We start from the raw sequence: 115,343 nt of genomic DNA on the forward strand, positions 1-115,343 counted from the left end.
CAGGATGACCGGCGGATTTAGAATCGACGGCATAGATGGTAAAAACCTGCACCTGGATCCGGGTCCCGGGGCTCTAGTAAGAAGCTACCAGTTCGGTGTGAACCCCCTTAAACTCCATGGAATCCTGGTATCACACTCCCACACCGACCACTATAGCGATGCTGAGGTCTTAATTGAAGCCATGACCCGGGGCATGACCCGGAAGAAGGGACTTGTAATTGGCAGCCAGAGCGTTATTAATGGATACAAGCAGTGGGGACCCTGTATATCTCATTACCATCTCTCCAAACCACAGGTTGAAGTTATGGAAGCAGGGGATATCCTGAGAAAAGATGATCTAAAAATCACTGCCACACCCACCCAGCACGGTGATCCTAAAAATATCGGTTTCCGTCTGGAATGGGATGGATTCATCCTATCCTACACCTCAGATACTGCTTACTTTGAAGAACTTCAAGAGCATCATCGAAAGGCCGATGTTCTCATTGCCAGTGTAATCCGGCCTGGAAATGAGAAGATCAGGGGCCATCTGTGCGCCGATGAATTCCAACAGTTAGTGGATGAAACTTCTCCCAAACTGGCTATTATGACCCACCTGGGAATGAAGCTCATTACTGACCATCCTGTGGAAGAGGCCACCAGAATTAGTAAAAAAACTGGTGTTAAAACCATCGCAGCCAGGGATGGTATGGTTATAGATCTGGACAATTTCCGGGCAAAACAGCAGACCCTGGATAAATACTAGTCTTTACATAAATGATGATCTACCGTTTATTAAATTAAAAGAAAATTTTAAATGATATTTGATTGAATAAGTGGTATATGCCTCGGTGGCTCAGTCTGGTAGAGCGCGTGACTCGTAATCTCGTGGTCGGGGGTTCAAATCCCCCCCGAGGCTTCAATTTCTTATATTGTAAAATATGAATAAAATAATATAAATAAATTATTAATACTTTCAAAGATATATATTATATTAATAATTTATACAGGGTCATCCTGAATATAATCTAGTATAGTTACTAAAAAAATAAGATCACTGAAATAAATAATATCTTCACTTAAAAATGAATTAACTAAAAATACTGTTCATAAAACCTGAAAGTGGGTGTTGAATGGATTTATCAAGCTTATTACCAAATTTATTGGTTGAACGATTACTTGGTTTCATACTTGGATTAATATTATTCTACGCAGCTTTGAAACTGCTTAACGAATTAAAAAATAAAGAAATCGCTATTTCAATGGTTTTCCTGCATAAAAACCGGATGATTATTATCTTCTCTTTACTGTTTATCAGTGGCTTATTATCATTTGTAACGGGTTTAATCTATGTTTTTATTGGTAATGGTATATACATTGAACGATTACTGAATTTAAATGCAGTTGTACTTTTAATATTCGTTGTTTCACTGCAAAGAATAATGAAAGGAGGGAAATAATATGGACACGTTGATCAATGCCATAACAATTATAGTAACTTTTACCGTGTTCTTATTCTCTTTAATGATTTTCCTAAATATGTTAAAATACAAGGAAGCTGCTTTAAGCCTTATATTTAATAAATTAGATGAAAGCATACTAATATTCAAACTTTTGGCTATTGCTGCTTTGATTTTCTCCGTGGGGAGATTATTAGACCTTTTGAATATAACTTCAGCCTCTTCACTGGTTGATGATACTGCCACCCTCCTTAATCTTACAACCATCGTACTCCTGATCTTCTCATTTTACAAATTATTTAATATAATGAAAATAAAAAATTATAAAGTTTAATACACTTTAACACTGAATTTTTATACCTTAACTATAAAAATAACTTCTGTAATACTTTAAACTATTTTCGAATAAATTACATAAAATATGAAAATTATTTCTTTTAAATAGATACATACACTAAAACTACATTTAAACAAAGAGTAATTACTATGAAAGTGATATTCAAGGAAGGATTGGTGATGTGTCGGGAGCATTATCACTGCCCGTATGAAAGCTGCAAACATTACTCCTGGCACCAGGAAAAAGAATCATGTAAGAGTCGAAGATGCCAAAAACTACGTCAAATGGTTAGCTGCACTAAAACACCGATTGAAAAATGATATTCTTACTATTTAACGGTTAATATTTTTTATCTGTTAAAAAAATGTCTCAGGGCTTCTTTGTTTATTGACTATATAATAAATCTCAGAATCCCTATTAAAAGAATTAAACATAGATTTAACTAAATCGGACTGTGTTTTTTATACATGTCTGGGGTTTATAAAGCCGGATCTTAACAGGTGATCAGCCAAGACCATTGCCATTGCAGATTCAGCCACAGGTGTGACCCTGGGACAGATGCATGGGTCGTGCCTGCCTTTTATCCTGATTTCGGTTTCCTCCCTTTTTTCCAGATCAACTGTTTTTTGAACAGTGCTGATAGAGGGGGTGGGTTTGACTGCCATTCTGGCCACTATAGGCATACCATTGGATATTCCACCAATGATGCCCCCACTGGTGTTGGTGGTGGTTTTTATTTCTTTTCCTTCCAGGTAGTACTCATCATTGGTCACACTGGCTGTGGATTCTGCTAACTGAAATCCGAAACCAATCTCCACACCCTTCACTGATCCGATTCCCATGAGGGCCCGGGCCAGGTCTGCATCTAACTTGTCAAAAACAGGTTCTCCCAGACCGGCAGGAACACCGAAGGCCAATGTTTCCACCACTCCCCCCACAGAGTCTCCTTTTTCTTTGGCTTCCAGGATCTTTCCCTCCATTAAGATTGCTGCCTTTTCATCAGCGCATCGAACCGGGTTCCCGGAAGCATATTCTTCAATAAGTCCATAGGCAACGTGGTTGGCCTTCACATCAGCTACCTGGGTTACATGGGAGACCACCTTAATCTCCACCAGTTCAAGGAGCTTTTTGGCAACAGCTCCACCAATCACATGACCAATGGTGGTTCGACCACTGCCTCTGCCACCTCCGCGGTAATCATAAAATCCGTACCGGGCAGTCCAGGTGTAGTCACCGTGACCGGGTCTTGGTTTATTTTTAAATGGTTCATAGACGGATGAATCTGCATCCTTATTGTACACAACACCAGTTATGGGCGTGCCATCTGTTTTTCCCTGGAAAATCCCTGATAAAACTTCAACCTGGTCTGTTTCCCCCCTAGAGGTGGTTATTTTACTGGTTCCAGGTCGTCGCCTGTCTAACTCTGACTGTATATCCTCAACTGATAGTTCTAATCCTGCGGGGCAACCATCAATTACTGCACCAAGGGCCCTCCCATGACTGCTTCCAAATGTGGTGACGGCGAAAAAATCACCGGTTGTATTTCCTGCCATAAAGATGCATCCTCCTTAATAAACTAACCATGTTTAGTTATAGTATTAAACCATGAATAATAATTACTTTAGTCTTTCTAAAATTCCTTTAGTTTTTCTTGAGTTTTAATTCCTAAAAATTAAATCATTATTGCCATACTAATAAAACTTAATACCGTGCAAAACCATCTAATATTGGAAAATCATAAGAAGAGGTATTATTTACATGTCTCAGTTAAGGCGAATATTTAAAAAACTTTACCATCTTTACGGTCCCCAGGGATGGTGGCCTCTAATGAATTATGAAGGTAAAAATCCTACAAAAACAGGTTCCCTGCATGGTTATCATCCACTTAATTACGATTTACCAGAAACTCCTGATGAGCAGTTTGAAATTATAGTGGGGACGATTTTAACCCAGAACACTGCCTGGACCTCAGCAGAAAAAGCACTGGAAAATCTGAAAAAACTGGATGCAATTCATCCGGAGAGGTTGCTGTTACTGGATGATGAACTACTAAAAAGTGCTGTACGTCCGGCAGGTTTTTTAAACCAGAAATCCGCTTATCTTAAAAACATAAGCCAGTTTTTTCAGTCACTGGAAGGCAGAACACCCAGCCGAAAGGAAGTTTTACAGGTTAAGGGCGTGGGAAATGAAACTGCCGATTCTATATTACTCTATGCCTATAAAAACCCCGAATTCGTGGTAGATGCCTATACCAAAAGGATTTTCAGCCATTTGGGATTGGTAAATGAAAAAATAAGTTATATGGACTTGAAAATGGTTTTTGAAAATAATCTGCCAGAAGATGTGCCGCTTTATCAGGAATATCATGCACTGATAGTAGAACATGCCAAAAGATATTACCGTAACAAACCGTACAGTGAAATTTTAGATATAGGAAAATAGTGAACAAGCAGTGATACATAGATTATTAGAAGACTCAATTTTATTATCGTAAATTTAAATTATCGTAGATTTGATTATTAACGTAGACTGCCCCGGTTGTGAATTTTCGGGGGGATTAATCTTTTTCTAAGTAACCCAGCTTTTCCTGCTGTTTTTTAATTTTTTCCTCCAGAAGAGCGCTTTTAAATAGAATTTCCTCCTGTTTTTTCACACGCTCGGTGATATCAATGGAGAGAATAAATATTCCCTCAGAAACAGGATGAACTCTAAGTTCAAACCATCCTGCAGTGCCATCAGGGTAGGTAAATTTATTATCAAAGTGATGTGAACTGCGTTCTTTCATACAACGCCTCAGAACAGCAAATAAATCTGTATCCTCAATACCAGGATACATCTCCATCATGGTATGGTCCATCAGTTCTTCCTTTTTGAACCGCCCATGTTTGGCAACAGCATCGTTGACATAAAGATAGCGCCAGTTGAAACCAATAACCTGACAACCCTCCACCATATTATCAAGAACACTGCGGTATTTCTCTTCACTTTTTTTAAGAGCTTTTTCAGTTTTTATTAGCTCAGTTATGTCCAAAAGGGATGCTACACTCTTTTTAGTGCCAGGAATCATACCGATATCCAAATGAATATTTTTAACATCCCCTCTCCGGTCAATAAATCTAAAATCATAACCCAATGGTGCTGAACCCGGGTCAATTCTGCGTAAACGATGATATTCCTTCATTCTTTCAAGATCATCTTTGTCCACAAACTTAGTCCAGCATTTCTTACCTTCAATTTCTTCACTCTTGTAACCACTCAAGTTTTCAAATTCCGTGTTAGCTAAAGAAATTATTGTATCTTCTTCAATGATTACAGTTGCCGTTCCTGTGTGTTCAAAAATTGCCTTATAATACGTTTCTGTTTCTTTAAATTCATTTTTTATCGTATTTTTATAAATTTCAAGTTCAATAGCATATTTTAATTCTTTAACATCATAAGGTTTAATCAAATAGCGGTAAGGTTCTGTTAGACTAACTTTTTGAACTTTCACATCTTCAGAATGAAAAGTTAAAAATATGATCGGTATACTGAGCTTTTTTATTTCCTTGAGATCTTCAATATCTTTGGGATCTGTTCCCTCACTTACATCCATCAAAATAAGATCTGGCCTTAAATCATGCACAAGGGTAATGATATCTTCCATAATCCCAGTACTATACGTAACAGAATAATCGAAGGATTTTAAAGTCTTTTTAGTGTCCAGTGTGGCTAAATCATCAGCCCACTAATAGGATTTTCACATCACCCATTACATAACCCCTATATAAAATATTGTTTGAAGTTTTATTTATAATGTGTATTTTGGGGGTTTAAGAAGTTACAAAGGGCTAATTTCACATTGAAAACTTTATTAATTTCATAATCCTATTTTTCAATACTAATATTAATTTAATTAAAAAAAGACGAAACTTTGTGGATTGAATGATATTCAGGGCTAAAAATAAATAGGATATCCCTGAAATAAATATAATATTCCTCAATATATAATCATAGGAAATCTCACTAATTCGAACCCTGTGGAGTAGAATCAAAAGCATTATATTTCCATAAAGAATTCTATAAAAAGGGATAATCCTATTAAAACCCATTTCACCTGTTGAAACTGGATTAATTGGCAAAAATTTTCATATTAAACAAATTTATTTATATGGTGATAATATGCAATTTCCAACCCGTCGCATGCGAAGACTAAGAAAAACCCCCCAGCTTAGGAAGATCCTCCAAGAAACAACTTTAAATGCTGAAGATTTTATTTATCCTTTGTTTATAAAGGAAGAATTGGAGGAGGGGGCAGGAGAACACATTGATACCATGCCGGGCCAGTACCGTTACAGCTTAGAAGACGCGGTGGAGGAAGCAAAGCGGCTGGAAAAGCTGGGCCTTCAATCAGTCCTGTTATTCGGAATGCCTGAAGAAAAGGATGAACTTGGAACATCAGCCTATGCCGCTGATGGGATAGTACAACAAACCGTCCGACGCTTAAAAGCAGAAACTGATCTGGTGGTTATCACCGATGTTTGCCTCTGTCAGTATACCACCCAAGGACACTGCGGAATAGTGGAAAACGGAGAGATCATCAACGATGAAAGCCTGCGTTTACTTGCTAAAATTGCTTTAAGTCATGCTGAAGCCGGTGCAGACATAGTAGCCCCATCAGATATGATGGATGGTCGGGTGGAAGCCATTCGTGAAATGTTGGATGATGGGGGATTCCAGGATACACTGATTATGTCCTACGCTGCCAAATACGCATCAAGTTTCTACGCACCATTCCGGGATGCGGTTTGCTCGGCCCCATCATTTGGGGACCGCAGGACCCATCAGATGAACCCGGCCAACATTGAGGAAGCCCTTTTGGAGGTGGAATTAGACCTCAATGAAGGAGCAGATATTGTAATGATCAAACCAGCCATGGCATATCTGGACGTGATCCATCGAGTTAAAGAAGAGTTCAGAATGCCCACCGCTGCATACCAGGTTAGTGGAGAGTATTCCATGCTAAGAGCAGGAATTGAAGCCGAATACCTCACTAAAAATGCTATATATGAGTCATTATTATCCATTAAACGTGCTGGTGCTGATCTCATTATATCCCACTTCACCCCTGACTTTCTGGAAGGAAAACTGGATGAGGACTGTTAACCAAGAAAGTATGGATTTTAAGTGTTGATTTTAATAGGCACTGCACTACCACTATAAAAATCCACTTACCACCATAAAAATATAATTACACAATTGAGGTGAATCACCTTGCAATCCAGTTATGTTGCTAAATGCGCCCAAATAGCCTCAGTACTTGAGGTGAGCGGGCATCCTAAACCAGGTAACGTACACCGCACCCGGAACTTCCCAGATATGGTGTTTGAAGATTTTCTTCTCAGTGGAATTGCCATTGGCCAGACCATGGAAAAAGCTGCTGAAAGAGGGTTTAAATACAGATACAAGACTGAAAACTGGGATAAAATTGGGTTAGGTGAACTGATCCTGGAGGCAGTAACAGAAACAGACCACTGGGTGGCTAACAACACCAATCTGGGTATTGTGATGTTACTTGCCCCTATTTCAGTGGTTGCCGGGATGTTTGATTTAAACGAATGTGAAACTGAAAATAACCGTGGGTTTGAAAGGAGAACTGAAGGGTTAAGTGAAATTTGGAATGGTTTTAGGGATAGAATTGACCAGATAATGAGAACTACCACTCCTGAAGATGCAGTTAACCTTTACAGAGCCATTAACATTGCTGATGCGGGAGGAATGGGCGAACAGGATGATCTGGATGTGGCTGCAGAAAGTTCCCTCCAGAAACTGCGGGATGAAGATGTTAACATGTTCAGTGTGCTGGAGATGTCCTCTAAGTGGGATAAGCTGTCATACGAACTCACCCATAAAATGCCAGTTACATTCCAAACTGGATATCCTGTGTTTAAACAGGTTAAATCTGAATATGAAACCAACCAGGCCACGGTACAGACATTTCTAACCATTTTGTCACAGGTTCCAGATACTCTCATTAGCCGGAAGTTCGGGGATGAAAAGGCATTGGAAGTTTCAGCCAATGCAAGGTCTATATTGGAAGAAGGTGGAATATTAACCATGAAGGGGATATCCATGGTGGAAAAATTCGACCAGGAACTGATTAGTAATGGTTTAAACCCAGGTACCACCGCAGATTTCACTGCTTCATCGATTATGGTGGCCTTTCTTGAAGGTTATAATGATTATAAAGCTAAACTTTCAAAATGATAAATGCAAATCCATTGAAAAATAGCAAATTCATTAATACAATCCATTGAAAATAATAATTCATTATAATACAGTTATATTCTCACCATGTAAAAAAAATCTTAAATAAAAATTCAATTCTAAATGAAAATAAACAAAATAACATTATAATGAAAATAAAAATATCATCAGGTATAAACAATCAATATCAACCATTTAAATAACGATTACCGAGGTTTCAAACATGCTGGATAAGATAATCAATGAAATGCACCTCTACGAAAAAAAAGTTTTAAAGGCATTAGGGGAAGCAGGAGGCCAGGACATACCGGAAGATGTGGCCAAAATTACAGCTTTGGATATTAAACAGGTTATGAGTGCTGCCGGGGCACTGGAGTCCAAAGGAATCATAGAAATAGAACGTGACGTGGAAGAAGTGCTGAGTCTGGGTCCCTCAGGATCTACCTATGCCCAGGAAGGATTACCAGAAAGGAAAATCTTAGAAGCACTCCACCAGGACCAAACCATCCACATGAAGGATCTGGCCCAGAAATCAGGAATAGAACCATCTGAAGTTAAAATAGCCATTGGATGGATCATGAAGAAAGGCTGGGCAGTCCTGGATAAAGGAAACGTTACCATAACACAGTATGGTGAAAAAGCTCTGGAAAAACCAGGTATTGATGAGATCCTCCTCAAGACCATCATGGATTCCACTAAAATGTTAACCCTGGGTGGCCTGTCAAACTCCCTTAACGAAGGATTCCAACAACTGAAAAAACGAAAAGGACTCATTAATTTAAACAAAAATTCCAGTTATACTCTGGTTGTTACCAAAAAGGGACAGGATATTCTGGATCATGGGTTCGAAATACGTGAAGAAGCAACCCAACTTACACATGCGCAGCTTAAAACAGATTCCTGGAAAAATTTACATTATCGTGGCTATGATATCCAGGCAGAGCATCCTCTGATATTCCCCGGGAAGATGCATCCCCTGCAGCGGACTATTCAGGAGATCCGTCGCATATTCCTGAACCTGGGATTCACTGAATCCAGGGGAACCATCCTTGAATCAGCATTCTGGAACTTTGACTGCCTTTTCCAGCCCCAAGACCATGCTGCCAGGGAAATGCAGGATACTTTCTATGTTAAATCACCAGATAACACCAGATTACCAGCAGATGAACTGGTGGAAAAGGTGGGTCAGGCCCATGAAGATGGTGGTGCAACTGGCAGTGAAGGATGGGGATACCATTGGGATGTGGATGTGGCCCGCCAGTCAGTGCTCCGGACACATACTACTTGTGTTTCCGCCCGTTACCTGGCAGAGAATGAACCTCCTTTAAAAATGTTCTCAGTGGGCCGGGTTTTCCGCAGGGAAACCATAACCTACAAGCACCTCCCTGAATTCCACCAGGTGGAGGGTATTGTGGCTGCTGAGGAAATAAACTTCAAGAACCTCCTGGGAATATTAAAGGAATTCTACCATCAGTTGGGCTTTGAAGTCCGTTTCCGACCGGCATACTTCCCTTACACCTACTTATCTACTGAGTGTGAGATCTATCTGCCTGAGAAGGAAAGCTGGATTGAACTGGGAGGATCCGGAATGTTCCGTCCAGAAGTCTTAGAACCACTGGGAATAGAAACACCTGTGGCTGCTTTTGGCCTGGGAATTGAACGCTTGGCCATGATACGCCTGGGAATTAAGGATATAAGGATGTTATACCAGAGTGATCTGGGATGGCTGCGTAAACTGCCGGTAACTCAGAATTACAGTCAAAAATAGTAAATAAAATCTGATGGAATAAGTAAAAATCAAAATAATAGGCTAAATCTAAGGAAATAAACTAATAAACCTGGAAGTAAGTAAATTTTCAGGGAACAGTCTGTTATGGGGGCGAGGGAAATAAATGATAAAAAAATACATTGCATTGGCGGCAATCGTTATTATCATGCTACTGGCCATTGTAATTAGCCTGGACATATTACCACCAAGTTCAATACCCCTGGATTCAGTGGAAGTAACAGAATATCAGGGCCAAAAATTATCCTCGGTTGATGACTTCCATGAAAACTCCATTAAAGGCCCCCAGTACGTGAATATTACTAGTTATCATCTGGAAGTAGATGGACTGGTGGCCAATCCCAAAAATTACACCTATGATCAGGTGAAGGATTTCCAGAGTTACCAGAAAGTGGTTAAACTTGACTGTGTGGAAGGATGGAGTGTGAATATACTCTGGCAGGGAGTGTTGGTAAAAGACATCCTGAATGAGGTGAAACCATTACCCACAGCAAACACCGTGATTTTTTACGCTTCTGACGGTTATTCCACCTCTTTTCCATTGGAATACCTTCAGAACAACCAGATATTAATGGCATATAAAATGAACAATGCCACTCTACCCCCAGAGAGGGGATTCCCCTTCCAGTTGGTGGCAGAGAGTAAATGGGGATATAAGTGGATAAAATGGATCAACAGGATTGAACTATCTGATAATCCCAATTACCAAGGTTACTGGGAAAGCAGAGGTTATTCTCTAAGTGGTAATCTTAATGATAGTTTTTTAAAATGATTAAAACCGTTTATTAAATTATTTGAGCAAATTAGAAGTAAATTTCTGGTTCATCACTGCAAATAAAAAAAAATCGCTAAAAATTAGACCATAATACCCTGCAGAGTGGATAACATGGAGAGGAAAACCACCAAAAAAGCGGTTCAAATAACTTTGATAATCATGATATTCATTGTTATAATCTCTGGTCTGGGAATAACATATTACCGGAGTATAGAACTAATCACCGGGGGTTTACTGGATAAAACCCTTTCTTTCCAGTTACACACCCTGTTATTTTTACCATTTCTCCTGATACTCCTCATTCATATCTTTTTCTCATGGTTATGGCCTAAAAAAGGTTAGAGTAACCATACATATAAAACAATTAAACACCAAATAGATTACTATAAATAGTTTGGATCCTTATACTGATATCCCAGTTTATATACTCAAACATCTTAATGATAATTCCTTTAATTATATTTCCATTATCCTTAAATCTGCCCATTAATCAAAATGAAGATTACTATCATCACATACTGAGTTATTTAAAAATATTTTTTCTATTAATAATTAGATTTATTAAATAATTAGCATTCTATAAAATAAATTTACCCTACTAGAAATATTTCAGGATTTAGAGGATGAATATGGTTTATGATAATATTTTTGGTGCCCGAATTTTAGATCTGGCCCTGGAAGTTGAGGATCACCTTATAATATCTGATCTTCACCTGGGATATGAAGAAGCACTGAACTATCAAGGTATAATGATACCCAAATTCCAGTATCCTAAGATCATTAAAAGAATGGAAGAGATCCATTCCCAGAGCGATTGCACCAGTATCATCATCAATGGTGATCTTAAACACGAATTTGGCAAGATAAACCGTCAGGAGTGGAATGAAACCCTGAAATTCATGGATTATCTAAAAAGAAGATTCCAGGAAATCATCCTCATCAAGGGTAATCACGACACCCTGACACCCATAATAGCCCGAAAAACAGGATTAGAAGTATATCCCTCTTATTCAACTGGTAATTTTTTAGTGATGCATGGTGATAAGATTCCTGAAAAATGGGATGAAATCACCGAAAAAAACATCATAATCGGACATGAACACCCTTCAGTTGGAATTAGAAGTGGTGAAAGGATGGAGAAAGTTAAATGTTTCCTGAGCGGGAATTTTCGGGATAAAAAAATGATTGTAATGCCTTCATTTAACTTCATCACCGAAGGTTCTGATGTTCTCCATGAGAAACTTCTCTCACCATTTTTAAAAGAGACTAACCATGATGATCTGGAGGTTTTTGGGGTTGAAAACTTTGAAACATTCTATTTTGGCAAAATAAGTCATCTTTTGAAGGTTCAACAGAAACCCTATCCCTATGACTCTCATTTTATAGAATTTTAATCCTCACTTCATCCTTAACCCTAAATCATCCATTAATAGATTCAAAAAACATGCAAAGAAAAACACTGGAGAAATTCATTGGAATATTAAACACTTGACCACCCCAATGACTGAAATTATGTTTATTAGGACAAATAGATTAATTTAAGATAACTTGAAGATTAAGATAACTTTAAAATTGAATTCAAGATAACATGATAACCCGACAGGAAAAAAAATACTCTGATAAAGATATCTACAATATTTTACATCCGTGGGCCAGGGAATGGTTCCAGGGGAAGTTTAAAACATTTTCCGAGGCACAGCGCCAGTCAATTGTGGACATACACCAGGGTAAAAATGTGCTGGTTTCATCACCCACTGGTTCTGGTAAAACCCTCACTGCATTCTTATCCATTATCAGCGAACTCACCCGCCTGGCTGACCAGGAGATCCTGGAAGACCGGGTTTACTGCCTGTACATATCCCCCCTAAAGGCTCTGGATAATGATATTGAGAAGAACCTGGAAGAACCTTTAACTGAGATTGAGAAAATATCGGGTCGTAAGCTGGGCATTCGTAAGGCAGTGCGTACCGGGGACACCAGTCAATACGAACGGTCAAAGATGCTTAAAAACCCTCCACATATACTGATCACCACACCGGAATCTCTTTCCATCCTCCTATGCGCGCCCAAGTTCAGGGAGAAACTATCCAAGATTCGCTACGTGATAGTGGATGAGATACACTCACTGGCTGAAAACAAACGTGGAGTGCACCTTAGCCTTAGTCTGGAGAGACTGGAACACCTCACCGGTGGATTTGTACGCATCGGACTCAGCGCCACTGTCCATCCCCTGGAGAGGATGGCAGAATTCCTGGTAGGCTACCATTATGGTCAGCCACGGGACTGTCTCGTTGTGGATGTGAATTACCTGAAACAACTGGACATGGAAGTTATCTGCCCGGTAAAGGATATTATAGCCACAGAGCCAGATGAAACCAACAAAGCCATGTACCGGATGCTCCACGATCTCGTCCAGGAACACCAGACCACTCTCATCTTCACCAACACCCGTAGTGGTACTGAAAGTGTGGTTTTCAACCTCAAAAACAGATATCCTGATAGTTACCATGATCAGAATATCATGGCCCACCATTCCAGTCTTTCCAGGGAACTGCGACTGGAAGCAGAGAATAAGTTAAAGGAGGGTGAGTTGAAGGTTGTGGTTTCCTCCACCAGTCTGGAGCTGGGAATTGATATTGGTTACATTGACTTGGTGGTACTGGTTTCCAGTCCCAAATCTGTCTCCAGAGCCCTGCAGAGGATAGGTAGAAGTGGTCATCAATTGCATGAAAAGTCCAAGGGCAGGATGATGGTAGTGGACCGTGATGATCTGGTGGAATGTGCCCTCATCCTTAAAAACGCCCTAGAGGGAAAGATCGATGAAATACATATCCCAAAAAACTGTCTGGATGTTTTATCCCAGCAAATTTATGGTATGGCCATTGAACAGCGCTGGGATCTCGATGAAACCTTCCAACTTATCAAGGGAAGTTATCCCTACCGTGAACTTACAGAAGAAGATTACAAGAGTGTTTTAAGTTACCTTGCAGGAGAGTACACCCGTCTGGAGGACCGTTACGTCTACGCCAAGATATGGGTGGACTGGGATGAAAATCGTATGGGAAAAAGGGGAAAACTGGCCCGTATGCTGTATTCGACCAACATTGGAACCATACCCGACCGCAGCGCAGCAGTGGTTAAATGTGGTGGCGAGGTGGTGGGCCGTATTGAAGAAGATTTCATGGAAAAACTCAAAAATAGAGATAGTTTCGTCTTAGGCGGCCGAATCTATCGTTTCAATTATGCCCGGGGAATGAGTGTTAATGTCAGCCCGGCCTCAGGCCCTCCCACCATTCCCTCCTGGTTTTCAGAGCAGCTTCCATTATCCTTCGACCTGGCCATGGCCATTGGAAAGTTCCGGGGAATACTGGAATGGGAGTTTAAAAAGGGTAGGAGTAAGAATGAGATCATTGAATTCATACACCAGTATCTCTACTTGGATCACAACGCTGCCAATTCTATATACCAGTACTTCCGGGAGCAGTACCTTTACGCAGTGGTACCCAACCTTAAAACTCTTCTGGTGGAATATTACACTGGTTTTGGTGGTCGTAAGTTTGTGGTGTTCCATTCCCTCTTTGGCAGAAGGGTTAATGATGCAATTAGCCGTGCCCTGGCCTATGTTATTGCCCGAAGATACCGTCACGATGTGATGATTTCCATCTCAGATAATGGATTCTACCTTTCCAGTGAAGGTAAGATCGGTGCTCTGGAGGCTTTCAAGGAGCTCACACCCAAAAACCTGGAAGAATACCTTAAAGAAGCAATTGACCGTACAGAAACACTGGCCGGACGGTTCAGGCACTGTGCTGGACGTTCACTCATGATCCTCAGGCGTTACAAGGGTCAGGAAAAATCTGTGGGGCGTCAGCAGGTTAAGGGTAAGATCCTCTTAAAGTTCGTCAAGGAACTGGACCCCAATTTCCCCATTCTCAAGGAAGCACGAAGGGAAGTTACCGAAGACTTCATGGATGTTAAGAATGCCCAAAAAGTTTTGGAATTAATTGAAAATGGTAAAATGGAGATTAAACAGATTAACACTAAAATACCATCACCATTCGCCTTTAACCTGGTATCCCAGGGATATCTAGATGTTTTAAAGTATGAAGAGAGGATAGAATTCATTCGCAGGATGCATGAAGCTATAATTAAAGAGATTGGAAGATGAACAACTACTCCTTTTTGTAACCTTTTATTAAATTTATCCTGGATTCTATTTTAATTTGAATTTTTATTTCTATTTTTTTATTCTAATTTTATTTCTACTAATTTTATTCCAGCTTAAGCCCCATTAAGGAGTATACATTTCTCATTATAATCATAACCGAAATCGTATCATTACAGTTAAATAATCAGGAGTCATAATCAATAAATACTTAAGGCCAACGGTGACGTTATGAACAGAATAAAAGATATATTAAACCCTAAAACAGGTTTCATAAGAGTATCATGGTGTGATAATGCCAATATCATCCGGGCAAAAGCAGTTTGCGTGAATTCTGTGAAGGATGATGAAATTTCAGTGGGTATTTCCCGTGGTCAGCAGGGAGTTCCAGTGATGTATGATGGAGTTGTAGCAGGATGCGGCCTGGATCCAGTGGGTGAGATAACATTAAAGGGTGATATGTCAACTTTAACACCAATACCCTATGCTCCAGGTCATGCAAGGGTCATGGGAGACATGTTCCATGAAGGGAAGGTTTGGGGTAACTGTCCTCGTGGATTTTTGAAAAAAATGATCGCCACTCTTCAAGAGGAAGGTTTAGAGGTTAAAGCAGCATTTGAAAATGAATTTTACCTTTTAAAACATGATGATAAGAGGAAGAGGGATAATAAGAATGGTAAAAATAATAAAAACAACAATAATAATGTATCAATCGAACCATCCGAGTTTACCCCCTTTGCATCCACCCACTCCATGAATTTAAACCACCACATCATCAGCGAAATAATTGAAGCATTAATCGCCCAGAACATCACTGTCCAACAGTATTATCCAGAGTCTGGTCCTGGTCAGCACGAAATAACTGTCCAATATTCTGATGCACTAAATGCTGCTGATAATCAGATTATTTTCCGGGAGACAGTGAAGGCCATTGCCCCTAAACACGGCCTTCGAGCATCTTTCCTTCCCAAAATATTCCCAGATACGGCAGGTAATGGCTGCCATCTCCATCTTAGCCTGTGGCAGAATAATGAGAATATTTTACATGACCCTAAAGCTAAGTATGACCTTAGTGAAGCTGGGGAACAATTCATAGCCGGGATTTTACATCACTTACCGGCACTGATGGCCATCACCACCCCTATCCCCAGATCTTACCGCAGGATACGTCCCCAGATGTGGAGTGGGGCTTTTCAAGTGTGGGGTTTCAACAACCGTGAAGCTGCCATCAGGGTGATCAAAGAAGAGGATGGAACAATAAGACACTTGGAACTAAAAACAGTGGACGCATCTTCCAATCCTTACCTGGCCCTGGGGGGAGTTCTTGCCGCGGGACTTGATGGTATCCGGAAGAAAATGACGCTGCCCCAACCAGTGCAAAGGGATCCGGGCACTCTTTCAGTGGTTGAAATAGATAATCTTGGAGTTAAACTACTTCCAAGTAATATGAGGGATGCACTGGATAAATTAGAAAAAAATGGAGTTATTTTAAATGCCATGGGCGTGGATCTTTGGAAATCTTACCTGGCAGTTAAAAAAGCAGAATATGAAGCTCTGCAAAAGTTACCTTCTGGAAATGAAGTGGGTTTACTGCTTGAAAAGTACTAAAAATTCCGAGACTCTCAATAGGTATCTAAAATAGGGGTTTTTGAAATAGGTGTTGAAAGAGTTTTCAATATATGTATAAAATTTTCAATATAGATGCCTATAAAAGAGTTTTTCAAAAACAGATTGTCCAGTAGTTTTTCAAAATTCCAACCCTTAATTACTTATAATAAAAATGCAGGTTCCTTTGAAATGGACTTTATCAGTTTCTGGGCATCCTCCACTTCTGGGGGTTTTCCACTAACTACAATCCATATTGAGCCTTCTGCACCAGCAACTCCCCCTGCAGCTACAAGTTCTGCATTGGCACCGGTTAAACTGGTTATGGCTTCAATTTCAGTGAAGACCTCACCCACAACTGGTAGGAGGCGGGGCCCATGGGTATCTGGAGAGTTAAGTTTCAGGGCAAGATCATCCAGATCACCGTTGATGCGTTTTTCAAGTCCCACTGGAAGAATTAAACGTACTCTACGACCCACCACTGCCTGTATTGAAGCACCAATTGTTCCTCCCTGTGGATGACCAATATAGATAGCGGCCTTCTTACTGGAGACATCCAGTGCATTGGCACCCTTTAAAATAACATCTCCCATTTTCAAGTCGTCAACAACATCAAATATGGTAAGGCCCTTCTTCCAGACACCTTTAACTATTACCACATCACCTGGAAATCCAGTTTCATCCTTCAATCGCCCAGATTCACTGGTCATCCCCAGAGGAGGTAGTACGATTCCCCTGAAGAACCTTTCTCTGGAGAAATCCCCCTGTTGATCCAGGGATGCTAGGATCTCTTCAGCCACATATCCATTGGTTGTTCCAGCTATGATAACCACGGTCCCTGATTTAAGGGCTTCTTTAATGGCCGAATGATCCTTTAATGCCTGTGCAATTAGCCTTTTACCTGCTGCCGGAGTAATCAAAAACTGTTTCATCCTTTATCCCCTTCTTAAATCATCTTTTTTCTAAAATTATAAACTATTCCTAATCCTGAATCATGATTATGGTCTTAAGTTCAAAGCTTACCCTTCACTGATATTAAATTTTAATCATTCTTTATTTACTAATGTTTTTTATGTATTTCTAGTTAATCTTTGGACTATTCTTATGTATTCAGATAAGAGAAATTTTATTATTCTAAAAGAAATATAATGTATTAAGGTGAGAAACTGTGAATTAGGGTGATTTAATATTGTTGTAATTAGATCATATTCACTTTATCTAGAGTATGAAAAACAGGATTTAAAATATTTAAAACATGATTAAAGATTCTTTATTCATTTATTTATTAAAAAAGAGGTGTTATAGTATGCCAAAAGTTATTCATTTTGAGATACCTGCAGAAAAACCAGAAAGAGCAATAGAATTCTATAGAAAAGTTTTCGGATGGAAAATAGATAAATGGCAAGGTGAATTTGATTACTGGCTGGTGGAAGCTGGTGAGGAAGATGAACCCGGAATCAACGGGGCTATAAAACCAAAAGAATTTGGAACCAGCATTAGTGACGTGATCGGTGTTGATTCATATGAAGAGTTTGCCCAGAAAATAGAAGCTAAGGGAGGTAAGATGCTTACCGATAAGATGACCATTCCGGATATGGGGTACACCGGATCCTTCCAGGACACTGAGGGAAATGTTATGGCCATAATAGAAATTACCATGTTATTTATAACTCGTACCTTCGATGCACCGTTGGAGAAGGTATGGGAGGCATGGACTGACCCTGAGACTATTAAAAAGTGGTGGGGCCCGAAAGACTACACAGCACCTGTGGTTAAGAACGACTTTAGGGTGGGAGGCTCTTCCCTCTACAGCATGCGGTCCCCAGAAGGCCAGGACATCTGGAGCACCGGTGTTTATAAGGAGATAGTTCCCATGGAGCGGATTGTGTCCACGGATAGTTTTGCTGATGCAGATGGTAATGTGGTCCCGGCTTCAGACTATGGGTTAAGTGGTGACTGGCCTTTAGAGTTAAAAGTGATGGTAACCTTCCAGGAAAAGGATGGTAAGACCCGGCTTACTCTGCAGCATACAGGCTTCCCTGACAATGAAAATAAGACATTGGCAGAGGCTGGTTGGAATGAGTCCCTTGATAAGCTCGCTGAATATCTTTAAAGTTTAAATTTGTTTAGTTCAAATTTGAAGGATTAATATATCCATAAATGAAGGTGACTACTATGGTAATGAATATGGCTAAAATTACGGTAGAACCCGGGAAGCAGGAAATATTAATTGAAAGAGAGTTTAACGCTCCACAGGAACTTGTTTTTAAAGCGTTAACCGATCCAGAACTTTATGCACAATGGATAGGACCCCGTGGACTTACCACAACCATTGAAACATTTGAACCCAGAAATGGTGGCTCCTGGAGGTTCAAACAAAAAGATCAAGAGGGTAATGAGTTTACATTTCATGGGGTGAATCATGAAGTCAGCCCCGAGAGAATCATCAGCACCTTTGAGTTCGAAGGTCTTCCAGAATCAGGTCATGTACTTCTGGACACGTTAAAACTCGAAGAATTACCGGGTAACCGGACAAAATTAACTGACCAATCCGTCTTCCAATCGGTAGAGGATCGGGATGGCATGATGCAATCAGGGATGGAACAAGGGATAAATGAGTCTTATGAACGTCTTGATGAAGTGCTGGAGAAGATGAAGAAATAAAATATAAAGGAGGATTAAAATGCAAAAGATAGTGCCATTTTTATGGTTTGAAGATAGTAAAGCTGAAGAGGCAGCTAAGTTCTATACCTCCATCTTTAAAAATTCAAAGATAGTAAATACTGTGCGATACGGGAAATCCGGCCCCGGCCTGGAAGGATCGGTTATGTCTGTTACCTTCCAGCTCGAAGGACAGGATTTTTATGCATTAAATGGTAATCCGCAATTCAAATTTACTGAAGCTTTATCGTTATTCGTGAATTGTGATACTCAGGAAGAGGTTGACCAGTTGTGGGAGAATCTTAAAGAGAGGGGAATGGAATTGGGACCCGGTTGGGTTAAGGATAAATTTGGTTTAGCCTGGCAAATCGTTCCCAATCTTTTAAATGAATACTTAAGTGACCCAGACCCGGAGAAATCCCAGAGGGTGATGCAGGCCATGATGCAGATGAATAAACTTGACATAGAGAAATTAAAGCAGGCATATGAGGGAAGATAGTCAAATACAGTCAAAAAAACAGATAATAAAAATAGTTTGTTTACAAGGAGTGTTTATTTATGGAAAAACTACATTTCTCAATAGTTATAGATGCGCCCAGAGAAAAAGTATGGGAAGTGATGCTTGGGGAGGAAACCTATCCCCTGTGGACTGATGTGTTTATGCCGGGCTCACATTTCAAGGGTGACTGGAGTGAGGGAAGTAAGATACTTTTCCTCGCGCCTGATGAGTCAGGAAAAATGTCCGGTACGGTATTCCGAGTAAGAAAAAACAAGCCTTACGAATTGGTCTCCATCGAAAACATTGGCATGGTGAAGGATGAAAAAGAAGATATTACAAGTAAAGAGGCTACGGTGTATGCTGGTGCACTTGAAAATTACACTTTTAAAGAGATAAATGGCGCAACTGAAGTGCTGGTGGAACAATCTCCAGTTATGGATATACCCGATGATTATAAAGACATGTACCAGGACATGTGGCATAAGGCCCTTCAAAAGCTTAAAGAACTGGTTGAAAAATAAAATGAGGAAGATTTTATGGGAAAACTGCAATATTCAATTGTTATAAATGCACCTAAAGAAAAGGTCTGGAAAACCATGCTCAATAAGGATACCTATGAAAAATGGACCGATGTGTTTATGCCGGGTTCAAGCTACGTCGGTGATTGGACTGAGGGAAGTAAAATACTTTTCCTTGCACCTGATGAGACAGGTAAATTGTCTGGAATGGTAAGCCGAATAAAAGAGAACCATCAATATGAGCATATCTCCATCGAAAGTATTGGTGTAGTGTCTAACGGTGAAGAGGATACCTCAAGCCAGGAAGCTAAAAAATGGGCTGGTTCACTTGAAAATTACACATTTAAGGAGTTTGATGGTAAAACTGAACTACATGTGGATTTAACTTCAGATGGGGATGTAGATCGCCAGATGTTGGAGATGTCTGAGAAAACCTGGCCTAAAGCTCTAACTAGAATAAAAAAACTGTCAGAAGAGTCGTGAGTTATTGGATATTTATTTGAACATGGAAAAAATGGGGCCGGATTAGGGCATGTCATCAATGGGAACGTGTTCCTGGTTAAAGATCAATCTCCTGGAGCTTTGAAATATTCCGGCGTTTTGTAGCTGTCGCCTAATCCACTTGTATCCTTAGATGTTCGTCTTCTGGATGACCAATGCAGATCCATAGAGACATACTATTTAACCCTGGATTCAAATGATTAACATTTCTCTCTAAGATATATTGTTCAGATTACCTTAAAGGTAGCAAATTTGGGTACTGGTGGTGTTAGTAAATGACACGTTACCATAGGGAGATGCGAGCTATTAAGAAGTATATCAACAACCTGGACAGCAGGGTAATTGAGACAAACTGTGGATCAATCGAGTATGCTAAAATAGGGAATGGTTATCCTGTACTAGCCGTTCATGGTAACGCTGGCGGCTTTGATCAGGGTTTGATAATGGCTAATAAAACCATCAATTCAAAGTTCCAGGTTATATCGGTTTCGCGGTTTGGTTATCTGCGCTCCTCCATACCAAGAAAAGCCAGCGTAGCAATGCAGGCTGATGCTTACGCTTCCCTTTTGGACTCCTTGAATATCGGGAAGACTGCTGTCGTTGGCTATTCTGCAGGTTCAGCATCATCCATCCAGTTCACCCTGCGTTACCCCGAGCGTGTTTCAGCCCTTATTCTTGTTTCTCCTGCGGCCCCTGGGAAGGGTCCTGTCATGTCTAAGGCTCTATTCAATATATTCTTCCGTAATGATTTTGTTTACTGGGCAACCATCACCTATTTCAGGTCGTGGGTTCAGGATGCATGGATTGGTGTTCCTAAGGAATTTACAATTACCCCTGAATATGAGGCCGATATCAGAGATCTACTGTTCCACATACTACCTGTTAGTGCACGGGTCGATGGGAGCTTTTTTGATATTTACACTTCATCTCCTGAGATTTTCAACAGCTCTAAAAACGAAAACTATCCCATTGAAGATATTGAAATTCCAACATTGGTGATCAGTGCTCAAGATGACCCATTAGCGCTTCATGAAAATGCACAGGCCCTGGTTGAAAGAATTCCCCACTCTCGTCTGTTGGCTTTGCCTGATGGCGGTCATCTATTATTAGGCCATAATGAAGAGGTTAAATCGGAGATTACACGATTCCTGCACAGTAATAAGGTCTCAATAGATAAGAATATCTGAAATTAAAGGAGAATAATCTATTGATAGAGTTAAGTCATCAAAATATAACTGCAAGGTCTATTTTATTTGATTAAAAAAAATTATAAAAGAGACCCCTCCATAAGACTTTTAAAAAAATTATTTAATTAATTTTTTTCTGAAGTCTTTAATGTATAACCCTAATCTGTGTTTTTACTGCACATACTGTTTAACATTTTCCCGGACAATGGCTGAGGCTCCGAAGCTTTTTATTCCTTTTAACATTTCTGGGAATTTATTTTTAGGAATCAAGACATTAACTTGGGAGAAGCTGCTTCCTTTAACTGCGGTGGGTTCATCTGAGCAGTATTCATTGGAGAGCAGGAAATCTTTCACTTCGTCCAATCTCTGGTTGGCAATGTTAAATTTGACATCGAAGTATTTCCTTGCCTTTATTGCTCCGAATAATTGTTCGAAGATTATTTTTGCCTTTTCTGCCTTTTCCTGAGTGCAACTGGGACCTGCGTATAATCCTGCACTGGATTCCATGATGGTTTCCAGTATTTTCAGTCCTGCTTTCCGCAGACTGCTCCCGGTCTGGGTGTTGTCCACAACCAGATCTGCTCCTTTGGCTATGTAGACCTCGGTGGCACCGTCGGAGTTGATGATCTGTACCATTTCATTGTCCCCATCCCAAAGACCACGTACCTGAACTAAAGGTTTACTTTCACCGAATAGTTCCTGGTAGCCATCATTTTCCATGAAGAACTGTCTGGTGAGGTTAGGGTACTCTGTGAAGCAGAGTATGGGGGTTTCCCGGTTTTTGTTGGCCCTGAAGAAATCGGAGAGGGATTCATAAGGGTCATCATTAGGGACAGCCACTATCAGTCTGGTTTGACCATAATCCAGGTCACCTACCCTCTTTATGAGTTCTCCTTCCACATTGACAGATTCTTCCCGGACCCAATCTTCTCCAATGATTGCCAGGTCCAATATCTGGCGGTTGAGCTCTACTGGTGCACTCTGGGGTCTGGTTAGGAATCCTTTTATTTCCGGGTCGTTCAGGATGGTGATTTCGTTTTCTTCCTTGCCGGGTTCGTATCCCCGGACCTCGTAACCTGCATCCACAAATAACTGGTAAGTGTTTCCCCTGTTAACATTGTTTAAACTTCCTTTAGGAAGGCCGATTATTATCTTTTCCATTTTTTATAGCTCCTATGGCATCAATCAAATTAAGGCCCTTTGTAATATTAAAGATTTAAACTAATCTTCTTTTTTATTAGTTCAGGGTTATAATTTAACAAAAACAATCTAATATAATTATTTCTCCTATTTTTTTTAAATCAAAACAAAACGATTTAAAAAAAAATCTAAAAAAAAATGAATTTCTAAAAAAAATTGCCATAACACCACCATAATAACGTTCATAGTCCTAAAAAGAAATGCTCCACCTTAAAAAGAAATAATTAATCTTAAAAAGAAATAATAGACTGTAAAAAGGGATAATTAGAATTTCAAACCATAGTTGGTCAGATCATAGGAGTAATTGGTTAAGTTGTAGGTTGCCATGAATTTATCATAGCCCATGGTATAAAGCATTGCTATTCCAATGGCCCAGAAAATTCCCCCAATTATCAGGAATGCAAGTCCCCAGTATTTGGCACTTCTTTCTTTCCGAGTTAACAGGTATAAACCGGAAGCTATGGCTAAGGGAAGGAAGAATATTATGCCAATAAGTCCAATTAGTTTTGATGCTAAGTATGAATTACTAGTCTGTTGTTTTTCTATGCTACTCTTAATTTCGATTTTTTTCCCATTTTCTCCATTAACGAAAGATATTGGGTTTTTTGGATAACCGCAGAACTGACAGCGGTCTGAATTTTCAGGATATTCTACTCCACATTTTGGACATCGCAAATTTTTCACCTTATATACAATACATCTATCCTTCATTTAATCTTATTGGAGATTTCATGAGGACCATACTGTTAGATTTAGGCAGGCATGGTCAGTTATCTTCCTTAACTTACCTATTTTGATTAAAACTGAATTCCAACAGTCTGGTTTTCAAAGTACCATGTGTTGAAACCGTAAGTTTCACTTAAAAACTGTTTGAACTCAGGAATATCTGCATCATAAAATCTGTGGGATTCATTCAGTGTGGGATTGTACACCCGGTTGTTCCATACCACGAATGAGTGTCCCATAGCCCCATTATAGCAGGGCACCATTGTCCCATTTTCCATCCTGGAAACCCAACATATCTGGACACCTTTCGCTCCCTTGATTTCCAGATAGGTTTTAAGTACCAGGGCACGGTCATCACAGTTCCCTCCCTGCTGCCAGAACACCTCAGGAGATTGTGGCCCGGGAGTATTAATATGGGGCATATTGCATATTTTATCAAAATAGGCCTGTGTTGATGGATTCTGAGGGAATGCTGTGGCTGTGGAGATGTAAAAACCAACATACAAACTTAAAAGAGTAAGTGCAATCAGGACCAGTATATAGGACCATTTGTTAATGTTTATATTTCTCATATTATCAATTAATTAATCAAAAACATCACTCTATCTGGAACAAATATTACTCTTACCTATTGTGATATTAGTTTTCTAAGGTATTTCTTTTGTTAAAATATTCTTTCAAAAAGGATACAACTTCCTTCAAATGAATATAACTTTTTTAAAAATAATTTTCCCTGTTTTATCTTCTTAACTACGTATTTTATAATTTCTCCATAATTTCTCCAGAAGAAAGGTAACACTTTAATAATAGTTACACCATAATTAATAAAGAAGGGGAGATCCATGATGAGAATAAGCATGTCATTACCAAAAAACTTGTTAAACGAATTCGATGAAGTATTAAAAGATAGAGGATACAACTCAAGATCCAAAGGAATCAGAGACGCCCTGAAGGACTACATAGTCCGATACCAGTGGATGAAAGACATAGAAGGAGATAGAATCGGAATAGTGGCTGTTATCTACGACCACCACTACACTGGAGTACTGGAAGACCTTACTGACATCCAGCACGAATTCAGGGACTACATTAACGCCACCATGCACATACACATGACTGGGAAAAACTGCCTGGAAGTTATAGTAGTCAAGGGTGAAGCCCAGGAAATTAGAAACTTGACCGAGAAGATAATGAGACTAAAAGGAGTGGAACACGTTAAACTGACCACTGCTGCTGGTGGAGATTAATGGAATTAATCTTGTGGAGTCTTAAAACACTAAAATAAAATAAATAATAATTCCAAATCAATTATCCCTTTTAAGTCTAGGGTTACCACAACCCAGTCCAGTTTCTCATGTAAGAGCTGATAGAGGTTAATAGTAAAAGCTAATAGTAAAAGCTAATAGTAAAAGCTAATTGTAAAAGCTAATAGTAAAAGTTAGAAGAAGTTAATAGAAGAAAATTATGAACTAATACACTAGTTCATGCAAGTGTTTTGGCATTTAGCCAAGCCCAACTTCACTCCATGTACATTTCTCTGAATCAGTTCGGGATATCTTATTTAATCCTATGACTGGGTTTTATTATTTTTTCTTTAGTAGTTCCAAAGTTACTTCTAGTCCAAAGTTACATCTTTTAATACACCAAATTTTAATATGTTGAGATATAAGGACTATTAAGAAAAAAAATAGCAGGGGATTAAAAAATGGCATCTATGTGTTCAAATCCAGATTGTAGTAATATTAAACGGGTTGAAGGGGATTGCCCTGAGTGTGGAAGTCCTGCAAAAGACCTGGGATTCAAAGAAGGCACCGCACTGATAAAACTTAAAAAAGAGAAGATGAATCGTAGAGAAGATGAAGCTCAGGAAATAACTATTCCAGAAATGGATGAAGAAATAAATGATGAAGATGATAAAATAGAAACCATAAAGGATGAACCAAAAATAGAAGTGGCTAGCACAGCTAAAGGGATAAATAGTCCGATATTAAAGATTCTGGTTTTTATTGGAGTTGTAATAGTATTCTATATGCTGTTCCGATTAATAATTTAATTTAAATTAATTCTATACACTTGAAGAATAAGAAATGAATTAATTAAATCTTTTCTTCTTTTTCAGAAAGATTTTTGCCTGCAATGATTCATCACGAACTCCATATGATCTGATTTTGTACACATGTTTTTTTTTGAAACAACTTTTCACCTCCGTATTTCAATCCCAAATATGGTCTGATTTTAGTAGAAATATACCCTTTAACCAGGCCAGAGGGCTTAATATTTCAATCCCAATATGGTCTGATTTTAGTGGGGCTAGTGCTAGGAATCCTCTTAAATTTAATATTGATTTCAATCCCAATATGGTCTGATTTTAGTGTTTATGAAGTTTAACAAACTTTTTAAGTTGTTGTTATTTCAATCCCAATATGGTCTGATTTTAGTATACCGTAATGCAATTTGAAAGTGGTATTACGTATATATTTCAATCCCAATATGGTCTGATTTTAGTTTCCCTACCTTTAACACATTTATAAATTAAATGTTGATTTCAATCCCAATATGGTCTGATTTTAGTGTTTCATCTGCCTTAGGTGCGGCCGTTCCACAGTTATTTCAATCCCAATATGGTCTGATTTTAGTAAGTTCCGTCAACATCAGCAAAACCGGGAAGATAATTATTTCAATCCCAATATGGTCTGATTTTAGTAATCCATACCTTCCTATAAGTGTATCATCCTTTATCATTTCAATCCCAATATGGTCTGATTTTAGTGGATAGGAACCAATCCTTTCATGTAATCAATATCATAATTTCAATCCCAATATGGTCTGATTTTAGTTTTGATTCTTCAAATCATCTAATGAAATCTTAACAACATTTCAATCCCAATATGGTCTGATTTTAGTCAAGCAAAGTACCCATATTGTTCAAACTGACACTAATTTCAATCCCAATATGGTCTGATTTTAGTTTATAATCTTCTAATGGCCATCACATCTATTTTTGAAGATTTCAATCCCAATATGTTATGATTTTAGTGACTAAAAATGCTGAGGCAGCCACACATGGTCTTAGATTTCAATCCCACTATGGTCTGATTTTAGTTTATATTCTTCTAAATCCCCATCATAGATCCTAACAGATTTCAATCCCAATATGGTCTGATTTTAGTTAAGGATATTGATAACATACCTTATGCGTCCTTGGTATTTCAATCCCAATATGGTCTGATTTTAGTTTTTTATTGGATGTGATACGTATGGATGATATTTACATTTCAATCCCAATATGGTCTGATTTTAGTCTTGTCTATTATGGAACCGGTTACTGTTATTGATGCATTTCAATCCCAATATGGTCTGATTTTAGTAATATACCCAAATCTTCCACCATTTCCTCCCAACTGGATTTCAATCCTAATATGGTCTGATTTTAGTATAATTAGTGGTAGTATTACCTCTTTCTTTGATTAAATTTCAATCCCAATATGGTCTGATTTTAGTAAGACCCTCAGCTTAACATAGTAAATAAGTCTTATGATTTCAATCCCAATATGGTCTGATTTTAGTTTGTAATGTGAAGTTATTCACACCATAAGAAATACCGTATTTCAATCCCAATATGGTCTGATTTTAGTTCCATTCTAAGAAAGTGATTGATGCCTGTCACCAGCATTTCAATCCCAATATGGTCTGATTTTAGTAGCAGGATTGACATTCATCCGCACCGCATGTTTTACAATTTCAATCCCAATATGGTCTGATTTTAGTACATACCGCCTCTTCTGCAAATGCTGGTTTTGCAATATTTCAATCCCAATATGGTCTGATTTTAGTTAAACAGCGAAACAGAGAACCCGGTCTACCGAGTATATTTCAATCCCAATATGGTCTGATTTTAGTCTTAATGTGTCCTGCAATAACTCTCATAGAAAGCCTATTTCAATCCCAATATGGTCTGATTTTAGTAAAGTAACCCGGAAAACTGTTTATATTGCTCAGAAACATTTCAATCCCAATATGGTCTGATTTTAGTGTAACAGCTTCAATAACTATAGTCGAAGGTTACAACATTTCAATCCCAATATGGTCTGATTTTAGTACTGGTTATTGTCCTAACTATGGAGGATATACGGACATTTCAATCCCAATATGGTCTGATTTTAGTCGCAATGGCATCCACTATATCATCGTGCACTCCATCATTTCAATCCCAATATGGTCTGATTTTAGTTTATTATTGAGGTACAATGCCAATCCATGAAATGCACATTTCAATCCCAATATGGTCTGATTTTAGTTCTAATTCTCGTACTAATACAATAGGAGGAGATTATAATTTCAATCCCAATATGGTCTGATTTTAGTTTTTCGATTTTTCTTAAAACATGATAGTGTAAGCTCATTTCAATCCCAATATGGTCTGATTTTAGTCTACTCTGGAATAAGTATGTAGTCAAAGTAAATGAATTTCAATCCCAATATGGTCTGATTTTAGTACCAATTCATCAAGATAGCAATACCATCTTCAGGATATTTCAATCCCAATATGGTCTGATTTTAGTGAAAATGATAAGAACATCAAAAGTTGGTCGAAAAGGATTTCAATCCCAATATGGTCTGATTTTAGTTGCTTTAGGTGCCACTGCATCCCATTCCGGTTCAGTATTTCAATCCCAATATGGTCTGATTTTAGTTTCTATTGCTAACATTCCCCTTACGTATATTAGCAAATTTCAATCCCAATATGGTCTGATTTTAGTTGAGTACCCTTTTCCTTTGCAGGTTTCACAAAGAGCATTTCAATCCCAATATGGTCTGATTTTAGTGATGAGTAAATTACAATCCCATTCCACATCTACATTATTTCAATCCCAATATGGTCTGATTTTAGTCTGGTTCCGGGACAGAACCCACAGGATGGATTTCAAGATTTCAATCCCAATATGGTCTGATTTTAGTAGGCTTTAGCACCTTCAACATCCACAACAGGGAGGTATTTCAATCCCAATATGGTCTGATTTTAGTTCAGAAACATCTAAAAGCATGTCTTCACAAGACAAAATTTCAATCCCAATATGGTCTGATTTTAGTTTTCAATATCGGCATCTGTCTGGTTGTTAATGTCACATTTCAATCCCAATATGGTCTGATTTTAGTTTTTCACGTTGTTGGCACAAGATGTTGTGTGGATTGATTTCAATCCCAATATGGTCTGATTTTAGTATGGTAGTTTTTGAGTTTCCTAAAGTGTATATTATATTTCAATCCCAATATGGTCAGATTTTATTAACAAAAAGATGTTTCAGATTTGACAATAGAATTGGAATTTCAATCCCAATATGGTCTGATTTTAGTACAACCTTTTTTAGCATTTTTTCACGCATAGGGCTTAAATTTCAATCCCAATATGGTCTGATTTTAGTCAATCTAATGTAATTGATTCATAATAAAAGTAAGTCTTATTTCAATCCCAATATGGTCTGATTTTAGTAACCCAAAGGCCCCCATACTATACGAAAACATAAAAATTTCAATCCCAATATGGTCTGATTTTAGTTCCCAGTTCGTGCAGAGGAAACGATACTTATTCAAGATTTCAATCCCAATATGGTCTGATTTTAGTCAATAATATGGTCTGCTGCAATGTCAGTTTGTAACATTTCAATCCCAATATGGTCTGATTTTAGTCTGCCAGTGGACTTATGATAGTCATTGTAACCGGGTCTGATTTCAATCCCAATATGGTCTGATTTTAGTATCTTGTTATGGTTCTGAGAGTCTGAACCTGGTTATATTTCAATCCCAATATGGTCTGATTTTAGTACATTTCTTGTTGCCGCACCATCCCACCCTGATAGCATTTCAATCCCAATATGGTCTGATTTTAGTTAATATTTGTACATCTATTGAAGTTGCTGTTATCAAATTTCAATCCCAATATGGTCTGATTTTAGTGTGAACTACTATGCACAAACGAATACTAAAACCCATATTTCAATCCCAATATGGTCTGATTTTAGTGATGAGACAAGCCTACCTCTACGATTCAGAAGCCACATTTCAATCCCAATATGGTCTGATTTTAGTTATACTAACAAAACAGGCCGGTTCTCGTACGTTCACATTTCAATCCCAATATGGTCTGATTTTAGTAGGTGTCCTTACTGCCATTCACCAGTACAAAGCTCAATTTCAATCCCAATATGGTCTGATTTTAGTCCAACTACCCCTTAGTAGCATTCCGGCCATGTCAAAATTTCAATCCCAATATGGTCTGATTTTAGTCCCCTATCCAGCATTTGGTTAATCTTAGTGGATGGTATTTCAATCCCAATATGGTCTGATTTTAGTCTTGATAATGATATGAATCCATTATCAGCTTCTGGATTTCAATCCCAATATGGTCTGATTTTAGTTCTTCTGACCACCCGGTGTCTAATATCTCTTTATCATTTCAATCCCAATATGGTCTGATTTTAGTGCCCCGCATTATTTAGTATGTTGGATGCGGATCCAATTTCAATCCCAATATGGTCTGATTTTAGTACCATTAGTAACCCTCCCGGATGAATGCTCCAATACATTTCAATCCCAATATGGTCTGATTTTAGTTTAAACACTGTTTGCATAAATAATAATGAGTTGTTACATTTCAATCCCAATATGGTCTGATTTTAGTCTCATAAGTCTACCTCCTTATTTGCCTTCTATGACTATTTCAATCCCAATATGGTCTGATTTTAGTTTATCCCAGTCCTCCGGTCTTTCGTTCCTAAATTCATTTCAATCCCAATATGGTCTGATTTTAGTCAATGGATTGGTTATATAACAATTGTTATATATTTGATTTCAATCCCAATATGGTCTGATTTTAGTTTTAAATATTCCTAATAATGTTTGTATAATTGGAGTATTTCAATCCCAATATGGTCTGATTTTAGTCTGATCTGGTGGGGGGGAGAATAACTAGTAATATATAATTTCAATCCCAATATGGTCTGATTTTAGTTTAACAATCGTTGGGCCGAAGTTTTTAATCTTTTTCATTTCAATCCCAATATGGTCTGATTTTAGTTGATGAAGTGGAAATCAACGCCGCTATCACCACTCTATTTCAATCCCAATATGGTCTGATTTTAGTATGGCCCTAGTTCGGGTTTGAATGCAGACCTCCTGGAATTTCAATCCCAATATGGTCTGATTTTAGTGTCTTTGTGTGCTGGTGTTTCCTTCTCATCTCCATCATTTCAATCCCAATATGGTCTGATTTTAGTCTATTATAGACATTATAATATCTATAGAAAGATGAAATTTCAATCCCAATATGGTCTGATTTTAGTCCTTCAGTGTGTATACTTGAGATAGAACCTGGCAGTATTTCAATCCCAATATGGTCTGATTTTAGTGCCACTATTATAATCAATCCAAACTATCAATCTATAATTTCAATCCCAATATGGTCTGATTTTAGTTAATTTGTACTATTTTTTTATGTGTTGGTTTATGTAATTTCAATCCCAATATGGTCTGATTTTAGTAGATTGATCCAAGTTTTTTGGTGCCCCCTCAATTACATTTCAATCCCAATATGGTCTGATTTTAGTACATTGATTTAAAAATATATCTCATAATATTTTTAGATTTCAATCCCAATATGGTCTGATTTTAGTACATTGACGACTTCGACCTGGAAGCCCTGATTGTTGATTTCAATCCCAATATGGTCTGATTTTAGTCCACCATGGAGAACACACTGAAAACCATATCCGACAATTTCAATCCCAATATGGTCTGATTTTAGTTCAGGTCTAGAGCTTCATTAGCATTTCGGGCATAGTAATTTCAATCCCAATATGGTCTGATTTTAGTTCCGGACACAGATAATGCAGGTAATAAACAACACAGAATTTCAATCCCAATATGGTCTGATTTTAGTCCGCCTTCATGGCACATTCTTAATGAAGGTACAAATATTTCAATCCCAATATGGTCTGATTTTAGTTTTTTATTAGAATAAATTTGATTGATAGGCTCCTAGATTTCAATCCCAATATGGTCTGATTTTAGTTGACAACCGTGGCATGGTCTATGATGACCTATTACAATTAATTTCAATCCCAATATGGTCTGATTTTAGTCTCCTCACAGACCCTGAATTCCAGATAGCAGCCAGATTTCAATCCCAATATGGTCTGATTTTAGTGGTGGTTTTGAATGACCTATGACCATTGCCCTAAATGATTTCAATCCCAATATGGTCTGATTTTAGTCCTACGATGAGAACACATACAACTTTATAGAGTTAAATTTCAATCCCAATATGGTCTGATTTTAGTGGGTTCTCTTGAGGTTACAATAGTCCGAACAGCATAATTTCAATCCCAATATGGTCTGATTTTAGTTTACATGACAATCCACTACCATCTATAACACTTACCTATTTCAATCCCAATATGGTCTGATTTTAGTTAAGTCAGGGCTTCAACTATTTGAGAAATCCAGAATAATTTCAATCCCAATATGGTCTGATTTTAGTCCGTATGTCATAATCAAATGATTTTTAATATATTCCATTTCAATCCCAATATGGTCTGATTTTAGTCATCAGACCAGACATACCCCTCCACCATTGTTATTGATTTCAATCCCAATATGGTCTGATTTTAGTCTTTTGATTCGTTTATTTTACCTAAAGCTATTGTTAATTTCAATCCCAATATGGTCTGATTTTAGTTTCACCGTGTGTTTTAGCTGTTATGAATGCATAAACATTTCAATCCCAATATGGTCTGATTTTAGTCATACGCTGGAATGCTCACCGATTCTAAGAAGTTCCATTTCAATCCCAATATGGTCTGATTTTAGTCGTAGCAAAGACAGATGGCTCTACATAGTTAAAATGATTTCAATCCCAATATGGTCTGATTTTAGTACCGCCAGGGCGTAAACGTGTCCGGTGGTTGCTTCATTTCAATCCCAATATGGTCTGATTTTAGTTTATTAAAGGTGTTACCTGTTGAAAAGGTGATTGTTATTTCAATCCCAATATGGTCTGATTTTAGTTGGGCCGTGGCTTCCCTGTTTGTAATAGCTTTACTGATTTCAATCCCAATATGGTCTGATTTTAGTTGGTTATAGTTGCCACTAAATCCTTGATTGTTGGTGATTTCAATCCCAATATGGTCTGATTTTAGTTTTGTTCCACGTCATCAAACCACACCACGTAAAAATATTTCAATCCCAATATGGTCTGATTTTAGTATCAACAGGGGTTTATACTGTTGCTAATAGTCTTAGATTTCAATCCCAATATGGTCTGATTTTAGTGTAGGTATATTTATCCATGACCTTTATAAACTCACAATTTCAATCCCAATATGGTCTGATTTTAGTACAAAGATAGAGCGATTACGGAGGATAGAAGAAAAATTTCAATCCCAATATGGTCTGATTTTAGTAGGGCCGAAATTTGCCCTATTTTGTCCAATATTTACTATTATATCCCCAATTTTATAGATAAATTTGTCGTTCCCCAGTTAGTTAATTCTTTTATATGGACCGACGAGGTTAAAAAATGAGGTTTTTTCATGAAAATCTTCAGAAATGATATTATAATTATCATTCAAGAATTTTAGATGAGCTATAACTCAATAAAAGAATTGTAAAGTGGATAATGGTTTATCTGGGAGTTAAATAAATTGGAGTTATTTTAAAAGTAAGTCCCTTATCCCCGAAGAGACGACAGGCAATTACAACGTATCAACATCTGAAAAGTCAGTTCCTGAAATATAAGGTTAAAAAAGAAAATAAGATTATAATATTCCATCAATGGGTGCTTTTTCAATACCCATCACGTCTCTTTTCAATGCTTTTTCTGTTCTGAGCGTGTAGATTATCACTGAATCCTCGTTTTTATTCATAATCTTTTTTAAATTATTTTTTATAAATGCCAGTTCACTGGGAGTGACTTCTCCTTCAAACACTGAGTTTTGTATCCAGTTAAGTTGTGTGCGGAGGAATCCTTTGACTTTGTTCACTCTTTCTACCTTAATATCATAGACAATGATAACGTACATGTTACCACCACATCACAAATGGTTTGTACTCTTTAGAATCCAGTAAATGTTTTATAAGTTTATATGCCTCTAAACGTATTAATCTCCGGTATGATACTTTACGGTTGAGTTCACGATGCTTAATGGTCTTTTTCAGGCGCTCATCATACTCTTTGAGAAATGTTTTCCGTCCCTGATCATTAAGGAGGCAGCAGTTGATGTCCTGTTCAAAATCCTCTTCTTTAAGCATTCTTTTATTGACCAGGTAGAAGATCAAACGGTCCACCAGGATGGGTTTGAATATTTCACTCAGATCCAGTGCCAGGGAGTAACGGCGTTCAAATGGCTCATGAAGGTAAGAAATGGTGGGGTTGAGCTGGGTGTTATAGATCTCACTAAGTACCGTGGAGTAAAGAAGAGAATTCCCAAAACTTATGAGGGCATTGACCATGTTTTCTGGTGGCCTGCGACTGCGTCCTTCCATTTTAAAGCCATCAGGCAAGATTTCATCCATATGAAAGTAGTAAGCAGAACGCATCCTCCCCTCCACATTCATTACTTCTGTGATGGCACCACAACCATCTAAATCTCTCATTGTATCCCCGATGGTGTTTTCTATACGGTAATAGGACAGTACTTTTCCCATATTCTGCCCTGCACCTTCCACAAACTTTTTAGCAATCACCATCCGTTTTTCATGGTCAAGGTAGTGTTTAGCCTGTTTGATCAGAAGATCACCGGAAAGAAGGGTTTCCCTAGGATAAAAACTACCATCATAGAACCCGTAATAATTGAAGAAATGGATGGGTATCCCTTCCTTGGCCAGGAGGTGTACCACCTGAGAAGAAAAAGTTAAGGATCCATATGCATAGATTGAATATATCTTATTTATAGGCAGGGGCTTTTTACCCTCTTTGTTTACAAAATAAACCGTGTTTTCCTTTCTTTTAAGAATTCCATCCGACATTACATAGTAATTTCTTTTCATACCCCATCACCTTACTAAATTAAATCATCAACCTATAATAAGAGTTAATTTTTAAAATTTTGAAGATATTCCCCCACCATCAGACATAACTGGACTTATTCCCCCAAAATTGTAGCATGCATAATGACCCCTTAAATGTTCATTTTACCGAACATATGTTCATTTTTATTGACATAATGTGATCCTGACTTTAATAACAGATAATAAAGTTTCCTAAACCCAACAAAGCTCATAATAGGCACATTTCCTGCAGGTAGGTGATTTCACAGGTTTAGGCATATCACCATCAACTAGAGCAGCAACTTTTTCTGTTAATTCCCTAACTTCTGCTTCACGGGTGCCATCCCATTTTAGGATAATCTTTTTCCTCATTTTGGGATAGTTTATCATTCCCACCACATTTTCTACACCCTTAATCACGTCCAAATAGTAAAGGTAGTATAATAACTGATATTCATGGGCTTTCTCCATTTTTTTACTCTTTTTAACCTCATGAACCTCCAGCATATCTCCTTTCTTGATGAAATCTATGCTGATGAGGTTGTCAATTGTGTAATCCCTTTTTTCTTTTTGATAAGTGCCCTGGTGGAGTTGTTTTCCCACTGAGACCAGATCTGATTCCTGTTCCATCTGAATATGGTGAGAAAAGAACCATAACTTGGTGTGGCATATGAAGTAGTAGTTAATCTGGGTTCCCATAATCTGCAGGTGTTTTTCAGTTTTTGATAACATCAATGCCCCCTAATGTATTCTCACGATTCCCTTAACTTTATCAAAATCAGAATCAAATGAAACAATAGTATCTATTTTATATTGTTTCATGAGTTGTACTGAAACAGAATCGGCAAAAGAAAGCACCCCATCATAGTTTAAGAAAAAATTCATGGCCTGTGCACTTAATTCTTTATCCACAAAATTCACTTCATGATTATCCATGATATAATTATATAAAAGAGCCCCCATCTTACCCCCTACCAGACTTCCAACCATGGTCACTGCCTCTGAAAGAACAACAATGGATGTCATTTTATCCTGTTCTGTAACTTCAGGGAGTATTTCCCGAACACGGGTGTGCCACTGGTCCTTTTTAATGGATGCAGCTATGAAAAAGGAAGCATCAATAAATATCAAATCTTTTCTCCCCTCTGGGCTTTCTTTTTAAGTTTTACTGCATCTGTTTCTGGTCCATCAACCATACCCAGTATATCATCAATGGTTACCTTTTTCCGGAACTTTAATTCCACACCTTCTTCTGTAGGAATCCATTCCAGTACATCCCCTGGACCTACCTTGAATTTCTTTCTTATTTCCGCAGGAACAACTGTCTGGAAACCCTTTGAGATTTTGGTTTCAGTCATTTACATCACCTATTGAAATATTAGTTTTCAAAGTATTTATGTTTTCAAAGTCTTGGGTTTTTCAAAGTGTAAATTAAAGAATTTCATAATATTTTAAAGAAATTTTCTTTAATTATAGGGAACTATTGGTTAATGCCGTTTATTCTATTAATAATTACGGAATAGAACTGTAATTTAAGAACAATAGTCCTCAAACGTGTCCTTAACTTTCCTCCCATAATCAAAGCCCATATCATAAGTATAATCCATTTTACATATGACATAAAAGACTTCTTTTTTTCCGAATTTTCTGGAAACTATCTCAAAGAACTCTAAATCTTCCCCACATTCATTTTGATCGTTTTGATACCACCAGAATGGAACTTTTACTTGGTTTTCAACGTTTAAATTTATGTCATTATTATTATAAATTAGAGACGGGATAACATCAATTTTTTGGACTTTATCATCCCTAATTTGAAGCATACGACCTTTATCATCACCAAAAACTATATCTATTGGTTTGTATCCAAAAAGAGTGCATTTCCTGAAAATTTTCGTTAAATTAGTCTTTTTAAGCTCACGATTTTGATAAATATTATCACAAAATTCCTTGATTTCTTTATAAGAAACAGGACCATTCCTAATTTTTTCCTGAGTATCTTTCAATAAATTTTCATCATATGGTAAATGTTTCTCGGGTAAGAATATTTTCATTTCATGTGTAACTCCATTCTTAAATGTTTTACCTTTTCGATTAAGACGTCCCCCTCTTTGACCAATAGCATCAGGAGGAGCAACCTCAGTATACATAATATCACATGAAATATCCAGTGAAATCTCAATTACTTGTGTAGCTATTAAAATAAAAGGACCATTCTCAGATTCATCACGTATTTCTGATTCTTTTTTCACTCGATCATTGTAAGTATACTGAGAATGATAAAGAAGGACATTAGGATAGTCAATTTCGTTTTCTAAATTCATCTTTACAATTTTATAAAATTCTTGAGCTCTTTTCACGGTGTTTAAAATAATAAACTGCTTTAATCCTTTTTTGTATTGACTAACAATTTCTTCAATGCTTTCACTGTCGATGCAAACTTCTGGTGTTTCAACAACATCATTAGACGATTTAGGAAGCTTAATTAACTCTTTATTGTAAAATTTGAAACTGAATGGCATATATTCAATGCCTTCAAAATCCACTACTTCTAAATATTCATCTGCATCTTTTTTTATAAAATCAGGTAATGTTCCAGACATTAACAAATGAGGGATCTCAAACTCTCTAAGTAGCTTGAATAACGTGAACAAATGATTTAAAGTTTTTTCTTCATAATAATGAACTTCATCAAAAATTATTATAGCATTTTGCAAGTTTCCCAAAGCAAAATCAGCCTGCCTAAATCCATGAACAAAAGAGTATATCACATGGTCAATTGTAGTAACCGTAATTGGCTTAAAAAATATATTCCCTTTGAATGTATCACCTGATAACTCTTCAAAGGTTTTTTTATCTAGATCATCCTTTTCTCCAATTAAAACCGACTTTAACTTTATAAAACTCTTCCCATGAAATAATCCCACATATTTTTTGCCATTCTTCTTTTTTTCTTTTTTAGAACTGCCTTCACCAAAAATTGTGCATAATCTTTCCCACATAGCATTGCTCGTAACCTGAGTTGGCATTGCGAAAACAATTTTATTCCGATTATATTTTTCCATGCAATTCAAAGCCCATGAAATCGCTGCTTCACTTTTACCCCTACCACAAGGTGCAAAAAGGAAAGAAAATTTAGGAGATTTCTCAAATAAATCTTTTTGAAAAGTATAGGGTTCATAATCTCCAAAAACAGTTTTCAACGGATCTTTAACATTTAATTCAGTCACATATTCACAAGGATCATCCAAAACGGGTCCAAAAAGAGTTTCTGTTCCTTCATAGGTTTCAATAAATTTAGAAAAGTTAGCGCTGGAATAATCATCACATAACTGGAGAATAGAGAAAAAATAGGTGAAAATTGATTTAAAACTAAGATTTTTATTAAATTTAGAAACATTTCTTTTTGTTTGATTGAGCAACCGCCTTGCTTTACTTGAGCTAAACTTAAAATCATTCTCATTAAATTGTAAGCCCTCAAATTTAAAATATTTTTCAAATCCCATATCATGATAAACACTGCAAGAATCCATAATAAAGCTCTTTATCTCTTTTTCTGAGAATTTAGGTTTACCAAAGTTTTCATCATTACTATAGATACCATTATAAAGTTGAGTGTGATGTCCCAAAACTGCCAACTTTTCCAAAGATACTTCCTCAACTAATTGATTGTAATCCACATTATTTAGTAAAAAGAAAGAGTAATATGCATGAGGATACTTTTGAGAAGATTTTCCCAGGCTTATATTATCTTGAAATTGTTTTGTAAGTTTTCCAATATCATGAAGATAAATACTAATAAATAAATTCTTTAAAAATAGTTCACAACTTAAATCCCATCGTTGACAAAATTGACTCACAACTTCTGAATTAGTCCTAATATACTCCTTTAAAATTCTTAAAGAGTCAATAGTATGGCCTTCAAGTGTTTGAAAGAATTCTTTTTCATTTTTGATCTGTCTTTTAGCAAATATCATTAAATATCCCTCACAACATCATTTAAAAATACATTACAGTGCTCTAAAAGTTGTAATTGAATATTTATGAAATCAAAATTTGAATTAGGGAATTCTTTTCCAATAAGTTGATTAAATACTCCCATTTGACGTTTAATTAACTTTGTTGCCTCTTTATGTTCCTTTTCAGTTGAATGGTGGAATGTTTTGTTTCTAATAGTTGTTAATTCTCTCCAAAAAGGATGATTCATGTAACTTTCATCAATAATAAATTTATCGTAATATTTACAACTAAGCCTTATTATTTTGTTCAAATCATTTATAAAATCATTAAAATCAGATTCATGCATTGCCAACTTACCATTCCATTTTATTATTGTTGAAAGGAGTTGATTTAAGTCGAATAAATGATATTCCTTTTTTAAGAAATATTTTTGATTAATTAACTGGAGCTTTTTAATCACATCTTCCCATAGTTTCTGTTCGGATAGGGAATAAGCAGGTTTTAATGCCTTTAAAATTTCATTTGATACATAATTAGTTTTATTTGAAAAATAAAGACCACATTTTAACTTATTAATATTTAGCATGTCAATTAGATCTTCTTGTTCAGATTCTAAATTACTGGAAGAAAAAATAAAATAAGTTAGTTCCCCATCAGAAATTCTAGCAGAATCATCGACTTCAATTCCTAAATCATTCAAGAGATCCTCAATCTCATACTCCTGCGAAATATTCACACTAGAACAACCCCCTCCCCTTCAAAATCAAAGAGATCCATTTCTTCACAGATTTTTCCCTTTTTTGGAATTGATATTGTTTTGTATTCAAGAGAAAAGTTTCGACCAGCCTGGATAAATTTATATGGGATTTTTTCAATAATGCAGTCCTCATAGATGCCCTCTACCACTCCACATACCTCATTAAAAGGTTTTTTTTCAATCTGAACAGGTTCAAAAACCATTAAATCAACAAGTTCATCAGATGCACCTATATACAGTGGCCGTTTAGGATTTTTCAACGCATTGTATATCTTTTCAATGACTTCTTGTTCACTTCCAACGTAAACATCATATATAGGATTTACAAGAAATTCTTTGAATATGGGTGCTGAAGGAAATGTTTTTTGATATTGTTTACCCGTTCCTTTAAGTTTAAGGACTTTAGTCATCTCAGTAGAAAGATTGATATTATTTTGGGGCTTAATTCCAATTTTAATCCAATCTTGTACTCTTAAATCATCTCTTTTAAGCCCTAATGCATTAGATATCATCCCCCTGAGGGTGGTGAATGGAGGTATACTGTATGTATTAATTAAGCTAGTGCTAGTGGATTTTCTAAAATTTGTAAAATAGAGAGCCTCTATTCTAAATTTTAACCCGAACATATGACTCACTATTCAGATTTTGAAGTTAAACTCGATGCGGCATCATCAAGAGCTTCTTTAGGGGTTTTTACCTCAATTCCTTTTTCTTTAAATACGTCTTTAACAAATTTTTCATCTTTTTCATTTAACAATCCCGAAATTATTCCAAAGAATATCTGATCACTGTACTCGTCAACTTCATCCAAAATTTGTTTGAATCTTTCAGTATTGAGTTTTCCTTCTTCATTTAATTCAAATAATTTTTGTAATCGATGCGAATATCTATTTTGGAAAGATATTGCAATTGCATCAGGAGTAAAATCTGTTAATAGTCGTGCCTGTTTAGAATAATCTGATAAAAACCCTATTCCTTCTATAACTTTTTGGATTCGTGAATTTATTATATTTTTATCAATTTTCGGTTCAATCTTAACAGTGCGATTGTCTTCATCAATTATTTCTTCTGATCCAACTCTTAAGAGGTCGATTGAAATTCCATCTTTGTAAATGTTCGTTCCAACTTCAACATTTACAATATCTCCTTCCATTTTAGACCCTTCTGTAACTCTGTGCCTCCTAGTCAAAAAATCAACATTAGAGTTTTCATCAAAGGAAAAAATTCCCATTGCGGGTGAAACTTTAACTGGTGAAACTCGAGTTATAGCTCCTTTCCCTTTTACTGTTGTCATAAAACCAAAAAGATCACAATTTATGCATTTAAATATGTCCCCACATGTTTCCCCTTTATCATCAGGAACACACATGTATTCATCTTCCGATAAATTTCTCCTTATTGCTTCTCTAAGATAGAACCGCATCGCCTGCCCACTGACATATGGATACTCAGTTCCATCTTTTTTATATTTTTTAACATCAATATAGTTACTTTCCCCTTCTCCTGCATTTAAATTTGTTAAATCTGTCTCTGACAGCCATACCATATTAATTCCCTTTAAATCATTCATTTTTTTTACCTCCTCTTGATCCTATTGCATAATACATAGATGCATAAACTATCAACAAATCTCTAATTTCTTTCCACTGACTTTCATCTTCTTTTATTAGTTGGATCAATTCATCTAGTGCAGTTGGCCTAACTTTGGCTTTCTCTAGATCAAGTCCCACTAATTTTCTTGACACTTCTCTTAAAACACTCCAAAAGTCTTCAATTCTTTTTGTTTTATCTAATTTATACAAAATACTTAAATTATTCCTTGAAACTTTGGCAATAATATTTCCGACACCTTTTATCGAGTTTAGGCTCTCTTTAGGTATTCCCATTTCCTTCAACCTCCAAACATATATCAAATTCTCTAAATTTTTTCGCGTTCCTGATGAATAACCAACCCTACCACCTTTCTTAGGCAATAACATTCTTGCAAAATGTGTAAAATCATTTATCAAGAAATATTCTGATAGTTTTTCCTGAATTTTCCTTGTTAAATCCCAATCTACTGGAGCACCTTTTGGATTATCTATGAAAAAGTAGATTTCTTTTATTAATTCTGTGTAAATTCGACTTTCAGTATCTTCAATAAACTCTTTCATTAATCCCAAAGTAGAATCAGTCAAATTCAATAACCTTAATTTAACGTTCTTGACAGAGCCAAAAGGAACTTCGATGATGGCCCAATCACCACCTATAATATTTGTGTTTTCAATATCGAACAAAAATTTATCATAAAAACATAGGAGAGTACTAAATTTTCCGGGAGTTCCTTCTGTTTTGTTTTCACCAATATTTACTCTTATATTTGAGTATCGTTCTGATTTGTTCAATAAAGGTTCATATCCTCCTTTAAACTCAGCTAAATCCTCGAAATTATCAAAATAAGGTAAAAATAAAAATGTCCTATCTCCTGGAAATGTTCGGTAAATTACTCTGTCATCTAACCATTCCAATATTCCAATTAAATAACAAGTTGGACAAAAGCTATCATGATATTCTTTAAATGCATAGAAAGTTCCATCTTTATACGTCCGGATACCACTGAGGCTTTTGATTTTTGTTACAAAGGGATATGTTGCTTGTTGCATTTTTTTAAAGGGTTTCGAAAAAGTTTTTCCACATAAAACACAAGTTTTTTTACCATCTTTTTCCATTAAATCAAGGATTTCTTTCACCGATTTTTCTGATTCCGTGTAAATATTTTCTTTAAATGCCACAATTCCATCAATTTTCTTACCTTCCTGAATAAGAACGAAATCTTTTTTTATTTCCTTTATTTCACCAGTTTTCTTGTCTTTATCCATTACAATTAAATTATTCCGATTTTCTTGAATTATATCAGATAACAAACTCCCCAAATCTTCTTTATCAACGTTACCAAGTGTGAACTCTGTTTTGTTAAGATTTATTTCTAATTCTTCTTCAGAATCTTCTATCAGCCTATAAAAGTTCTCAACAGCATTATCCATCCAAATATCATTGTAAACGGATATTTCCATCTCCATTATTTCACCTGTTAAATATCATTAATTCCAATCATGTGACTTTAAGAAAGTTTCCATCATATTAAGCCCCATTAACTTGTTTAACCATCCCAAATCCCATACTATTCTTCTCCCCAATTCCACAATCATAAGCAAATTTCACCAGCCTTTCATCTGCCTCCACCTCAAAATACATCAAATAAGCCCTATGATAAGTCTGAGTTCCGTTCTTCTCAATTGTAATCCTCTTTCTTTTCACAGAACCCATTTCAGGAACGATTTTAACGTACTCATCACCATCATAGATATCATCATAAAAAGAATTGTACTTGCGGATAAGATTCTGCTGCAATGCAGTATAGAACCTAAGGTCCCCTGGATTGAGATCCCATATTTTCCCATCTTCCCGTTTGATTCGAGTTATTATAGGAGACATTGTCTTCATTTTCATCTTCTTTTTAAAATCAGGTTGTTTTAAAAGTTCCACCTGTTCCACTCGGAGCCTGTCTCCTTTGAAATTGATCTCTGGATCTTCCAAGTAACCTTCCACCATACTTTGTATCAAATAGTCATGAGGTGAGGAGATGTAGAAATGGAACCTACCATCCCTTGAGATTATGCCATTCTTGGATGGTCTACGGCGAGGAATGTTTATCTGAGAAAAAGTAAAATGCTTAAAATCCTGCGATGCATGGAGCTGACTGGCTAAGTCAAGATCTGCTATCTTACGATATATAATGGCAGAAAGAATATGGTTATAATTATAAGAAATTAAATAATCATTTTTTGGTGCTTTTAAAGAAATTTTAAGTCTTATTTAACAACCCCCAACCAAACTCCCCATTAACTAGTTGAAGTAAATTTATTTATTTTCATATTATACTATTATCTAATAATATTTCACCTATTTAAATTTATCGAAAAAATCTCTACAGTGATATATTAATTACCAATAGTATATGCTAAACGTTTAATTGTTTTCCAAAAACTTAACTTTTAGTTACTAAAAAATTAACCCAGGAAATTAGATTCTATCAAAGCAATGCTCAAAAAACTATATATTGAAATGGGTGATTTAAATCAAAATTAGACAATAATTGGATTGAATCAACCTTGAACGTTGATTTTATCCAGAATCAGAGAATTTTACTTAGTTTAAACTCTATTTCATTTGATCATAATTTAAAATAGGCATAAACTTTCTCTTTGGACCTTCTTTAAACTGGATTAACCCCTGCTTCTCCAGTTTTCTCACCTTAAGTTGACAGATCTCACATCTTTATTGATCATTCTGGCCGAACACGTTTATTATTTATCACTTCATCAGGAGTAACTACATTTTCAATCCATTTGAAATGTTTGACATTATAAGTGACAAGTTTGCCAGTTAATGTGATTGCTGTAGCACCAATAGCATAATCCCGTGCATTTTCAGCAAAATCCCAGTTTCCAATAGCAGAATTTGCAGCTTCAATTGCATCAGATTGCCCAAATGGGACAACTGAAATGTTCATCTGTTCTAAAAATGCATCGGTCATGGATTGAGTTAGTCCCTTTTTAAGATTATGATAGAGGTATTCCATGTATGCCACTGCAGGAAGGTATTTTTCTTCAGGAGTTTCTAAAAGCCAGTTACAGAATTTTCGGCTGTTGAAAACATTGGTATCCAGGACCAGTTTCATCTAAATCACCAGTTCAATCCTTTCCACCCAGTGATTGAATACTTCTTTTAACTCCACTTTTAAATCCTTTTCTTGATTCTTCAATTGTTTTTTCAATGTCAGAAGAAGCTTCAATCATTTTATCGGTCAGTTCTCCTACAGTCATTAGAATCCATTTTTCTTCTTTGTCCTTTACGAAAACTACTTTGTCTCCCTGCTGAATGTTAAGATCTTCCCTCACCTCTTTGGGAATCGTTACCTGATACTTCTTTGTAACACTAACCATTGTATCACCTTACTATTAGTATTAGTGTAATACACTAAATAGTTTGGTATTACATAGCGAAATTAGTAAGTTGATAGAAAATATTAAAACCAAAACAATTGACAACCAAAAAACACTATACAAAAACAAGTTTAAACTTCTATCTCAATTTTATCATAATTTAAAATAGGCATAAGCTTTCTCTTTGGACCTTCCTTAAACTGGATTAGTCCCTGCTTCTCCAGATTTCTCACCTTAGGTTGAACTGATCGCACATCTTTATGGATCATTCTGGCCAGTTCACGAATGGATTCTGGCTTTTTATACTTGATGAAGTTAAGCATCTCCATCTCCAGTGTGCCCAGGGTTAATTTTTCGGTTACTACACCCTTAGTTTCCTCGATGACTTCATCTAGATGATCCTGATAATATTTCCAGTCATCCATATCAGTGTATACCTTCATGTTATCCGGATTTCTATCATGGAGCCTTTCAAGCCTATCCAGAGAACCGTAGGTTTCTTCTAATTCCTGTATCAATTTTTCTCCGGTTATGGTTTTTATTAAGGTGATTTTCATTCCAGCTCCTCCTTAAGTTTCTCTATGTTTAGGCCATTCTCCCTTTCTAAATGATCCATAACTATAAAGTAAACTAGATCCGGGTCATCAATGCCTATTTCTTCATACCCTGCTTTTTTCTGAATGTGGATGTGTGGAAATCCATGGAAATTATCTATTCGAATATTATCTAGCATTATAACTATAGACCAGCCTCTTTTACTTTTTCGTCGGTACACGAAATGATCCTTGACCCTGTCCTTACTTTCCCTATGGATCTTCATATGTTGATATACTCCTTGTAAGTTATATATATTTGTTGAAAAAAGATCATCACACCCACATGTTTAATACTTATATTATTAAAATTAATAATAAAAAATAAATGTTTTTCCAATTTAGGGAATGTATTTAATTTATGAATATTAAACTTAATTTTCGAGTTCCATGAAAATCAGATCATATTGGAATTGAAATGTGTACTTGTTTATTGCATTTAATCTATAATCACTAAATAAATCAGACCATATTGGGATTGAAATCTCGGAGATGCCCAGCTCGTTAAATACATTTACATCACTAAAATCAGACAATATTAGGATTGAAATAATACTAATTATACAGTAGAAATGAAGGATCTACTAAATCAAATGATAAAATGAAACCCCAACTTCGTTATAGAGATGTTTAACGAAGTAAACAAAAATGAATTTCACATTCGTCTACAGCAAGAATGATTTCAGCATCAAATCTGCCCTATCCTTTGTAATTAGCTCTATCTAACTTCGTTAGATGTTCATAATTATTTATTTAAAGTTACAGCCTATTTAACTGTGGATCTAATTTTGAACTATCTTCCAGCCGTTTTATGTATATGTGCGCCCAGATATATGCAAATATACTTCCAAAAAGGTTTCCTATAATAATTCCCCACCATACTCCATTTTCTCCCCAACCAAGAAGGATTGAGAAAGTGTAGGCAAACACACTGACAAAAGCCAGCTCCCGCAGTACGGTTAAAATAAGAGAGGTTGTTCCTTTACCAACTCCCTGGAATACTGAACTGGACATAGCTCCTAATGGTAGGAATATGAAAAATAGGCACATTACCTGGATGAATGAAGCAATTGTGGGTGATAAATATGCACTTGCGGAACTGTAAGTGAATAACATGGCAATATAATCTGCAAATACATATAATAAAATACTCGTTACTGCCACTACAAGAAGTCCGATCTTCAAAGAGTATTTATATGTCATATGAAGAGTTCCATATTTTTTAGCTCCATATGAAGCACCAACAACTGTAACCAGTGCAGTTCCTATACCTATTATTGGTGCCATGGCAAACATCACTACTCTCCAACCAGTAGTATAAACTGCAACTGCATCTGTTCCTGCAACCATGACCAGAATGGCATTAAGAACAATTGAAAGAATGGATATCACGAGGAATTCAACACTTGCTGGCAGTCCCACTCCTAAAATATTTTTAGTGATGGTTCTATCTGGCATAAAATCCTTAAATGAGAAAGAAATATAGGTGTTCCTCTTTACAAATAGCCAGTATAGCAAAATAACAGCTACTAATGCTGTGGATATAAATGTACCCCATGCTGCCCCTGAAATTCCCCAACCTGCAACATAAATGAGTATGGGGTCAAGAACCATATTCACAACTGAGGATAATATCATTGCATACATTGCTCTTTTGACATCACCCTCTGCACGAAGTATGCCATAAGCTGCACCTACAAATAGCATTAAGATGGTTCCTAGAATGATAACCTGTGCATACTGGATTGCAAGATCTAATGTACTTCCTGCACCAAAAAGGATGAGTATTGGTTCAAGAAATACCAGTAGAACTACAGTCAGGATAAGTGAAATACCCATTGTAAGAACTAGTGTATGCATAGCAGCATTATTTGCAGATTTTTTATTATTTGCACCAATATAACGTGATATCGCAGAAGCTGCACCTGCTCCTAAACCATTATTTAACCCCACAAGTATCAAGTATAAAGGGGTTACAAATCCAACTGCTGCTAATGCATCTCCGCCAAGACCAGCAACCCAAATTGCGTTAACGATGTTGTAAAGTGACATTAAGATCATTGAAATGATCATAGGACCTGAAAGTTTAACCAGGGCTTTTTTAGGGTCACCAAGAATTGTAATGACTCCTTCTGTCTTATCATAATCCGTAGAATGATTTGGAGTTGATGGTGTTGATTTATTCCTTTGCATTTAAATACAGCTCTTGTTAATTTAAAATTTTCCAATTTTAATCTGTTTTAAGGGATTAAATGCGATTTCTAATTTTTTCAATACTGTTTTCAGCTAGTAAATTCATAAAATCCATTAATTTAGAAATTTCATCTTCATTTAAACCTTCACAAACTACCTCTTTCCATTCCTCATCAATATCCTTAATTTTGGGTATGATGTCCTTTCCCTTTTCGGTTAAGGAAATATGATATTTACGACGGTTTTCAGAGTCAATGGTACGACATAAAAATTCATCATCTTCCAGTTCTTTCACTATACGTGCAATAAATCCTTTATCTATTTGATGTATGTATGCAATTTCATCCTGCGTAATTCCAGGACAATTCGAAATCAACATTAAACATGGAATGTGCCTGCCTTTAATGTTTAATCTTTTTGCTTTTCGATTTGTGAAGACAAGATGATTTCTGCAAATTATAGAAAGAAATATTTCCAGCTGAATATCTAAATCACCCATTTTATTCCGCAGATGTAAATCAATATCTTCCATTTTAGTACCCCTCTTATTTTTTTAATACACATACATTTACATCTATAATATATAAATTTATTGTCTAGACAACAATTGTTAAAACAACAAAAATGAGGAAAAATTTGGTTAATTCCACTTCAAAAATAATTAGAGAAATAATAGAGAAGTTAATTTATAGCAGATATCATCTGATTACCCATAAATACTCCAAAAATCTTATTATGATTTATAAGAATTTCTAAAAATTTTAATGATTTAAAAAGGGCAGAAAATGAGAATTCCGTTTAAACCAAATACAGGCCACAGAAAGCTTCAAAAGCAAAGTAAAAAATCCGAACCTCCCATTGAAGGATTTAAAAGATTTATAAGCCTTGAAACAAAGGGAAAACTGATCATATCAGGGTGTGCAGTGATTATCCTGGTTTTTTCCGCAATTCTGCTGACTGTATCCCTAAACGGGGCTCCTACTCTAAGTAACAACAACTCGTCCCAGATATCTTCGATAGTTCTGGGCCAAACCAATGACTCTACAGTGGTGAAAGAGGGACCTTATGGAAATATCAGTTCCAATGTCACTGTAGCTTACATTGTAGGGGTTCACCCCCGGGAATCTGGTGCACATCAAGCAATGATAGAATCATTACGTGAAAATGATGCCTCTCTTGAAAAAAAATATTATTTGTACATAATCAATGCCCCATTATACCAGAACAATTATCCGGCAGAACGTATGAACGGCCAAGAACTGGCAAATAAATACGTGGTACCCGATATAATTAACAATCATTACCAGCTGGCAGTTGATGTTCATTCCAGTAATGGAAGTTACACAGTAACCAGATTTGTCTTCGTACCAACCACTGATAATAAATCCCTCTCCATTGCCCGTGAACTGGCCAATGACATCTCATGGATGAACTATTACTACCCATCAGATCCTTCAAGCACAGAATACGTTACCATCCCCTTAATAAAGGCAGGAATACCATCCATTGTCTATGAAACATATAAATACGATTCCAACAGCACAACCAGGGATCATGCCAGAGAATTTATAAAAGTAATTGACACCAGCAAATTATGGGAATGAACAAATTGAAATACAATTACAACACTCAATCGATGCAACTCACATATTGATCAGTTATTCCCTAATGATTAACCACTCCCACAATTCGGGTAAATTTTCTTCAAATAGGAGTCATAACTAATTATTAACTAGTGTTATAAAATCAGTGCAAATCTATCCTTCCCCACTTTTTCCCAAACCACCCGTTTTTCATCCATCCAGTATACATGTGGCTAATAATTTAGGCTAATTTCAGAGATTTTGCATTCAAATCAAATTTCATACTTTGATCATTAGTTATATTAATGATTAATTAATAAGTTCCTGGTGAAAAATAGTATTTGGATCTTTTGGATATTTTTTTAAAATTAGATATTTTAGGGTGAATAATTTAGGGTGGATAAATTTTTTTATGAACTACTTTTCATTGGCCTCCCATCATTTTTTATCCCGAAATTTTTTTCTTAATCTAAAACTTCAAAACCTGTCTTGCTGAGTATCCCTCCTTTTCAAACTTTGAGTTTAAAAATTCAACCTTCTCCAAATCCACCCTGATGAGTTTGAGATCCAATGGAAGTGATCGGATGTAATCCATGCTAAGACCCTTCATTTCTATGGCCTGTTGGTATTCCCCCAGCTCTTCCACCATGATTGCCTGTCCCGTGATTTGCATCCCTAAAAGGTTATTCATATCAGTGTAATCTTCGTATACTGCTACTGAAACCCTGGAATTGGAAAGTAAGTTGGCAAACTTCCGCCCACCCTCACTGAGAATATAGAGATGCCCCTGATGGTAGTTGTACTCCAGTGGAGTGGCACGTACCCGACCCTGTGAGCTGGTGGCCAGGGTGCAGGTGTTGTGTTGTTTTAAAAATTCTTCAACTTCTTTGCGAAGTTCTGGCACGGGGAGTTCATCTAAAAGTCCATCCCTTATGTCAATAAGGCGCAACGCCCATTCCACAACTTCTTTATCACTGAATAAGTCCATTCCCTGGGAGGGTAATCCTTCCCGGGAAATATATTCCTTGAGTGCCTCATAATCCCGGTCATTCAAACGATCCATTTCCAGGCGACCTCCCAGAACACCCAGTTCAAGAACATTACCCCCTAAACTATCTTCCACTTCCCTGAGAACACGCAGACCTTCAGAACCATTAAGACATGTACAAAAAAGGGCTATGCTTTTTTCATCAAGCCATTCTCGCTCATTATCAAGAAAAATTTGCAGTTTAGGGTGGATCTTCCCATTATAGATAGGGGTACCTATTACTATAAAATCAAAGTCACGACATCCCTCACCAAACCGTGAGACAGGATAACGTCGGGAGGGACCCAGAATAAGTGAAATTATGTTAGCTGCTTCCCAGGTAGATCCATACCGGCTTTCATATAAAATAAGGGTTTTAATCAATAATAACTCCCCCTTGCACGTTTATTAAAGATTTTACGCACATTATACCCTTGAAACGTTTCATAGAAATTTCCCCCCATAAATTCCCCTCTAAAAAAAAGGGGGAAATGGGATTTTATTTTAACAATCCCCTATATATTTAAACAATACCCATTATTCTACCTGGAAGTTTTTGACAATCACGTCAAAATAGGGTTTAGATGCATTAGTATCTGCACCACCACCCGTGGCAAAGAGAATAAGGTACAAGGAATCGTTCTTCTCGAAATCAACAAGTCGAGCATAGGTATTGTTTCCAAGAGTATCCTTTCCAGAGTAGCTAATATCACTGGCACTGACACCTGCGATGTTGATGGTTGTGTTGGTAGCATTCTGACCGGATTGCTCGGCCTGGGTTATAAGTTCCTGTCTGGTTTGAGTCATGTTGTTATCAGAGGTCTTGGGGAGTTTAAGTATTAACACCACACTGCCTTTGGTACCGTTGGTGGATAGGAACTCAGAATTAGCAACCATTATCTGAGTAGAATTGTTGCTAACCTGACTGGTCACATTCCAAGTATCCGGGTACTGGAATGATATTCCACTTGCCGAAAAATTTTTTGTGGTAATTGTAGGAGAGGTGGTACATCCTGAAATCATGACCACCACTGCCAGTAAAGCTAGTAAAACTAAATATTTCTTCAAATTTCTTACCCCCATTGTATGAATTATAGAATAAATTAATAATTATAGCTATATATGGTCTTAACAACCATAAATAATGATGGTAATTAAATAATTTTAAACAAGTTACCTGAAAAATCAAAAATTCAGAAATAAATCAAAATCACAATTAAATCCATAAATTACCTTTGTGGAGTCCACATATGACTTATGAAGTTGAAAATAACCCTCAAAAACTTAAAGAAAAACTCTTAGAAGATTATCAGGATAAATCACTGGAAGACTTGGAGTATGGGGAAGAGATAGATACTAAATGCGGTTCCTGTTACTGTTTCACCACTCATGAGAAGTTAGAAATCAAAACTCTCAAGGAAAAAATGGTTAATGAATGTTTGATCAGTGATTTGAAATTGATTAAAGGAATTGGTGAATCTAAAGAAAGAAAACTTAAAAGTGATGGATTTACCTCCCTGGATGATCTGAGGGATCATCCTGTTTACAGCACCAGCGCCTGTGAATTTTTAGAAAAAATGGAAACATCAGACATTTGCGCCCTCTCAGACTGGATATCAACCAGGTACTCCCCGTCCCATCCACTTAACCTTCTTTTGTCCTCCCTGTCCGGTACTGAGAACATGCTTTTCATGGATATTGAAACCCTCGGTCTTAAAGACGTGCCATTGATCCTTATTGGGGTTGCAGAGGGAAATGAAGATGGTTTGACCATAAATCAGTATTTGTTAAGGAATTTGAAGGAGGAAAAAGCAGCACTGGAGGGTTTTCTATCTCACCAGAATAGTGATAATGTTTACGTTACCTTTAATGGGCGTAGCTTTGATGTGCCATTCATTAAAAACAGGATGCGTTTTCATCATCTGAAAAAAAGTATCAACACCCAACACCTGGATCTTCTCCACTTTTCCCGGCGCCAGTGGAATGACCAGCTTCCCAATTGCAGGTTGCAAACCCTGGAAAAACATCTTTTCGGTGTCGAGAGGTGTGATGATGTTCCCAGTAGTAAGGTTCCTGATTTCTATCTCACCTACCGTGAAACAGGCAACATTGGGCCATTGGTGCCTATAATCGAGCACAACCGAGAAGATGTGGTTACCCTGGCCAGAATACTCTCCTTACTCCATCAGTGCTCAGATTTTTAGAGGACATATATAGTGATCCGTATTTTAAATCGTCAAATCCTTGAAATCGTTAGTCACACCACTTGAATCATCTAGTCCTTAAAAATTAGTTTAAATATGATTCCTAATAACTCTATAAATAGTCTAACCTACTACTTTTAACAGCTTCTTCAGTGGAAGGGTGTTTACAATATCCTTTTTCTCGGCCCACCCCCTGCGTGCGGTGGCCACACCCAGTTCCATACAATTTAAATCAGCGATATGATGACTATCAGTGCTCACTGATAAGTGGCATCCGTATTCTCCTGCCATTTTAACATGAATATCCTTCAAATCCAGTCTTTTAGGTTGTGAGTTCACTTCCAGAATGGTTCCTGTTTCACTGGCCTTCTGGAACAATTGTTCAATATCCAATTTATAGGGCTGCCTTTCTTTTAGCTTCCGACCGGTGGGATGGGCTAATATATTCACATGTTCATTTTCCAGTGCCATTAAAATCCTTTCACGCATCTTTTCAGGATCTTGTCTGAGATCGTAGTGTACTGCAGCTACCACTAGATCCATCTCGTTTAGAATATCACCCGATATGTCCAGATTACCATATGAATCTAGATTAACCTCCGCACCCTTCAATATGGTTATACCCTCAATTTCTGAGTTGATTTTGTTGATTTCATTCATCTGTTGGGTTAATCTTTTCTCATCCAGGCCCCGGGCCACTGGCAGGTGGGTGTGGTCGGTTATGGCCAGGTACTCATATCCCAGCTGGGATGCTTTATTAGCCATTTCCAGGATACTTGCTTTACCATCACTCCATGTGGTGTGTATGTGCAGATCACCTTTAATATCATTATAATTAACCAGGTCAGGGAGTTTACCTTGCTGGGCTGCTTCGATTTCACCGGTGTTCTCCCGAAGTTCCGGTGGAACGTAATCCAGTCCCAGTACCCTGAAAACATCACTCTCTGTTTTACCGGCCAGGCGTTCTGCTCCCTGGAAGACACCGTACTCATTGAGTTTCATGTTACGAGATATGGCGATTTTCCTTAGACTGATGTTTAATTCGCGTGAACCAGTGAAGTAAACCATTGCTGAACCAAAATCAGCCTCTTTAAAGACCCGAATATCTGCATCCATTCCATTGTAGAGTCTTACTGTTGACTTGGAATGTCCTCTGACTATTACATCATCAACCAGATCCATCTGTGTAAAAAAATCCATTACTTCATCTGGATGTCGGGTTACAGTGAGTATGTCAATATCTCCCACAGTTTCCTTCCTGCGTCGGATGGAGCCAGCGATTTCCACCTGATCAACCACATCCAGGTCACCTAATCTCTGTTTGAGCTCACAAGCCAAGGGTAAGACATACCCTAACAACTGTCTTCCCGTACTTTTACGGGCGAATTCCAGATTCTGGAGAATTTTAGCTTCAGTTTTAGCACCCATACCCTTTAATCTACGGATATGATGACGTTTAGCCTCTCTTTCCAGGTCATCCAAGTTTTTAATCCCCAGTTCCTGATAGAGGAGTTTTATCTTCTTGGGACCTAATCCCTCCACCGACATCAGCAAATCCAGGTCCAGTGGAAATTCGTCTTTTAAGTTTTCCAAGTATTCCAATCTTCCGGTTTCTAGTATCTCCTCAATTTTATCATGTATATGCTTACCTATCCCGGGTAGCTCCTCCAGTTTTCCCTGTTTTCCTATATCAGTTATGTCCACACTGAGGGTTTCCACGGTGTGGGCTGCTCTGCGGTAGGCTTTGGTCCGGAAATCAGCACCATCCATCTCCAAATAGTCTGCCACACGGTGGAGTATGGAGGCAACTTTATGATTCTGCATAGGATTTTATTATGTGCCTGATGCCTAAAATTTTTTTAGATTAACCAGTTATAACAGAGAATTGAATCATTACAAGATAATTAATCATCGACGATAAATTAATCATTAAAATACAATTAAATAGATTATTGCTGATTTTTATCCTTATTTCCACCGGCCATGGAGGCCAGTACTCCTAAAAAGCTCAAAATGGCGAATATGGCAAATGATATCCTGGTGCTGGTGATGAATTCTGGATATATATGAGGAGTTATGGTGGAACTGCCCAGAACCAGAACCAGAACCAGAACCAGCAGAACCACTCCCATGCCAGACATCTGCCCCAGGACACGCATGGTAGTCACTGTGGTGGAGGCCACTCCATAAAGGTGGGATTCCACACTGCCCATTATGGCATTGGTGTTGGGTGAAGAGAAATTGGCAAACCCCAAACCCAGAAGGCCCAGACCAATGACAATCACCATCATACTGGTTTCTGCTCCCAAAAAAGCAAATAATACACATCCAATGGTGTTGAGGACCATTCCAAATGCAGCCACCTTCCGGGGTTCGATTATATCCGATATTTTCCCAGCCAGGGGTGAGAAAATCACCATCATTACCGGTTGCACCGAGAGGACAATCCCCGCCCACTGTGGATCCAGTCCTTTAATGTACTGCAGGTAGAGGCTCAGGATGAATACAATAGGTGCAGCAGAACAGTAGCTGATGAATGCTGCCAGATTGTAGAGGGTGAAACTCCGGTTTTTGAAAATACCAACATCCAGAACCGGGCTCTCCATCCGGCTTTCTATTATATAAAATAAGATTAACCCCACCACACCTCCTAAAATAAGGTAAAATCCCATAGTTTCTGGTAAAATTGACAGACCGTACATCAAGGTTACCAGTGTGAATCCTAAAATGATTGATCCAATAATATCAAATGATTTTCCACTTGCTTCAGCCCATTCACCTTCCACCCGGGTTACGGCAAGGGTGGCCAGGATTCCCAGGGGCACGTTAAAGAAGAATATACTTCTCCATCCGAAATATTCTGTTAAGAAACCCCCTAAAACCGGACCCAGAAAAAGTCCCAGAAATGCTCCGGTTATGGTTATGCCCAGTGCTTTCCCACGATCACTTGCAGGGAAGATGGAAGCTATGATGGCAAAAAGGTTGCCGAAGATCATGGCACTGCCTGCGCCCTGTAAAACCCGAAATACCAGGAGCATGTCAATTGAAAAGGATAATGTAGCTAAAAATGATGATACAGTGAATAGTATTATTCCATAGGTGAAAATTCTTTTTCTACCATAAATATCAGCGATTCTGCCGAAAGGAACCAGACAGACAGCCAGGGCAAGAAGATAAGCCGTTGGGATCCAGCCCAGGAGTATGGCTGTGGCAGTAAATTCACTTCCAATTGAAGGCAGGGCTATGTTGATGGATGATCCCACAAAAGGGGTTAAAAATGAGGTTAAAACCGCCACCATCAGGGCATATTTTCGGGGAGAAATGGACATAATAGGATACCGAAAGTGTTATTTCATCATTACAAACATATTATTATATTAATTTGTTTATCTTTTTTAGATGATAAACATTACAAAAAAGGGAAAAACTAATTAATCATTCCCTTCTCTAAACAAATGCTTTAAAAGGGGCAGTTAATGGGTAATCCTTATTAAAATAACTTGGTAATCCTTATTAAAATAACTTAAAAAAATTAAGGAATATTTTAAAAGGGAGGAGTGTGTTCTGTGACTGAAAATAATAAAAAGGCAACTTTTGGGGCTGGTTGTTTCTGGGGAGTGGAAGATGCCTTCAGGAAACTGGAAGGAGTAGTTGAAACCGCAGTAGGTTATGCTGGTGGGGATTATGATAATCCCTCATATCAGGACGTTTGCTCAGGAGTTACGGGTCATGCTGAAGTGGTTGAAGTTACCTATGACCCCGAAATTGTTTCCTACACAGAATTACTGGATCTTTTCTGGAATATCCACAATCCCAGCACTTTAAACCGACAAGGACCAGATATTGGAGCCCAGTACAGGTCAGTTATCTTTTATCATGACCATGAACAGGAGAAACTAGCCCGTGAGAGTAGGGAAAAAATGGATGCATCTGGACGCTACCCTGGGAAGATTGTAACTGAAATCAAACCAGCACCCACTTTCTGGAGGGCAGAAAAGTACCATCAGCAGTATATAGAAAAAACGGGCCAGAAGGGTTGTCATTTTTAAATAGGAATAATATTGCTAATTAAGGGATTCTTCCGTCTAGGTTGTTAACTTCCAGAGGGTGTTCTGTACTTCCACATGTGTTCTGATTATAAATCAAGTAAATCCTTTAGGTTAACGAGCTTATCCCCTCCATTTATAAATCTGGGTGGTATGCTCCTTTGAATAGAACCCTTAACTCCCAGTAGTTCTTCCATTTGAGGTGAAACTGCATGATAATGCCTGCCAATCTTATTCAACTTTTTTTGACTGATTAAGATGGCTTTATCAAGTATTTTACTTCTTTCAGGATCTCCCACCACAAGTACCATTTCACCGATGTCTGAATCGCGTTTAAGATGGGAATTATTAGGATATTTCTGTTTGATCCTCCTCATTTTACTGGAGGAACTGTTATGAGAATCCACAATCAACATTACAGTGAAATAACCAATTATATAAAGGGCTTCAGGATGTTCGGACTTCTGGTAAGGGGTGAGACCTGCGTAAAATACTAGAATATCTCCCGGTTCTAGTTTCAACAGGCAACCTGCCTTCTTACCAACATCACCATAGGTGAAGGTGGTAAATTCCGGATCCAGGTGCACTTTCCGGTCAACCACCCCTGGTGGAAGGTAATCCGAAAGAGGCTTTCCTTTTCTACCTGTTAAATCAACATAGGTGCGTTTTTCCCTTGATTTTTCATCTTTTTCTGATAGGGGTATGTATTCAAAACTTCCATCAGGGAAAATAGGAGATAGGATTCCATCACTGGATTTGTCAATTCCCACCCTCAGTAACATGGCTTTCATGGTTTCCTTTTGCACAAATGATTTTCCATTTAAATATCCCAATTCAAGGATATCTCATTTTATATTAGAAATATACCGACATTCCTTAATATAAATCTACATAATTAGAAAATCTACATAATTAGAATTCTATGGGTAATTATTTGAAAATTTGGGTAATTATTTTGAAATCTATGAATAATCATAAATTCTATAATTAAGACATTTTATAATAAATGGGAGATAAACTGCACACATTGAATTTGTTTAGATCCTTTATAATCCGATATAGAACCATATATAATTGGAAGGTTAGGTTTTAAAATGGAAAAAATTTTAAAGTTCTTTGAAAATGATCGTTTTGCAGATCTAAGTAACATTGAAGTGGTCAGTATTTCCCCTGGAAAAGCCACCACCACCATGGAAGTGGAAGAAATGCACCTTAACGGGGTGGGAACTGTTCATGGAGGTGCATTATTTACCCTTGCTGACTTTACCTTTGCTCTGGCAGCTAATTCACACGGTACAGTTACTGTGGCTATAAACGCTAACATATCCTATTTTAAAGCTGTCAGTAGTGGATTGTTACATGCTGAAGCCCGTGAACTGTCCAGTGGTGGTAGGATTGCCAGCTACACTGTGGATATATACGATGAGGCACGTGACCTGGTGGCAGTCTTTCAGGGCATGGCTTACCGTAAGAAGGAAAAGATCAGTGATTTTATTGATGTTTCCTGATTTAAATGGATATTTCCTGATTTATAGATGTTTCCTGATTTAATTGATGTTACAATATTCAATGCTATATTAAAGAATTTCCATATTCAAATAATCGTGGGGTGTTATTTTGGATAAAGAAGATATAATTGCCATGTTGAATGATGATTTCGTGAGAGAGTTGGAAGCAACCATGGTTTATGTGCAGAATTCATTTTTAATGGAAGACTGTGATCCCAGTCGTGTGACCGAGGCCATATCTGTGGATGAAATGAGACATATGTGGTGGTTGGCAGACCTTATTACTAAAAGAGGGGGTAAGCCAACTATGGAACATAAGGAACTGAATTTTGGTGGTGACAACCTTGAAGAAATGCTCCATCGGCAGATCCAACTCGAATCAGAGGGTATTGATATTTACACCCACCAAATTGAGGTCATTGATGATAAAGAAGTAGTGGGAGTCCTGAAACACATAAGAGATGAGGAAAGACGTCATCGTAAGGAATTCCGTGAAAGATTAGATAATCTAAAGGATTAAAAATAATTTAAAGACAGATTTATGAATTATAATAATTTAAAGAAATATAAGCCCTATTTGGAGACATTAACAGTTAATTAACAGCCTGAGAATTAGGACTGAGAATTGGATATTTAATCCTTCATTTAAGTATACTCAGATGTGTAGATGGTAAAATAATATGAAACTTACTCCTAAAGAAGTTGATGAACTTCAAGAGAAATTATTAATTGTTCACCGGTTTATTTCCCAGGAAAAAAAGTTTAAAAGCTTTTATTACCAGGGAATAGATGTCAAAGAGAGTATCAATGATGATCAGGGCATGATAAGCAAACTCATGGAACTGGATGATGCTGAGGAACTTTTAAAAAACTGCATAATGGAACTGGAAGATATGAAACACAATGGACAATCATTCACCCCTGCAGAATTCCATGAATTCCTCATTAACCAGGATTGGCAATTACTTTACAAAAAATATGGTATGAAAACCTCTGAAGATGTAGGAAAACTGGATCTGGAAATGTTTTTAGAACTTTTATAAATAGTTAAGATTTAACAATAGTTTAGAATTTAATGTTTGTTTTTAGAATGTTAAATAAGTTAAAACAGATTGTTAAGATAAGGAGTAGTTTAGACTTTCCTAATATACTCCCAAATACTTTAAAACTCTTTTAATGTAATCTCTCTTTTAATGTAATTTTATCCATCCTGATAACCATTTCCGGGGTTACCACCATGTTAATCCGCTCATCATGTTCCTCGGTGGGAACATGATCCACTATCTGCATTGGATGCACCGGACTGCAGAGGGGTGTTTTCCCACCAATAATCTCCTCTCTGGATAGGAATGCTATTTCCTGATCAGCAAATCCCCTTCCTTTTCCAAGCCGATTCCCCTCTAGATCAACTCCCAGAGAACCCTCCACCACCAGATCAATCCGAGGGAAGTTAATGATCATTTCCCCCAGTTTAAACGCCCCTTCAATAGTGGAAGCTTTTTTTTCATTGCCACTGACTTTCACGGGATCCAGGAGAATATATCCATTTTTTAGTTTAGGGGTGGCCATCACCAGAACCTTACCATCCAGAAGTACGTTTTCACGCACATCCTTCAAGCTTGAATCCGGACTGGAAAAGACTGTTTCTGAATTCTGCCACTCTAAGGTATTCCTCAATCTTAGAGCAGCCATATATGCTCCTTCAAAGTCAGGAATTCTTCCGAAGCATGATTTGGAGGTTCTTAAAAGATCATTATCCTCAAAAACTCCCCATATCATCTTTCTAAGTTTCTGCTTATCCTCAACTTGCATTACATTTACTTTATGAGTTATATCTAATAAATACTTGAAATATGGCAGTTCTCTAAAGAATGCTACCATCTCCACCCATGACATACATAAGTATATAAACTGGTTTCAGCCTTAATTTAATTACATAATTTTTTTTAATATACAGAAGGATTATAAAGGAAAATATAAGGTATACCTCAATTGAACCAATTATAAATCTGTATATGATTAAATAAACTAAAAAAAATTAACTCAACACAAAAAATCAGTAATACTATTAAGACGGTTGTGATTTAATATGGCAGGAATAGTAGGATATGGAGTTTACATACCTTCATACCGTATAAAGGTTGAAGAGATTGCAAAGGTCTGGGGAGATAATGCCCAGGCAGTTTCCAGGGGACTGGTGGTTAACGAAAAATCAGTACCATCCCCAGACGAAGACACAGCCACCATATCAGTGGAGGCATCCCGTAATTCACTTAAAAGAGCAGGTATTGATCCACAAAAAATCGGAGCAGTTTACGTTGGCTCAGAATCACACCCCTACGCAGTTAAACCCACTGCAACCATAGTGGCTGAAGCTGTGGAAGCCAGCCCTGATCTTACTGCAGCGGACCTGGAATTCGCATGTAAAGCTGGAACTGCAGGTATGCAGATTTGTATGGGCCTGGTTGATTCTGGAACAGTTGAATATGGTCTTGCTGTTGGTGCAGACACTGCACAGGGTGCTCCCAGCGATGCACTGGAGTACACTGCCTCTGCTGGAGGAGCAGCATACATAATTGGGACAGAAAATACCATAGCTGACTTTGAAGGCACCTACAGTTTCACCACTGACACCCCTGACTTCTACCGTAGGGAAGGTAAACCATACCCCCGTCACGGAGGACGTTTCACCGGTGAACCTGCCTATTTCAAACACGTACTCGCAGGGGCCAAGGGAATGATGGAAAAAATGGGCACAGAAGCCTCTGATTATGATCATGCAGTTTTCCACCAGCCCAATGGTAAATTTTACATAAGAGCTGCCAAAAAACTTGGATTCACTGAAGAACAGTACAAAACTGGACTCCTGACACCAGTGATTGGTAACACCTACTCTGGTGCAACACCACTGGGACTGGCAGCCATCTTGGACATTGCCCAGCCCGGTGAACGTATATTTGCAGTTTCATACGGTTCCGGTGCAGGTAGTGATGCTTTCAGTATCACAGTTAATGAGGAAATAGAAGAAAAACGGGAACTGGCCCCTAAGGTTCAGGATATGATCAAAAACAAAGAATACGTGAACTATGCCATTTATGCCAAGTTCAAGGGAAAAATGAGGATGGCAGGTCTAACTCCACGTTAAACATTAAGGATTATCATAAATGGAGGAATGTTAAATTGAGAGATGTTGCAATTATTGGAGTTTCACAAACCAAATTTGGTGAATTGTGGGAAGTATCATTTCGTGATCTGATTACTGAAGCCGGAATGAAGGCTGTTGCCGATGCAGATATTGAAGGAGCAGACTTAGAAGCCATGTATGTGGGAAACATGACTGCTGGTCTATTTATACAACAGGAGCATATAGCCTCTCTCATTGCCGACCATTCAGGTCTAACACCCATACCCTGTACCCGGGTGGAAGCAGCCTGTGCATCAGGTGGTTTAGCCCTCAGAAACGGAATTATGGCTGTGGCCTCTGGTTATCATGATGTGGTTATCTCTGCTGGAGTGGAGAAGATGACTGATGTGGTGGATCCTACCCCGGCCATTGCCACTGCATCGGACCAGGAATGGGAAGCCCAACAGGGAGTTACCTTCCCCTCACTCTACGCCATGATGGCCCGTCGTCACATGCATCAGTACGGAACCACCAGGGAACAGCTGGCAATGTTCAGTGTTAACAATCACAAGAATGGTGCCCTAAACCCACTGGCCCAGTACCCCTTCGAAATTGGTGTGGATCAGGTTTTAAACTCAACTATGGTGGCTGACCCCCTAAGATTACTGGACTGTTCCCCGGTAACTGATGGTGCAGCGGCAGTTATACTCTGCCCTGCAGAAGATGCCCGTAAATACACTGACACCCCAGTTTACGTAAAGGCTTCGGCCCAGGCATCCGGTACCATTGCCCTTCATGACCGACGGGATATAACCACCATTGACTCCACAGTACATGCGTCCAGGACTGCATATGATATGGCAGGCGTGGGACCTAAGGACATCGATGCAGTGGAAGTACACGATTGCTTCAGCATAAATGGTATATTAGCCATTGAAGATCTGGGATTCGTGGAAAAGGGACAGGGTGGTAATGCTGTAGAGGATGGTTTAATTGCAATTGATGGAGACTTACCAGTGAACCCCTCTGGAGGACTTAAAGCACGCGGACATCCATTAGGAGCCACTGGAATTGCCCAGGCAGCTGAGATGGTCTGGCAACTCAGAGGAGACGCGGGTAAAAGACAGGTTAACGGTATTGAGATCGGTATGACCCACAACATTGGTGGTACCGGCGGTACTGCAGCCGTGCATATCTTCGGCCGTGAATAACTTCCCCAATGTATAAAAAAGGAAGAAAAAAAGATTCTTCCAATCACTCTATTTTTTGATTAATTATTTTTTTGGATTTAAAAAAAAATATTCGTTAAAGGAATGATTATTTTAGATTAAGAATAGAATTCTATTTTAAAGGTAATCCCTGTCTTTGCCATTCCATTATTCCACCGGAGATATTGTATATGTTCTCAAACCCCAATGCATTCATGGTACTGGCACATCCAGAACTCCTCATCCCAGAACGACAGTAAACAAGGTACGTCTTGTTTTTATCCAGTTCCTGTACTTTATTCCTAAAATCAGGGGATTGGTAATTTAGGAGTATGGCTCCCTCAATATGGGATTCGGAAAATTCTCCAGGAGTCCTAACATCAAGTAATACGAAATCAGGGTTATCAATATTCTCTTTTATTAATTTAAAGGCATCTTGAGGGGTTATATTCATTATCTGTTTTCCCATGTTCTATCTCCTACGTTCAAGAATTAAATTAATAATTTTACTACACAATATATTTGTCTTTAATGTTTAATGTAATTTGAGAGAGTGTGAACTGACTGGGTAATGGCAAGTCGAATATCCATCAGGAAATCTCTGAAAAATATTAACTCTTTCTCCTGGATTCCACCTAACCTCCATAAAATAAAGTAGTAGAAGGATAGTGCAAGAATCGAAGCCAAAATAATATCAAGTGGTTTTTGAGGATTAAAAATGATTAATATCAGGCTCATCATGGTACCTGTAAAAATACTCTTGACCAGGAACCATCCGTAAAGGTGGGGACGAATATAGTTATAAGAATAATAGAGGGTAATGGTGAATGCAAATATGTATACCAGTAATGAGGTTAATGCTATTCCAATTATTCCCCAGTAAAATCCAAAGGTAATATCCATCACTAGATTTGAAACTGCGCATATTATCCATAAATTGCCAGTTATACGTGTTTTTCTTTCTAAAATAATCACCTGAGACATGATCCCATACAATCCAAAGAAAATACCACCTAAAGCAAGTATGGGAGTTATGAAGTAACCTCCAAAGGCTATCTCCTGAGTTGAAAGAACCTTTAAAATTGGTTGGGATAGAATTGATATTAAAAAGAATAGTGGAATGGATAGTATAAGAAAAAGCTTAATGGAATAATTTAACAGAGTTCTAATCTTTCCTATCCTGCCTTGTGCATGATATAAAGCTAGGTTAGGAAGTAGAAGTGTATAAAAAGGGGACATGATAAGGGAAATGATGTTACCCAGCAAGTAGGCTGCAGAGTAGTAACTGACAAAGGACAGTCCCAGGAACAATCCAATTAAATAACGGTCCGTGATGTCCAATATCCAGAATGAAAGGTTAGTGGGGATGGTGGGTAGACCAAAATTAAGATATTCACGTAAGTTAGAAAAAAGAGGTATTTTAAAGCCAATCTTCCTTAATATTAAAATATACATGGCAAAAATGAGTATTAACTGACTTATAACCAGGCCCATAATTGCACTGTTGATACCACCACCAGTTAGAACCAGTATGGCCACCAGGATAACTGCAATGTATGCTTGCGCCAATGAAAACAGGGAATATTTCTTCATTTCCTGGAATGTCCGGAAAAAATCAAAAAACAGAAGGGTTAGGCCATTTAAGAAGATGCTGATGGGAAGAAATACCGCGGCAAACATGTTGCCATTAAAGAGATTTTTTGCCAGGAAAGTTGAGCTTAAAAGGAATATAATTGCCATTAGCAGGCTTCCCAGAACTACTGTAAATCCCACAGAATAAAAGACTTCTTGAATTTCCCCCCTACTTTGATGGGGAGATAAAAATCGGACCATGGTATAAGGAAGCCCTAAAACTGCTATTGCTGGTATTATGGTTATAGTAATTGTGTACTGCACCCAAACACCATACTCCAGGGTTGTCAAGTTCTGAGTAAGAATTGGCAATAAAATAAGTGGATTTAAACTTACCAGGATTGTGGTTATGCCCAGAAGCCCTATCTTTTTTAAAAATGTTTTGTATTCCTGCAAAACTTCGCACCACCACTTAGCAGATGAAGTGATAAAGTGTCATTATTAATTTTTGTTAAGAGTATCATTAAACTCTTTGTAAGATCATGAAAAAAAATAGGAATATAAAAGAATTAATGTAAAAGTTAGAGAATTAAATTGGAATTATTCACCTAAATTAAATATTAGTCACCTAAATTAAATTTTAAGGAAATCTTGAAATTATTCTTTGAGAATAATAGAATTATTTTTAATAATAATCTTTCATTAGGATAATCCGGATATAATTTCAGAGAAAGAAAATAAGTTAAAACGAGTTTTATTCCATTTAATACTTTAAAAAAATTAAAAAATGTAAGTCCTGAGACTTACATCATTGGTGGCATTCCACCAGGCATTCCGCCCATTCCTTCCATTCCACCCATGTCAGGTTCTTTACCTGCACCAGTGGATGCAATGACGTCGTCGATCCTTAGGATCATTTCTGCGGCTTCTGCTGCGGATTGGATGGCCTGTTTTTTGACTCGGTGAGGTTCGATGACTCCGGCACGGTACATGTCGGTGACGTCGCCTGTGAATACGTTGAGTCCCATGTATAATGATTTTTCATGGGCTGCGCGTAGGTCCACCAGAGCGTCAATGCTGTCCAGTCCTGCGTTTTCAGCCAGGGTTTTGGGTACTACTTCCAGTGCTTCTGCGAATGCAGTAACAGCTAGTTGTTCACGGCCGCTGATGGTGTCAGCGTATTCTTTAAGTCCTTTGGCTATGGAGATTTCTGCAGCTCCTCCACCAGCAACTACTTTACCGTCTTCGATGGTTGCGGCAACTACGCCAATGGCGTCTTCGATTGCTCTTTCGATTTCATCTACCACGTGTTGGGTTGAACCGCGGATGAGGAGGGTTACTGATTTTGGGTCTTTGCAGTCTTCCACGAAGATCATTGCTTCGCCGGAGATTTTCTTCTCAGCTACTGATCCAGCCAGTCCCAGGTCTTCGAAGTCTAGGTCTTCAATGTTGGAAACTACAGTGGCTCCGGTTGCCCGGGCGAGTTTTTCCATGTCTGATTTTTTGACTCGGCGCACTGCCATGATTCCTGCTTTGGCCAGGTAGTGCTGTGCCAGGTCGTCAATTCCTTTTTGACAGAAGAGGACAGTTGCTCCGGCATCGGCTATTTTGTTAACCATGTCCTTGATCATCTGTTCTTCTTGTTCAATGAAGGCCTGCATCTGGGCAGGGTCAGTGATACGGATTTCAGCGTCCACTTCGGTTTCTTTAACTTCAATGGCACTGTTTAATAATGCGATCCTTGCGTCTTCCATCTTTTTAGGCATGCCAGGGTGTACTGGTTCTTTGTCGATTATGACACCGTTTACGAGTTGGGAGTCATCTATGGTTGCTCCGTCTTTTTTCTCGATTTTGATGTGGTCTTGGTCGATTTCCCCGTCATCTTCAACCTGTTTGACTGCACCGACCACCAGTTCTGCTAGTGGTTCTCGTGCTTTTTCGGTTCCCTTTCCTGTCATGGCGGTCATTGCCACTTTCATGAGGGTTTCCCTGTCGTCTGCATCAATGGATATGACGCTTAGGATTTCCTGAGCTTTTTCAGCTGCTTGCCTGTATCCCATAGCTATTATGGTAGGGTGAATGTCCATGTCCAGGAGGTTTTCTGCCTTTTTGAGTAGTTCTCCAGCGATAATCACTGCAGTGGTGGTTCCGTCTCCCACTTCATCTTCCTGAGTTTTGGCTACTTCCACCAGCATTTTTGCTGCAGGGTGCTCGATGTCCATTTCTTTGAGGATGGTTACTCCATCGTTGGTTACTACGATGTCACCTAATCCATCTACGAGCATTTTGTCCATTCCTTTAGGCCCTAGAGTTGTCCTAACGGTTTCTGCTAAGACTTTCCCGGCTAATATGTTCATTCTCTGAGCATCTCTTCCTAAAACTCTTGAAGAGCCCTCAGGCATTATAATAATAGGTTGTCCTTGTCCTTGTCCTAATTGTGCCACATTATCACCTCAAATTGTTTTATGTAAATGATCAGTAGGTTAGCGATTATATAAATAGTTTGCTATTACATGTTGAGTTGATTTTAAAATGATGTGCAGTACCATTCGTAATTTTAAAAGTGCATAAAAAAACAAAGTTCATGATTTAAAACATTTTGAAGAGATTTAACACTTTTGAAAATAGAAAAAAAGTATATTTTTAGTCCTTATCTATTTTCTTCCACATTATGGTATTTTTATTATCCCTTGAATGGAAGTAACCCTTCCTTTCCAGGTTTCTGAGGGCATGTTCAAAGTTCTGGAGTGTGAGTTCAGTAAACCCCATATCAGTAATCCAGTCAAAAAGATTTTCAACTGTATCCTCCTTGTCCGGAAGTAACAGGTAAATATTGGACTGGAATGAGGTCAAATCCTTTTTAGGTTTTTGGGTTAGTAGTTTAAACTGATTTTTTATCTTCTGCAATTCTTTTATTTTCAGATCCTTTTCTTCAAGTAGTTTGACTAATTCCTGGATTTCTTCTTCCTTTTTCTGGATGAGTTTATCCTGATCTTTCTGTAACTCCTGAAGTTTGCCGTGCTCCTGAACCAGGGATCTAGAAGATTCTTTCTGGCACTTTTTAAGTTCGATCTTCAACTTGCTGATCTCTAAAAGACAGGCTTTAACCAGCTGCCTCAACTGCTCTCTCTCTGTATCCTTCAAAAAGGCCATGGTTATCACGTGAATAATGGAATTATTATTATCAATACAATCCTAATCTAATCTTATTTATGCACCAATCTCCTTTTAAGCTTTGAGATTGAACTAGTATTCTAATACTAATCCCCAAAAAAAGAATATTCTTATTATCAGGCAAAGCCACTTTTTACAGATAAACAAAGAATTTAAAAATCTAACCCAGCACCAAATAAAGGGTGTTAATTAATTTAAAACAGGAACTAGTATTTCCAAGAATTTATGGCACTATGAAAAAAGATAAAAAAAGAGGGGTTAAATAATGGCAGTTGTAGAAGCTCCTCCCCATGGGGCTGTAGTGCTTGCTGTGCCCAGATTTTTCCCGCCTTTCATTATAGAAGTGGTTAGAGTACCAGAGCCACCCTCTGTTTTTCGGGCAGAAATTGTGACAGAACCGGATACGGCACCTAAATTAGTTGTTTGATCCCCAGTACCCGATAGCGCACGATATCCAAAGGTACCACTTACATCAGCAGCCCAGCTACCAGGATAATTTACAACAACACTGACATCATTAGAAGCGGACGCATTAGAAGATGCGTTAGAAGCAGACGTGTTTGAACTGGAACTGTTATTAGTTGATGTGTTATTATTTGAAGTACATCCAGATATGACAACAACAAAACAAACAAGAACAATTAACCCCAACATTTTTTTTGATAATTTCATAAGTTATTAACCTCCTACACATTAATTATATTTGTCATAATTTATAATGTTAGTATAATATTACTTTTTGGTTTGAACAGAAAATAATATAGTTGAACTCCCTTGATACTAGCAAGAGATAGGAGGAATGTAGTGTAATGGCAAATCAATTATTAAAACAGATCTCAGAAGATAAAAATATACTTATAATAAATTCCTTAATCAAAAATAAAGAGTTAATGTAGTAAAAATCCTACATTATCTCCGAAATAAGTTCTGCATTTAGTATAGATGCTCCAGCAGCACCCCTAACAGTGTTGTGGCCCAAAAGGACGTATTTCAGGCTTTGGGGGAATGTTGCATCCTGCCTGAGTCTTCCCACAGTAACTGCCATTCCTTTCCCCATCATACGGTCCATGCGTGGTTGGGGTCTGTTTTCCTCTTCCCTGACAATAACCGGATTTTCAGGAGCCGAGTAAAGATTCAGTTTCTGGGGAAGCGCCTGGAAAGTTTGCAGAGATTTTTTAATATCTTCCAGGTTGAATTCTTCATCCATCTCCATAAAAACTGCTTCAGTGTGACCATCCACCACTGGTACTCGATGGCAGGAGGTGCTGACTCCAAATGTAGCTGGTTCCACATTCTCACCATCAAAATCACCCAGAAGGTGCAATGTTTCTGCTTCCATTTTTTCCTCTTCCCCCCCAATGAAGGGTACCAGGTTGTCCAGCATGGCCATTGAGGGAACTCCATTGTAGCCTGCCCCAGAAACAGCCTGCATGGTGGACACGTATACACGGTTGATGTCGTACTGGTCGTATATGGGTTTCAGGGTAAGTACCAGGGCTATGGTGGAACAGTTGGGGTTGGTGACAATGAATCCATCCCATCCCCTGTTTTTCTGCTGAATTTCAATCAGATCCAGGTGTTCTGGGTTTACCTCTGGTATGACCAGGGGTACATCTGGTTCCATGCGCATGGCACTGGCATTTGAGGCCACTTTCATGCCTGCTTCGGCGAATTTGGGCTCAACTATTGCTGCATTTTCTGCAGGTAGTGCTGAGAAGACTATCTCCACATCCTTCACCTGGCTGGGGTCGGTGTCCACCACCACAGCATCTCGCACTGCCTCGGGGATGGGACTGTCCATGTGCCAGGTCACTGCATCCTGATATTTTTTTCCTGCAGAACGCTGGGAAGCCGTGAGGGCTGTTATCTCGAATTTAGGATGATCCTCGAGAAGTTGTATAAAACGCTGCCCCACCATTCCTGTTGCTCCTAAAATACCTACATTTACCATATAACCACCTTTTAAACCTTTTAATATACTGTTTATTAATTACTATCCATCAACTCTATATAATACTATCACTTCTTTGATTCAATAATCTGTTCATTAATGAATGGAATACTGTTCATAATCCCAGAACATCATCCATATTACTTATCTTACCCTTTTCAGCTGTCACCACATAGCGGATGGCCTTGATCACACCATTGACAAATGCCTGCCTGGTGCCTGCACGGTGTACGATTTCCAGTCTTTCTCCATCTCCGGCGAATAGAACTGTGTGGTCTCCCACTATGTCTCCACCGCGAACTGCGTGGATTCCGATTTCTTCAGGTGTTCGCTCACCCACCATCCCTTCCCGGCCATAAACGCCCACTTCATCCAGGTTACGGTTTAGGACTCCTGCTATGAGTTCTGCGGCCTTCACTGCAGTTCCGGATGGTGCGTCTTTTTTATGTTTGTGGTGTGCTTCGATGATCTCCACATCGTAATCTGTGAGTATGGCAGCCAGTTCTTCCACCACCTTAAAGAAGACGTTTACTCCCACTGCCATGTTAGGGGATATAACCGCCCCTACCTGATTATTTTCTATAGCGGACTGGTTAGATTTCATCTGTTCTTCTGTGAAACCAGTTGTACCCACCACCAGATTAACACCTGATTCAGCTGTTGTTTTTATGGTACCTACTGCTGCCACGGCAATAGTGAAATCCACCAGTACGTCTGGTTTTTTTACATTCAGTGTACTGCTAAGTTTTTCTGCCCCCACTATGGGTACGTTAATGGGTCCAATTCCCATAACTTCACCTACATCACGCCCTTCCAGGGGTGTGTTAGGAGCTTCTATGGCTGCCACCACCTGCATGTCATCCTGCTCGAGGATGGTGTTGATGATCATGGACCCCATTCTTCCACCGGCACCAGTTACTGCCACATCTATCATAATATATCATCTCCTAAAGATTGTGTAATCCTTAAAAAAATAAATAAGAAAAAAATAAAGTATTGTCTTAAAAATCCAATTGCCCTGGATCCAGGCAGTTAATAGGCTTAAAAAAAAAGCTTTTAAAGTTAGATCAACTGCAGATCCAGGAGTACCTTCTTAAGTTTCTCCTGGCTTTCATCTTTTAATGGAGCCAGAGGCATGCGCACATGACCAGCAGGCCTACCCATCATGTTAAGTGCTCCCTTGGCTGGCACTGGATTGGACTCAACAAAGAGAACCTTCATTAAGTCGTATAACTCATAATGAAGATCCTGAGCTCCTTTAAAGTCTCCTTCCAGGGCTTTTTTCACCATTTCACTCATGCGTGCCGGGTCTACATTACCCACCACACTGATGACTCCTTTACATCCCTGACAGATCATGGGAAGGGTGAGGTTGTCATTGCCAGACAAGACCATGAAATCATCCTGTCCCAGATTTTTAAGTGTATGAATAGTCTGGGAGACCTTGTCCAGATCGGGGTTTGCTTCTTTAATAGCTACAATGTTATCGAGCTGGGCAACACGTCCAATGGTTTCCACATCAATATCAGTTCCGGTACGGGAGGGGACATTGTAAACTATAATGGGAATGTTCACTGAGTCCGATAACATTTTATAGTGTTCATAAAGTCCGTGTTGTTGGGGTTTGTTATAGTAAGGTGTTATCACCAGTGCGTAGTCTGCACCGATATCTTCTGCGTATTTAACCAGGTCGAGTGCTTCTTTGGAGGAGTTGCTACCTGCGCCAGCCACTGCAGCCACCTTGCCCTTCACCTCATCCACCAGGATCTCCATCATTTTCTTCTGTTCCTGGTGAGTTATGGTGGCAGACTCACCGGTGGTTCCGGCGGCCAGTAGGCCATTTACACCTCTCTCTAGGAGATAATTCATGTTCTCCCGCATTCCCTCTTCATCTACCGTGTCTTCACGGGTGAAGGGGGTTACCATAGCAACTGTGGTACCTTCCAATTTCATTCCAAGACTCTCCTTACCATTTCATAAGCTCTCTTACCATCATTCCAGTCCACAAATATAACCACTGAAGTTTGACTTGATGAAATTTCCACTATGTTTATTTTATTCTGACGTAAAGGTGCGGTGATTTTGGTAATAATACCCGGTGTGTCAATGAAGTCCTGGCTGTTAACGGTGATCATGGCGATCTCCCTACCCAGGGACAGGGAACTCATATCCGGGTTTTTCACCACCACCTCATGAAGGATTTCATGAGCAGAATCAGCCACTGATTTATCAATGAAAAGGGTTATTGAGTTTTGACCGGTGGATATACCGTAAATATTGATATTATTATCCTGCAGGGTTTTGGTGAGTTCAGCCAGGATTCCAACTTTAGTCAGGATCTCTTCACCAACCACCGCAATGACTGAGATGGGTTCATTGTTAAGGGTGGTTGATCTTAACATTTTATCCTTGGAGGGACCCATTATCTCTGTTCCTGGTGCTGAAAGGTCACCGTGTTCAAATCCTATGATTTTGGCGTTTATTTTAGGGTCTTTGTATCGCAGTGCATGAGGATGCAGTACCTGGGCTCCGTGGGTTGCCAGATCCCTCATTTCTTCCACACTGATCTTGTCCAGTTTCTTGGCGGACTGTAATTTATTGGGATCAGTGGACATCACTCCACCTACATCAGTGACAATTACCACCTCTTCTGCCTGGAGGCAGTGACCCATAAGAAAAGCGGTTATATCACTCCCACCCCTTCCCAGGGTGGTGATGTTACCTTCTAAATCTTTTCCCAAGAAACCACAGATAACAGGGATCACTCCCTGATCCAGGAGTTTTAATATCTCCCGGGATCGGATCTCTGTCTCTGCAAAGTCAATTTTAGCATTTAAATAGTTGCTGTCAGTTATAACTGGCCAAAGTTCCATATGAGGATCTAAATATTCTGATTTGACACCCAGGGATTCTATGGTAGATGAGAATACCCTTACACTGGTGATTTCTCCCATGGAGATTATATCTGCCATTTGTTTCTCGGTTATGGCATCTCCTATGGATTTATTTACAATTTCCAGAATGTCATCGGTGGTCTTGTTGATGGCTGAAACAACCACCACCACTTTCTGACCCTGCATGTACTCTTTAACCACTGCACGGGCTGCTTTTTTGATCCTTTTCCCATCTCCGATGGATGTTCCTCCAAACTTGGCCACTATTATTCCCATAGCAACCAACCTTAGAAGTAATTATTTTTAACCAATCGAGTTACGTAACCTGCGATTTTGTTTCGCAGATGTTTGGTACTTACAGTGGAGAATTCCTGCACTAACTTCTTATTTTCATCGAAATCTGTGGTGAATTTACCGGGATAAGTTTCAATCAGCTCTTTGGCTGTTCTTTTAACGAATGATGTTCTAATGTTACCCATGCTTTTTACCTCCTTGAATTTTCTGTTGTTCTTTTTTGCTCAAATCCGTCAGTATCATAGTGATCTGGGTGAGACTGTCTTTATCTATTTCCTGCTCTTTAGCTATTTCTCGGATCTTATGGTGGATAAATTCTTCCCTTTCTGGATCATGAATTTCCATTCCCAGAACTATTTTGGCCTGGTAAATATCAGTTGCCAGGGAAGTTCGCTCTTTAATGAGCTTTATTATTTCCTCATCCAGTATATCTATTTTCTTCCGAGAGCTTTCCAAGAGTTGTAACGCTTCTGCCCTATCCATGGTCAACCACCTTGGTTCCCACGTTGTCCACCTGAGTTAATATAACTCTTCCAGGATACGAAGTCCATGCTTCCTGAACATCGCTTATATTCTTTTCAGGAACGATGGCTACAAATGAGGGACCAGTTCCTGAAAGACCTGCGGCCAATGCACCGGAATTTAAGGCATCCAAAGCAATTCCAGCATCAAAACTAAGTGCGGCGCTATATAAAATTCCGTTTAAGGTCAGAGCTTCATATACGTTGCCCTTGAGTGCTTCCTGGAATGCAATTTTTACCCAGGGGGCCAGAAGTTTCATCCTACCTACATCAGATTGGGCAGTAGGTGACTTTCTATTGGGCATGTATATTAATATATTTTGCTCCTCCAGGGGGCCCTGGTGGAAGATCTCTCTCCGTGGATTGTGAGTGATGGTAAGACCCCCAAAAAAGGAGGCACTGGCATCATCAAATGCACCAGTGATGGTAACACCAGCCTCCAATGAAGCATCAATGGCCAAGTTAAGTATATCTGAATCATTTAAGCTACCATCTGGAATTAGGCCATCATTCACCAGAGCATAGTATGTGGCCAGCACCACAGCATTGGAGGTGGCACTGCTACTGGAAAGTCCAGAAGCCACCGGTAGAGTGGAACTGGTCTTTATATTGATTCCTGTCTCTACATTGAATTTTTCCAGCACTTTGTCTACACAGATCTCCATGAGCGTGGTGGCAACATCCCTATCTGCTTTAAATGTTCTTTTTGATGATTTTAAACTGGCTTCTGCAGTCACATAAAGCTTTATACCAAACGCAGATCCGCAACCCGTTGATATAGCATTAATTACAGTAGCTGACCCGGGGGATCGGACAATTGCTTTCAAATTATCACCTGCAAGAGCAACTCTATCGAGTATTGCACTATTTTATATACATAGAAATAAAAAGACTAATAAATACATCGATGGGAAGAATAAAAAATAGAAAAGAATTAATAATATAACTTTAGATTTAAAAAATAATAATCAACGAAAAATGGGTAATAAAAATGGATAAGAATACTCAGCTGATTTTAGGTATTGTGGGAGGGGGATTTTTAATCCTTGTAGTTATTTTTATTGCTATTTTATCACTCTTAGGAAACGAGGAAGTCACCAGTAGCACTAGCTTTGGAAACACCGTGGCAGTCATACCAGTACAGGGTGAAATTGCATATGGAGAGTCCAGTATTTTGGGAAGTTCAATTGTAACCCCCCAATCTGTCACTGAGGGTATTAAACAGGCTGAAGAAGACAGTTCTGTCAGTGCCATAGTCCTGGATGTTAACAGTCCTGGTGGTTCACCAGTGGCCAGTGAAGAGATCATGAACGTCGTTAAAAACTCCAGTAAACCAGTGGTGGTGTGGATCAGTGATATTGGTGCTTCTGGTGCTTACTTGGTTGCCTCACCTGCGGATAAAATCGTTGCCAGCCCATCATCCATTGTGGGTAGTATTGGAGTTATTCTCAGTTTAACCGATCTATCTGGACTTTACCAGAAGATCGGAGTCAATCAGTACGCCATTAAAGCAGGGGAATATAAAGATATAGGTGCTTCATACCGTAATTTAACCCCTGAAGAAGCGGAAATGTTACAGGAAATGGTGGACCAGGATTATGAATACTTCATTAACCAGGTGGCCGAGAATCGTAAATTGGATGTAAACTATGTGCGAACTATTGCCGAAGGAAAAATATACACCGGAACCCAGGCCAAAGATTTGAAACTGGTGGATGAAACTGGTGACCGGGAAAAAGCAATTGAATCAGCGGCCAGACTGGGTGGTATCCAGGGAAATTACGATGTAGTTACCATCACCCCCACTGAGACATTATCCGATATTATTAAAGGTTATTCTGCCAATTTTGCCTATGCTCTGGGTAAGGGAATTGGAAGTTTACTCAATGAAGGCTCTGTGGAAAGCTCAGTGGATTACAGTATACGATGATATACCAGGGTCCATTGGGAAAAATTTTACATATTTAATTTTCCCCAAAAAAATAATTCATCCCAAATTTATAAAAATACAATTTCCATAAAAAAGAATTTAAATAAATAAGCATAGAATTTAAAGATATAAGATTACATTCAAGTCTTAAAAAATGAGGTGAAAAATATGGTTGTCAAAGTAGAAGTATTCACATCTCCTTCCTGTCCCTACTGTCCCATGGCTATTGAAGTTGTAAACGAAGTTGAAAAAGACATGCCTGGTGTTCTAGAAGTTGAAAAAATTGACATCATGGTTGACCGGGAAAAAGCAGTTGAATATGGACTCATGGCAGTGCCTGCCATTGCTTTAAATGGAGTAGTGCGTTTTGTGGGCGCTCCAGCTAAAGAAGAACTGGTAAAGGCCATAGAAGAAGAGAAAACCGGGAAATAATATTATTTTATTAATTACCATGGAAGAAGATCATTCCTGTCAAAAAGACCAGAATATCGCTAAAACTAATTTTAAACCTGGCAGGGGGAATCAATCACCCCCCTCATCTGTTTCTTTTCCAGTTGATAGTGATGATTATGGAATCACCACTGGAAGCGCAGCCACTGCAGCAGCTTTAGCCGCACTCCTATCAATAAAAGAAAAAGTCTCCTCAGTTAATATTAAAACACCCCTGGGATGTCTGAATATTTCTGTTGATAATTCTCAAAAAATTGATGATTATTCTGGACGGGCTTCAGTAGTGAAAATGCCCTACCACGACCCTGATGTCACCATCAATATAGAGGTGCAGGCAGAAGTCCAGCTTCAAAATAAACCTGACATCATAATCACTGGTGGAGAAGGAGTGGGACGGGTAACCAAACCAGGCTTACAACTATCCGTGGGTGAAGCGGCCATAAACCCAGTCCCCAGGGAGATGATCAAGTCCAACCTGGAGGATGCACTGCCACCAGGTAAGGGTGCAATAGTCAAAATTATCATACCTCAGGGTAGAGAGATTGCCCATAGGACCATGAATCCCCGTCTGGGTATTGTGGATGGTATTTCCATACTGGGAACCACCGGTATTGCCCGTTCCATGAACTCGGAGAGTTTCCAGATGGCCAAAAAATGTCAGTTGGATGTGGCACTGGCTGAAGGCTACCACAAGCTGGTTTTTGTACCAGGGAATATTGGGGAGAAGCTGGCCAAGCAGTTGCTGGATGTGGAAGATGATCAGATCATCCAGATGAGTAACCTGGTGGGTTACATGCTGGATGAGGCCAAAAAAAGTGATATATCCCATTTGATTATTCTGGGTCATGCAGGTAAACTGGTTAAAATTGCCGGTGGCATCTTCCAAACTGAACATCGCCTGGCAGATGGTCGTCGGGAGATCATAACCACACACACCGGACTGGTGGGTGGAAACAGAAGTTTAATGGAGGAAGTCTACCACTCCAACACCACCGAGGATATGATGGAAATCCTGGAAAGGGAAGGAATGTTGGAAATGGTTTTCAACTCCATAGCCCTAGCCATTCAAGAGCGCTGCCATGAAAGGTTCAATTTAAAGCCAGAAGTACTCATTCTAAAGATGGATGGTACATTACTCAACAGTAACCATCGGGTTGAACTCCATCATCCTCCTTAATTTGGCTTATTTTACAAAAACCTGCTATTAACATCACCGGGTTACTGGTTTTATGAATTAATTATCTAAATTGAAATAAGTTATCCGGTTAAAATAGTTATCCAGTTAAAATTGAAAAATATCAACAATAAAATCCTATTGTAAAAAATAACCTATTACTAATAAGGATGTTTTTAAGTATTTATAGATTCCATAAGAACCTATAGATGTATGAAAAGGGAAATAGATTATTTTATCAATGGTCAATAGATTATTTTATAAATGATTATTAATTTGATTCTGAATAAATTCACGGCGAAAACTATGGTGAAATCATGCGTGTGTGCTTATTAGGACAATACCCACCCCATATTGGGGGTGTTTCATCTCACACATACCTTCTCTCCAGGGAACTTGTAAAAAGAGGAGATGAAGTTTACGTGTTAACCTATCCCCACCGGGATGTTGAAGGTATTAATGGGGTGAAGGTGGAAACTGCATTCACGCCCAATATAAAGGGTTTAAGGGGTTTGTTTTTCTTTATATCATCAACTTTTAAGCTAATGGGTATGGTGCGCCGTTTCAACATCGATCTTATTCACGCCCACTTCCTCCTCCCACCAGGACTCATCGGAGTATGTGTGGGATCTCTCCTGGGGAAAAAAACTGCAGTAACTGCACATGGCTCTGATTTATTAATACAGGCTAAAAATCCAATTCTAAGAAGATTGATTAAGTTTGTTCTTAAAAGGGCGGATTATGTGCTGGTGGTAAATCAGAACCTCCAGGAAAAGGTGCTGGAACTGGGTATAAATCCAGATAAAATTTACATAACACCCAATGCCGTTGATGTGGAAAAATTCAACCCCCAAAATAAGGAACTTCCACCCAACGTGAAGATAAGTTCTGATAAACCTGTGCTGCTCTTCGTGGGTAATCTGGTCTTTCAAAAAGGTGTTAAATATCTTTTAGAAGCTAAAAAGTTAATGAAAACCGGGGCGGAGCTGGTAATTGTGGGTGATGGTCCACTCCGTCAGGATCTGGAGATGAAAGTCCGTGATGAGAAGATCTCTGATGTGATCTTCACCAGTGCACGTAGGGATGTGGATGAAATTATGCCATCGGCTGATGTTTTTGTTCTGCCCAGTATATCAGAAGGATTCCCCATCACAATATTAGAGGCCATGGCCAGTGGCCTGCCCGTGGTGGCCACCAATGTGGGTGGGATCAGCGAAGTGATGAATGAAGATGTGGGAATAATGGTTAAACCCTCAAATCCAAGGGAACTGGCCAGTGCCCTGGATAAAATCCTGGAAAATGAAACATTAATGATTGATATGGGGGCTGCTGCCAGGGAACAGGCCCTGAAATACAGTACAATGCAGATACCATACTAATCAATTGATTATGAAAATATCCCTAATTCAATTATTATTTGTCAGTAGCTCTATCCACACGATTAATTATAGATGCTAACTTTAGTATAATTTTAGTAAGAGAATTAAAAGTTAAAGAGAAAATTAAAGTTATTTATAACTATCAAGTGAACTATCAAAGTCGAAATAAAAATCTTAAAGTAATGAACTATAAATAAAAAAATACTGCAGTAGTGGATGCCAATTAAGAATAAGGCAATTAAGAATAAAACTGGAGAGTAATGTATATGGATGAGAAGGAATTCACGCATCTCACCAAAAGTGGGGTGCACATGGTGGAAGTGGGGGATAAACCAGTCATCAAACGAACTGCCCTTGCCCGGGGAAAAATAATATTAAACAATGAAACCATCCAGCTCATTGAAAAGGGGGAGCTGAAGAAGGGTAACGTACTTACCACTGCCCAGATAGCAGCCATCCAGGCAGTTAAATCCACTTCTCAGATGATACCCCTCTGTCATCCCATACCCATCGGTGGTGTGGAAGTGGAATTTGAAGTGAACCCTGAATCCATCCAGGTTACAGTGAAAGTACGCAGCACCGGGAAGACAGGGGTGGAGATGGAAGCCATCACCGGAGTTAGTGTGGGTCTTTTGACCATATGGGACATGGTAAAAAGTGTGGAAAAGGATAAAAATGGACAGTACCCTTCCACTCGCATAATGGATATCGAAGTAATCAGAAAAGAAAAAATTGAATTATAATTAGAGGAATTATGAGTCTTGAATCAGTGGATCCAACCATCAGGAAGATAATAAAGGAGTCTTACCCCCAAATTAAGGAGCTTAACCCTGCCCAGGAGGCAGTGGTGGATGCCGGGCTATTGGATGAGAAAGAAAACTACATCATCGCCATCCCCACTGCCAGTGGCAAAACTCTCTTGGGAGTGATGGCAGCCCTGCGCACCATCCTCGATGGAGGTAAAGTGGTTTATGCAGTGCCACTTTTATCCATTCAGAATGAAAAGGTTAAGGAATTTAAAAACTTTGAAGATCACGGCATCAAAGTGGGCAAGCATCCATCCTCATCAGATATGGCAGTGATGGTATTCGAATCCTACGATGCCCTGACCCGTTTCAACTGGAACACCCTCTCTGAGGTGGACCTTCTCATTGTAGATGAGTTCCACATGATTGGGGAGTACAGTCGTGGTCCTACCATTGAATGTGCCATAACTCGTTCCCGCCTTTTAAACCCCGGGATGAGGTTAATTGCCCTGTCTGCTACCCTCCAGAACATGGAGGAACTTTCCACTTGGCTAGGTGCCAGGGTGGTGGAACATGACTACCGTCCAGTACCTTTATTTAAGGAAGTGCTCAACACCGAGGAGTACGGTACCAAAAACAAGAACGATGTTATCTTGCGTATCCTGAAGGATTCCATGGCCGAATCCAGCCAGGCCCTGGTCTTTGTTTCCACCCGCCGTTTCACAGAATCACTGGCCAATTACCTGTCCGGTAAGATAAAAAAGAGTCTTCCAGCCGAGAAGAGAAAGGATTTCAAGAGGGTTGCTGAGAAGATCCTGGATGTTCCCCGTAGACGAGGATCCCTACCCACCGAGGTGTGCCTGAAACTGGCAGAGTGTGCTGAAAACGGGATGGCCTTCCATCATGCAGGTCTATTTGACCGGCAGAAGGAGATCATTGAGGAGGAGTTCCGTGCCGGGAACCTCTTAATGATCACCGCCACCCCCAGCCTGATGTACGGGGTGAATCTCCCCTCCAAGAATGTGGTCATCAGAGATTACACTCGCTGGACCAGTCAGGGGCCCCAACCCATACCAGTCTTTGATTATTTGCAGATGTCTGGCCGTGCCGGGCGTCCTGGATATGATAAGGAGGGTTACTCCTATCTGATTGGTAAAACCTTACCTGAAGCCGAGCAACTCCAGTACCAGTACATCGAAGGGGAGATTGAAGCCACTAACTCCAAGTTACTGGAAAACAGGGATGCTGTTTATCGCCAGATCATATCTCAGGTAGCTGCAGGAATGGCTCGAAACCTGGATGAACTCCTGGAATTCTTCCAGAGCACATTTTCTGGCTTCCAGATGAGCCACTCGGAATATTCATCATTATTTGCCTCTGACACTATCGAGTTCCAGATTAAGGAGGCATTGGAGTTTCTCACAGAACACGGGATGATCCAGGTTGTTCCGGATGGATTGCGGGCCACTGCCTTTGGCATGTTAATTGCCAAGAGCAACTACACAGTGCAGACTGCGGTGCGTCTTAAGGAATTCGCCCGTTCTGGTGGGGAAGTTGATATGCCCCGCCTGGTATACGAAATATGCCGCACACCGGACCTTATTCCCATCTCATTTAAGGGTCGTAAAAGCCGGGAGCCTGTCCGGGACCGGTTGAACAGGGCGGGTTTGTTTGTGGTGGATGTGGGTAATGATGAGGCCACTGCCGCCACCCTCATGGAGTGGATGGATGAACGAAGCGAGTATGAGATTGAAAATGCATTCAATGTCTACGCTGCATCCACCCGGAGAGCTGCCTACGAAGCATCCCAACTGGTGAAGTTCCACCGGGAAATATGCCAGGTTTTGGGCATCTACACCGGACTGGATGCCATGGAAATCCTTACTGCCAGACTTTACTACGGTGTGAAGGATGAATTACTCCCACTGGTTGTGGGGATCAAACGCCTGGGCCGCAGACGTGCAAGGGCACTGGTTGATGCCTTTGGAACTGACCTTCGTTATGTGTCCCGTGAGGAACTGCTTCGAATTGAGGGTATAGGACCTAAAACTGCAGAAAATATACTTAAAAAGTACCATGCTCATGATTAGCCCATAAACTGGTTTTTATGGATTTTTTTGTTAAATTGAGAGACAGGGTACTAAAAAAAGGATAAACACTCCATTGGAAACCATGATTATCAAAGAACTGGACTTTTCCCAGGAGATATCAAAAAATGATCTCCTGGAGGCACTTAAGGGTGAAGCCAACCAGGTGCATGTAAATGATTTCATCAAAACTTGCAGCTTCCTCCGGAAGAATATGGAACATGTTCACCCCCATTATCAGAAAGAGTACATTAAAATGTACACCGAAGGATATTTAAAGGGTTACAGGGATGTTAAAAATGATAAAACATCTTACTCTGGACAGGTTGATGTTGTTGAGTTGGCAGAATCCATCCAGCTTCTGGAAAACCAGGAACAATTAATGGAAGCCGAGTTTGGTAAAAATAACCGATCATTTAAGCCCTACCTGATCATGTCCCTTTACACCACATTTATACTGGAAGAACCAGTTCACCCTGTGGGCACACCATTTCCAGGTGGCTTGAAGGTGCGGAAAGATAGAGATATCTATTACTGTCCAGTTAAAGAAAATAATGAAAACAATCCACTGGCAGTTTGCGGTTTCTGCATTGCCCAACAGGAACCAGATATGTAAAGTTTTTGTGGAGATATACTCGGAAGTATAGGTCCCATAAGAGAGATATAAACTAAATAAGGGAAATATAGACCCCCATAAAAGAATAAATACCCTGGTGATAATTTATGGTCAATAAACTTAGTGAAATGGATTTCAACCAGGACATAAGTAAAGATGATCTTTTTAAAGTTTTAAAAGAAGAAGCCAGGTCCATTCATATTCAGGATATTATGAGGGGATCTAATTTCCTTAAAGAGGATGTAAAGTTCATGCCTACCTGGGAAAGGGAGGATATTATTGCCAGATTCACCAAGGCATTATTCGTCCGTATCAAGGATATAAAAGATGACCGTTCTCATTATTCTGGCTACGTGGATTCAGATAAGCTTAAAAACTTCCTTAATATCCAAAATGAAAGTATTCAAAACTCCCAGAGTCTTGATGAAAAATGTTTCTACCGCATTGCCAGGGTGGTCAGCACCTACACTGCATTTGTAAAGGAGGAGCCCATCCATCCAGTCGGGACCCGGTTCCCAGGTGGTTTCACCCTTCAACTGGTTGATGGTGTTTACCTGTGTCCAGTGAAGGATAAACAGAAGAATACACCAAGTGCATTGTGTCGATTCTGCGTTTCAGTGCAGGATAAGAGTGTAGATTGAAATATAAACTCTAATTTTATTCAAAATATTTTTATTCCTATTTTAATATAATAATAATGAACTAAACAAAAAAAAATCATGGTTTTTCTGGAGATGTTAACCTGGAAAAGGAAAATAAAACCTTGAAAAAGAAGGTAATTCAAATCAAAAAAAGAACATGAATTTGTAAACTATTCTATTTAATATATTAAACCACTTTACCGGCAGTAGAGGGGAACAACATGGAACCAACATCGGTAATCATCGTGGAAGATGAAAAAATAACTGCCATGGATCTTAAACAAAAACTAGTTAACATTGGTTTTACAGTTCCGGCCATTGTCTCCAGTGGGGAGGATGCAGTTGACATCGTGGCAGAGTTAAGGCCTGATGTGGTGTTGATGGATATTGTACTCCAGGGAGAGATGGATGGAATCCAGGCCGCGCAGAAAATAAGCTCCCTGGACATCCCGGTGGTCTTCTTAACAGCTTATTCTGATGATAAAACTTTACAAAGAGCTAAAGCTACCAGTCCATACGGTTACATTATTAAACCATATCCAGATAAAGAACTGGAGCTGGCCCTGGAAACCACCATCCAGAAACATCAGGAATACCGGGATAAGGTTGAATTAATCCGTTATGGGGGTCTGGGTGAAGGGGTGCCTTTGACCAGTCATGATGAGGAAGTTTCATGGGAGGAACGTCCCCGGATACTTATTGTGGAAGATGAGATAATCACCGCCATGGACCTTGCAGCCCAGCTGGGGGAGATGGGCTACTTGGTGGTGGATACAGTAACCACTGGCCAGGAGGCCATCCAAAAGGCTGAGTTATTCCGCCCTGATCTGATACTGATGGATATCGTGCTCAGCGGAGAACTGGATGGTATCAATGTTGCCGAACACATCCAAGACTTGGACATACCAGTGGTTTACCTCAGTGCCTACACAGATGATTCTACAGTTGAAAGGGCCCTTAAAACAACTCCTTATGGTTATCTGCCCAAACCATACCAGATTGATGAACTTTACACCACCCTGGAAACTGCTCTTCAACAACACAAATCAGAGACTGAGAAGATAGAAAGGATGGATCTTAAGATCAGTGTTAAGGAAGGGGAGATGGTTATTGAAAAGACAGCAGTATTCTTCATCAGTGCCATTATTCTTTCATTGATTGTTTACAGTCTGGCCACCAGGAGTATGACCTGGCTCATGTACCTTTTATTCATCCCTGCCATCTACAACCTGTTCATTGTCACCGTGAGTTTAAAGAAACCTTCACCTCCTTTAGGTGTGGAGCTGCCCTTTATCAGCATTCTTATCCCAGCACACAATGAAGAGTTCACCATCGAGCGTTGCGTTCGCTCCCTGGCGGAGTTAGATTATAATAAAGATGGAAAGCGTAACTATGAGATCATTGTGATTAACGATGGCTCCTCTGATGAGACTGGTCAGGTTTTAAGTCCCCTCAAGAAGGAATTCGATTTTCTGCATATCGTGACCCGTAAACCACCCCGTGCTGGTAGGGGTAAAGGATACGTTCTTAACGATGGTGTGAGAATATGTCGCGGAGATGTTATCGCTGTTTTTGATGCAGACGCCCGCTTAGAATCAAATTTTCTGAGTAAAATCATTCCTTACCTTGATGATGATGGCGTGGCTGGAGTACAGGCCCGAGTGCGCATGTATAACGCTGACCGGAACCTGCTTACCAGGATGCAGGAGGTTGAGTTTTCTATTTTTGGTAACGTTATTCTAAGGGCACGGGATATCATGGGCAAATCCGGTTTCCTGGGTGGTAATGGGCAGTTAACCCGGAAGAAGTTCGTGGAGGATATCGAGGGATGGGATGGTTTTGCAGTTACCGAAGATCTGAATATGAGCATTAAACTGATACTGGATGGTCATAAAATACGTTACTGTCCCGAGGCAGTAGTCTGGCAGGAAGCAGTACCCCAGTGGAAGCCTTTCTTCCGGCAGAGGGTACGATGGGCCACCGGGAACCTTGAAACATTGTTCGTGTACCTGGCCCCCATAATAGACGCTAAAATACCACTCTACAAAAAAATAGACTCCATACAGTACCTGGTTTTCCTCCTGTTTACAGTGTTTGTTATGCTAGGATACATCGTGGCTATACTGAATTTAGGGAATATAGTACGCTTTGCAATGGAAGCACCAGTGATCATTGGGATAATATCTACCGTGGCCTTCTTCCCAGGGGTTCTTCTGGGCATCCGGCGAGATAAAGTGGGAATTCTAAGGACACTTGTCAGGGCTGTGGAGTACTGGGCCTACTGTCTTTATCTGATACCCCTCTTCTTTGCTGCTTTCATTCACATGTTAACCCGTAAAGAGAGGAGATGGGCTAAAACCAAACATACCGGAGAATAGGATTATTAAAAATAGAAGAATTGTAAAAAAATTATAAAAATGTTCTAAAAAAGAATGGTTTAATAATGATAATATATTGGAGCATGAATTTGGGGGGGGGGATTATCATCGGTAATGAATTTAATGCTAAAGATCAGGTTATTTCCCTAGAATATCATGCTGAACTGGATGAAATCCGGGAAAAAGTTAAGCGTGGCCATTGCAGCACTTTGAGGGAATGTTTACTGCTTTTTAAGGATTTCTGGGCTGAATCCCGTGAAACAGACATGATGATTTCGCATAAGTTCCAGAAGGAGATTGAAAAACTATCACAGAAAAATCCGAAACAATATGCACAGGTTCTAAGGAAGATGGAACAGATCACTGAAAAACCTCTGCACTACAAGCCATTGAGTGGTGACCTGCACGGGTCCCGACGGACGCATGTGGGGGATTTTGTGCTAATCTATGGGATAAATGAGGGTAGGGTGGTTTTTCAGGATTATAACCATCATGATCGGGTTTACCAGGGAAAATAAGTGATAAAAATATCAATAGTTTAATATAAATAGTCTAATGAAGGACAAATATTGAGATTAAGAAGAAATTTTATAACCAGTAGCCATAAATCTGATTTTTATTCTAATTCAATTTTTATTCTAATTCAACATCAACCAGTGTTTTCACTCTTTCCAGTGAACGTTTTAAAGCATCATCATGCATTTCAATCTTCACCGCACCTTTAGGACAGATTTCAGCGCATCGTCCACATATTCTACATTTTTGATCATCTCGTTGGGTAGTTCCACCCACCACAGTGATTGCATCCACAAAACACACCTCCTTGCTACACAACCCACAGCCATTGCAGATGTCCTCATTGAAGGTTATTTCAACACCCTCCATTGGGGAGAAACTACTGCCCATACCCGCTGGTAGGTTGGGGGTCATTTTCCACAGACAGCAGCACTGACAACAGTGACAGATGGAGAGTAACTCCTCTTTAGGGCCAGTGTTTAACCATACACTGTCGATCTTATTTCTGCCAATTATAGGCACCAAACCTGCTTCCTGCCCCCGGTTTACGTGTTGAATTGCTTCAGTAGCTGAAACTATTCTTCCCAGCTTGGTTGATATTCTCTGGGACCCTTTCCCTAGAAACAAACACCCTATATCATGAGGGTAATCCTGGCAGTTATTGGAAGTTCGGCAAATGCAAGTATCCATTATGAAATGGTATCTTGACCTTTTGATCATCTCTCTTAAAACCTGACTGGGGAGTACTGTATTTTCATTTGAAACTGGAACTGTGGTATTTAGTTCCACTTCCTGAACAGTTCCTGCATGGTGGGTTTTAGTGGCAGCATCCCGGGGAAGCACTTGTATATCATCCCCTGCAAAGAGCATTCTATTCACCACCCATGCCAGTGGGGGGAGTTTCTGGCAGGCCTTGGCTAGGAAAAAACGGGTGTTGAAGGTTGAATGTATAACCCTTATACTAAAATCTGAAAAGCTGATCTTCTTCATTACATCCTCTCATTGAATAAACTTCATTACTCCATCTCATTGATATAAAGATTATCAAATCCTTGTTTTAAAATCTTTTATGATTCTTTAAAACCTTAAACAAAATCAGGAAATAACCATTAGCATAACTTTCAATATTTTTAAATCTTTTTTTGGCCTCTTAAATCTTTAATTACCATTAATTAACATACCCAAATTTTAGAATTCTACTAATTACCATTAGTTTACGGATAACCCATTTAATGGTTAAATCAACTGAGAACCCTCATTTATCAGTAAAGTATATATTCGTAATGAGTCGTAAAGATATACATGACAAAGAAGAAGAGTGTTTACATCCGCCTGGAGCCAGAGTACATCGAAAAAATTGACCAGATGGCAAAGAAAGAGGACCGTTCCAGATCATACATTATACGCAGATTGATCATAAATGGACTGGGTAAAAAGTAATACTTTTTAGTTATTTTTTATCCGTTTTTTAAGAAAAACACCCTAATAATAGTACAACACATTTCAAGTTTGATTTACTGGACTGGTATCCATGAGCGGAGATCAAATTCTACTTGGCCTGGGTCTTATTATTGGATTAGGAATTTCTCTGCAATGGTTAGCCCGTGCTATTAAAATACCAGGAATTATCTTACTGCTACCAGCAGGTATGATAGTAGGTCCTGTTTTAGGCCTGGTAAAACCCTTCGAAATTTTTGGTGACTCACTTTTTCCAATTGTCACCCTGGGGGTTGGTATTCTTCTTCTGAAGGGAGGTTTCGAGTTACGCATTCGGGACCTTAAACTCAATGTAAACAAGGCAGTGTGGCGTTTAGTTACAATAGGAGTGCTAATAACACTGACTTTGGGCACACTGGCTATTTTAATAATTTTAAAGGTCCCATTCATCCTGGCACTTCTTCTTGCCTCCATCCTGGTTGTTTCCGGACCAACGGTAGTGGGGCCCATACTTCAATTCGCCCGTCCCAAGGAGCCCGTGGGTTCTGTGTTAATGTGGGAGGGTATTATTATAGATCCCATAGGTGCCAGTTTAGGGGTTGCAGTTTTAAGTTTCATTATTTCCCCCAATCCATTCCCGGTCCTGGATATTTTTCTTACAATAATAACGGGAATCGTAATTGGACTGGTTGCAGCAGGATTATACATTGCTTCTGAAAGATCCAGAAGAGTTCCACCCAATTTAAGTGCGTTAGTGGCCTTCATGTTTGGAGTAGTGGCCATAGTTAGTGGAGAATTAATCTTGCAAGAAGCAGGACTTTTCGCCGCAGTTACCATGGGCTTAGTAATAGGGAATCAACGTTTAGCCCCGGTCAAAGGTATTAAGGAATTCACCGATACCATAGAACCCCTAATATTGGGAATGATATTTATAATGTTGGCTGCCCTAGTTGATTTAAATGCTATGGGCATGTATTTCTTCTCTGCCCTGATTTTAGTTGGGATTTATGTTCTCATTGTCCGACCACTGGTGGGACTGGTTGCCACCAGAGGTTTAGGATTTGATTGGGCACAAAGGATTTTCATTGGCGCAATGGCCCCCAGGGGTATTGTGGCTGCAGCAACCGCTTCTTTATTTGCCATAAGCCTACTAAAGGCAGGTATTAATTTTCCACACCTGATGCCAATGGTGTTCCTGGTAATAATTTTCACTGTGGCCATATATGGCCTTTCAGCACCAATTATTGCCCGGAAATTAAAAATCTCCCAACCAGGAAGGGATTCATTAGCAGTGATAGGTGATCAACCATGGATAACTAATTTAACCAATTCACTCCATAAAGCAGGCTGCGGTGTGATGCTGGTGGCCCTGATGAGGAAAATATTGAAAAAATTAAATCTGAAATTCCATATGTTACCTATACCGGACCTATGGCTCAATTAGCAGATGAAGATATAATAGATGAGGTTCATGAATTTAAAAATAGGGTGGAATGGCTGATAATAGCCACTGACAATCCAGACCTTACGAAAATAGTTCAAGACACTTTTCTACGTCAGTTAGGATATTTGAGCATCATCGTGTTTGGCAGGTACCGGCAGAAGCAGGATGAAATTATTTTCGCCAAAGGAGGATCAGACATGCTAATAAACACACCCTTCGGACTTTTCGGCCGCAACCAGGATGAAATACTGGACTTTTTAGATAAAGGTGGTGTTTTTGATGCCATTGATGCTTCAACACAACCTGCTGAAGGTGGTGTGCCACCGGGCATGAAACCTTTTCTCAGGGTTTTAAGTAGCGGGAAACTCGCTGTTCCTGGAGATACCTCCCCATTAAAAGAGGATGAATGGTTAATAGTTGTTCGTTAGTTTTTATAGGATAAACTTATCTTGATACATGAACTGTAGATGTAATAACCCTGCTTTTAACCTAGGTTGTATCCACAAAATTCACATAAAGACAATAAATGAGTAAATTTAAAGTATTAAAATTGGTATTATGAGGTTAAATCCTATCTTGGTACTCTAACTCCTTAAATATTATAGTAAATTTGGTACCATGACTTTTATCAAGCTTGATATTACCATCTATTTGTTTAACTAAACTATTTACCAGTTGCAATCCTAATGATTCTGTGTTTTCAAAATTCAGTTCTTTTGGAAATCCTATTCCGTTATCACTGATAATAAGCTCATATTTATCATCAACAATTTTTAGTGACAGGTTTAATTCTCCCTCCCCCTCAGGGAAGGCATGTTTTAGACAGTTGGAGACAAGTTCGCTAATTATCAATCCGCAAGGCACTGCAGTCTCAATATTTAATCTAACCTCTTCTACCTCTATCGATGGTTTAACTCGGTCTTTTCGAATGTTATAGGAGTAGAATAACTCCGAAATCAATCTTTCGATGTAATCATCAAATTGGATGTTGGTGAAATCCTTGGACTGGTACAGTTTTTCATGGATCATGGCCATGGACTTAACCCGGTTCTGGCTTTCTTTTAAAACATCCACCGCTATCTTATCATCATGAACATGGTGAGTTTGAAGATTAAGCAAACTGGAAATAATTTGCATGTTATTCTTCACTCGATGGTGGATCTCTTTAAGTAAAACCTCCTTTTCCATAAGTGAAGATTTCAACTGATCAGTGGCAATCTTTCTTTCTGTTATATCCGTGGCAATCACCAGAATAGAGGTAAGTTTCCCCTCTTTTTCCAATGGAACCATCTGTGATTCAATCCAACTGTAACCACCGGTTTTGTTAATGATCTTACACTGGAAGGCGTGAACATCCTCTTTTTTTATTGCCAGAGATAGATTTTCAATATGTAAATTAGCATCTTCTTCAGGGAAAAGACCCAGATCTGTGAATTTCTCATCAATTAAGTTTTCTTTAGATAGACCTGAGAAATTGAGGGTAGCATCATTAACATCTAAAATTACACCATCTAACCCTACCAGTACCATGTAATTAGGATCTGATTCAAAGAGGACCCTATACTTCTCTTCACTATCAAGCAATGCTTCTTCCATCTCTTTACGTTCTTTGATGGGGTGAGTGGTGACCACTACCCCATCTATGCCCGGAACATTCATCATATTCTTAGAGACAGATTCAACTGGAAGGTATTCCCCATCTGCTTTCAGGATTCGAAACTCAGTTGGAATACCAGGGTTCCTCTTTTGAAATACTTCCTCCAGATCATGTGCAACCCTTTCTTGATCATCAGGATGTATGAAGTCCATGGGATTTTTCCCAATGAAATATCCTTCAGAGTATCCCAGAATACGTTCTGAAGAAGGAGAATCAAAGATGATTTGACCTTCCTCATCCAGTATACGGATAAGATCCGTGGAGTTATAAATCAAGGAACTGAATGTTTCTTCCCTTTTTCTAAGGGCATCTTCAGCCTTTTTCTGTTCTGTAATGTCATTAATGATTGAGAATAACATAATCTTATCCCCATATTGCATCGGAGATGAAAAAACTTCAACAGTACGTATTTCACCACCCGCAAGTTTATGAGGGAATATAAAGTATTCCCCTCCTTTAATTACACTTTCACGGGCTTTGCGAATTTCTTCAGAAGGTAACTGATTAATTTGGTCAAGATTCATGGATCGGAGCGTACTCAGATGATAACCATAAAATTTACTGGCTGCGTGGTTAGCATCAACAATCTTCCCTGTTTTTGGGTCAATTAAGAGCATAACTGCATTATTCTGTTCAAATAGCATTCTAAATCTTTTTTCACTGTTTTCGAGTGTTTTTTCGGCAAGTTTAAGGTCGGTGATATCGGTGTGTGTGCCAACCATTCTCTTTGGTTTGCCTTCTTTATCATATTCCACCACCTTTCCCCTGGTGAGTATCCAACACCATTTACCATCCTTTGTTTTCATGCGGAATTCAAGGGAGTATCCTTCACCTTTATCAATATGATCCTGTATTTTTTGCTCCACTTGGCCAATATCATCAGGATGGACCAGGGATTTGAAGGATTCGTAGGATCCTGGGAACTCTTTATAATGGTAGCCCAGCATCTGGTAGTAAATGGGACTAAAGTATGCCTTTCCAGTCAGGACGTTCCAGTCCCAGAGCCCGTCGTTAACTGCAGAAATAGTTAATGCATATCGTTCTTCACTTTCTTCCAGGGCTTCCTCAATCATTTTTATGTCAGTTATATCCTGGTTAACACCATAAAGCTTCCTGGTGTGGCCTTTTTCATCTTTTTTAGCCCTGAACCAGGTTCTCACCCAAAAAGTTTCCCCATTGGATCGGATTAGTTTTCCTTCAACTTTGATTTGAAAGAAGGGGTCAGATGATGTTATGGCCTGCTGGAATGCATCGGTCAGTTGTTCATGGAAATCAGGATGAACAAAGTTTTGGGCAAATAAATCCGCGCCCATCTTATAATCTCCAATATCATCTAAATCTATTCCATGCAGTTTGTAGAACCTTTCATTGAAAGTGAAGGTGTTGCTGGGAATATCGTATTCCCAGTAAGCCATTTTAGAAAGACTCAGAGCTTCTTCACTCCGATTATAAAGTTTTCTGAAATCCATTTCATTCTTTTTACGCATGGTAATATCACGTGAAACCCCGTGAAATCCATAAAGCTTTCCTTCATCATCCCGGATACCACTTATAACATTTTCCAACCAACGGGTTGAACCATCTTTATGGTAATATTCCAATTCAATGTTAATTGTACGGTCAGTGCCAGGCAGGCCCTGCTTTTCAAGCATCAACTCATTTTTCAAGATCTCCTGAATCTGGAACATTGATTTGGGAGTTACTTGTTCATTTACCTGCTGTTTCATTCTTTCTTCGGGAGTAAATCCCAGAACCCTCTTGATTGAAGGGCTTACATAGGTGGTCTGTAGTTCCATGTTCAGGGTCCAGACAATATCATTCATCTGTTCGGTTAAAAAACGGTAGCTTAATTCACTTTCCTTTAGAGCTTTCTCTGTCTTTTTACGTTCGGTTATGTCCTGGAATATGCAGTGTGTTTGTTTAAAATTCCCTTGAACATCATATCCTATTTTTCCTTCAAATGAGACAGGGATAGACGAACCATCTTTACGTTTCATTTGAAATTCTACCCCATGGATTTCACCTGCAGCTTTAAAGCGTGAAAAGTTTTGTTTAAAATGATCAACGTAATCTGGTGCTAAGAAATCTGAAAAATGTTTCCCAATAACTTCATCCATATTATAACCCAGGGTATCAAGCCAGGACTGGTTAACCTCTAAAAAATATCCATCTACATCCAGAGAGTGATATGGAAGGGGTGCTTCATTGTAAAGTGTTTTAAACCTTTTTTCACTTTGTTTTAGCTCTTTTTCCATCTTTTTTTTGTAAAGAGCCAGCTCAACCGTGAATTTGAGTTCTGTTTTATTGAACGGTTTTAAAAGGTAGCCGTATGCATCAGTTAACATGGCCTGTTTTACAACAGATTCCTTAGAATGAGCAGTTAAAAAGACAACTGGTATGTCTAATTCTTTAATCTTTGATGCTGCATCAATACCGTTTTTTTCTCCCTTTAAAACAATATCCATCAAAATAAGATCAGGCATGATATTAAAGGCTTTTTCCACAGCCTCCTCACCACTGGAAGCTATGTATGGAACTGAATAACCAAAAGACTCCAAAGCACGTTTAATATCCATGGCCTCTATGCTTTCATCTTCCACAATTAAGATTTTTACATCAACCATTCTCACCAGCCAAGAATAAGTTTGTATGCAATCCTATTAATTATTTAGGAAAAAAATTTAGGGTGTTATAATAATGGCCGGGCAGATGTGGTGGTGTGATAACGTCAATTTTTAATTAGTGAATAAAATAAGGCATAATTATGAAAAATAGTCAGATAATGGCAAAAATCATTCAACTGAACCCAAAAAGCGTTTCCTGAAAAAAGGCGTGAAATACGGGATTATTTTAAGAGGAAATGAAACTTGGGTACAAAACGGGTTGAATTTGGGAAAAATTCTTTTTATGACCTTTTCTAGAAAGAATATAATCCCGTAATCAGTATTTAATAAACCGGGTTTATAAGTCCAAATTCAAAAACTAAAAAATTAACAGGCGAAACTGTGTGTGATAATTGAATTATTGAGCCCAATTAAAATATGAAAATTATTTAAAACTCCATAGAGGTTTTTACCATCATCTGTAAAGATTCCAAATTGAATATGAAAAATATTTTAAGATTCATCTACAAAATCAGCGCATTAATAACCCCATATCTAAGTTTTGTTTTTGTTATAATCTTTTTAGTGCCATGGATTATTGGTAAACTCCAGTTGCACAATTCTGATGAGGTTTTAGTTCTCATTGAGGTTTTTGTTTTAAGTTCAGCCACACTATCACTTTTAACCTTCACCTACATCGCGGCATTGAGTGATCTGCATGAAAAGGTGAAAAAATCTATGGTAATAGCCGGTGAAGCCTTTTTCATCTCCACGGTTCAGTTTATTGTGGGTTTAGGTCTTTTTTTACTGGTGAACCTCATCATGGACCACTCTGTAGGTTCCTGGAACCTTAATTTAAACTTCAGCATAGGTGGAGTGACTTACGTGATTCTTTTATTAATGCAGGTTATTGGAGTCTATGAAGTAGCCTCTGCTTTATCAAAATTTTTAAAAGGAGTATTTGAGGTTTATAAATCATTCCGAGTTTTTAAAAAGCCACGTTTGTATGTGTTTTTAAGTGAAAAATTGAAGGACTAAAAATATATTCTAAAAAAACGATGAGTATCAAATTTCCTTGACATCAATGAGTATACATAGATTATTTAGAATTAGATTTCATTTAAATTTATTTGGAATTAGATTCATTTAAAATCCTTATACCAACATTTACTTGCTCCCCTGTATTTTAGGGAGTAAGAAGCTGCGTAGGATGATCTAGAAGATTGTCTTTATTATATAGTGATGTTTTAAGAAGATAACCCTAAAATATTAGGTAATAAGTCACAAATATTAACCCATTAAAACAATTTGTTCATGAAAACATAATATATATAATTTATATTAATTTTATTCACAAAAACAAGATTTTATTATAACCCCCGCAGATACCCCTGTGGGATGTGAATTTAGATAAAAAAATAGGGTTACTCATTCTGCATCTTTTTGCACTATTTCTATTTCTTTATAAGCCTTTAAGCGAGATTTTTCAGCGGCGGCAAAGTCAGAACTCTCATCTAAATTTAATAGGTGTAAAAAAATGGTTTTAACATTTTCTAAATGTGTTTTAATTTTTTCAGGGTCTTGATTTGATTCGGGTCTTTTGTCACGAAAGATGACATTTTCAATGGAAGCCGTTACTGCATAACCCTCAGCTGCTGAAGGAATCAACTTTACTGCATGCCACAATTTATAGGGTGTTATTTTATGGATTTCTTCATTACTGGCAACATTTTTGACCCTGTTTTTAATATATTCCATACAGTTCAAACCATGAGAAATCCGGTCCATCACCACTTGGCATTCATCCGAGGAGATATCAGAGTTTTCAACCCTAATTTTTGCTAATTCTAACCGGGCAATGGTTTTATCCGCGCTTGCCATGTAATATTTCTTATTTTTTTCAGATACAAGATATAAAGGTTTTTTATCATGATGATCCAGATACTGGGTGATGAGGATTGTTTCGATTCCAGGCAGGGTGCGGTAGGACATGCCCCCTGCATTTTTCTCTTTTTCTGGGTGATTCATTTTAAAACACTGGTCCTTTTTTTTAAACTGGTCCTTTTTTAAATCAAGTAAATAAAATAGGCATTAATCATGATTATGAAAATAGAGAGGGATAACAGATTATAATTCACCCATTTAAGGGCAGATTTTCTATTAACTACTTTTTTCCTGGCGCTTAATATTCCCAACCCCAGGGGGACCAATGAAAAAATGACTAAAAGACCCCAATTGATAGTGGGGAGGTTTAGATTAACCAGGGGCATGAAAATGAATGATAATGTTGCCATTAATGCAGCTATGGCACCTATTATAAACCCAAACTGACGACCGTAAGTTGCTACTGCTGTTTTTTTACCCCCAAAACTATCGGCTTCCATATCTGGTATCTCCACATTGATGATAAAAAGCAGTTCATATAGCATAAGTGGTATAGTAAAAATAAGGAAAACTGCATCTAATCTTCCCATCAAAATCACATAACCGATCCCTGGTACTATGAACCCTGTTAAAACCGTTGCAAATTCGCTTAATCCACGATAAGATAGTCTGAGTGGCGGGGCTGAGTAGTACCATCCCAGAAGGTTCCCGGATAATATCAGCAAGAAAAATGATACTGGTAACTGGAAAATGATGGTGGTTATAATGGCCAGGGTGATGGATAATCCCATAAGAGCCAGGGCGAAGTTTTTAGAAAATTTCCGAAGCTCGGGATTGGTAACCAGAACCCCACTTCCTCCTGAAAAGCGGGTGGGTTCCTGAAATTTGTCCACCTCCAGGTCGAAATAATCATTGCTGTAAGAAACAGATAGATGTGCAGTGAATAAAGCTGCATAACCCATTATAAACTTGATCAAACTGAATTCTGCATTTGATAAAAGCGCAAGCAACGCTCCGGTGCAAAAGAATAAAAACCCTCCAAAAACAAATTGTAAGCGCCCGAGCCTGACAATTTTTAGGATAGTGTTGAAATTCATTTGTTTGTTTGAAATAAGTCTAGTTAATATGGATTTTTCCATTTATACATGCAGAGAAAAAAATGAATTGTCTTAAGGGGCTACTCCATCTCTGGTTCTATTATTACCAATACATTGCCATCTGTATCCTCAAATGCAGCCCTTATACCCACACCAGGAATAGCCTGTTTTTCCATTAACATCTTTCCCCAGGCATCTTACAATCTTCTGAGCATATTCCTCAAAGGAATCCACCAATGGTATTTTTGACCATTTCACCCATTTCTTTGGACATTATAGCTCCATTAATACCAGGCTCATCATCTTCTCCAGTTGTTACCAGCCAGTAGTCAAAAGGCCCTTCCATTTATGGATTTTCCATCCAAAAACTTTTCTATGAAACTCGATTGCTCTTTCTGGATCCTCTGCCCGGTATTTTAAAATGTATAATCTTGGGCATGTTTATTCAACCCCCTATTTCCCCATTGAATTGATTATATTTATGATTTTCAGATGATTTAAAATAAATGCAGGAAGCACATGTTGAAAATAAGGGAGCATATTTTGGTCATAAAGTAAGGATTGAATCCGGAAAGGCATAGTTTCTCTGACAATACCCCCTAATTAAGGAGGGAATAAGTTAATTAATTCAAAGATCAATAAATTATATGTAGAAAAAATGATTGAAATATAAGGGGGTGAAATAATGGAAACTGTTCAGATGAGCGGTGGCGCGATGTTAGTGCTTGGGATTATTATCGCAATCATTATCGTGCTAATACCAGCCTTCATATACATATATGCTTGGTTAGCAGCAATACTTTTAATCATTGGTGGCCTTGTAACCGTAATGCAAGGAAGATAACTCCAGTTATAATCGTGAAACCTTTAAAATCCCTTATTTTTTTTTATCCTGCTTATTATAAATTAAAGAAGAATTTTTTGAAGTTGATGGATTTCTGTGGTTGTACCATACTTATTGTTCTATGAATCGTTTAGACAATTTTGATCCAGTTTATTTTCGAGTTTCAGAATCATTATTATTTACAAACGCTGAAACAAAAACTCGTGAAGACAACTCTCGGACATTCGAACACTTGGAAGAAAAAAAATAGAACAATATGGGCATGCTCACAGCCTGCCAAGATTTTTGCTTATATCTTTAAATAAATAATTCAATATTTTATCTTATTTCTATTATTATTCGATTGTTGCTTGTGCGAAGTATAGAAGTTCACAAACATTCCTGTTTTCGTTTTTACCATGGAAATATGCTTTTTTATAATCTTCACTGGTTACATTTTGTATATTTGAGAATCCAAAAGTACTTAGGAATTCCTCGAGCTCACCATCTTTGATTCCGAATTGGAATGGTTCTCCTTGTTGTATTGCAAAGTTTCTGATATCTTGTGCAATCTTCAGTTTATTGGTTCCATCAACTACAGATTCCGGGAAATAATCAAAAATCACGGCACTGCCTTTGCCAGAATTCTCTGCGATAAAAGAAAGTGTTTCAGCGACTGACTTAGGGGTAATATACATGATTAGTCCTTCCATAATGAAAAGAGTCTTCAATGATCGATTATAACCTTTAGAAAATAGTTTTTCACTGAATGTTTCCTTTTCAAAATCAACAGGCACAAATACAACATGCTCCGGGATAGAACCAAAGATTTCCTTGATTTTCTCCATTTTAAAAATCTGAGTACCTGGATGATCCACTTCAAATACTTTAACTTTTTCTTTCAGTTCTTCGATTCTATAAGCTCGAGTATCATATCCAGCACCAAATATAACCAACTGTTCAAGCCCGTTTTCGATCAATTTTTTCGCAAAATCATCGAAATACCTAACTCTGGCTACAATTGAACCAGAGTTATTTTCGACAGTTGTATTTGCCTCATCCCGATGTTTAGCAGCGTATTCCAATATTTTGGGATTTATAAAATGGATAGCATATGGATCATAACAGATTCGTTCAGCTTCAAGTTTAGATGATTCATAAGCCCTAATCATAGCAATTCCTTCGGCCATTTTTGCTGGCCCTTTCCTATCTGCATAAATTTTAGTTTCATCTTGCTTATACTCATTTTCTACCATATTTTTCAACTCCCTTAATGACATCGTGTTAGTAATGACACTATGTTAGTAATGACATTGTGACATTTACTATTTAAAGTCTTTGGTTAAATAAAAAATGAAAATATTAAAAATAACATTTAAAAAAAATAAATCAATTATTAAAATGTTTTCAATTATTAATATAACTTAAAAAATAATTTCATGTATAATAAGATTGTATTATTATCGGTTCGCTGTTATTTTTGCTTATTGCATATTATATTATCCATGAAGTCATTGACATCTACTAAAAATTTATTGTGATTGATTCCTTGGATTTTTAGTAACTCTTTAAGGTCGTTGGGCATATTATCAATGTTAGTTGTGATCAATGTCAATAAAACAGTTACTTCAACAGAATTCACATCCGGTTTTATTATGCCTTCTTTTTTACCCTGTTCTATTGAGCTACAAAGTATATACAGCATTTCATGGCGTAAAAGGGTAATTTCATTTAAATATTCACTGACTGTGAATTTTGGTGTCAGAATACCGGGAGTAACATTACCATTACTATGCTCTAACTTTTTCATATACAATTCTTCAAATCTTTTTTTATACTCATCATAGAGCTTACTGTGGGAAAAGGCTTCTATTTTATATTCTGCAGGTTCAATATTAGCTAGATCAAACCGTCCTGACAGTAAATAATTGTAAGCTTGTAGATAATCAGAATGTTCTTTTGCAAATTCGTAATATGCCTTTCTAAATGCTGTAAGTTTTTTATAACCAGTTTTTACTTTCTTAACTTCTTCTTTGATCATTTTATTCCGGATTCGGATTCCACGAAGGACAATAGCAAAGAATAATTCTTCCTTGTTCTCAAAATATAGATAAATTGTAGATCTACTGAACTTCACTTCTTTGGATATATCCTTCAAAGAAACATTTTCATAACCTTTAGAGAAGAATAACTTTTCAGCTGCATTTAATATATCTCTTCTTCGCTTTTCTTTTTCCAGTTCGCTCCTAGCTACGAGTGACATTATCTTTATCCACCTACACTCTACAATCACTTTATAATTATGTAATTACTTTAGTAAATAACTTTTAGCAAATAATTTGTTCCACCAACACAGTTAAACACACTTTCAATTAATACTCAAAAGAAAATGAGAGCAAATGAGCCATAAAAGACACACAACAACGAAATAAGGTACATCAAGACAGCCGGACACTCAGCGAAACAGCAAGCACGGGTAGTAAATGGCAATGTTAGTGTTTATCTATTGTTTTTGTTTGAGTTTTTATGTGTTGTGAATATTTTATTCTGACTGGATAACTAATAATTTTCCTTTTCCTTGGATAAACTAAAAAATACACCGTAATATCAAAGATTACATATATCAAAAGTGACAATTAATGATAATTATAAATAAGCACAAAATCAGCCGAAAAAACGCTAACCCACACTAAGAGAACTCTTTTTTATCTTGTAAGCTTTCAGTTTAAAAATCAGGATCTTCCGCCGTGAAGAACCAGTACAATGCTTCATTGCCTTTTTTCTTATCCCTGATTTCATCCATGAGTTTGATCTTATCTTCAAACTCGTCCCGGTATTCTTCCTGAAACTTATTCCACCGCTTTGGGTCTTCAGATAGCCAGTTTCCTTCATTTTCCTTTGTATATCTCAGCAATGGCATTTTTTGTGGCTTTTTATTGGAACTGGATCTACCCCTAGACCAGATTCGACCCACCATTTTCTTGAATTTATTCTTCCGCTGTGGGAAGTGGTGGGACCCTGTAGTATCGACCGTATCTACCATGTTACCCCTTAATCATATTTGTAGCGATTCATAGTATATTAATATTATCTTAACATCGCTCCAGAAAACACTTGGCCATGTTGCGGGTCTTGGGACTTTTACTATCCCCCTGGGATTTTACATAATTTTCAATAAGTTCCTTATCCTCTGCTTCAGGGTAAATTTTCCCCAGGGCCTCGATAGCATAGGCCTTTATGAGTTCCTTCTGCTTACCCTGGTGAATATCATCAATACTCATGAGTATATCCACAATCCGTGATCTGAGTTTGGGCTTGTTATGGGCTATCACACTGGAGTTTAAAGCCACATGAGACGCGGTCATGGCTTTATCCCCCGCCAGTACCCCATAGTACTCATCGAATGCCTCTTCAAACTTATTATCCTTATCAATACGGGTTAAGCTGGATAATATGTAGATGGCTATGTATTTATGGTAATTGTTGGGACTCTGGAGCATTTCCTGGAAGTAATCCCATTCAGAGTATAGGAAATCTGGATCTTCCTCGGCTATGATCTGCATGGCCTTGAAACTATTCTGTCGGATGGTGTTGTCCTTGGATCGCACCCCCTCCTTCAGTTCCTGGAAAAGTTCCTTGTCATTCACTGCCTCTCGGGCCAGCCCTCCCACATCCATGTTTTTCTCATTTAAATTTGGCATTTTAGAATCCCCCTCCGGGATTTATTAAAAAAATGGTTTGAAAAATTTTAGTTTGGTGTTTAGTTCAACCATGGCATCTGGTTTAGTTTAATACTGTTAATCCCTGTTTAGTTTAATTCTATTTACTTTAATACTGTTAATTTATTTTTAGAAATTCTTTGGCCTTAACTGCCCGATAAGTTTTCCCCTTGTAGTTGCAAGGGCAGGAGATAGCACCACGAGGACATAAAGACGTACACCTTAAACAGTACTCACAGTTAAAACCATGCTCCGGATAATTTCCTTCCCCCATGGTTATGTTGTCCACTGGGCAGAGCTTTACACATATACCACACTTGCGGCATTCTTCATTATCTGTTTCCAGGCGCAGTAGTTTCTGGTTGAGATTGGATTCAGTGATCTTCAAACCGGCAATGGAGGTGTAGTAGACTGCATCAGAAAGTACCGGGACTCTTCCCCATTTTGATTTCCCACCTATAATGTCCAAAGCATATTCTTCTGCCTTTTGTAGTCCTTTTTGAACCTTTTCCTGGCAGGTTTTCTCATCCTGAATGTAGAATATGTTGGGAGGCATTATTATTTCTTTAGCTCCTATGGGATTGTATCCTTTCTTTTTAACTATTTCATGTACTGGACCCACTATACCCCCTGAAAATCCGCCCAGGGTGTCCACCATGAATATCTCTGTATCCTGGTCAGTCTCGGGAAGTGCCCTGATGAACTTCCAGACCAGGTTGTAGGTGGATAGTTCTGCTATGGGAAATCCCAGGCCAATGATATGCTCTAAATTAACATCTTCCGGTTTTGATTCTTCTATTTTGTGCAGGTTCACCAGGATGCCTTTTTTCTGGAAGGTTTCCTGCATTTTTTTAACCACAAGTAGGGTGTTGCCGGTTCCAGAGAAAAAGTAAAAGTCCACTATTTTCATTTTTTCTACCTCTTTTTGGGGATGCCAAAAGAATATTTTATGGCTCCTTTGGGACATGAATCCACACATTTTCCACATAAAATGCATTCAAAGTCATGCATATCTCCACCCAGTACTTTTTCTTTCACATCAAGACTCATCGGACAGTTTTTACATAATCTGCACTCTACACACAATTCTTTATTGGCTTTCAGGTGAAGTGATGGCCATCTGAAGAAATTCTTTATCTTGGTTCCTATAATCATGAATGGGGCTATGAAACAAAAATAATGACAGTTGGCTCTTTTACCTGCAATTATGGCGATTATAATTGTTGTGAAGATAATTCCGTAGTAAATAATGTATACGAAGGGTTCTGAAATGGAAACTCCATATTTTGTCATGAATAATGGATCAATTGTGGTTAATCCACTGGCCATCACTGTCAGGATGGCTATGGTGGCAATCCATGGGATAAAAAAGAAGTATTTAATCCAGTTATATCTTCCACCCCTTGTTTTTCCATCATTTATTGAAAAACAATATTCTTGAACTCCTCCAGTAGGACAGGCCCATCCACAGAATGTTCTACCGAAAAATAGGGATAAAATAGATATGAGTAATGTTGTATTTCGGATTTTCTGTCTTTTATTATTCATGGTAAACCCCTATATTTAGATCGCAATGGGTGTGATGAATTTTTCCTCAAAATGATGAACAACATCTTCCAGAATTAGGCCTTCATCGAATATCATGTAACTTAAAACACCGTCCAGTGCAGCCATCAGGGTTATGGCACTAGTCCTTACATTGTGTTCTTTGAATTCACCCTGCTGGATTCCCATGGTGAATGCACCTTCAAAGAATGCCATATAATCTGCGGTGTACTGTTGGTAGTACTTTAATAACTCGGGTTTTTCCAGCATTTTTGCAATTGAAAGGAACAGGAAAGCTGTTTCTTTGGGATGTTCCAGCCAGTAACGAATGTAGTTTTCCATGTAGTGCAGGATTCCCTCCTTAACTGAAGTGCATTCTGAAGCAGAGGTCATTATTTCCCCAACTTTCTCACTTATTTTATCATTGGCAAAGATCAACACCATGTCTTTGCTAGGGAAGTAGTGATAAAGTCCGCCTTTACTCACCCCTGCTTTTTTAGCAATAGCATCCATTGTAGTGTTTTCGTAACCTTTTTCCAGGAAAACTTCAATTGCTGCCTGTGTTATCTCATTTATTCTTTTTTCCCGGGGTTTTCTTGGAACCATCCTAACCTCCTACAAACCGACCGTCGGTTTGTTATTTTTTTATTGAAACTCATTTAATATAAACCTACGCCCAAATATCCACCTAAAAAATATAGCCCTTAAGGTAGAATTTCAAAAAAAATGGGCGGATGATAAACTAAATACAGATGATAACTAAATTAAAAAAATTAATGGAAAATAAATTTTAAAGTAGTTAAATTATTCCGGTAATGCCCATTATTCCCATTATGAGTCCTGCAGCCACTCCTAAAAGAGCCACTGCCATTATGGCTTTGCTCGGGTATTTGTAGGTGAAAAATCCCAGTAAACCAAAGTTACAAAACAGGAAAAACTGCCAGGGATCGTTGGCTGTGAATCCAGTGAACCCCAGAAACCCCATGAATCCTAAAAATCCGAGCATCCAGTACTGTTCCTCATTTTCTTTCATCATCAACATCCTCCCTCGAACTTCTAAAACCTATTATTATGTGCATGTAATTCTATATTAATACTAAACATAAAATATCCGATTTAAACACCTGAATAACCTGGGTTTACATGAATGAAAAGAGAAAGGGAAAGGTCCTGCTGGTGGGGGCAGAAGACGAAGAAAACCTGGCCATCAGATATTTAGGAGCTGAACTCCAGAAAAAAGAACATACCATTAAAATTGCCCCATGCTCCAATAATAATGATTTTTCAGGAGTTTTAAAGGAATTAAAATCATTCCATCCTGATATGGTGGCGGTTTCAATGGCCTTCCAGTCCCTGGCCCCCATGTTCCTGGAACTTATCCACAAAATAAAAGAAACCAACCCCAAAGTGCATGTGACTGTGGGTGGGCATTTTCCCACCTTTGAATTTGAAGAGATACTGAAAGACGAGACTATTAACTCTGTTATTCGTTTTGAGGGAGAAATCCCTATTTCAAAATTGATTGATGCCCTAGCCAATGATAAAAACTTATCAAAAATCCCCAACTTAGTCTATAAATTTACTGAGGGCAACCCAATAATAAAAGAGAACACCATCATTGCCGAATTCCCTGATTTGGATAATTTACCATTCCCGCTGCGTAATAAAAAGCCCCATACGCGATTGGGTGAGAGATTTGCCACCCTCATCACCAGCCGGGGATGTTTCCATTCCCGGTGCATTTACTGCTGCATAGGTGCGTTTCATAAACAAAAAACAGGACTCCCTTATTCATTAAGATCTCCGGAAAATGTTGCCAGGGAGATGGGAGAACTTTATCACCACCATAAAGTGAGATTATTCCAGTTTCATGATGATAATTTTCTTTTACCCACCAAAAAAAGCTCTCACACCCGTTTAAACTCCTTGAAAAAATCATTACTAAGGGAGGGAGTGGAACTGGAGGATATTGCACTCTTGATTAAAACCAGGCCCGATGGTGTTGATCAGGAGATCTTGACTCTTTTAGAAGAAATGGGAACTGTGGGTGTGTTTTTGGGGGTTGAAAATGCAAGTGACAGTGGACTAAGAGCCCTGGCCCGGTCTTCGACTGCAGATGAAATTAATCATTCCCTGAAACTCCTGGAAGATTTTAATATGGGTGTTACTTTTAACCTGTTGATGTTCCATCCCCGGGCCACCCTGGACGAGATCAACGAAAACATCTACTTCATGAATAAGAATAAAAATCTGGCCTTTGATTTTGGGCGGGCAGAAATTGTAGCCGGCTCCCCACTGGAACGGATGGTTAAACGTAAAGGGCTTTTAAGGGGCCAGTGGCCCCACTGGGATTATAGAGTTCAGGATGATGCCGTGGAGAAGATGTTCCGCCTCAACACCCTTACCTTTTACCAGGAAAACTCACCATACCCTGAATTATCCCATAAACTCATCGCATTATCCTATCGTTCCAACTTGCTCCAGCATTTCTATCCCGGCAAAAAATCAGCAAAATTACAAGATGAGACACTTAACCTTATCATGGACACCAATGAATTCACTCTCCAATCCTTACTTGGAATATACAGTTTGGTGGCCGAAAGAATAATTGAAGATGATATAAACAATTTATCCCAAGAAATGAATGTTTTTTACGAAAATTACGCAAAAAAGGCATCTGAATTGGCTGAAAAAATGGGGAGGTTTCAGCTGTTGGAGAAAAAGTTTCAAGAGAGGGGTTTGGGTGATTATTTTCAAAACTCGCCTACCCTGGGCCGGATATTCCGGATTTAATCATATCTTAAGAAATATTTAATCCTTAAAGGAACAGGATTATGCTGTTAAACATTCTTCCTCAATGCGTTCTTAAAAATTAATGCAGTTCTTAAAAATTAAATACAAACAAAGATAAAGAACTAGTTATGGTAAATATCAGGGAACTGCTTTATCCTAACAAGTTCAAGGTAACCCTATTTTTATTGTTAGCCATTCCCTGTATCACCCTTATAACTGTTCTACTGGGCACTAACTACAATTATTATAATTATTATCCTCCCCACTTCACCTATCCTTTTTTAATCAGCTTATTCCTCTTTCTGGCGATTGGTCTGGTGTTGAGTTATATATTAAGCAGTTCTATTGACCATTTCATCCCTAATGAGAAAATAAAAATTAGTATTGCCATTATTTCTGGTATGACATCAATTATTATTGTTTATATCTTTTATAAGATGGTTACAGAGCCCATTATCTGTGACCCGGTGCATATTCCTGCTAACAACCAAACAGTGTGTGATCCGGTACACCAGCCTATTCAGGGAAAAAGTTACAACATCGAGGTTTTAGATGGTCTTGATGTTGATAAATCTTTAGTTGAAGATTCATTAACAGAATGCATCCGGAATTTGAAGTCTTAGTCCGATTTATTTTAATCCTATCTCTATGAAATATTTCAAAATAAAAGAGTTCTATTTCAAATAAAAATTTAAGGATATTCCAAGTAAGATTAAAGACATCAGAATAAAGAAATTAAAAAAAGGGGAGGAAGGGTTCTAACCTCCACCATCACACAGTTCATTGCTCATGTCCATGTCTTCCAGGTTCTGTTTAAGGCCTTCCACCTTTTTCTTGGTGTTTTCCTTGTCATCAGTTTCTTCACTGGGTTTCGTAGCTTTTCTACGGGATTCTCTTCTTTTAAGCCGGTTATACTCGTCTTCGTTCAGGAGTTCCAGGTAGCGGCTGTTGTACCATAACTCGGTGGTGTCCATTTTAGCCCAAACACTATCCTCGTCACTACGAAGATCTAAAACTTCCCCGGAACTGCCAGTACCACTGTACCGTACATGAGACCCTATTAAAATCTCTTTATTCCTCTTGTTAGCAGCTTCCACATTCTCACCCCCAGTATATTTTATTGGATCTGATTGGCATTACTAATTCTGTTGAAATATTTCCAAATTCTGTTGAATTAATATTTCTAGATAATTATGTTTGATTTAAATATTTCCAGATAAATTCTGTTGAATTAAGATTTGCAAATAATTTATATTCTATTTTTTAATATCCAGTCTTACTTTCTCTTTTTTCAGAGCAATTTCCCCTCTTACTTCCAGTTCTGCCTTTTCAACATTTAACAGCAAGTAGTCCCCCACTTCATCAATATCTGCAGTTTCGATCTCAATATCTTTTCTGGTGAGGCCAAAGTCACTGGTGGATATAATTATAGTGGTTATAATACCTTCCTTTGGTTTTATGACCATATCCGCAACTTTACCTATTTCATTAGCCTTTTTATCCAAAACTCTTCGCCCGAAAAAGTCGCTCACTTTCATTTAAACACCATCCTATACTCTGTTTTTTGATGTATATAATTTTATTGCCCATTTAAAGGACCTCATATCCCTTTAATCTTCCCTAATTAGAAGGACTGATTTAAACTGGCCAAAAAGACCCCTCTCAACAATATATTTTATTAATTGTTTTTTATTTCTTACAATGTCATTTATACGGTTTTAAAACCAATTAATAATAAAGTAAAGTTTACGGGTGATACACTAAATGAAGTACTCCTTCAAGATCTTCAGTATCTTTAACATACCAGTGGAACTGCATATTTCCTTCCTGCTCCTGATGGCCCTGATTTACGGGGTGGCCCTCTTTAACCTGGTCCCGGGAGTTGATCTAAATGCGGCTTTACTTATTACCCTACTTTTTGTCACGGTTGTTCTCCATGAATTAGCACATTCCTATGTTGCTCAACGATATGGTATTGGCATTGAAAGGATCGTACTTCTGCCCATTGGCGGTGTGTCAGCCATGGAAGAGTTACCAGAGGATCCTGGCCAGGAATTCAGGATAGCCATTGCTGGACCACTGGTAAACTTTCTAATAGCCATAATATGTTACGGTCTCTTCTTTGGACTGGCAACACCATATCCTACCATTGCAGCCTTCCTTAATTATTTCGCACTGGTGAATGTGATTCTGGGGGCTTTCAACCTGATTCCAGCCTACCCTATGGATGGGGGGAGAGTTTTACGGGCCTTCCTTGCGGGTAGAATGAGTTACCTGCAGGCCACGGAAACTGCTGCTTCGGTGGGCAAGTTCCTGGCCATATTTATGGCTGTGGTAGGGATATTCTGGAATTATTTCCTGATACTCATTGCCCTCTTCATCTACATTGGGGCTGATGCCGAGTACAAGGAGATAATGATTTCCACCATCCTGGAGGGGATAAAGGTAGAGGAGATAATGACCCCTAAAGTGAGAACTGTGCAGCCGGAGACCAGTGTGGAAGAGACCATGGAGATCATGTTCCAGAATAAACATATGGGTTATCCAGTTACCGATGGGCAGAATCTTCAGGGTATCATCACCTTCAATGATATCTCCCGTGCCAAAAAGGGAGATGAAAATAAACCAGTGACTGAATTCATGACCCGTAACCTGATTATCAGCAGCCCGGAGGAACCTTTAAACGATGCCCTGGCCAAGTTAACCCAGGCAAATATTGGAAGACTCCCTGTGGTGGAAAATGACCAATTGGTGGGTATAATTTCCAGAACTGACATTATGAGAGCCATGGAAATACTTAAACTAAAAAAATTATAATAAAATCATGTATTTTTTCATGGCAATCATCTGATTTTCACTAGGGAATCATTCTAAAAAATCAAGATAAACTAAAAACATTCATAAATATAAAAAAAGGGATTTTTGGAGAAGGAGGAAATGAAAGAAGCCGGAAGATCCATAATAAATCATATACTGGAAGGAAGGATAAAAAACAGGAAGGATCTGGAGAAGGCGAAGTTTCAGGTGTGTCGTGATTACAAACTGGACCGGTTTCCCCGTAACTCTGAGATACTTCAAATGGCCCGGGAAGATGAAAAGGAGATCATCACCCCTATTTTGAAGAAGAAACCAACCAGGACCATCTCTGGTGTGGCGGTGGTGGCAGTGATGTGCCCTCCACACAAATGCCCCCATGGAAGATGTCTTTACTGCCCTGAAAGCACAATAGCCCCCCCTAGTTACACTGGGGAAGAACCCGCAGCTTTAAGGGCTAGAATGTACGATTTTAATCCTTATAAACAGGTTTATAACCGATTACAGCAGTTAGAGAGTATAGGTCATCCCCTGGATAAGGTGGAACTCATAATCATGGGCGGTACTTTTCCCTCACGGTTTTTATGCTTCCAGGAATGGTTCATCACTCAGTGTTTAATTGCAATGACGGATTTTGGAGTTAAAGAGTATAAATTGAATTCTGAAGATGTCTACACCGGAGGCAACCATGATCTGCAGGGGTTTGAGTACCTGGAAGACGTTCAACGGGCCAATGAAAGTTCCAGTGTTCGTTGTGTGGGTATGACCTTCGAAACCCGGCCAGATTACTCTAAAAGGGAGGATGTGGATCGGATGCTCCGGATGGGTGTTACCCGGGTGGAACTGGGTGTGCAGACCATTTACAACTTCATATATCACCGGGTAGAGCGTGGTCACCGGGTGCAGGACACCGTAGAGGCCACCCGTGTTTTAAAGGACTCCGGGATTAAAGTGGCCATGCATCTCATGCCAGGTCTATTTAGTGACCAGGAGCGTGACCTGCGAATGTTCAAGAGATTATTCTCTGATGAGCAGTTCAAACCAGATATGCTGAAGATCTACCCCTGTCTGGTGACCGAGGGGTCCAAACTCCATGACTTATGGGAGAAAGGAAACTACACTCCCTACTCTACTGAAGAAGCAGTCCAGCTCATAGTAGAAGTGAAGAAGATTCTGCCCAAGTGGGTGCGTACCATGCGCATCCAGCGGGACATACCCTCCCAGCTCATAGAAGCCGGTGTTAAAAAGTCCAATCTGGGAGAACTGGTTTACAATCAACTGAAAGAAGAGAAAGTTCAGTGCCAGTGTATCCGTTGCCGGGAAGTGGGACACCAGGCTGCCCAGGGAACATTCACCAGTAAAGATAATGTAGAACTTTTAATGGAGAAATACCGTGCCAGTGAAGGTGAGGAAATATTCCTGTCCATGGAAGACTCAGAAGCGGATGTTCTCCTTGGTTTTTTAAGGCTGCGCATGCCATCAGAACATGCACATCGCCCAGAGATCAGCCCTGAAACAGCCTTACTTCGCGAATTGCATGTTTATGGCCCTATGATACCTTTAGGTGAAAGGGAAGATGAACTGTGGCAGCACCAGGGCTACGGTGAGGAGTTACTCAAAAAGGCAGAAGAGATCAGCCGTGAGGAGTATGATAAAAGGGAGATTATTATTATCAGCGGTATTGGAGCCCGTAACTATTACCGTAAATTTGGGTATAAAAGGAAGGGACCTTACATGGCTAAAAAGTTAGTTTAATGGCATTAAATAATAATTAAGGGAAAAATTCCCATTAAAATCGGGATTCCTTTAAATAATTGTTAAATACCTGATTATTAAATACACGAACTGGAGGGATTTGATTATGATATCCATAGAAGAACTGGCTGGAATGATTGACCATACCAATGTGCAGCGGGATGCCACTGATGCTGATATTCAGGCACTTTGCCAGGAGGCAGATGACTATGATTTTAACTGTGTTTGTGTAACACCCACCCAAGCAGATCTGGCAAGTGAACTCCTGGAAAACTCTGATACACAGGTCTGTGTGGTGATAGGATTCCCATTCGGAGTCCAAACACCACGTGCCAAGGCCTTCGAAGCAGAGGAAGCTGTAAAAAATGGTGCCTCTGAACTGGACATGGTGATGAACATCGGCGCCCTCAAATCAGAACATTACTCCCTGGTCCAGGCCGACATCGCCGCTGTGGTGGGGGCAGCACTGGGACGCGTGGTGAAGGTCATCCTGGAAACGGCACTACTCACCCGGGAAGAGAAGATCATCGCCTGTCAGCTGGCCAGAGAAGCAGGGGCGCACTACGTTAAAACATCCACCGGGTTCGGAGTAAGCGGGGCTACAGTGGAGGATGTCAGGCTCATGAGGGAGACTGTAGGGCTGGAGATGGGTGTTAAAGCTGCTGGTGGGATACGGAACCTGGAAACTGCCATGGCAATGATCGATGCCGGGGCCAGTAAAATCGGCACCTCTACCGGTGTGCAGATTATGGAAGAACTCTTAAAAAAGGGCGAAACAGAGAATAATTTTTAAGGTTGAAAATTTATTGATAATATTCAAATTATAGTTAAGGTGAATTCCGATGTTAAGGTGAATTCAAATGATACTAAAATAAAAAAATAGTAAGGTGAATTCCAATGGAGATAGAGATTGAAATATCAAAAAAGGGAACAATTAAAGTGCTCCTGGATGATCGAAACCCTGAAACGACCCAGGCATTCTACGAAAGCCTCCCCATGGAAGGTGAAGCCCAATTATGGCAGGAAGAAGTTTTCTTCCCCATTCCCTTTGAACATGATTATGAAAACCCATCACCATCCTCAGATAAGGGAGATATATCTTACTGGCCACCAGGAAAGGCATTTTGCATATTCTTCGGAGATTCCCAACCTGCCTCTGATGTGAATCATATTGGGAGGGTTGTTGAAGGTTTGGAAATTATGAAGAGTGTTGAGGAGGGAGATTGGGTGACTATTAGAACCATAACCCCACCTTAGGGTATCCTGCAAAAAATTGGCAGGTTACTAATTTATTTTAAAAATATCCTTTAATAAATCTTCTTTTTATTATTTCAAGATATCCCTTAGTCAAGATATCCCTTTAATAAAGGAGAATAGAACCCGTATAATAAATTTTATTCCAACCAGCGAACCATAGGGATCAGATCTTCCACATCGTTGATTTCAGCTTCCAGATCCAGTTCCAAGTAGGCTTTCCTTCCACTGCTGAGGCTGGATGAAAGTATCATCTGTTTCCCGTAGACTGTATCCACCCCATCTACTATGGTGTGGCCCGCCACCATGACCTTACAACCAACCAGCTCCAGGAAACGTTCCAGATCTTCTTTAGAGTAGTTACCTGGCCGGTTAAGCATCATTTTTTCCAAGGGCTTGTTTCCGCGGTATCCTGCTAGAGTAATATTTCTAAGTTCTTCCTGGTTCTTAAAATCCGAGTACGGCCCAGCATGACTAATAATAACCCCATTTCCTGTTTTAATGGCCACTGGAAGCTCACGAAAGAATTCAAGGTATGATCTGAATTTCGATCCCCATTTTCCACCAAAACGTTCCCTTAAGTAGGATTCAAATGCCCTTTTTTGATCCACCCCCATTTTATAGGCCGGTTCATCAGCCAGATGAGCCCACTCATGGTTACCCAATAGAACATGAAAATTAGGATACTGGTGATAGTAACATTTCACCCTTTCCAAGACTTCCACTGAACCATCGTAGTTATTATCCAGTTCATGTATGAAATCACCAGTTATAACCACCTTCAACTGGTCCAGACATCCCTTAAAAATAGATTCATAACGCTTAAAATCTTCCAGATTCCCATGGATATCAGTGATGACCAGCATCCTTCCCTGGGAAGCAACTTCAAAGATATCTGTGGAAGAATTATATACCATTTTAACCCAATCCTAAAAAATCTCTTTTTAAATATTCTGATGAGATTTATAAACATTTCTTATGAATCTTAAAAGCCTTCTAGCTATCTTCCAAAAACATTCTAATGAATCCCAAAAAGATTCTAAAGGGTTTGAAAACATTCTTAGACTCTCAAAAGAATTATGATGGGTTCAGAAAGTATTCTGATGCAGTCGTAGGAATTAATTATTATTAAAAATATAAGAAAATGATTACACTGGCTTTATATCCTTATAGAGAGTGTCTCTCTCGGCAGGAATCCGTCCCAGATCCTTTATGATCCGTTGCAGCTCTTTAGGTGGTGTGTAAACACCGTGCTGCGCCCCTGCAGATCGGGATATGTTCTCTTCTCCTAAAGTTCCCCCCATATCATTACAGCCTGCAGTGAGACATACTTGGGCGAATTTGAATCCCAGTTTCACCCATGAAACTTGAATATTCTGTAGTAACTCTCCAAACATCAACCGGGCCACTGCATAGAGTTTCAGATCTTCAGTACCAGTGGTTCCCGGGCTGGAGATACCCTGCTGATAGATGGGTGCATTCTGGTGCATGAAGGTGAGTGGTACAAATTCTGTGAATCCTCCAGTATTCTGCTGTATTTTACGGAGAATTTCCAGGTGCTCCACCCGGTGCTCCACACTTTCCACATGACCGTACATCATGGTACAGGTGGTGGGCACACTAGTGTGGTGGGCAGTTTCAACAACCTCCACCCACTCTGAAGTGGTGAGTTTACCCTGACAGATTACCTTCCGAACTTCATCGTTCAAGATTTCAGCGGCTGTTCCAGGCATGGAACCTAAACCTGCATCTTTTAACATTTTCAGAGTTTCTTTCAGGGACATCCCGGACTGTGATGCTCCGTAATAGATTTCCATAGGAGAAAAGGCATGAATGTGGATATCGGGAAGTTCTTCCTTAACACTGAGCAGTATCTTTTCATAGAAGTGGGCATCAATATCAGGATGGAGTCCTCCCTGAATACAGATTTCCACTGCACCATTATTCCATGCAGTTTTTGCCCTTCGTACTATTTCATCCATACTCAGGAAGTAAGCACCATTATCGGTGGGGTCTTTTCGGAAGGCACAGAACCCACATGTTCCAGTGCACATGTCTGTGAAGTTGATGTTCCAGTTTTGAATATAGGTAACATTATCACCAACTAATTCCTGTCTTCTCAAATCTGCTGTTTGAATAAGTGCCTGATAGTCATTACCAGTAGTTTTAAGAAGCTTAAGTGCGTCTTCAGAGGAAATAATCTGTTTTCTAGCTTTATCAAGTATCTCTTCTATGGTGGGTTCAATGTCCGGACTCTTATACATGGGAATTCCTATTGATGTTTATAACCTTTAAAGTTTTGGTAGGTTGATGATCACACGTGGTGAGTGTGCATGGTAAGTACCATGGCCCATCATGTCATGAAAACCGATATCTTTAAATATTATAGAGTCCTAGCTAGATTAGGAGGTGAAATTATGGCTGAATTACCAATTGCTCCAGTTGGAAGGATCATCAAAAACGCTGGTGCACAAAGGATAAGCGATGATGCAAAGGAGGCTTTAGCCAAAGCTCTGGAAGAAAATGGCGAAGAGCTAGCTAAAAAAGCCGTCGAACTTGCAAAACACGCTGGAAGAAAGACTGTCAAAGCCGAAGATATCGAAATGGCCGTCAAATCCGCTTAAGTTTTTTTTATTTCTTATTTTTCTTATTTTTTAGGATGATATTTTTTTCAGGTCCACTTGTGTCCTACATCTGAAACTTTGCACGCACTGGTTTTATCCTGCAACTTTAAACATCACAACATTTAAAGATATAAATGAAGTTATGGTTGAGGAATTGTATGGTTGGGAAAAACTAATACTAAATCTCTCACCTTTTAGGTAATCCCATCTAATAAGAATAAAAAAAAGATTACAAGTAAATGAGGTAAAAAAACATGAGTACCATGGATAATCTAAATGAAGCATTCGCTGGTGAATCTAAGGCTAATCGTAAATATCTGGCATACGCCAAAAAAGCTGATGAAGAAGGACACCCTCAGGTGGCCAAACTCTTCCGCGCAGCAGCCGAAGCTGAAACTGTTCACGCACATAACCATTTAACAGTAATGGCAGGTATTAACAGCACTGAAAAAAACCTGAAAGATGCTATTGAAGGTGAAATTGAAGAATTTGAAGAAATGTATCCAGATTTCATCAAAGAAGCAAAGGCAGACGAGAATAAAAAGGCAGTGTGGACCTTTGATGTGGCCAACCAGGTGGAGGAAATCCACGCAGGACTCTACCAAAAAGCTCTGGAAGCTCTGGGAAATAACGAAGAAGTGGATTACTATGTCTGCGGATACTGTGGGAATACTGTAGAAAATGGAGCACCTGATGTTTGCCCAGTCTGTAGAGCATTGAAGTCTGATTTCTTTAAGGTAGATTAAAATTTAAAGAGATTGACCTTTAATTAACTAAATAATTCACTTCTTTTTTTTCCATAGAATTCAATTATTGGTATTATTTTTATTATTATGATTTACCCACTTTCTTTTCTTCAAATGTTATGCGGAAAGTGGTTCTGGGACTCCTTTCAAGTTCCAGTTCTCCACCAATCTGTTGGGTGAGGCTGGTAACCAATTGAAGACCCAGTGAATCGGTTTGATCCGGTTCAATATCGGAGGGGAATCCAATCCCAGTATCATTAACCTCTAAAACACACCGATTACCATCCTCCTTGAATTTAACCATTATTGTCCCACTTTTTTCGTTGGGGAAAGCGTGTTTCATGGAATTAGAGACTAATTCATTTATTATTAAACCCAGTGGTATGGCGGTGTTGATATCGATCATCACATCCTCCACTTCCAGTTCCAGTTGGACCCGGGCGGGGTCAGCCACATAAGTTCGGAATAAATCCGTGGACAGTGTACGGATGTAATCTCCGAAATCTATGTGTTTCAGGTCAGTGGAGCGATAGAGTCTTTCATGGATTAAGGCCATGGAATGAGCCCTCTCCTGGCTTTCCTTGAATATTCCCCGGGCTTCTTCATCCTTTATGTAACGTGACTGGAGATTAAGGAGACTGGAAATCACCATTAAATTGTTCTTTACCCGGTGATATATCTCCTTCATCAGCATATCTTTATCCTTAAGGGCCTGTTCAAGTTTTATCTGGGCTTCCTTAATGTCAGTTATGTCTCGAGAGATAACCTGAACACTGTGAACTCGGTTATCATGACCATAAATTGGTTGTAGACTTGTACTGAACCATTGATCCTTTCCACTGTATGGAACAAACATTTCCAGATCTAAACCCTCTTCTGTGCTGATTACTTTTTTTATTAATTCAATTTGCTTTTTGGCAACTTCAGGGGGGAAAAAATCCCGGAGTGAACGACCCAACAGATCAGCAGGTTCTTCACCCATATTATGTGCTCCTGACTTGTTGGCCATTAAAAAAATACCATTCTCATCATACAAAGAAATTGGATCCTTAGCTGATTCAATGAGTGTTCTGTACTTCTCCTCACTCTCACGCAGTGCATCTTCTACATTTTTCTGTTGGGTTATGTCACGACTGTTACATATAAATCCAGTGACCACCCCTTCATCAGAGATTGGTGTTCCCTTTGTACCCAGCCACACGTAACTGCCATCGGCCTTCATGTAGCGATACTGAACCGATCGAGTAATGCATTTCCCGAGGCCATCCTTAATGCAGGAGGTGACCCGTGACTGATCATCAGGGTGCATCCGATCAAATATTGATTTTCCAACCAGTTCCCCAGGTTCCAAACCAAGAACAGTTTTTACCGAAGGGCTTACGTAGATATATTGACCATCCTTACTGGCCTGACATATAATATCCGCCATGTGGGTAGTGATCATTGATAGCTGAGCTTCACTTTTAGCCAATGCCTTTTCAGCGGCTTTATCCTGAGTTATATCCCTTGCAATGGCAGATAATCCAATTATATCCCCAGATATACCCTTTATAGGGGAAACTGTTAAGAATATGTCGATCATTTCTCCTGTTTTGGTTATTCTCTTGGTTTCATAATGATCGATCTTTTCCCCGCCACCAATTGTCTTCAGTATATATGAGAGTTCATCAGAACCCGGTGGAAATATTATGGAACCTGATTTTCCCAGAACTTCCCTTGTCTTATAACCATATGTTCGCTCTGCCCCATTATTCCAGCTCAATACATTACCATTTAAATCCATACCAATAATAGATTCTGCTGAGCTTTCCACAATAGCTGAAAGTATGGCCCGCGTCTTCTCAGCATTTTTACGATAGGTTGTATCCCTAATAATGGAAGTGGTGAATATTTCACCATCCCCCTCCCAGTTGGTGAGGGATATTTCAAAGGGGAATTCTTTACCATCCTTCCTTAGGCCCACTGATTCAAAAGTTCCAACCAGTTGATGTTCACCTGTTTTACGGAATTGGTCCATTTGTTCGTCATATTTATCCCTCAACCGGGAAGGGATAAACTTCTTCACTGATTCTCCCAGAACTTCTTCTTCAGAGCATTGGAACATTTTCTGAAAGCTTTCATTAACAAAAACTACATTACCCGATAGATTAGTAGTGATAATCCCATCAATGGCAGATTCAACCACAGAACGGAACATTTCTTCACTGGTTTTCAACTTTATCTGCGATTTCTCTATGCTTTCACTTAGAAGAATAGTTATTACACTCACTGAAATGAATATAATTGATCTGAAAATATCATCATACAAAAAGTCACTTTTAAGTGGACTGATCCAGTCTGTTAAAATAAGCACCCCAGCCAGGAAAAAGGGAACCCACAAACTCTTCCGTTTCCACCAGACCGCAGCCAGCACTATGGGTATGTAATAAAAATGGGTGAAAACAATTCCGGATCTTAAAACGAAGTGAAAGTAATAGGTTAAAACACAGGATAAGACTACTAAAGATAAAACCATGAAAGTTTTATACTCAGATCTCGATCCATCCCACTCTAACTTCAAAGTACGAATCCCCCTGAAACTAAATCTATCTATACTTATTTCTCTGTAAAAAGAAACATAAATGATTTTCTTAAATGGAAGTTATCCCATAAATCTATTCTAAAGAATATTATAAAAAAAGGATAATAAATCTGAAAAGATCATATATTACTGGTAAAATAAGACAGAGAAATCCATTGAAAAGATTTATGTTCATTAAAAAGAAACTGCACTCCCTTAAATAGTATTAGACCATATTCATCAGGGGTTCTAACTTTTCTAAGTCCTCACATTCATCCATTGGAAGAATGTATTTCATATCTCCTTCAACTACAATCATGGCCACTGGAGATAGGGAATATGATTCTACGTGATTGTGTTTCCAGTGAAAAATCTTAACCAGGGGATAAAAA

113 protein-coding genes, 1 tRNA gene and 1 CRISPR repeat array (2 of these 115 cut by a window edge) are annotated in these 115,343 nt (G+C 38.7%); of the genes, 53 read left to right on the top strand and 61 right to left on the bottom strand.

Annotation, left to right across the window (positions count from 1 at the left end; all coding sequences use genetic code 11):
* From HY987_RS12035 to HY987_RS12055, 5 genes are all read left to right on the top strand, one after another.
* Positions 1-745, top strand: partial view of an MBL fold metallo-hydrolase gene (locus HY987_RS12035; RefSeq protein WP_322168500.1) — the 3' portion only. The gene continues 35 nt to the left of window position 1, outside the view; only the last 745 of its 780 coding nucleotides appear in the window; its start codon lies beyond the left edge, outside the window; it ends in the stop codon at positions 743-745.
* Positions 746-824: 79 nt separating this feature from the next.
* Positions 825-898, top strand: a tRNA-Thr gene (locus tag HY987_RS12040).
* Between the two features lie 214 nt (positions 899-1,112).
* Positions 1,113-1,439, top strand: coding sequence for a hypothetical protein (locus HY987_RS12045; protein ID WP_292759069.1), 327 nt, complete (start codon positions 1,113-1,115; stop codon positions 1,437-1,439).
* Between the two features lies 1 nt (position 1,440).
* A complete protein-coding gene (locus tag HY987_RS12050; protein WP_292759072.1) occupies positions 1,441-1,773 on the top strand; it encodes a hypothetical protein in 333 nt (110 codons plus the stop codon).
* Positions 1,774-1,983: 210 nt separating this feature from the next.
* Positions 1,984-2,112, top strand: coding sequence for a hypothetical protein (locus tag HY987_RS12055; protein WP_292759074.1), 129 nt, complete (start codon positions 1,984-1,986; stop codon positions 2,110-2,112).
* A 125-nt stretch (positions 2,113-2,237) separates the two neighbouring features.
* On the opposite strand, the gene aroC is transcribed toward HY987_RS12055, so the two are convergent.
* Positions 2,238-3,329: a chorismate synthase gene (gene aroC, locus HY987_RS12060; protein ID WP_292759076.1), complete on the bottom strand. Its 1,092-nt coding sequence runs from the start codon at positions 3,327-3,329 to the stop codon at positions 2,238-2,240.
* A 205-nt stretch (positions 3,330-3,534) separates the two neighbouring features.
* On the opposite strand from aroC, the gene HY987_RS12065 reads away from it, so the two are divergent.
* A complete protein-coding gene (locus HY987_RS12065) occupies positions 3,535-4,218 on the top strand; it encodes an endonuclease III domain-containing protein (RefSeq protein WP_292759079.1) in 684 nt (227 codons plus the stop codon).
* 115 nt (positions 4,219-4,333) lie between these two features.
* Here the strand turns inward: HY987_RS12065 and HY987_RS12070 are convergent, their stop codons facing one another.
* On the bottom strand, positions 4,334-5,419 hold the full coding sequence (locus HY987_RS12070; protein ID WP_367146908.1) for a PAS domain S-box protein: 1,086 nt from the start codon (positions 5,417-5,419) through the stop codon (positions 4,334-4,336).
* A gap of 515 nt (positions 5,420-5,934) precedes the next feature.
* Between HY987_RS12070 and hemB the strand changes: the two genes are divergently transcribed.
* The 8 genes from hemB (at position 5,935) to HY987_RS12110 (ending at position 16,353) form a co-directional block, all read left to right on the top strand.
* The gene (hemB, locus tag HY987_RS12075; protein ID WP_292759082.1) at positions 5,935-6,918 is read left to right on the top strand and encodes a porphobilinogen synthase; all 984 of its coding nucleotides are present in this window, start codon (positions 5,935-5,937) and stop codon (positions 6,916-6,918) included.
* A gap of 108 nt (positions 6,919-7,026) precedes the next feature.
* Complete coding sequence (locus HY987_RS12080; RefSeq protein ID WP_292759085.1) at positions 7,027-8,019, top strand: triphosphoribosyl-dephospho-CoA synthase; 993 nt, start codon at positions 7,027-7,029, stop codon at positions 8,017-8,019.
* 223 nt (positions 8,020-8,242) lie between these two features.
* A complete protein-coding gene (locus HY987_RS12085) occupies positions 8,243-9,787 on the top strand; it encodes a phenylalanine--tRNA ligase subunit alpha (RefSeq protein ID WP_292759087.1) in 1,545 nt (514 codons plus the stop codon).
* Between the two features lie 124 nt (positions 9,788-9,911).
* Positions 9,912-10,577, top strand: coding sequence for a molybdopterin-dependent oxidoreductase (locus tag HY987_RS12090; RefSeq protein WP_292759089.1), 666 nt, complete (start codon positions 9,912-9,914; stop codon positions 10,575-10,577).
* A gap of 114 nt (positions 10,578-10,691) precedes the next feature.
* Positions 10,692-10,922 carry a hypothetical protein gene (locus HY987_RS12095; protein ID WP_292759092.1) on the top strand — a complete coding sequence of 77 codons (231 nt, stop codon included), beginning with the start codon at positions 10,692-10,694 and terminating at the stop codon, positions 10,920-10,922.
* Between the two features lie 287 nt (positions 10,923-11,209).
* Entirely contained in the window at positions 11,210-11,974 is a 765-nt protein-coding gene (locus tag HY987_RS12100; protein ID WP_292759095.1) for a metallophosphoesterase, read from the top strand.
* Positions 11,975-12,168: 194 nt separating this feature from the next.
* The gene (locus tag HY987_RS12105; protein ID WP_292759098.1) at positions 12,169-14,748 is read left to right on the top strand and encodes an ATP-dependent helicase; all 2,580 of its coding nucleotides are present in this window, start codon (positions 12,169-12,171) and stop codon (positions 14,746-14,748) included.
* A 228-nt stretch (positions 14,749-14,976) separates the two neighbouring features.
* Positions 14,977-16,353: a glutamine synthetase family protein gene (locus HY987_RS12110; RefSeq protein ID WP_292759100.1), complete on the top strand. Its 1,377-nt coding sequence runs from the start codon at positions 14,977-14,979 to the stop codon at positions 16,351-16,353.
* Positions 16,354-16,514: 161 nt separating this feature from the next.
* On the opposite strand, the gene HY987_RS12115 is transcribed toward HY987_RS12110, so the two are convergent.
* Positions 16,515-17,282 carry a hypothetical protein gene (locus HY987_RS12115; protein ID WP_292759103.1) on the bottom strand — a complete coding sequence of 256 codons (768 nt, stop codon included), beginning with the start codon at positions 17,280-17,282 and terminating at the stop codon, positions 16,515-16,517.
* Between the two features lie 374 nt (positions 17,283-17,656).
* On the opposite strand from HY987_RS12115, the gene HY987_RS12120 reads away from it, so the two are divergent.
* The 6 genes from HY987_RS12120 (at position 17,657) to HY987_RS12145 (ending at position 21,716) form a co-directional block, all read left to right on the top strand.
* The gene (locus HY987_RS12120) at positions 17,657-18,463 is read left to right on the top strand and encodes an SRPBCC domain-containing protein (protein ID WP_292759106.1); all 807 of its coding nucleotides are present in this window, start codon (positions 17,657-17,659) and stop codon (positions 18,461-18,463) included.
* Positions 18,464-18,537: 74 nt separating this feature from the next.
* On the top strand, positions 18,538-19,014 hold the full coding sequence (locus tag HY987_RS12125) for an SRPBCC family protein (protein WP_292759108.1): 477 nt from the start codon (positions 18,538-18,540) through the stop codon (positions 19,012-19,014).
* Positions 19,015-19,033: 19 nt separating this feature from the next.
* Complete coding sequence (locus HY987_RS12130; RefSeq protein WP_292759111.1) at positions 19,034-19,510, top strand: VOC family protein; 477 nt, start codon at positions 19,034-19,036, stop codon at positions 19,508-19,510.
* Between the two features lie 59 nt (positions 19,511-19,569).
* A complete protein-coding gene (locus HY987_RS12135; RefSeq protein WP_292759114.1) occupies positions 19,570-20,031 on the top strand; it encodes an SRPBCC domain-containing protein in 462 nt (153 codons plus the stop codon).
* 15 nt (positions 20,032-20,046) lie between these two features.
* Complete coding sequence (locus tag HY987_RS12140) at positions 20,047-20,511, top strand: SRPBCC domain-containing protein (RefSeq protein WP_292759117.1); 465 nt, start codon at positions 20,047-20,049, stop codon at positions 20,509-20,511.
* 293 nt (positions 20,512-20,804) lie between these two features.
* Positions 20,805-21,716, top strand: a complete 912-nt coding sequence (locus HY987_RS12145; protein ID WP_292759120.1) for an alpha/beta hydrolase — start codon at positions 20,805-20,807, stop codon at positions 21,714-21,716.
* A gap of 171 nt (positions 21,717-21,887) precedes the next feature.
* Here the strand turns inward: HY987_RS12145 and HY987_RS12150 are convergent, their stop codons facing one another.
* The 3 genes from HY987_RS12150 to HY987_RS12160 all read right to left on the bottom strand — a co-directional run bounded on the left by HY987_RS12150 (position 21,888) and on the right by HY987_RS12160 (position 24,214).
* On the bottom strand, positions 21,888-22,877 hold the full coding sequence (locus HY987_RS12150) for an ATP phosphoribosyltransferase (RefSeq protein WP_292759123.1): 990 nt from the start codon (positions 22,875-22,877) through the stop codon (positions 21,888-21,890).
* A 303-nt stretch (positions 22,878-23,180) separates the two neighbouring features.
* Entirely contained in the window at positions 23,181-23,600 is a 420-nt protein-coding gene (locus HY987_RS12155; protein WP_292759126.1) for a hypothetical protein, read from the bottom strand.
* Between the two features lie 113 nt (positions 23,601-23,713).
* The gene (locus HY987_RS12160) at positions 23,714-24,214 is read right to left on the bottom strand and encodes a hypothetical protein (protein WP_292759129.1); all 501 of its coding nucleotides are present in this window, start codon (positions 24,212-24,214) and stop codon (positions 23,714-23,716) included.
* A 252-nt stretch (positions 24,215-24,466) separates the two neighbouring features.
* Between HY987_RS12160 and nikR the strand changes: the two genes are divergently transcribed.
* The gene (nikR, locus tag HY987_RS12165; RefSeq protein WP_292759439.1) at positions 24,467-24,889 is read left to right on the top strand and encodes a nickel-responsive transcriptional regulator NikR; all 423 of its coding nucleotides are present in this window, start codon (positions 24,467-24,469) and stop codon (positions 24,887-24,889) included.
* 458 nt (positions 24,890-25,347) lie between these two features.
* Positions 25,348-25,695, top strand: a complete 348-nt coding sequence (locus HY987_RS12170) for a hypothetical protein (RefSeq protein ID WP_292759132.1) — start codon at positions 25,348-25,350, stop codon at positions 25,693-25,695.
* 156 nt (positions 25,696-25,851) lie between these two features.
* Positions 25,852-33,100: direct repeats of the CRISPR family, unit length 30 nt; unit sequence ATTTCAATCCCAATATGGTCTGATTTTAGT.
* A 354-nt stretch (positions 33,101-33,454) separates the two neighbouring features.
* Here the strand turns inward: HY987_RS12170 and cas2 are convergent.
* The 17 genes from cas2 to HY987_RS12255 form a co-directional block, all read right to left on the bottom strand.
* Positions 33,455-33,718 carry a CRISPR-associated endonuclease Cas2 gene (cas2, locus tag HY987_RS12175; RefSeq protein ID WP_292759135.1) on the bottom strand — a complete coding sequence of 88 codons (264 nt, stop codon included), beginning with the start codon at positions 33,716-33,718 and terminating at the stop codon, positions 33,455-33,457.
* Between the two features lies 1 nt (position 33,719).
* Positions 33,720-34,685: a type I-B CRISPR-associated endonuclease Cas1b gene (gene cas1b / locus HY987_RS12180; protein ID WP_292759137.1), complete on the bottom strand. Its 966-nt coding sequence runs from the start codon at positions 34,683-34,685 to the stop codon at positions 33,720-33,722.
* A gap of 213 nt (positions 34,686-34,898) precedes the next feature.
* Positions 34,899-35,417, bottom strand: coding sequence for a CRISPR-associated protein Cas4 (cas4, locus tag HY987_RS12185; RefSeq protein ID WP_292759139.1), 519 nt, complete (start codon positions 35,415-35,417; stop codon positions 34,899-34,901).
* 9 nt (positions 35,418-35,426) lie between these two features.
* Entirely contained in the window at positions 35,427-35,816 is a 390-nt protein-coding gene (locus HY987_RS12190; RefSeq protein ID WP_292759143.1) for a PIN domain-containing protein, read from the bottom strand.
* Positions 35,813-36,043: an AbrB/MazE/SpoVT family DNA-binding domain-containing protein gene (locus HY987_RS12195; protein WP_292759146.1), complete on the bottom strand. Its 231-nt coding sequence runs from the start codon at positions 36,041-36,043 to the stop codon at positions 35,813-35,815. The genes HY987_RS12190 and HY987_RS12195 overlap by 4 nt, the downstream gene beginning before the upstream one ends.
* A 174-nt stretch (positions 36,044-36,217) precedes the next feature.
* Complete coding sequence (cas3, locus tag HY987_RS12200; protein WP_292759149.1) at positions 36,218-38,662, bottom strand: CRISPR-associated helicase Cas3'; 2,445 nt, start codon at positions 38,660-38,662, stop codon at positions 36,218-36,220.
* A complete protein-coding gene (locus tag HY987_RS12205; RefSeq protein ID WP_292759152.1) occupies positions 38,662-39,381 on the bottom strand; it encodes a hypothetical protein in 720 nt (239 codons plus the stop codon). The genes cas3 and HY987_RS12205 overlap by 1 nt, the downstream gene beginning before the upstream one ends.
* Complete coding sequence (cas5, locus tag HY987_RS12210) at positions 39,378-40,028, bottom strand: CRISPR-associated protein Cas5 (RefSeq protein WP_292759155.1); 651 nt, start codon at positions 40,026-40,028, stop codon at positions 39,378-39,380. Before cas5 ends, HY987_RS12205 begins: the two co-directional genes overlap by 4 nt.
* 8 nt (positions 40,029-40,036) lie before the next feature.
* Positions 40,037-40,972 (bottom strand): type I-B CRISPR-associated protein Cas7/Cst2/DevR, encoded by a 936-nt coding sequence (cas7i, locus tag HY987_RS12215; protein WP_292759158.1) that lies wholly within the window; start codon positions 40,970-40,972, stop codon positions 40,037-40,039.
* A complete protein-coding gene (locus HY987_RS12220) occupies positions 40,965-42,461 on the bottom strand; it encodes a hypothetical protein (RefSeq protein ID WP_292759162.1) in 1,497 nt (498 codons plus the stop codon). The genes cas7i and HY987_RS12220 overlap by 8 nt, the downstream gene beginning before the upstream one ends.
* Positions 42,462-42,522: 61 nt before the next feature.
* Positions 42,523-43,257, bottom strand: coding sequence for a CRISPR-associated endoribonuclease Cas6 (cas6, locus tag HY987_RS12225; protein WP_367146918.1), 735 nt, complete (start codon positions 43,255-43,257; stop codon positions 42,523-42,525).
* Positions 43,258-43,726: 469 nt separating this feature from the next.
* The gene (locus tag HY987_RS12230; protein ID WP_292759165.1) at positions 43,727-44,122 is read right to left on the bottom strand and encodes a PIN domain-containing protein; all 396 of its coding nucleotides are present in this window, start codon (positions 44,120-44,122) and stop codon (positions 43,727-43,729) included.
* Between the two features lie 13 nt (positions 44,123-44,135).
* Positions 44,136-44,387: an AbrB/MazE/SpoVT family DNA-binding domain-containing protein gene (locus HY987_RS12235; protein ID WP_292759168.1), complete on the bottom strand. Its 252-nt coding sequence runs from the start codon at positions 44,385-44,387 to the stop codon at positions 44,136-44,138.
* A gap of 131 nt (positions 44,388-44,518) precedes the next feature.
* Complete coding sequence (locus HY987_RS12240) at positions 44,519-44,944, bottom strand: hypothetical protein (protein ID WP_292759171.1); 426 nt, start codon at positions 44,942-44,944, stop codon at positions 44,519-44,521.
* Positions 44,941-45,207, bottom strand: a complete 267-nt coding sequence (locus tag HY987_RS12245; protein WP_292759174.1) for a hypothetical protein — start codon at positions 45,205-45,207, stop codon at positions 44,941-44,943. The genes HY987_RS12240 and HY987_RS12245 overlap by 4 nt, the downstream gene beginning before the upstream one ends.
* 532 nt (positions 45,208-45,739) lie before the next feature.
* Entirely contained in the window at positions 45,740-47,173 is a 1,434-nt protein-coding gene (locus HY987_RS12250; RefSeq protein WP_292759176.1) for an MATE family efflux transporter, read from the bottom strand.
* Between the two features lie 55 nt (positions 47,174-47,228).
* On the bottom strand, positions 47,229-47,705 hold the full coding sequence (locus HY987_RS12255) for a MarR family winged helix-turn-helix transcriptional regulator (protein ID WP_292759179.1): 477 nt from the start codon (positions 47,703-47,705) through the stop codon (positions 47,229-47,231).
* Positions 47,706-47,958: 253 nt separating this feature from the next.
* Here HY987_RS12255 and HY987_RS12260 point away from each other — a divergent pair, with 253 nt between their 5' ends.
* On the top strand, positions 47,959-48,777 hold the full coding sequence (locus HY987_RS12260; RefSeq protein WP_292759182.1) for a hypothetical protein: 819 nt from the start codon (positions 47,959-47,961) through the stop codon (positions 48,775-48,777).
* A 448-nt stretch (positions 48,778-49,225) separates the two neighbouring features.
* Here the strand turns inward: HY987_RS12260 and HY987_RS12265 are convergent, their stop codons facing one another.
* Positions 49,226-50,167, bottom strand: coding sequence for a flavodoxin domain-containing protein (locus HY987_RS12265; protein ID WP_292759185.1), 942 nt, complete (start codon positions 50,165-50,167; stop codon positions 49,226-49,228).
* A gap of 153 nt (positions 50,168-50,320) precedes the next feature.
* The gene (locus tag HY987_RS12270) at positions 50,321-50,851 is read right to left on the bottom strand and encodes a PsbP-related protein (protein WP_292759188.1); all 531 of its coding nucleotides are present in this window, start codon (positions 50,849-50,851) and stop codon (positions 50,321-50,323) included.
* A gap of 182 nt (positions 50,852-51,033) precedes the next feature.
* Between HY987_RS12270 and HY987_RS12275 the strand changes: the two genes are divergently transcribed.
* Positions 51,034-51,987: a ribonuclease H-like domain-containing protein gene (locus HY987_RS12275; RefSeq protein ID WP_292759191.1), complete on the top strand. Its 954-nt coding sequence runs from the start codon at positions 51,034-51,036 to the stop codon at positions 51,985-51,987.
* A gap of 123 nt (positions 51,988-52,110) precedes the next feature.
* Here HY987_RS12275 and polX read toward each other — a convergent pair whose 3' ends face one another.
* Together polX and HY987_RS12285 are read right to left on the bottom strand one after the other, a co-directional pair.
* Positions 52,111-53,811, bottom strand: coding sequence for a DNA polymerase/3'-5' exonuclease PolX (polX, locus tag HY987_RS12280; RefSeq protein WP_292759194.1), 1,701 nt, complete (start codon positions 53,809-53,811; stop codon positions 52,111-52,113).
* Positions 53,812-53,936: 125 nt separating this feature from the next.
* Positions 53,937-55,316, bottom strand: a complete 1,380-nt coding sequence (locus tag HY987_RS12285; protein ID WP_292759197.1) for an MFS transporter — start codon at positions 55,314-55,316, stop codon at positions 53,937-53,939.
* A gap of 237 nt (positions 55,317-55,553) precedes the next feature.
* On the opposite strand from HY987_RS12285, the gene msrA reads away from it, so the two are divergent.
* A complete protein-coding gene (gene msrA / locus HY987_RS12290) occupies positions 55,554-56,036 on the top strand; it encodes a peptide-methionine (S)-S-oxide reductase MsrA (RefSeq protein ID WP_292759200.1) in 483 nt (160 codons plus the stop codon).
* A gap of 86 nt (positions 56,037-56,122) precedes the next feature.
* Here the strand turns inward: msrA and HY987_RS12295 are convergent, their stop codons facing one another.
* Positions 56,123-56,839, bottom strand: a complete 717-nt coding sequence (locus HY987_RS12295) for a hypothetical protein (RefSeq protein ID WP_292759203.1) — start codon at positions 56,837-56,839, stop codon at positions 56,123-56,125.
* A gap of 288 nt (positions 56,840-57,127) precedes the next feature.
* On the opposite strand from HY987_RS12295, the gene HY987_RS12300 reads away from it, so the two are divergent.
* The 3 genes from HY987_RS12300 to HY987_RS12310 all read left to right on the top strand — a co-directional run bounded on the left by HY987_RS12300 (position 57,128) and on the right by HY987_RS12310 (position 58,584).
* Entirely contained in the window at positions 57,128-57,541 is a 414-nt protein-coding gene (locus HY987_RS12300) for a PaaI family thioesterase (RefSeq protein ID WP_292759206.1), read from the top strand.
* Between the two features lie 109 nt (positions 57,542-57,650).
* On the top strand, positions 57,651-58,061 hold the full coding sequence (locus tag HY987_RS12305; protein WP_292759210.1) for a ferritin-like domain-containing protein: 411 nt from the start codon (positions 57,651-57,653) through the stop codon (positions 58,059-58,061).
* Between the two features lie 160 nt (positions 58,062-58,221).
* Complete coding sequence (locus HY987_RS12310; protein ID WP_292759213.1) at positions 58,222-58,584, top strand: hypothetical protein; 363 nt, start codon at positions 58,222-58,224, stop codon at positions 58,582-58,584.
* A gap of 130 nt (positions 58,585-58,714) precedes the next feature.
* Here HY987_RS12310 and HY987_RS12315 read toward each other — a convergent pair whose 3' ends face one another.
* On the bottom strand, positions 58,715-59,422 hold the full coding sequence (locus HY987_RS12315) for a 5-formyltetrahydrofolate cyclo-ligase (RefSeq protein ID WP_292759216.1): 708 nt from the start codon (positions 59,420-59,422) through the stop codon (positions 58,715-58,717).
* 208 nt (positions 59,423-59,630) lie between these two features.
* On the opposite strand from HY987_RS12315, the gene HY987_RS12320 reads away from it, so the two are divergent.
* Positions 59,631-60,686 carry a hydroxymethylglutaryl-CoA synthase gene (locus tag HY987_RS12320; protein WP_292759219.1) on the top strand — a complete coding sequence of 352 codons (1,056 nt, stop codon included), beginning with the start codon at positions 59,631-59,633 and terminating at the stop codon, positions 60,684-60,686.
* Between the two features lie 35 nt (positions 60,687-60,721).
* Positions 60,722-61,876 carry a thiolase domain-containing protein gene (locus HY987_RS12325; protein WP_292759222.1) on the top strand — a complete coding sequence of 385 codons (1,155 nt, stop codon included), beginning with the start codon at positions 60,722-60,724 and terminating at the stop codon, positions 61,874-61,876.
* A gap of 130 nt (positions 61,877-62,006) precedes the next feature.
* On the opposite strand, the gene HY987_RS12330 is transcribed toward HY987_RS12325, so the two are convergent.
* The 12 genes from HY987_RS12330 to HY987_RS12385 form a co-directional block, all read right to left on the bottom strand.
* Positions 62,007-62,342 (bottom strand): rhodanese-like domain-containing protein, encoded by a 336-nt coding sequence (locus HY987_RS12330; protein WP_292759225.1) that lies wholly within the window; start codon positions 62,340-62,342, stop codon positions 62,007-62,009.
* A gap of 59 nt (positions 62,343-62,401) precedes the next feature.
* Complete coding sequence (locus HY987_RS12335) at positions 62,402-63,901, bottom strand: oligosaccharide flippase family protein (protein ID WP_292759228.1); 1,500 nt, start codon at positions 63,899-63,901, stop codon at positions 62,402-62,404.
* Positions 63,902-64,248: 347 nt separating this feature from the next.
* The gene (thsA, locus tag HY987_RS12340) at positions 64,249-65,889 is read right to left on the bottom strand and encodes a thermosome subunit alpha (RefSeq protein WP_292759230.1); all 1,641 of its coding nucleotides are present in this window, start codon (positions 65,887-65,889) and stop codon (positions 64,249-64,251) included.
* A 199-nt stretch (positions 65,890-66,088) separates the two neighbouring features.
* Positions 66,089-66,598, bottom strand: coding sequence for a hypothetical protein (locus HY987_RS12345; protein ID WP_292759233.1), 510 nt, complete (start codon positions 66,596-66,598; stop codon positions 66,089-66,091).
* Positions 66,599-66,877: 279 nt separating this feature from the next.
* Entirely contained in the window at positions 66,878-67,291 is a 414-nt protein-coding gene (locus HY987_RS12350) for a hypothetical protein (protein ID WP_292759236.1), read from the bottom strand.
* 232 nt (positions 67,292-67,523) lie between these two features.
* Positions 67,524-68,570: an aspartate-semialdehyde dehydrogenase gene (gene asd / locus HY987_RS12355; RefSeq protein ID WP_292759238.1), complete on the bottom strand. Its 1,047-nt coding sequence runs from the start codon at positions 68,568-68,570 to the stop codon at positions 67,524-67,526.
* A gap of 115 nt (positions 68,571-68,685) precedes the next feature.
* Positions 68,686-69,504 carry a 4-hydroxy-tetrahydrodipicolinate reductase gene (dapB, locus tag HY987_RS12360; RefSeq protein ID WP_292759241.1) on the bottom strand — a complete coding sequence of 273 codons (819 nt, stop codon included), beginning with the start codon at positions 69,502-69,504 and terminating at the stop codon, positions 68,686-68,688.
* Positions 69,505-69,632: 128 nt separating this feature from the next.
* Positions 69,633-70,523 (bottom strand): 4-hydroxy-tetrahydrodipicolinate synthase, encoded by an 891-nt coding sequence (gene dapA, locus HY987_RS12365; RefSeq protein ID WP_292759244.1) that lies wholly within the window; start codon positions 70,521-70,523, stop codon positions 69,633-69,635.
* A complete protein-coding gene (locus HY987_RS12370) occupies positions 70,520-71,740 on the bottom strand; it encodes an aspartate kinase (RefSeq protein ID WP_292759246.1) in 1,221 nt (406 codons plus the stop codon). The genes dapA and HY987_RS12370 overlap by 4 nt, the downstream gene beginning before the upstream one ends.
* Positions 71,741-71,751: 11 nt before the next feature.
* Positions 71,752-71,943: a 30S ribosomal protein S17e gene (locus HY987_RS12375; RefSeq protein WP_004031810.1), complete on the bottom strand. Its 192-nt coding sequence runs from the start codon at positions 71,941-71,943 to the stop codon at positions 71,752-71,754.
* Positions 71,936-72,241 (bottom strand): chorismate mutase, encoded by a 306-nt coding sequence (locus tag HY987_RS12380; RefSeq protein ID WP_292759248.1) that lies wholly within the window; start codon positions 72,239-72,241, stop codon positions 71,936-71,938. Before HY987_RS12380 ends, HY987_RS12375 begins: the two co-directional genes overlap by 8 nt.
* Positions 72,234-73,106, bottom strand: coding sequence for a shikimate kinase (locus tag HY987_RS12385; protein WP_292759251.1), 873 nt, complete (start codon positions 73,104-73,106; stop codon positions 72,234-72,236). Before HY987_RS12385 ends, HY987_RS12380 begins: the two co-directional genes overlap by 8 nt.
* A gap of 164 nt (positions 73,107-73,270) precedes the next feature.
* On the opposite strand from HY987_RS12385, the gene sppA reads away from it, so the two are divergent.
* The 10 genes from sppA (at position 73,271) to HY987_RS12435 (ending at position 84,198) form a co-directional block, all read left to right on the top strand.
* Positions 73,271-74,209 carry a signal peptide peptidase SppA gene (gene sppA / locus HY987_RS12390; protein WP_292759253.1) on the top strand — a complete coding sequence of 313 codons (939 nt, stop codon included), beginning with the start codon at positions 73,271-73,273 and terminating at the stop codon, positions 74,207-74,209.
* 138 nt (positions 74,210-74,347) lie between these two features.
* Positions 74,348-74,641 carry an MJ0307 family thioredoxin gene (locus HY987_RS12395; protein WP_292759445.1) on the top strand — a complete coding sequence of 98 codons (294 nt, stop codon included), beginning with the start codon at positions 74,348-74,350 and terminating at the stop codon, positions 74,639-74,641.
* Positions 74,642-74,660: 19 nt separating this feature from the next.
* The gene (gene cbiD / locus HY987_RS12400) at positions 74,661-75,836 is read left to right on the top strand and encodes a cobalt-precorrin-5B (C(1))-methyltransferase CbiD (protein WP_292759256.1); all 1,176 of its coding nucleotides are present in this window, start codon (positions 74,661-74,663) and stop codon (positions 75,834-75,836) included.
* A gap of 314 nt (positions 75,837-76,150) precedes the next feature.
* Entirely contained in the window at positions 76,151-77,212 is a 1,062-nt protein-coding gene (locus HY987_RS12405; protein WP_292759259.1) for a glycosyltransferase, read from the top strand.
* A 266-nt stretch (positions 77,213-77,478) separates the two neighbouring features.
* Positions 77,479-77,955, top strand: a complete 477-nt coding sequence (gene moaC / locus HY987_RS12410; protein WP_292759262.1) for a cyclic pyranopterin monophosphate synthase MoaC — start codon at positions 77,479-77,481, stop codon at positions 77,953-77,955.
* A gap of 11 nt (positions 77,956-77,966) precedes the next feature.
* Positions 77,967-80,048, top strand: a complete 2,082-nt coding sequence (locus HY987_RS12415; protein ID WP_292759265.1) for a DEAD/DEAH box helicase — start codon at positions 77,967-77,969, stop codon at positions 80,046-80,048.
* A gap of 82 nt (positions 80,049-80,130) precedes the next feature.
* Positions 80,131-80,661 (top strand): DUF2115 domain-containing protein, encoded by a 531-nt coding sequence (locus HY987_RS12420; protein ID WP_292759447.1) that lies wholly within the window; start codon positions 80,131-80,133, stop codon positions 80,659-80,661.
* A gap of 107 nt (positions 80,662-80,768) precedes the next feature.
* The gene (locus HY987_RS12425; RefSeq protein ID WP_292759268.1) at positions 80,769-81,302 is read left to right on the top strand and encodes a DUF2115 domain-containing protein; all 534 of its coding nucleotides are present in this window, start codon (positions 80,769-80,771) and stop codon (positions 81,300-81,302) included.
* Between the two features lie 221 nt (positions 81,303-81,523).
* Positions 81,524-83,680, top strand: coding sequence for a response regulator (locus tag HY987_RS12430; protein WP_292759271.1), 2,157 nt, complete (start codon positions 81,524-81,526; stop codon positions 83,678-83,680).
* An 89-nt stretch (positions 83,681-83,769) separates the two neighbouring features.
* Positions 83,770-84,198, top strand: coding sequence for a type II toxin-antitoxin system RelE/ParE family toxin (locus HY987_RS12435; protein ID WP_292759274.1), 429 nt, complete (start codon positions 83,770-83,772; stop codon positions 84,196-84,198).
* Positions 84,199-84,313: 115 nt separating this feature from the next.
* Here HY987_RS12435 and HY987_RS12440 read toward each other — a convergent pair whose 3' ends face one another.
* The gene (locus HY987_RS12440; protein WP_292759277.1) at positions 84,314-85,186 is read right to left on the bottom strand and encodes a 4Fe-4S binding protein; all 873 of its coding nucleotides are present in this window, start codon (positions 85,184-85,186) and stop codon (positions 84,314-84,316) included.
* 312 nt (positions 85,187-85,498) lie between these two features.
* Here HY987_RS12440 and HY987_RS12445 point away from each other — a divergent pair, with 312 nt between their 5' ends.
* The 3 genes from HY987_RS12445 to HY987_RS12455 all read left to right on the top strand — a co-directional run bounded on the left by HY987_RS12445 (position 85,499) and on the right by HY987_RS12455 (position 87,505).
* A complete protein-coding gene (locus HY987_RS12445) occupies positions 85,499-85,636 on the top strand; it encodes a CopG family ribbon-helix-helix protein (RefSeq protein ID WP_292759280.1) in 138 nt (45 codons plus the stop codon).
* Positions 85,637-85,727: 91 nt separating this feature from the next.
* Positions 85,728-87,077, top strand: coding sequence for a cation:proton antiporter (locus HY987_RS12450; RefSeq protein ID WP_292759283.1), 1,350 nt, complete (start codon positions 85,728-85,730; stop codon positions 87,075-87,077).
* Positions 87,065-87,505, top strand: coding sequence for a hypothetical protein (locus HY987_RS12455; RefSeq protein ID WP_292759286.1), 441 nt, complete (start codon positions 87,065-87,067; stop codon positions 87,503-87,505). Before HY987_RS12450 ends, HY987_RS12455 begins: the two co-directional genes overlap by 13 nt.
* 136 nt (positions 87,506-87,641) lie before the next feature.
* Here the strand turns inward: HY987_RS12455 and HY987_RS12460 are convergent, their stop codons facing one another.
* Positions 87,642-91,358, bottom strand: a complete 3,717-nt coding sequence (locus HY987_RS12460) for a PAS domain S-box protein (protein WP_292759289.1) — start codon at positions 91,356-91,358, stop codon at positions 87,642-87,644.
* A gap of 480 nt (positions 91,359-91,838) precedes the next feature.
* Between HY987_RS12460 and HY987_RS12465 the strand changes: the two genes are divergently transcribed.
* Positions 91,839-92,375, top strand: a complete 537-nt coding sequence (locus HY987_RS12465; RefSeq protein WP_292759451.1) for a hypothetical protein — start codon at positions 91,839-91,841, stop codon at positions 92,373-92,375.
* A 390-nt stretch (positions 92,376-92,765) separates the two neighbouring features.
* On the opposite strand, the gene HY987_RS12470 is transcribed toward HY987_RS12465, so the two are convergent.
* The 4 genes from HY987_RS12470 to HY987_RS12480 are packed head-to-tail and all read right to left on the bottom strand — an operon-like array spanning position 92,766 to position 94,664.
* Positions 92,766-93,365 (bottom strand): hypothetical protein, encoded by a 600-nt coding sequence (locus tag HY987_RS12470; protein WP_292759292.1) that lies wholly within the window; start codon positions 93,363-93,365, stop codon positions 92,766-92,768.
* A gap of 38 nt (positions 93,366-93,403) precedes the next feature.
* Positions 93,404-94,360, bottom strand: coding sequence for a prenyltransferase (locus HY987_RS12475; protein ID WP_367146914.1), 957 nt, complete (start codon positions 94,358-94,360; stop codon positions 93,404-93,406).
* Positions 94,361-94,398: 38 nt separating this feature from the next.
* Complete coding sequence (locus HY987_RS12775; protein WP_367146915.1) at positions 94,399-94,494, bottom strand: VOC family protein; 96 nt, start codon at positions 94,492-94,494, stop codon at positions 94,399-94,401.
* Between the two features lie 44 nt (positions 94,495-94,538).
* Positions 94,539-94,664 (bottom strand): hypothetical protein, encoded by a 126-nt coding sequence (locus HY987_RS12480; RefSeq protein WP_292759295.1) that lies wholly within the window; start codon positions 94,662-94,664, stop codon positions 94,539-94,541.
* A 339-nt stretch (positions 94,665-95,003) separates the two neighbouring features.
* On the opposite strand from HY987_RS12480, the gene HY987_RS12485 reads away from it, so the two are divergent.
* A complete protein-coding gene (locus HY987_RS12485) occupies positions 95,004-95,162 on the top strand; it encodes a hypothetical protein (RefSeq protein ID WP_292759298.1) in 159 nt (52 codons plus the stop codon).
* A 335-nt stretch (positions 95,163-95,497) separates the two neighbouring features.
* Here the strand turns inward: HY987_RS12485 and HY987_RS12490 are convergent, their stop codons facing one another.
* From HY987_RS12490 to HY987_RS12525, 8 genes are all read right to left on the bottom strand, one after another.
* Positions 95,498-96,397 carry a class I SAM-dependent methyltransferase gene (locus HY987_RS12490; RefSeq protein WP_292759301.1) on the bottom strand — a complete coding sequence of 300 codons (900 nt, stop codon included), beginning with the start codon at positions 96,395-96,397 and terminating at the stop codon, positions 95,498-95,500.
* 218 nt (positions 96,398-96,615) lie between these two features.
* A complete protein-coding gene (locus HY987_RS12495; protein WP_292759304.1) occupies positions 96,616-97,404 on the bottom strand; it encodes a TetR/AcrR family transcriptional regulator in 789 nt (262 codons plus the stop codon).
* A 462-nt stretch (positions 97,405-97,866) separates the two neighbouring features.
* A complete protein-coding gene (locus tag HY987_RS12500; protein WP_292759307.1) occupies positions 97,867-98,184 on the bottom strand; it encodes a hypothetical protein in 318 nt (105 codons plus the stop codon).
* Between the two features lie 49 nt (positions 98,185-98,233).
* Complete coding sequence (locus HY987_RS12505; RefSeq protein WP_292759309.1) at positions 98,234-98,842, bottom strand: hypothetical protein; 609 nt, start codon at positions 98,840-98,842, stop codon at positions 98,234-98,236.
* 136 nt (positions 98,843-98,978) lie between these two features.
* On the bottom strand, positions 98,979-99,770 hold the full coding sequence (locus HY987_RS12510) for an EFR1 family ferrodoxin (protein ID WP_292759312.1): 792 nt from the start codon (positions 99,768-99,770) through the stop codon (positions 98,979-98,981).
* A 5-nt stretch (positions 99,771-99,775) separates the two neighbouring features.
* Positions 99,776-100,408: a 4Fe-4S binding protein gene (locus tag HY987_RS12515; RefSeq protein WP_292759315.1), complete on the bottom strand. Its 633-nt coding sequence runs from the start codon at positions 100,406-100,408 to the stop codon at positions 99,776-99,778.
* A gap of 15 nt (positions 100,409-100,423) precedes the next feature.
* Positions 100,424-101,011, bottom strand: coding sequence for a TetR/AcrR family transcriptional regulator (locus HY987_RS12520; protein ID WP_292759317.1), 588 nt, complete (start codon positions 101,009-101,011; stop codon positions 100,424-100,426).
* A 193-nt stretch (positions 101,012-101,204) separates the two neighbouring features.
* Positions 101,205-101,441, bottom strand: a complete 237-nt coding sequence (locus tag HY987_RS12525; RefSeq protein WP_292759320.1) for a hypothetical protein — start codon at positions 101,439-101,441, stop codon at positions 101,205-101,207.
* Positions 101,442-101,548: 107 nt separating this feature from the next.
* Between HY987_RS12525 and HY987_RS12530 the strand changes: the two genes are divergently transcribed.
* Together HY987_RS12530 and HY987_RS12535 are read left to right on the top strand one after the other, a co-directional pair.
* On the top strand, positions 101,549-103,198 hold the full coding sequence (locus HY987_RS12530) for a radical SAM protein (protein ID WP_292759323.1): 1,650 nt from the start codon (positions 101,549-101,551) through the stop codon (positions 103,196-103,198).
* Between the two features lie 128 nt (positions 103,199-103,326).
* A complete protein-coding gene (locus HY987_RS12535) occupies positions 103,327-103,821 on the top strand; it encodes a hypothetical protein (protein ID WP_292759326.1) in 495 nt (164 codons plus the stop codon).
* A gap of 135 nt (positions 103,822-103,956) precedes the next feature.
* Here HY987_RS12535 and HY987_RS12540 read toward each other — a convergent pair whose 3' ends face one another.
* Both HY987_RS12540 and HY987_RS12545 read right to left on the bottom strand, forming a co-directional pair.
* The gene (locus HY987_RS12540; RefSeq protein WP_292759329.1) at positions 103,957-104,295 is read right to left on the bottom strand and encodes a DUF2098 domain-containing protein; all 339 of its coding nucleotides are present in this window, start codon (positions 104,293-104,295) and stop codon (positions 103,957-103,959) included.
* A gap of 159 nt (positions 104,296-104,454) precedes the next feature.
* A complete protein-coding gene (locus tag HY987_RS12545; protein WP_292759332.1) occupies positions 104,455-104,736 on the bottom strand; it encodes a PRC-barrel domain-containing protein in 282 nt (93 codons plus the stop codon).
* Positions 104,737-104,962: 226 nt separating this feature from the next.
* On the opposite strand from HY987_RS12545, the gene HY987_RS12550 reads away from it, so the two are divergent.
* From HY987_RS12550 to HY987_RS12565, 4 genes are all read left to right on the top strand, one after another.
* Entirely contained in the window at positions 104,963-106,015 is a 1,053-nt protein-coding gene (locus tag HY987_RS12550) for a CBS domain-containing protein (protein WP_292759335.1), read from the top strand.
* A gap of 120 nt (positions 106,016-106,135) precedes the next feature.
* Positions 106,136-107,767 (top strand): tRNA uridine(34) 5-carboxymethylaminomethyl modification radical SAM/GNAT enzyme Elp3, encoded by a 1,632-nt coding sequence (locus tag HY987_RS12555; RefSeq protein WP_292759338.1) that lies wholly within the window; start codon positions 106,136-106,138, stop codon positions 107,765-107,767.
* A gap of 106 nt (positions 107,768-107,873) precedes the next feature.
* Positions 107,874-108,560: a deoxyribose-phosphate aldolase gene (gene deoC / locus HY987_RS12560; protein WP_292759341.1), complete on the top strand. Its 687-nt coding sequence runs from the start codon at positions 107,874-107,876 to the stop codon at positions 108,558-108,560.
* A gap of 104 nt (positions 108,561-108,664) precedes the next feature.
* Complete coding sequence (locus HY987_RS12565) at positions 108,665-109,024, top strand: cyclophilin-like fold protein (RefSeq protein ID WP_292759345.1); 360 nt, start codon at positions 108,665-108,667, stop codon at positions 109,022-109,024.
* Between the two features lie 137 nt (positions 109,025-109,161).
* Here the strand turns inward: HY987_RS12565 and HY987_RS12570 are convergent, their stop codons facing one another.
* A complete protein-coding gene (locus HY987_RS12570; protein WP_292759347.1) occupies positions 109,162-109,938 on the bottom strand; it encodes a metallophosphoesterase in 777 nt (258 codons plus the stop codon).
* 231 nt (positions 109,939-110,169) lie between these two features.
* Positions 110,170-111,285 carry a 5-amino-6-(D-ribitylamino)uracil--L-tyrosine 4-hydroxyphenyl transferase CofH gene (gene cofH, locus HY987_RS12575; RefSeq protein ID WP_292759349.1) on the bottom strand — a complete coding sequence of 372 codons (1,116 nt, stop codon included), beginning with the start codon at positions 111,283-111,285 and terminating at the stop codon, positions 110,170-110,172.
* A gap of 153 nt (positions 111,286-111,438) precedes the next feature.
* Here cofH and hfoA2 point away from each other — a divergent pair, with 153 nt between their 5' ends.
* Both hfoA2 and HY987_RS12585 read left to right on the top strand, forming a co-directional pair.
* Positions 111,439-111,645, top strand: coding sequence for a histone HfoA2 (gene hfoA2 / locus HY987_RS12580; RefSeq protein ID WP_004031856.1), 207 nt, complete (start codon positions 111,439-111,441; stop codon positions 111,643-111,645).
* A gap of 254 nt (positions 111,646-111,899) precedes the next feature.
* Positions 111,900-112,391 carry a rubrerythrin family protein gene (locus HY987_RS12585; protein WP_292759351.1) on the top strand — a complete coding sequence of 164 codons (492 nt, stop codon included), beginning with the start codon at positions 111,900-111,902 and terminating at the stop codon, positions 112,389-112,391.
* 85 nt (positions 112,392-112,476) lie between these two features.
* Here the strand turns inward: HY987_RS12585 and HY987_RS12590 are convergent, their stop codons facing one another.
* Positions 112,477-114,951 carry a PAS domain S-box protein gene (locus tag HY987_RS12590; protein ID WP_292759354.1) on the bottom strand — a complete coding sequence of 825 codons (2,475 nt, stop codon included), beginning with the start codon at positions 114,949-114,951 and terminating at the stop codon, positions 112,477-112,479.
* 226 nt (positions 114,952-115,177) lie between these two features.
* Positions 115,178-115,343 carry the 3' portion of a hypothetical protein gene (locus HY987_RS12595; RefSeq protein ID WP_292759357.1) on the bottom strand. It continues 53 nt past the right edge of the window, so the window shows 166 of its 219 coding nt (coding positions 54-219); the start codon falls outside the window, past its right edge; the stop codon is at positions 115,178-115,180.

It is taken from the genome of Methanobacterium sp. (assembly GCF_016217785.1).
GTDB lineage: Archaea > Methanobacteriota > Methanobacteria > Methanobacteriales > Methanobacteriaceae > Methanobacterium.

Excerpts from the sequence above, each read along its gene's own strand:
- HY987_RS12045 (WP_292759069.1), top strand. The coding sequence starts at position 1,113 with ATGGATTTATCAAGCTTATTACCAAATTTATTGGTTGAACGATTACTT.
- HY987_RS12050 (WP_292759072.1), top strand. The coding sequence starts at position 1,441 with ATGGACACGTTGATCAATGCCATAACAATTATAGTAACTTTTACCGTG.
- HY987_RS12055 (WP_292759074.1), top strand. The coding sequence starts at position 1,984 with ATGAAAGCTGCAAACATTACTCCTGGCACCAGGAAAAAGAATCATGTA.
- aroC (WP_292759076.1), bottom strand. The coding sequence starts at position 3,329 with ATGGCAGGAAATACAACCGGTGATTTTTTCGCCGTCACCACATTTGGA.
- HY987_RS12065 (WP_292759079.1), top strand. The coding sequence starts at position 3,535 with ATGTCTCAGTTAAGGCGAATATTTAAAAAACTTTACCATCTTTACGGT.
- HY987_RS12070 (WP_367146908.1), bottom strand. The coding sequence starts at position 5,419 with ATGGAAGATATCATTACCCTTGTGCATGATTTAAGGCCAGATCTTATT.
- hemB (WP_292759082.1), top strand. The coding sequence starts at position 5,935 with ATGCAATTTCCAACCCGTCGCATGCGAAGACTAAGAAAAACCCCCCAG.
- HY987_RS12085 (WP_292759087.1), top strand. The coding sequence starts at position 8,243 with ATGCTGGATAAGATAATCAATGAAATGCACCTCTACGAAAAAAAAGTT.
- HY987_RS12090 (WP_292759089.1), top strand. The coding sequence starts at position 9,912 with ATGATAAAAAAATACATTGCATTGGCGGCAATCGTTATTATCATGCTA.
- HY987_RS12095 (WP_292759092.1), top strand. The coding sequence starts at position 10,692 with ATGGAGAGGAAAACCACCAAAAAAGCGGTTCAAATAACTTTGATAATC.
- HY987_RS12100 (WP_292759095.1), top strand. The coding sequence starts at position 11,210 with ATGGTTTATGATAATATTTTTGGTGCCCGAATTTTAGATCTGGCCCTG.
- HY987_RS12105 (WP_292759098.1), top strand. The coding sequence starts at position 12,169 with ATGATAACCCGACAGGAAAAAAAATACTCTGATAAAGATATCTACAAT.
- HY987_RS12110 (WP_292759100.1), top strand. The coding sequence starts at position 14,977 with ATGAACAGAATAAAAGATATATTAAACCCTAAAACAGGTTTCATAAGA.
- HY987_RS12115 (WP_292759103.1), bottom strand. The coding sequence starts at position 17,282 with ATGAAACAGTTTTTGATTACTCCGGCAGCAGGTAAAAGGCTAATTGCA.
- HY987_RS12120 (WP_292759106.1), top strand. The coding sequence starts at position 17,657 with ATGCCAAAAGTTATTCATTTTGAGATACCTGCAGAAAAACCAGAAAGA.
- HY987_RS12125 (WP_292759108.1), top strand. The coding sequence starts at position 18,538 with ATGGCTAAAATTACGGTAGAACCCGGGAAGCAGGAAATATTAATTGAA.
- HY987_RS12130 (WP_292759111.1), top strand. The coding sequence starts at position 19,034 with ATGCAAAAGATAGTGCCATTTTTATGGTTTGAAGATAGTAAAGCTGAA.
- HY987_RS12135 (WP_292759114.1), top strand. The coding sequence starts at position 19,570 with ATGGAAAAACTACATTTCTCAATAGTTATAGATGCGCCCAGAGAAAAA.
- HY987_RS12140 (WP_292759117.1), top strand. The coding sequence starts at position 20,047 with ATGGGAAAACTGCAATATTCAATTGTTATAAATGCACCTAAAGAAAAG.
- HY987_RS12145 (WP_292759120.1), top strand. The coding sequence starts at position 20,805 with ATGACACGTTACCATAGGGAGATGCGAGCTATTAAGAAGTATATCAAC.
- HY987_RS12150 (WP_292759123.1), bottom strand. The coding sequence starts at position 22,877 with ATGGAAAAGATAATAATCGGCCTTCCTAAAGGAAGTTTAAACAATGTT.
- HY987_RS12160 (WP_292759129.1), bottom strand. The coding sequence starts at position 24,214 with ATGAGAAATATAAACATTAACAAATGGTCCTATATACTGGTCCTGATT.
- HY987_RS12170 (WP_292759132.1), top strand. The coding sequence starts at position 25,348 with ATGGCATCTATGTGTTCAAATCCAGATTGTAGTAATATTAAACGGGTT.
- cas2 (WP_292759135.1), bottom strand. The coding sequence starts at position 33,718 with ATGTACGTTATCATTGTCTATGATATTAAGGTAGAAAGAGTGAACAAA.
- cas1b (WP_292759137.1), bottom strand. The coding sequence starts at position 34,685 with ATGAAAAGAAATTACTATGTAATGTCGGATGGAATTCTTAAAAGAAAG.
- cas4 (WP_292759139.1), bottom strand. The coding sequence starts at position 35,417 with ATGTTATCAAAAACTGAAAAACACCTGCAGATTATGGGAACCCAGATT.
- HY987_RS12195 (WP_292759146.1), bottom strand. The coding sequence starts at position 36,043 with ATGACTGAAACCAAAATCTCAAAGGGTTTCCAGACAGTTGTTCCTGCG.
- cas3 (WP_292759149.1), bottom strand. The coding sequence starts at position 38,662 with ATGATATTTGCTAAAAGACAGATCAAAAATGAAAAAGAATTCTTTCAA.
- cas5 (WP_292759155.1), bottom strand. The coding sequence starts at position 40,028 with ATGTTCGGGTTAAAATTTAGAATAGAGGCTCTCTATTTTACAAATTTT.
- cas7i (WP_292759158.1), bottom strand. The coding sequence starts at position 40,972 with ATGAATGATTTAAAGGGAATTAATATGGTATGGCTGTCAGAGACAGAT.
- HY987_RS12220 (WP_292759162.1), bottom strand. The coding sequence starts at position 42,461 with ATGGAGATGGAAATATCCGTTTACAATGATATTTGGATGGATAATGCT.
- HY987_RS12230 (WP_292759165.1), bottom strand. The coding sequence starts at position 44,122 with ATGAAACTGGTCCTGGATACCAATGTTTTCAACAGCCGAAAATTCTGT.
- HY987_RS12235 (WP_292759168.1), bottom strand. The coding sequence starts at position 44,387 with ATGGTTAGTGTTACAAAGAAGTATCAGGTAACGATTCCCAAAGAGGTG.
- HY987_RS12240 (WP_292759171.1), bottom strand. The coding sequence starts at position 44,944 with ATGAAAATCACCTTAATAAAAACCATAACCGGAGAAAAATTGATACAG.
- HY987_RS12245 (WP_292759174.1), bottom strand. The coding sequence starts at position 45,207 with ATGAAGATCCATAGGGAAAGTAAGGACAGGGTCAAGGATCATTTCGTG.
- HY987_RS12250 (WP_292759176.1), bottom strand. The coding sequence starts at position 47,173 with ATGCAAAGGAATAAATCAACACCATCAACTCCAAATCATTCTACGGAT.
- HY987_RS12255 (WP_292759179.1), bottom strand. The coding sequence starts at position 47,705 with ATGGAAGATATTGATTTACATCTGCGGAATAAAATGGGTGATTTAGAT.
- HY987_RS12260 (WP_292759182.1), top strand. The coding sequence starts at position 47,959 with ATGAGAATTCCGTTTAAACCAAATACAGGCCACAGAAAGCTTCAAAAG.
- HY987_RS12275 (WP_292759191.1), top strand. The coding sequence starts at position 51,034 with ATGACTTATGAAGTTGAAAATAACCCTCAAAAACTTAAAGAAAAACTC.
- polX (WP_292759194.1), bottom strand. The coding sequence starts at position 53,811 with ATGCAGAATCATAAAGTTGCCTCCATACTCCACCGTGTGGCAGACTAT.
- HY987_RS12285 (WP_292759197.1), bottom strand. The coding sequence starts at position 55,316 with ATGTCCATTTCTCCCCGAAAATATGCCCTGATGGTGGCGGTTTTAACC.
- HY987_RS12300 (WP_292759206.1), top strand. The coding sequence starts at position 57,128 with ATGGAAAAAATTTTAAAGTTCTTTGAAAATGATCGTTTTGCAGATCTA.
- HY987_RS12310 (WP_292759213.1), top strand. The coding sequence starts at position 58,222 with ATGAAACTTACTCCTAAAGAAGTTGATGAACTTCAAGAGAAATTATTA.
- HY987_RS12315 (WP_292759216.1), bottom strand. The coding sequence starts at position 59,422 with ATGGTAGCATTCTTTAGAGAACTGCCATATTTCAAGTATTTATTAGAT.
- HY987_RS12320 (WP_292759219.1), top strand. The coding sequence starts at position 59,631 with ATGGCAGGAATAGTAGGATATGGAGTTTACATACCTTCATACCGTATA.
- HY987_RS12330 (WP_292759225.1), bottom strand. The coding sequence starts at position 62,342 with ATGGGAAAACAGATAATGAATATAACCCCTCAAGATGCCTTTAAATTA.
- HY987_RS12345 (WP_292759233.1), bottom strand. The coding sequence starts at position 66,598 with ATGGCCTTTTTGAAGGATACAGAGAGAGAGCAGTTGAGGCAGCTGGTT.
- HY987_RS12350 (WP_292759236.1), bottom strand. The coding sequence starts at position 67,291 with ATGAAATTATCAAAAAAAATGTTGGGGTTAATTGTTCTTGTTTGTTTT.
- asd (WP_292759238.1), bottom strand. The coding sequence starts at position 68,570 with ATGGTAAATGTAGGTATTTTAGGAGCAACAGGAATGGTGGGGCAGCGT.
- dapB (WP_292759241.1), bottom strand. The coding sequence starts at position 69,504 with ATGATAGATGTGGCAGTAACTGGTGCCGGTGGAAGAATGGGGTCCATG.
- dapA (WP_292759244.1), bottom strand. The coding sequence starts at position 70,523 with ATGAAATTGGAAGGTACCACAGTTGCTATGGTAACCCCCTTCACCCGT.
- HY987_RS12370 (WP_292759246.1), bottom strand. The coding sequence starts at position 71,740 with ATGGGAATAATAGTGGCCAAGTTTGGAGGAACATCCATCGGAGATGGG.
- HY987_RS12375 (WP_004031810.1), bottom strand. The coding sequence starts at position 71,943 with ATGGGTAACATTAGAACATCATTCGTTAAAAGAACAGCCAAAGAGCTG.
- HY987_RS12380 (WP_292759248.1), bottom strand. The coding sequence starts at position 72,241 with ATGGATAGGGCAGAAGCGTTACAACTCTTGGAAAGCTCTCGGAAGAAA.
- sppA (WP_292759253.1), top strand. The coding sequence starts at position 73,271 with ATGGATAAGAATACTCAGCTGATTTTAGGTATTGTGGGAGGGGGATTT.
- cbiD (WP_292759256.1), top strand. The coding sequence starts at position 74,661 with ATGGAAGAAGATCATTCCTGTCAAAAAGACCAGAATATCGCTAAAACT.
- HY987_RS12405 (WP_292759259.1), top strand. The coding sequence starts at position 76,151 with ATGCGTGTGTGCTTATTAGGACAATACCCACCCCATATTGGGGGTGTT.
- moaC (WP_292759262.1), top strand. The coding sequence starts at position 77,479 with ATGGATGAGAAGGAATTCACGCATCTCACCAAAAGTGGGGTGCACATG.
- HY987_RS12415 (WP_292759265.1), top strand. The coding sequence starts at position 77,967 with ATGAGTCTTGAATCAGTGGATCCAACCATCAGGAAGATAATAAAGGAG.
- HY987_RS12420 (WP_292759447.1), top strand. The coding sequence starts at position 80,131 with ATGATTATCAAAGAACTGGACTTTTCCCAGGAGATATCAAAAAATGAT.
- HY987_RS12425 (WP_292759268.1), top strand. The coding sequence starts at position 80,769 with ATGGTCAATAAACTTAGTGAAATGGATTTCAACCAGGACATAAGTAAA.
- HY987_RS12430 (WP_292759271.1), top strand. The coding sequence starts at position 81,524 with ATGGAACCAACATCGGTAATCATCGTGGAAGATGAAAAAATAACTGCC.
- HY987_RS12440 (WP_292759277.1), bottom strand. The coding sequence starts at position 85,186 with ATGAAGAAGATCAGCTTTTCAGATTTTAGTATAAGGGTTATACATTCA.
- HY987_RS12445 (WP_292759280.1), top strand. The coding sequence starts at position 85,499 with ATGACAAAGAAGAAGAGTGTTTACATCCGCCTGGAGCCAGAGTACATC.
- HY987_RS12450 (WP_292759283.1), top strand. The coding sequence starts at position 85,728 with ATGAGCGGAGATCAAATTCTACTTGGCCTGGGTCTTATTATTGGATTA.
- HY987_RS12455 (WP_292759286.1), top strand. The coding sequence starts at position 87,065 with ATGGCTCAATTAGCAGATGAAGATATAATAGATGAGGTTCATGAATTT.
- HY987_RS12460 (WP_292759289.1), bottom strand. The coding sequence starts at position 91,358 with ATGGTTGATGTAAAAATCTTAATTGTGGAAGATGAAAGCATAGAGGCC.
- HY987_RS12465 (WP_292759451.1), top strand. The coding sequence starts at position 91,839 with ATGAAAAATATTTTAAGATTCATCTACAAAATCAGCGCATTAATAACC.
- HY987_RS12470 (WP_292759292.1), bottom strand. The coding sequence starts at position 93,365 with ATGAATCACCCAGAAAAAGAGAAAAATGCAGGGGGCATGTCCTACCGC.
- HY987_RS12475 (WP_367146914.1), bottom strand. The coding sequence starts at position 94,360 with ATGGAAAAATCCATATTAACTAGACTTATTTCAAACAAACAAATGAAT.
- HY987_RS12775 (WP_367146915.1), bottom strand. The coding sequence starts at position 94,494 with ATGGAAAAACAGGCTATTCCTGGTGTGGGTATAAGGGCTGCATTTGAG.
- HY987_RS12480 (WP_292759295.1), bottom strand. The coding sequence starts at position 94,664 with ATGGAAGGGCCTTTTGACTACTGGCTGGTAACAACTGGAGAAGATGAT.
- HY987_RS12485 (WP_292759298.1), top strand. The coding sequence starts at position 95,004 with ATGGAAACTGTTCAGATGAGCGGTGGCGCGATGTTAGTGCTTGGGATT.
- HY987_RS12490 (WP_292759301.1), bottom strand. The coding sequence starts at position 96,397 with ATGGTAGAAAATGAGTATAAGCAAGATGAAACTAAAATTTATGCAGAT.
- HY987_RS12495 (WP_292759304.1), bottom strand. The coding sequence starts at position 97,404 with ATGTCACTCGTAGCTAGGAGCGAACTGGAAAAAGAAAAGCGAAGAAGA.
- HY987_RS12500 (WP_292759307.1), bottom strand. The coding sequence starts at position 98,184 with ATGGTAGATACGGTCGATACTACAGGGTCCCACCACTTCCCACAGCGG.
- HY987_RS12505 (WP_292759309.1), bottom strand. The coding sequence starts at position 98,842 with ATGCCAAATTTAAATGAGAAAAACATGGATGTGGGAGGGCTGGCCCGA.
- HY987_RS12510 (WP_292759312.1), bottom strand. The coding sequence starts at position 99,770 with ATGAAAATAGTGGACTTTTACTTTTTCTCTGGAACCGGCAACACCCTA.
- HY987_RS12515 (WP_292759315.1), bottom strand. The coding sequence starts at position 100,408 with ATGAATAATAAAAGACAGAAAATCCGAAATACAACATTACTCATATCT.
- HY987_RS12520 (WP_292759317.1), bottom strand. The coding sequence starts at position 101,011 with ATGGTTCCAAGAAAACCCCGGGAAAAAAGAATAAATGAGATAACACAG.
- HY987_RS12525 (WP_292759320.1), bottom strand. The coding sequence starts at position 101,441 with ATGATGAAAGAAAATGAGGAACAGTACTGGATGCTCGGATTTTTAGGA.
- HY987_RS12530 (WP_292759323.1), top strand. The coding sequence starts at position 101,549 with ATGAATGAAAAGAGAAAGGGAAAGGTCCTGCTGGTGGGGGCAGAAGAC.
- HY987_RS12535 (WP_292759326.1), top strand. The coding sequence starts at position 103,327 with ATGGTAAATATCAGGGAACTGCTTTATCCTAACAAGTTCAAGGTAACC.
- HY987_RS12545 (WP_292759332.1), bottom strand. The coding sequence starts at position 104,736 with ATGAAAGTGAGCGACTTTTTCGGGCGAAGAGTTTTGGATAAAAAGGCT.
- HY987_RS12550 (WP_292759335.1), top strand. The coding sequence starts at position 104,963 with ATGAAGTACTCCTTCAAGATCTTCAGTATCTTTAACATACCAGTGGAA.
- HY987_RS12555 (WP_292759338.1), top strand. The coding sequence starts at position 106,136 with ATGAAAGAAGCCGGAAGATCCATAATAAATCATATACTGGAAGGAAGG.
- deoC (WP_292759341.1), top strand. The coding sequence starts at position 107,874 with ATGATATCCATAGAAGAACTGGCTGGAATGATTGACCATACCAATGTG.
- HY987_RS12565 (WP_292759345.1), top strand. The coding sequence starts at position 108,665 with ATGGAGATAGAGATTGAAATATCAAAAAAGGGAACAATTAAAGTGCTC.
- HY987_RS12570 (WP_292759347.1), bottom strand. The coding sequence starts at position 109,938 with ATGGTATATAATTCTTCCACAGATATCTTTGAAGTTGCTTCCCAGGGA.
- cofH (WP_292759349.1), bottom strand. The coding sequence starts at position 111,285 with ATGTATAAGAGTCCGGACATTGAACCCACCATAGAAGAGATACTTGAT.
- hfoA2 (WP_004031856.1), top strand. The coding sequence starts at position 111,439 with ATGGCTGAATTACCAATTGCTCCAGTTGGAAGGATCATCAAAAACGCT.
- HY987_RS12585 (WP_292759351.1), top strand. The coding sequence starts at position 111,900 with ATGAGTACCATGGATAATCTAAATGAAGCATTCGCTGGTGAATCTAAG.